This is a genomic window from Methanolobus vulcani (assembly GCF_006546655.1).
GTDB classification, from domain to species: domain Archaea; phylum Halobacteriota; class Methanosarcinia; order Methanosarcinales; family Methanosarcinaceae; genus Methanolobus; species Methanolobus vulcani_A.
In genome coordinates this window covers 173,014-288,356 of record NZ_VIAQ01000012.1, presented here as the reverse complement: position 1 = coordinate 288,356, position 115,343 = coordinate 173,014, and the positions used below count along the sequence as shown (strand labels likewise).

General features: G+C 40.3%; 122 protein-coding genes, 2 tRNA genes and 1 pseudogene (1 of these 125 running past the window's edge). 70 read left to right on the top strand and 55 right to left on the bottom strand.

From position 1 onward, the window contains the following. Nucleotides 1-87, top strand: the 3' portion of a protein-coding gene (fpoO, locus tag FKV42_RS06375) for a F420H2 dehydrogenase subunit FpoO (RefSeq protein WP_154809392.1). It extends 276 nt beyond the left edge of the window; the window shows 87 of its 363 coding nt (coding positions 277-363); its start codon lies off the left edge, out of view; it ends in the stop codon at nucleotides 85-87. A 93-nt stretch (nucleotides 88-180) separates the two neighbouring features. Here fpoO and FKV42_RS06370 read toward each other — a convergent pair whose 3' ends face one another. From FKV42_RS06370 to FKV42_RS06295, 16 genes are all read right to left on the bottom strand, one after another. Further along, nucleotides 181-1,461, bottom strand: a complete 1,281-nt coding sequence (locus tag FKV42_RS06370) for a GntP family permease (protein WP_154809391.1) — start codon at nucleotides 1,459-1,461, stop codon at nucleotides 181-183. 57 nt (nucleotides 1,462-1,518) lie between these two features. Further along, nucleotides 1,519-2,124 (bottom strand): hypothetical protein, encoded by a 606-nt coding sequence (locus FKV42_RS06365; RefSeq protein WP_154809390.1) that lies wholly within the window; start codon nucleotides 2,122-2,124, stop codon nucleotides 1,519-1,521. Nucleotides 2,125-2,134: 10 nt separating this feature from the next. Further along, on the bottom strand, nucleotides 2,135-2,761 hold the full coding sequence (locus FKV42_RS06360) for a hypothetical protein (protein ID WP_154809389.1): 627 nt from the start codon (nucleotides 2,759-2,761) through the stop codon (nucleotides 2,135-2,137). Nucleotides 2,762-2,875: 114 nt separating this feature from the next. Beyond that, nucleotides 2,876-3,319 carry a hypothetical protein gene (locus FKV42_RS06355; protein WP_154809388.1) on the bottom strand — a complete coding sequence of 148 codons (444 nt, stop codon included), beginning with the start codon at nucleotides 3,317-3,319 and terminating at the stop codon, nucleotides 2,876-2,878. Between the two features lie 37 nt (nucleotides 3,320-3,356). Continuing rightward, nucleotides 3,357-3,983, bottom strand: a complete 627-nt coding sequence (locus FKV42_RS06350) for a chemotaxis protein CheC (protein WP_154809387.1) — start codon at nucleotides 3,981-3,983, stop codon at nucleotides 3,357-3,359. After that, the gene (locus FKV42_RS06345; RefSeq protein WP_154809386.1) at nucleotides 3,983-5,014 is read right to left on the bottom strand and encodes an MATE family efflux transporter; all 1,032 of its coding nucleotides are present in this window, start codon (nucleotides 5,012-5,014) and stop codon (nucleotides 3,983-3,985) included. Before FKV42_RS06345 ends, FKV42_RS06350 begins: the two co-directional genes overlap by 1 nt. 50 nt (nucleotides 5,015-5,064) lie before the next feature. Beyond that, complete coding sequence (locus FKV42_RS06340; protein ID WP_154809385.1) at nucleotides 5,065-5,538, bottom strand: chemotaxis protein CheD; 474 nt, start codon at nucleotides 5,536-5,538, stop codon at nucleotides 5,065-5,067. A 2-nt stretch (nucleotides 5,539-5,540) separates the two neighbouring features. Then, complete coding sequence (locus FKV42_RS06335; protein ID WP_154809491.1) at nucleotides 5,541-6,152, bottom strand: chemotaxis protein CheC; 612 nt, start codon at nucleotides 6,150-6,152, stop codon at nucleotides 5,541-5,543. A gap of 14 nt (nucleotides 6,153-6,166) precedes the next feature. Then, nucleotides 6,167-6,781, bottom strand: a complete 615-nt coding sequence (locus FKV42_RS06330; RefSeq protein WP_154809384.1) for a chemotaxis protein CheC — start codon at nucleotides 6,779-6,781, stop codon at nucleotides 6,167-6,169. Nucleotides 6,782-6,834: 53 nt separating this feature from the next. Next, nucleotides 6,835-7,659, bottom strand: coding sequence for a CheR family methyltransferase (locus FKV42_RS06325; RefSeq protein WP_154809383.1), 825 nt, complete (start codon nucleotides 7,657-7,659; stop codon nucleotides 6,835-6,837). A gap of 2 nt (nucleotides 7,660-7,661) precedes the next feature. Continuing rightward, nucleotides 7,662-9,782: a cell division protein FtsA gene (locus FKV42_RS06320; protein WP_154809382.1), complete on the bottom strand. Its 2,121-nt coding sequence runs from the start codon at nucleotides 9,780-9,782 to the stop codon at nucleotides 7,662-7,664. 1 nt (nucleotide 9,783) lies between these two features. Beyond that, complete coding sequence (locus FKV42_RS06315) at nucleotides 9,784-10,401, bottom strand: chemotaxis protein CheC (protein WP_154809381.1); 618 nt, start codon at nucleotides 10,399-10,401, stop codon at nucleotides 9,784-9,786. A gap of 15 nt (nucleotides 10,402-10,416) precedes the next feature. Further along, nucleotides 10,417-12,468 (bottom strand): chemotaxis protein CheA, encoded by a 2,052-nt coding sequence (locus tag FKV42_RS06310; RefSeq protein ID WP_230375514.1) that lies wholly within the window; start codon nucleotides 12,466-12,468, stop codon nucleotides 10,417-10,419. Nucleotides 12,469-12,525: 57 nt separating this feature from the next. After that, on the bottom strand, nucleotides 12,526-13,629 hold the full coding sequence (locus FKV42_RS06305; protein ID WP_154809379.1) for a protein-glutamate methylesterase/protein-glutamine glutaminase: 1,104 nt from the start codon (nucleotides 13,627-13,629) through the stop codon (nucleotides 12,526-12,528). A gap of 1 nt (nucleotide 13,630) precedes the next feature. Then, nucleotides 13,631-13,987, bottom strand: coding sequence for a response regulator (locus FKV42_RS06300; RefSeq protein ID WP_154809378.1), 357 nt, complete (start codon nucleotides 13,985-13,987; stop codon nucleotides 13,631-13,633). A 323-nt stretch (nucleotides 13,988-14,310) separates the two neighbouring features. Beyond that, nucleotides 14,311-15,249, bottom strand: a complete 939-nt coding sequence (locus FKV42_RS06295; protein ID WP_154809377.1) for a nucleoside recognition protein — start codon at nucleotides 15,247-15,249, stop codon at nucleotides 14,311-14,313. Nucleotides 15,250-15,381: 132 nt separating this feature from the next. On the opposite strand from FKV42_RS06295, the gene FKV42_RS06290 reads away from it, so the two are divergent. From FKV42_RS06290 to pyrG, 3 genes are read left to right on the top strand one after another with little or no spacing between them, the layout of a single operon-like run. Next, complete coding sequence (locus tag FKV42_RS06290) at nucleotides 15,382-15,573, top strand: methytransferase partner Trm112 (protein WP_268865967.1); 192 nt, start codon at nucleotides 15,382-15,384, stop codon at nucleotides 15,571-15,573. 19 nt (nucleotides 15,574-15,592) lie between these two features. Then, the gene (locus FKV42_RS06285) at nucleotides 15,593-16,336 is read left to right on the top strand and encodes a DUF7524 family protein (protein ID WP_154809376.1); all 744 of its coding nucleotides are present in this window, start codon (nucleotides 15,593-15,595) and stop codon (nucleotides 16,334-16,336) included. A gap of 14 nt (nucleotides 16,337-16,350) precedes the next feature. Beyond that, nucleotides 16,351-17,931, top strand: a complete 1,581-nt coding sequence (gene pyrG, locus FKV42_RS06280) for a glutamine hydrolyzing CTP synthase (protein ID WP_154809375.1) — start codon at nucleotides 16,351-16,353, stop codon at nucleotides 17,929-17,931. 70 nt (nucleotides 17,932-18,001) lie between these two features. Here the strand turns inward: pyrG and truD are convergent, their stop codons facing one another. The 6 genes from truD to FKV42_RS06250 all read right to left on the bottom strand — a co-directional run bounded on the left by truD (nucleotide 18,002) and on the right by FKV42_RS06250 (nucleotide 23,659). Next, nucleotides 18,002-19,315: a tRNA pseudouridine(13) synthase TruD gene (gene truD, locus FKV42_RS06275; protein ID WP_154809374.1), complete on the bottom strand. Its 1,314-nt coding sequence runs from the start codon at nucleotides 19,313-19,315 to the stop codon at nucleotides 18,002-18,004. Nucleotides 19,316-19,326: 11 nt separating this feature from the next. Then, nucleotides 19,327-20,505: a transglutaminase-like domain-containing protein gene (locus FKV42_RS06270; protein ID WP_154809373.1), complete on the bottom strand. Its 1,179-nt coding sequence runs from the start codon at nucleotides 20,503-20,505 to the stop codon at nucleotides 19,327-19,329. 25 nt (nucleotides 20,506-20,530) lie between these two features. Further along, nucleotides 20,531-20,878: a peptidyl-tRNA hydrolase Pth2 gene (pth2, locus tag FKV42_RS06265; protein ID WP_154809372.1), complete on the bottom strand. Its 348-nt coding sequence runs from the start codon at nucleotides 20,876-20,878 to the stop codon at nucleotides 20,531-20,533. After that, nucleotides 20,875-21,801: a tetrahydromethanopterin:alpha-L-glutamate ligase gene (mptN, locus tag FKV42_RS06260; protein ID WP_154809371.1), complete on the bottom strand. Its 927-nt coding sequence runs from the start codon at nucleotides 21,799-21,801 to the stop codon at nucleotides 20,875-20,877. The genes pth2 and mptN overlap by 4 nt, the downstream gene beginning before the upstream one ends. A 23-nt stretch (nucleotides 21,802-21,824) precedes the next feature. Continuing rightward, nucleotides 21,825-22,547 carry a DUF434 domain-containing protein gene (locus tag FKV42_RS06255; RefSeq protein ID WP_154809370.1) on the bottom strand — a complete coding sequence of 241 codons (723 nt, stop codon included), beginning with the start codon at nucleotides 22,545-22,547 and terminating at the stop codon, nucleotides 21,825-21,827. Between the two features lie 368 nt (nucleotides 22,548-22,915). Continuing rightward, on the bottom strand, nucleotides 22,916-23,659 hold the full coding sequence (locus FKV42_RS06250) for a class I SAM-dependent methyltransferase (RefSeq protein WP_154809369.1): 744 nt from the start codon (nucleotides 23,657-23,659) through the stop codon (nucleotides 22,916-22,918). Nucleotides 23,660-24,071: 412 nt separating this feature from the next. On the opposite strand from FKV42_RS06250, the gene FKV42_RS06245 reads away from it, so the two are divergent. From FKV42_RS06245 to FKV42_RS06235, 3 genes are all read left to right on the top strand, one after another. Further along, a complete protein-coding gene (locus tag FKV42_RS06245) occupies nucleotides 24,072-25,730 on the top strand; it encodes a DUF835 domain-containing protein (RefSeq protein WP_154809368.1) in 1,659 nt (552 codons plus the stop codon). 203 nt (nucleotides 25,731-25,933) lie between these two features. Then, complete coding sequence (locus FKV42_RS06240) at nucleotides 25,934-26,632, top strand: RAD55 family ATPase (RefSeq protein ID WP_154809367.1); 699 nt, start codon at nucleotides 25,934-25,936, stop codon at nucleotides 26,630-26,632. A gap of 97 nt (nucleotides 26,633-26,729) precedes the next feature. Continuing rightward, complete coding sequence (locus FKV42_RS06235; protein WP_154809366.1) at nucleotides 26,730-27,155, top strand: hypothetical protein; 426 nt, start codon at nucleotides 26,730-26,732, stop codon at nucleotides 27,153-27,155. Nucleotides 27,156-27,187: 32 nt separating this feature from the next. Here FKV42_RS06235 and ftsA read toward each other — a convergent pair whose 3' ends face one another. Both ftsA and FKV42_RS06225 read right to left on the bottom strand, forming a co-directional pair. Then, entirely contained in the window at nucleotides 27,188-28,543 is a 1,356-nt protein-coding gene (gene ftsA, locus FKV42_RS06230) for a coenzyme F390 synthetase (RefSeq protein WP_154809365.1), read from the bottom strand. Between the two features lie 12 nt (nucleotides 28,544-28,555). Then, complete coding sequence (locus FKV42_RS06225) at nucleotides 28,556-30,679, bottom strand: thioredoxin domain-containing protein (RefSeq protein ID WP_328287513.1); 2,124 nt, start codon at nucleotides 30,677-30,679, stop codon at nucleotides 28,556-28,558. 264 nt (nucleotides 30,680-30,943) lie between these two features. Here FKV42_RS06225 and FKV42_RS06220 point away from each other — a divergent pair, with 264 nt between their 5' ends. The 7 genes from FKV42_RS06220 to FKV42_RS06190 all read left to right on the top strand — a co-directional run bounded on the left by FKV42_RS06220 (nucleotide 30,944) and on the right by FKV42_RS06190 (nucleotide 36,400). Continuing rightward, entirely contained in the window at nucleotides 30,944-31,639 is a 696-nt protein-coding gene (locus FKV42_RS06220; RefSeq protein WP_196214068.1) for a PKD domain-containing protein, read from the top strand. Between the two features lie 275 nt (nucleotides 31,640-31,914). After that, nucleotides 31,915-32,613 carry a 7-cyano-7-deazaguanine synthase QueC gene (queC, locus tag FKV42_RS06215; protein ID WP_154809364.1) on the top strand — a complete coding sequence of 233 codons (699 nt, stop codon included), beginning with the start codon at nucleotides 31,915-31,917 and terminating at the stop codon, nucleotides 32,611-32,613. 30 nt (nucleotides 32,614-32,643) lie between these two features. Then, nucleotides 32,644-33,201, top strand: coding sequence for a DUF366 family protein (locus FKV42_RS06210; RefSeq protein ID WP_154809363.1), 558 nt, complete (start codon nucleotides 32,644-32,646; stop codon nucleotides 33,199-33,201). Continuing rightward, nucleotides 33,201-33,917: a 7-carboxy-7-deazaguanine synthase QueE gene (locus FKV42_RS06205; RefSeq protein ID WP_154809362.1), complete on the top strand. Its 717-nt coding sequence runs from the start codon at nucleotides 33,201-33,203 to the stop codon at nucleotides 33,915-33,917. Before FKV42_RS06210 ends, FKV42_RS06205 begins: the two co-directional genes overlap by 1 nt. After that, complete coding sequence (gene queD, locus FKV42_RS06200; RefSeq protein WP_154809487.1) at nucleotides 33,914-34,261, top strand: 6-carboxytetrahydropterin synthase QueD; 348 nt, start codon at nucleotides 33,914-33,916, stop codon at nucleotides 34,259-34,261. The genes FKV42_RS06205 and queD overlap by 4 nt, the downstream gene beginning before the upstream one ends. Before the next feature lie 155 nt (nucleotides 34,262-34,416). Next, on the top strand, nucleotides 34,417-35,352 hold the full coding sequence (gene nifB, locus FKV42_RS06195; protein ID WP_154809361.1) for a nitrogenase cofactor biosynthesis protein NifB: 936 nt from the start codon (nucleotides 34,417-34,419) through the stop codon (nucleotides 35,350-35,352). Nucleotides 35,353-35,428: 76 nt separating this feature from the next. Continuing rightward, entirely contained in the window at nucleotides 35,429-36,400 is a 972-nt protein-coding gene (locus FKV42_RS06190) for a methanogenesis marker 2 protein (RefSeq protein ID WP_154809360.1), read from the top strand. A 109-nt stretch (nucleotides 36,401-36,509) separates the two neighbouring features. Here FKV42_RS06190 and FKV42_RS06185 read toward each other — a convergent pair whose 3' ends face one another. Continuing rightward, nucleotides 36,510-36,806, bottom strand: coding sequence for a hypothetical protein (locus tag FKV42_RS06185; protein WP_154809359.1), 297 nt, complete (start codon nucleotides 36,804-36,806; stop codon nucleotides 36,510-36,512). A gap of 170 nt (nucleotides 36,807-36,976) precedes the next feature. On the opposite strand from FKV42_RS06185, the gene FKV42_RS06180 reads away from it, so the two are divergent. The 4 genes from FKV42_RS06180 (at nucleotide 36,977) to FKV42_RS06165 (ending at nucleotide 38,821) form a co-directional block, all read left to right on the top strand. Beyond that, a complete protein-coding gene (locus FKV42_RS06180) occupies nucleotides 36,977-37,672 on the top strand; it encodes a radical SAM protein (protein ID WP_154809358.1) in 696 nt (231 codons plus the stop codon). A gap of 144 nt (nucleotides 37,673-37,816) precedes the next feature. Next, nucleotides 37,817-38,128 (top strand): DUF5611 family protein, encoded by a 312-nt coding sequence (locus tag FKV42_RS06175; RefSeq protein ID WP_154809357.1) that lies wholly within the window; start codon nucleotides 37,817-37,819, stop codon nucleotides 38,126-38,128. A gap of 39 nt (nucleotides 38,129-38,167) precedes the next feature. Further along, nucleotides 38,168-38,674, top strand: coding sequence for a chorismate--pyruvate lyase family protein (locus tag FKV42_RS06170; RefSeq protein ID WP_154809356.1), 507 nt, complete (start codon nucleotides 38,168-38,170; stop codon nucleotides 38,672-38,674). A 75-nt stretch (nucleotides 38,675-38,749) separates the two neighbouring features. Next, nucleotides 38,750-38,821 (top strand) — tRNA-Thr (locus tag FKV42_RS06165). Nucleotides 38,822-38,946: 125 nt separating this feature from the next. Here the strand turns inward: FKV42_RS06165 and FKV42_RS06160 are convergent. From FKV42_RS06160 to FKV42_RS06130, 7 genes are all read right to left on the bottom strand, one after another. Beyond that, on the bottom strand, nucleotides 38,947-39,297 hold the full coding sequence (locus tag FKV42_RS06160) for a hypothetical protein (protein ID WP_154809355.1): 351 nt from the start codon (nucleotides 39,295-39,297) through the stop codon (nucleotides 38,947-38,949). A 119-nt stretch (nucleotides 39,298-39,416) separates the two neighbouring features. Beyond that, a complete protein-coding gene (locus FKV42_RS06155; protein WP_154809354.1) occupies nucleotides 39,417-39,572 on the bottom strand; it encodes a hypothetical protein in 156 nt (51 codons plus the stop codon). Nucleotides 39,573-40,148: 576 nt separating this feature from the next. After that, nucleotides 40,149-40,559 (bottom strand): hypothetical protein, encoded by a 411-nt coding sequence (locus tag FKV42_RS06150; RefSeq protein WP_154809353.1) that lies wholly within the window; start codon nucleotides 40,557-40,559, stop codon nucleotides 40,149-40,151. Nucleotides 40,560-40,609: 50 nt separating this feature from the next. Continuing rightward, nucleotides 40,610-41,071: a hypothetical protein gene (locus FKV42_RS06145; RefSeq protein WP_154809352.1), complete on the bottom strand. Its 462-nt coding sequence runs from the start codon at nucleotides 41,069-41,071 to the stop codon at nucleotides 40,610-40,612. Nucleotides 41,072-41,112: 41 nt separating this feature from the next. Then, nucleotides 41,113-41,976, bottom strand: a complete 864-nt coding sequence (locus FKV42_RS06140; protein ID WP_154809351.1) for a hypothetical protein — start codon at nucleotides 41,974-41,976, stop codon at nucleotides 41,113-41,115. A gap of 32 nt (nucleotides 41,977-42,008) precedes the next feature. Then, a complete protein-coding gene (locus FKV42_RS06135) occupies nucleotides 42,009-42,191 on the bottom strand; it encodes a hypothetical protein (protein WP_154809350.1) in 183 nt (60 codons plus the stop codon). Beyond that, nucleotides 42,178-42,423 (bottom strand): hypothetical protein, encoded by a 246-nt coding sequence (locus tag FKV42_RS06130; RefSeq protein WP_154809349.1) that lies wholly within the window; start codon nucleotides 42,421-42,423, stop codon nucleotides 42,178-42,180. The genes FKV42_RS06135 and FKV42_RS06130 overlap by 14 nt, the downstream gene beginning before the upstream one ends. 112 nt (nucleotides 42,424-42,535) lie before the next feature. On the opposite strand from FKV42_RS06130, the gene FKV42_RS06125 reads away from it, so the two are divergent. Further along, nucleotides 42,536-43,276 (top strand): helix-turn-helix transcriptional regulator, encoded by a 741-nt coding sequence (locus FKV42_RS06125; RefSeq protein WP_154809348.1) that lies wholly within the window; start codon nucleotides 42,536-42,538, stop codon nucleotides 43,274-43,276. Nucleotides 43,277-43,625: 349 nt separating this feature from the next. On the opposite strand, the gene FKV42_RS14005 is transcribed toward FKV42_RS06125, so the two are convergent. Further along, complete coding sequence (locus tag FKV42_RS14005; protein WP_196214066.1) at nucleotides 43,626-43,772, bottom strand: hypothetical protein; 147 nt, start codon at nucleotides 43,770-43,772, stop codon at nucleotides 43,626-43,628. Nucleotides 43,773-44,039: 267 nt separating this feature from the next. Between FKV42_RS14005 and FKV42_RS06120 the strand changes: the two genes are divergently transcribed. Next, nucleotides 44,040-45,005: a cation diffusion facilitator family transporter gene (locus FKV42_RS06120; RefSeq protein ID WP_230375510.1), complete on the top strand. Its 966-nt coding sequence runs from the start codon at nucleotides 44,040-44,042 to the stop codon at nucleotides 45,003-45,005. Nucleotides 45,006-45,307: 302 nt separating this feature from the next. Further along, nucleotides 45,308-45,502: a hypothetical protein gene (locus tag FKV42_RS06115; protein WP_154809346.1), complete on the top strand. Its 195-nt coding sequence runs from the start codon at nucleotides 45,308-45,310 to the stop codon at nucleotides 45,500-45,502. A 364-nt stretch (nucleotides 45,503-45,866) separates the two neighbouring features. On the opposite strand, the gene FKV42_RS06110 is transcribed toward FKV42_RS06115, so the two are convergent. Further along, complete coding sequence (locus tag FKV42_RS06110) at nucleotides 45,867-46,043, bottom strand: MM0924 family protein (RefSeq protein WP_196214065.1); 177 nt, start codon at nucleotides 46,041-46,043, stop codon at nucleotides 45,867-45,869. Between the two features lie 554 nt (nucleotides 46,044-46,597). Here FKV42_RS06110 and FKV42_RS06105 point away from each other — a divergent pair. Continuing rightward, nucleotides 46,598-47,923, top strand: a complete 1,326-nt coding sequence (locus FKV42_RS06105) for an ATP-binding protein (RefSeq protein ID WP_154809344.1) — start codon at nucleotides 46,598-46,600, stop codon at nucleotides 47,921-47,923. Nucleotides 47,924-48,049: 126 nt separating this feature from the next. On the opposite strand, the gene FKV42_RS06100 is transcribed toward FKV42_RS06105, so the two are convergent. Then, nucleotides 48,050-49,093, bottom strand: coding sequence for a hypothetical protein (locus FKV42_RS06100; RefSeq protein ID WP_154809343.1), 1,044 nt, complete (start codon nucleotides 49,091-49,093; stop codon nucleotides 48,050-48,052). Nucleotides 49,094-49,284: 191 nt separating this feature from the next. Next, nucleotides 49,285-49,626 carry a hypothetical protein gene (locus tag FKV42_RS06095; protein ID WP_154809342.1) on the bottom strand — a complete coding sequence of 114 codons (342 nt, stop codon included), beginning with the start codon at nucleotides 49,624-49,626 and terminating at the stop codon, nucleotides 49,285-49,287. 184 nt (nucleotides 49,627-49,810) lie between these two features. Between FKV42_RS06095 and FKV42_RS06090 the strand changes: the two genes are divergently transcribed. Further along, nucleotides 49,811-50,344 (top strand): putative ATP-dependent zinc protease, encoded by a 534-nt coding sequence (locus FKV42_RS06090; RefSeq protein ID WP_154809486.1) that lies wholly within the window; start codon nucleotides 49,811-49,813, stop codon nucleotides 50,342-50,344. Between the two features lie 177 nt (nucleotides 50,345-50,521). After that, a complete protein-coding gene (locus FKV42_RS06085) occupies nucleotides 50,522-51,664 on the top strand; it encodes a tetratricopeptide repeat protein (protein WP_154809341.1) in 1,143 nt (380 codons plus the stop codon). Nucleotides 51,665-51,783: 119 nt separating this feature from the next. On the opposite strand, the gene FKV42_RS06080 is transcribed toward FKV42_RS06085, so the two are convergent. Then, nucleotides 51,784-53,025 (bottom strand): SLC13 family permease, encoded by a 1,242-nt coding sequence (locus FKV42_RS06080; RefSeq protein WP_154809340.1) that lies wholly within the window; start codon nucleotides 53,023-53,025, stop codon nucleotides 51,784-51,786. Between the two features lie 107 nt (nucleotides 53,026-53,132). Here FKV42_RS06080 and FKV42_RS06075 point away from each other — a divergent pair, with 107 nt between their 5' ends. The 6 genes from FKV42_RS06075 to FKV42_RS06050 all read left to right on the top strand — a co-directional run bounded on the left by FKV42_RS06075 (nucleotide 53,133) and on the right by FKV42_RS06050 (nucleotide 59,356). Next, nucleotides 53,133-53,864, top strand: coding sequence for a fumarylacetoacetate hydrolase family protein (locus FKV42_RS06075; protein ID WP_154809339.1), 732 nt, complete (start codon nucleotides 53,133-53,135; stop codon nucleotides 53,862-53,864). Further along, nucleotides 53,864-54,163 (top strand): hypothetical protein, encoded by a 300-nt coding sequence (locus tag FKV42_RS06070; protein WP_154809338.1) that lies wholly within the window; start codon nucleotides 53,864-53,866, stop codon nucleotides 54,161-54,163. The genes FKV42_RS06075 and FKV42_RS06070 overlap by 1 nt, the downstream gene beginning before the upstream one ends. A gap of 151 nt (nucleotides 54,164-54,314) precedes the next feature. Then, nucleotides 54,315-56,024, top strand: a complete 1,710-nt coding sequence (locus FKV42_RS06065) for a glutamate--tRNA ligase (protein WP_154809337.1) — start codon at nucleotides 54,315-54,317, stop codon at nucleotides 56,022-56,024. A 216-nt stretch (nucleotides 56,025-56,240) separates the two neighbouring features. Continuing rightward, nucleotides 56,241-57,962, top strand: a complete 1,722-nt coding sequence (locus FKV42_RS06060; RefSeq protein WP_154809336.1) for a NosD domain-containing protein — start codon at nucleotides 56,241-56,243, stop codon at nucleotides 57,960-57,962. A 78-nt stretch (nucleotides 57,963-58,040) separates the two neighbouring features. Further along, entirely contained in the window at nucleotides 58,041-59,009 is a 969-nt protein-coding gene (locus FKV42_RS06055) for a YbgA family protein (RefSeq protein WP_154809335.1), read from the top strand. 107 nt (nucleotides 59,010-59,116) lie between these two features. Beyond that, nucleotides 59,117-59,356 (top strand): hypothetical protein, encoded by a 240-nt coding sequence (locus FKV42_RS06050; protein WP_230375508.1) that lies wholly within the window; start codon nucleotides 59,117-59,119, stop codon nucleotides 59,354-59,356. Between the two features lie 88 nt (nucleotides 59,357-59,444). Here the strand turns inward: FKV42_RS06050 and FKV42_RS06045 are convergent, their stop codons facing one another. Further along, entirely contained in the window at nucleotides 59,445-60,035 is a 591-nt protein-coding gene (locus tag FKV42_RS06045; RefSeq protein WP_154809334.1) for a 30S ribosomal protein S3ae, read from the bottom strand. 319 nt (nucleotides 60,036-60,354) lie between these two features. On the opposite strand from FKV42_RS06045, the gene thiM reads away from it, so the two are divergent. From thiM to FKV42_RS06030, 3 genes are all read left to right on the top strand, one after another. Then, nucleotides 60,355-61,140 carry a hydroxyethylthiazole kinase gene (gene thiM, locus FKV42_RS06040; protein ID WP_154809333.1) on the top strand — a complete coding sequence of 262 codons (786 nt, stop codon included), beginning with the start codon at nucleotides 60,355-60,357 and terminating at the stop codon, nucleotides 61,138-61,140. A 5-nt stretch (nucleotides 61,141-61,145) separates the two neighbouring features. Continuing rightward, nucleotides 61,146-61,790 (top strand): thiamine phosphate synthase, encoded by a 645-nt coding sequence (thiE, locus tag FKV42_RS06035; protein WP_154809332.1) that lies wholly within the window; start codon nucleotides 61,146-61,148, stop codon nucleotides 61,788-61,790. 187 nt (nucleotides 61,791-61,977) lie between these two features. After that, nucleotides 61,978-62,469 (top strand): hypothetical protein, encoded by a 492-nt coding sequence (locus tag FKV42_RS06030; protein ID WP_154809331.1) that lies wholly within the window; start codon nucleotides 61,978-61,980, stop codon nucleotides 62,467-62,469. A 60-nt stretch (nucleotides 62,470-62,529) separates the two neighbouring features. Here the strand turns inward: FKV42_RS06030 and FKV42_RS06025 are convergent, their stop codons facing one another. After that, the gene (locus tag FKV42_RS06025) at nucleotides 62,530-64,038 is read right to left on the bottom strand and encodes a serine--tRNA ligase (RefSeq protein WP_154809484.1); all 1,509 of its coding nucleotides are present in this window, start codon (nucleotides 64,036-64,038) and stop codon (nucleotides 62,530-62,532) included. Between the two features lie 267 nt (nucleotides 64,039-64,305). Between FKV42_RS06025 and FKV42_RS06020 the strand changes: the two genes are divergently transcribed. Both FKV42_RS06020 and FKV42_RS06015 read left to right on the top strand, forming a co-directional pair. Beyond that, complete coding sequence (locus FKV42_RS06020) at nucleotides 64,306-65,235, top strand: ketopantoate reductase family protein (protein WP_154809330.1); 930 nt, start codon at nucleotides 64,306-64,308, stop codon at nucleotides 65,233-65,235. Between the two features lie 44 nt (nucleotides 65,236-65,279). Continuing rightward, nucleotides 65,280-65,849, top strand: coding sequence for a uracil-DNA glycosylase (locus tag FKV42_RS06015; RefSeq protein ID WP_154809329.1), 570 nt, complete (start codon nucleotides 65,280-65,282; stop codon nucleotides 65,847-65,849). A 42-nt stretch (nucleotides 65,850-65,891) separates the two neighbouring features. On the opposite strand, the gene FKV42_RS06010 is transcribed toward FKV42_RS06015, so the two are convergent. From FKV42_RS06010 to hisS, 12 genes are all read right to left on the bottom strand, one after another. Then, on the bottom strand, nucleotides 65,892-66,125 hold the full coding sequence (locus FKV42_RS06010; protein WP_154809328.1) for a KEOPS complex subunit Pcc1: 234 nt from the start codon (nucleotides 66,123-66,125) through the stop codon (nucleotides 65,892-65,894). Next, entirely contained in the window at nucleotides 66,122-67,462 is a 1,341-nt protein-coding gene (locus FKV42_RS06005) for a single-stranded-DNA-specific exonuclease RecJ (RefSeq protein ID WP_154809327.1), read from the bottom strand. Before FKV42_RS06005 ends, FKV42_RS06010 begins: the two co-directional genes overlap by 4 nt. A 31-nt stretch (nucleotides 67,463-67,493) precedes the next feature. Continuing rightward, a complete protein-coding gene (gene glmU / locus FKV42_RS06000) occupies nucleotides 67,494-68,702 on the bottom strand; it encodes a bifunctional sugar-1-phosphate nucleotidylyltransferase/acetyltransferase (RefSeq protein WP_154809326.1) in 1,209 nt (402 codons plus the stop codon). Next, nucleotides 68,699-70,000 (bottom strand): phosphoglucosamine mutase, encoded by a 1,302-nt coding sequence (gene glmM / locus FKV42_RS05995; RefSeq protein WP_154809325.1) that lies wholly within the window; start codon nucleotides 69,998-70,000, stop codon nucleotides 68,699-68,701. The genes glmU (FKV42_RS06000) and glmM overlap by 4 nt, the downstream gene beginning before the upstream one ends. 27 nt (nucleotides 70,001-70,027) lie before the next feature. Continuing rightward, nucleotides 70,028-71,857, bottom strand: coding sequence for a glutamine--fructose-6-phosphate transaminase (isomerizing) (gene glmS / locus FKV42_RS05990; RefSeq protein ID WP_154809324.1), 1,830 nt, complete (start codon nucleotides 71,855-71,857; stop codon nucleotides 70,028-70,030). A gap of 15 nt (nucleotides 71,858-71,872) precedes the next feature. Then, complete coding sequence (gene glmU, locus FKV42_RS05985; RefSeq protein ID WP_154809323.1) at nucleotides 71,873-73,093, bottom strand: bifunctional sugar-1-phosphate nucleotidylyltransferase/acetyltransferase; 1,221 nt, start codon at nucleotides 73,091-73,093, stop codon at nucleotides 71,873-71,875. 181 nt (nucleotides 73,094-73,274) lie between these two features. Beyond that, a complete protein-coding gene (locus tag FKV42_RS05980) occupies nucleotides 73,275-73,733 on the bottom strand; it encodes a 30S ribosomal protein S15 (protein WP_154809322.1) in 459 nt (152 codons plus the stop codon). Between the two features lie 221 nt (nucleotides 73,734-73,954). Next, nucleotides 73,955-75,130 (bottom strand): DUF7284 family protein, encoded by a 1,176-nt coding sequence (locus FKV42_RS05975; protein WP_154809321.1) that lies wholly within the window; start codon nucleotides 75,128-75,130, stop codon nucleotides 73,955-73,957. 41 nt (nucleotides 75,131-75,171) lie between these two features. After that, a complete protein-coding gene (locus FKV42_RS05970) occupies nucleotides 75,172-75,672 on the bottom strand; it encodes a hypothetical protein (protein WP_154809320.1) in 501 nt (166 codons plus the stop codon). Next, nucleotides 75,653-76,282 (bottom strand): hypothetical protein, encoded by a 630-nt coding sequence (locus FKV42_RS05965; protein ID WP_154809319.1) that lies wholly within the window; start codon nucleotides 76,280-76,282, stop codon nucleotides 75,653-75,655. Before FKV42_RS05965 ends, FKV42_RS05970 begins: the two co-directional genes overlap by 20 nt. Continuing rightward, entirely contained in the window at nucleotides 76,282-76,716 is a 435-nt protein-coding gene (locus tag FKV42_RS05960) for a hypothetical protein (protein ID WP_196214064.1), read from the bottom strand. Before FKV42_RS05960 ends, FKV42_RS05965 begins: the two co-directional genes overlap by 1 nt. Nucleotides 76,717-76,769: 53 nt before the next feature. After that, on the bottom strand, nucleotides 76,770-78,005 hold the full coding sequence (gene hisS / locus FKV42_RS05955; RefSeq protein WP_154809317.1) for a histidine--tRNA ligase: 1,236 nt from the start codon (nucleotides 78,003-78,005) through the stop codon (nucleotides 76,770-76,772). A 364-nt stretch (nucleotides 78,006-78,369) separates the two neighbouring features. Here hisS and FKV42_RS05950 point away from each other — a divergent pair, with 364 nt between their 5' ends. From FKV42_RS05950 to ahbC, 14 genes and pseudogenes are all read left to right on the top strand, one after another. Beyond that, a complete protein-coding gene (locus tag FKV42_RS05950) occupies nucleotides 78,370-82,437 on the top strand; it encodes a DUF7286 family protein (protein ID WP_154809316.1) in 4,068 nt (1,355 codons plus the stop codon). Between the two features lie 2 nt (nucleotides 82,438-82,439). Next, complete coding sequence (locus tag FKV42_RS05945) at nucleotides 82,440-83,039, top strand: sarcinarray family MAST domain-containing protein (RefSeq protein ID WP_196214063.1); 600 nt, start codon at nucleotides 82,440-82,442, stop codon at nucleotides 83,037-83,039. A gap of 143 nt (nucleotides 83,040-83,182) precedes the next feature. Further along, the gene (locus FKV42_RS05940) at nucleotides 83,183-84,481 is read left to right on the top strand and encodes a TrpB-like pyridoxal phosphate-dependent enzyme (RefSeq protein WP_154809314.1); all 1,299 of its coding nucleotides are present in this window, start codon (nucleotides 83,183-83,185) and stop codon (nucleotides 84,479-84,481) included. A 365-nt stretch (nucleotides 84,482-84,846) separates the two neighbouring features. After that, the gene (locus FKV42_RS05935; protein ID WP_154809313.1) at nucleotides 84,847-86,322 is read left to right on the top strand and encodes a DUF2193 domain-containing protein; all 1,476 of its coding nucleotides are present in this window, start codon (nucleotides 84,847-84,849) and stop codon (nucleotides 86,320-86,322) included. A 50-nt stretch (nucleotides 86,323-86,372) separates the two neighbouring features. Further along, the gene (locus tag FKV42_RS05930) at nucleotides 86,373-87,122 is read left to right on the top strand and encodes an MIP/aquaporin family protein (protein ID WP_154809312.1); all 750 of its coding nucleotides are present in this window, start codon (nucleotides 86,373-86,375) and stop codon (nucleotides 87,120-87,122) included. A 184-nt stretch (nucleotides 87,123-87,306) separates the two neighbouring features. Then, nucleotides 87,307-87,471 (top strand): annotated as a pseudogene (locus tag FKV42_RS14365) (competence protein CoiA family protein); the annotation flags it as partial. Nucleotides 87,472-88,260: 789 nt separating this feature from the next. Beyond that, nucleotides 88,261-90,525, top strand: coding sequence for an ATP-dependent DNA helicase (locus FKV42_RS05925; protein ID WP_394348051.1), 2,265 nt, complete (start codon nucleotides 88,261-88,263; stop codon nucleotides 90,523-90,525). A 260-nt stretch (nucleotides 90,526-90,785) separates the two neighbouring features. Continuing rightward, entirely contained in the window at nucleotides 90,786-91,169 is a 384-nt protein-coding gene (locus FKV42_RS05920) for a DUF2178 domain-containing protein (protein WP_154809310.1), read from the top strand. Nucleotides 91,170-91,245: 76 nt separating this feature from the next. Next, on the top strand, nucleotides 91,246-91,440 hold the full coding sequence (locus tag FKV42_RS05915; RefSeq protein ID WP_048135741.1) for a helix-turn-helix transcriptional regulator: 195 nt from the start codon (nucleotides 91,246-91,248) through the stop codon (nucleotides 91,438-91,440). Between the two features lie 141 nt (nucleotides 91,441-91,581). Next, nucleotides 91,582-92,862 carry a histidinol dehydrogenase gene (gene hisD, locus FKV42_RS05910; protein WP_154809309.1) on the top strand — a complete coding sequence of 427 codons (1,281 nt, stop codon included), beginning with the start codon at nucleotides 91,582-91,584 and terminating at the stop codon, nucleotides 92,860-92,862. 103 nt (nucleotides 92,863-92,965) lie between these two features. Beyond that, nucleotides 92,966-93,364, top strand: a complete 399-nt coding sequence (locus tag FKV42_RS05905; RefSeq protein WP_023844274.1) for a DUF1699 family protein — start codon at nucleotides 92,966-92,968, stop codon at nucleotides 93,362-93,364. A gap of 238 nt (nucleotides 93,365-93,602) precedes the next feature. Beyond that, on the top strand, nucleotides 93,603-94,370 hold the full coding sequence (gene cobA, locus FKV42_RS05900; protein ID WP_154809308.1) for a uroporphyrinogen-III C-methyltransferase: 768 nt from the start codon (nucleotides 93,603-93,605) through the stop codon (nucleotides 94,368-94,370). A gap of 12 nt (nucleotides 94,371-94,382) precedes the next feature. Further along, entirely contained in the window at nucleotides 94,383-95,180 is a 798-nt protein-coding gene (locus tag FKV42_RS05895; protein WP_154809307.1) for a uroporphyrinogen-III synthase, read from the top strand. 145 nt (nucleotides 95,181-95,325) lie between these two features. Further along, entirely contained in the window at nucleotides 95,326-96,525 is a 1,200-nt protein-coding gene (ahbC, locus tag FKV42_RS05890) for a 12,18-didecarboxysiroheme deacetylase (RefSeq protein ID WP_154809306.1), read from the top strand. A gap of 238 nt (nucleotides 96,526-96,763) precedes the next feature. Here ahbC and FKV42_RS05885 read toward each other — a convergent pair whose 3' ends face one another. The 3 genes from FKV42_RS05885 to FKV42_RS05875 all read right to left on the bottom strand — a co-directional run bounded on the left by FKV42_RS05885 (nucleotide 96,764) and on the right by FKV42_RS05875 (nucleotide 98,109). Beyond that, nucleotides 96,764-97,114 carry a desulfoferrodoxin family protein gene (locus tag FKV42_RS05885; protein WP_154809305.1) on the bottom strand — a complete coding sequence of 117 codons (351 nt, stop codon included), beginning with the start codon at nucleotides 97,112-97,114 and terminating at the stop codon, nucleotides 96,764-96,766. Between the two features lie 76 nt (nucleotides 97,115-97,190). Continuing rightward, nucleotides 97,191-97,706 (bottom strand): ferritin, encoded by a 516-nt coding sequence (locus tag FKV42_RS05880; protein WP_154809304.1) that lies wholly within the window; start codon nucleotides 97,704-97,706, stop codon nucleotides 97,191-97,193. 52 nt (nucleotides 97,707-97,758) lie between these two features. Next, nucleotides 97,759-98,109 (bottom strand): DsrE family protein, encoded by a 351-nt coding sequence (locus FKV42_RS05875; protein ID WP_154809483.1) that lies wholly within the window; start codon nucleotides 98,107-98,109, stop codon nucleotides 97,759-97,761. Nucleotides 98,110-98,707: 598 nt separating this feature from the next. On the opposite strand from FKV42_RS05875, the gene FKV42_RS05870 reads away from it, so the two are divergent. The 8 genes from FKV42_RS05870 (at nucleotide 98,708) to FKV42_RS05835 (ending at nucleotide 107,136) form a co-directional block, all read left to right on the top strand. Then, on the top strand, nucleotides 98,708-101,299 hold the full coding sequence (locus tag FKV42_RS05870; RefSeq protein ID WP_154809303.1) for a valine--tRNA ligase: 2,592 nt from the start codon (nucleotides 98,708-98,710) through the stop codon (nucleotides 101,297-101,299). Between the two features lie 165 nt (nucleotides 101,300-101,464). Then, nucleotides 101,465-101,947, top strand: a complete 483-nt coding sequence (locus FKV42_RS05865; RefSeq protein WP_154809302.1) for an RNA-binding protein — start codon at nucleotides 101,465-101,467, stop codon at nucleotides 101,945-101,947. Nucleotides 101,948-102,117: 170 nt separating this feature from the next. Next, nucleotides 102,118-102,498, top strand: a complete 381-nt coding sequence (locus tag FKV42_RS05860; protein ID WP_091709819.1) for a cell division protein SepF — start codon at nucleotides 102,118-102,120, stop codon at nucleotides 102,496-102,498. Continuing rightward, entirely contained in the window at nucleotides 102,495-103,133 is a 639-nt protein-coding gene (locus tag FKV42_RS05855; RefSeq protein WP_394348046.1) for a ZPR1 zinc finger domain-containing protein, read from the top strand. The genes FKV42_RS05860 and FKV42_RS05855 overlap by 4 nt, the downstream gene beginning before the upstream one ends. 211 nt (nucleotides 103,134-103,344) lie before the next feature. After that, entirely contained in the window at nucleotides 103,345-104,778 is a 1,434-nt protein-coding gene (gene proS, locus FKV42_RS05850; protein WP_154809300.1) for a proline--tRNA ligase, read from the top strand. Between the two features lie 52 nt (nucleotides 104,779-104,830). Next, on the top strand, nucleotides 104,831-105,907 hold the full coding sequence (gene cobT, locus FKV42_RS05845; RefSeq protein WP_154809299.1) for a nicotinate mononucleotide-dependent phosphoribosyltransferase CobT: 1,077 nt from the start codon (nucleotides 104,831-104,833) through the stop codon (nucleotides 105,905-105,907). A 69-nt stretch (nucleotides 105,908-105,976) separates the two neighbouring features. After that, nucleotides 105,977-106,173 (top strand) — tRNA-Trp (locus FKV42_RS05840). A 201-nt stretch (nucleotides 106,174-106,374) separates the two neighbouring features. Then, nucleotides 106,375-107,136: a response regulator gene (locus FKV42_RS05835; protein WP_154809298.1), complete on the top strand. Its 762-nt coding sequence runs from the start codon at nucleotides 106,375-106,377 to the stop codon at nucleotides 107,134-107,136. Nucleotides 107,137-107,171: 35 nt separating this feature from the next. Here the strand turns inward: FKV42_RS05835 and FKV42_RS05830 are convergent, their stop codons facing one another. After that, nucleotides 107,172-107,480: a DUF4405 domain-containing protein gene (locus tag FKV42_RS05830; RefSeq protein WP_154809297.1), complete on the bottom strand. Its 309-nt coding sequence runs from the start codon at nucleotides 107,478-107,480 to the stop codon at nucleotides 107,172-107,174. Nucleotides 107,481-107,718: 238 nt separating this feature from the next. On the opposite strand from FKV42_RS05830, the gene FKV42_RS05825 reads away from it, so the two are divergent. The 13 genes from FKV42_RS05825 (at nucleotide 107,719) to FKV42_RS05765 (ending at nucleotide 115,293) form a co-directional block, all read left to right on the top strand. After that, a complete protein-coding gene (locus tag FKV42_RS05825; protein ID WP_154809296.1) occupies nucleotides 107,719-108,309 on the top strand; it encodes a 50S ribosomal protein L15e in 591 nt (196 codons plus the stop codon). Between the two features lie 14 nt (nucleotides 108,310-108,323). After that, entirely contained in the window at nucleotides 108,324-108,761 is a 438-nt protein-coding gene (locus FKV42_RS05820) for an RNA-binding protein (protein WP_328287512.1), read from the top strand. Next, nucleotides 108,754-109,491, top strand: a complete 738-nt coding sequence (gene rnp3, locus FKV42_RS05815) for a ribonuclease P protein component 3 (protein ID WP_154809294.1) — start codon at nucleotides 108,754-108,756, stop codon at nucleotides 109,489-109,491. The genes FKV42_RS05820 and rnp3 overlap by 8 nt, the downstream gene beginning before the upstream one ends. Beyond that, complete coding sequence (locus FKV42_RS05810) at nucleotides 109,488-109,868, top strand: Rpp14/Pop5 family protein (RefSeq protein ID WP_154809293.1); 381 nt, start codon at nucleotides 109,488-109,490, stop codon at nucleotides 109,866-109,868. The genes rnp3 and FKV42_RS05810 overlap by 4 nt, the downstream gene beginning before the upstream one ends. A gap of 68 nt (nucleotides 109,869-109,936) precedes the next feature. Further along, complete coding sequence (gene psmA / locus FKV42_RS05805) at nucleotides 109,937-110,719, top strand: archaeal proteasome endopeptidase complex subunit alpha (RefSeq protein ID WP_154809482.1); 783 nt, start codon at nucleotides 109,937-109,939, stop codon at nucleotides 110,717-110,719. A gap of 27 nt (nucleotides 110,720-110,746) precedes the next feature. Further along, a complete protein-coding gene (locus FKV42_RS05800; RefSeq protein ID WP_154809292.1) occupies nucleotides 110,747-111,439 on the top strand; it encodes a ribosome assembly factor SBDS in 693 nt (230 codons plus the stop codon). A 9-nt stretch (nucleotides 111,440-111,448) separates the two neighbouring features. Then, entirely contained in the window at nucleotides 111,449-112,234 is a 786-nt protein-coding gene (rrp4, locus tag FKV42_RS05795) for an exosome complex RNA-binding protein Rrp4 (protein ID WP_154809291.1), read from the top strand. Nucleotides 112,235-112,286: 52 nt separating this feature from the next. Next, nucleotides 112,287-113,306, top strand: a complete 1,020-nt coding sequence (rrp41, locus tag FKV42_RS05790; RefSeq protein WP_154809290.1) for an exosome complex exonuclease Rrp41 — start codon at nucleotides 112,287-112,289, stop codon at nucleotides 113,304-113,306. A gap of 9 nt (nucleotides 113,307-113,315) precedes the next feature. Further along, nucleotides 113,316-114,098 carry an exosome complex protein Rrp42 gene (gene rrp42, locus FKV42_RS05785; RefSeq protein WP_196214062.1) on the top strand — a complete coding sequence of 261 codons (783 nt, stop codon included), beginning with the start codon at nucleotides 113,316-113,318 and terminating at the stop codon, nucleotides 114,096-114,098. 52 nt (nucleotides 114,099-114,150) lie between these two features. Continuing rightward, nucleotides 114,151-114,444, top strand: a complete 294-nt coding sequence (locus FKV42_RS05780; RefSeq protein WP_154809289.1) for a 50S ribosomal protein L37ae — start codon at nucleotides 114,151-114,153, stop codon at nucleotides 114,442-114,444. A 7-nt stretch (nucleotides 114,445-114,451) separates the two neighbouring features. Then, nucleotides 114,452-114,589, top strand: coding sequence for a DNA-directed RNA polymerase subunit P (locus FKV42_RS05775; RefSeq protein ID WP_084323965.1), 138 nt, complete (start codon nucleotides 114,452-114,454; stop codon nucleotides 114,587-114,589). 6 nt (nucleotides 114,590-114,595) lie between these two features. After that, the gene (locus FKV42_RS05770) at nucleotides 114,596-115,066 is read left to right on the top strand and encodes a Brix domain-containing protein (protein WP_154809288.1); all 471 of its coding nucleotides are present in this window, start codon (nucleotides 114,596-114,598) and stop codon (nucleotides 115,064-115,066) included. Then, nucleotides 115,057-115,293, top strand: a complete 237-nt coding sequence (locus FKV42_RS05765) for a KEOPS complex subunit Pcc1 (RefSeq protein WP_154809287.1) — start codon at nucleotides 115,057-115,059, stop codon at nucleotides 115,291-115,293. The genes FKV42_RS05770 and FKV42_RS05765 overlap by 10 nt, the downstream gene beginning before the upstream one ends. Nucleotides 115,294-115,343: the final 50 nt, after the last annotated feature.

Here is a 115,343-nt window from a genome sequence, read left to right as displayed (position 1 = left end):
CTCTGCAAGAAGTGCCTTGCTTCAATCAACGAGGCACACGAGTCATGGGAAAAGCAGAAGGCTGAAGACGAACACGCACATCATTAAACGTTAAAACAGATGACCGGTCTGACCGGTCATGTCTTTTCTTTTTTGGATTAATTTGCTCTTGAATTCATTTTGCATTTTGATATTTTTCATTCAGTAGAACAGCATATATGCTACACCTGTAAGCATCAGACTGCTAATTCCCATCACTGCACCACCCAGCGTATAACTTCTCAGAACCTCAGATGTTTCCAGTTCTGCCAGATCCTTATATATCCAGAAGAACGGATCATTAAAGTGTGATATTAGGAACGTTCCTGATGCCATTGAAAAGAGCACGATGACCGGTGGTAGGCCAAGCACCGGTACAAGAGGTATAACTATTGAAGGTGCGACCAGCATAGTGACAACACGGGAACCCTGTACGCTCTGTATTGCAACTGCAATGAGGAAAGGCACAAGTATTGCAGGTAAAGGTAATCCTGAAAGAAAGGTTCCCATCTCCTGACCAACTCCTGTCATTGCGAGAGTGGCACCAAGTGCGCCGCCTCCACACATATCCAGAATTACCACACCGCTTCTTTTGATTGCTTTTTCAACCCATTCTCTTACAGAATCAAAGCTGTACTGCCTGTAAGCAAAGAATATCGCCATGACAACTCCGATTAATAGTGCCATGTCAGGTTCACCCAGAATGTCAAATATGGCTATGTTTGTGAATACATCTGTAAGGATTAATGCAACAGGAATAGCAATTGGAGAGTAAGCAGCCATCCTGCTGGGAGTATTCATATTCTTATTTTCTGTTTCAGTGTCAACTATGAAATTACTAATATCTCCTGTTTTGCAGAATTTCGTAGCATAGAAGTATCCTGTAATAGAAACAATAAACGAAATTATAATTCCGGGAATCATCACATCACTGGCATTAATTCCTAAATCATAAACGGCAGAATAAACAACTGGGGATGGGTATATTAGATTGTACGATGCCAGAGTTCCAAAAACAAGTACTGATGCCGTCAGAACATTTGGAAATCCTTCCCTGATTCGTATCTCTCTTGCAACCGGGATGAATATCACATAGGCAAGGATGCAGCACATAAGTGGTACTGCAAAAATAAATCCAAGTATATTCAGGCCGAAAAGCGGCTTTTTTGATATCATTATAATATCGCTGGCAATTAGTTTTGCTCCACCTGTTCTGTGCAGTATAAGCCCTATAATGCTTCCGGCAGCGATGATTATAGCAAAATGTGAGAATACTTTCCCCATGCCGGATGTAATCGTTTCTATCGTTGTAGATGCTTCACCTGCAAGTATTCCTATGATGGCAGATGTAATAATCAGACTAATAAAAGGGTGCAATCTAAGCTTTGCTGTGAGAATGAGGATTAGAAGTAAAGAAAAAAGGAAAATGATTATAGGTTCCATTAATAGAAAATCAGTTTTAGAGCAGTATATACTTTACTGCTCCAAAATGTTTCTCTCTTATTCTTCAACATAAAGAAGATACAGGCAACTGTTCTCCCTCATTTCCATGAATCCCTGGGTTTCGGAAATTCCAGCTTTCTCAAGCAGGACTTTCTTCCATGATTCTGGTGGGAGTGCTATCTTACCTGTATATGCCTTTGCTGCGATCTGAGCATACTGAAGTGGTTTGCCGCCAATCTTAATTCTCTTTGCAACTTCCTTGCGGTAAGTCTGGTGCATCATGCATGCACTGTGTGCGGCAGAAGGCTGTATTGTGTGATTATAATGGTCTGTTGCTTCCATATGAACCGGGTTGAAGTTACCGATTCTCTTAATGTATTCCCTGATGGCTTTGGAGAATGGGCACACCTTTGTGACAAAACCATATTTACTTATCTGTCCGATATGCTCAAATGATGAAAGTACGGATTCACCGTTAATTACAGCATTTGCAAAGTCATCCCAGGTCTGGTATTCTTCCTCAGGTACGGATTTTGCCAGTGATTCTGCCTGGCCAACCATGTAATTGGTAAAACCTTCAACACCCTGCTTATCGGAAATATCCTCAAAGAACAGGAACACTGAAACATCAACAAAAGGATTGGATTCTATATTTTCAGCCATATGATCACCTTTAATCTATAATCTCCTCGCCTGCACTCTTGCCTTTAACAATAAGAGCGAACACGCAGGATGCATTTCTGAGAATACTTTTAATGTGTCTCTCGTCAACATTGATCCTGGCAAGGTTTTCCTGTACCATTTTCACTTCACCGGTCATTCCTTTGTTTGCAAGATGCAGACATTCAAGGGCCTGTTTTGCAACAGTAATATTGTTAGCTGCAACTTCCCTGAATTTCTGGTGAGTAATGCAGTAATTAGAAACAGCTGAATCTCTTACACGGTTATTATAGCTGTCAGCCACGTCGGTGTCAGAATCAGGTATTGGGCCGATTCTTGAAATGTATCTTCCCATGGTAGGTGCCATTGGGCACACTTTTAAAGCATAGACATAACCGATGACATCTCCATCCTTATCTGTGATAGCGAGGTCGGTCTGGACATTAACATCACCTTCTACAGTGAGAGATGTCCTTCCATCCTTCATTGCCACATTAAAGGCAGGCCATCCCACATATGCTTCTTTGCCCATCCTTTCTGCATAGCTCTCACCTACACGAAGCCAGTATTCTACGACACCTTCTGTTCCTGCTTTGCTAACCATGTCATCAACAAGCGAGTAAATTGCAATGTCCATCATAATTATAGGTCTCCTTTATCTCTCGGGTCCGATTAGTTATTATACTATATTTATATATTAATTGTTGTTATGGTTTTTATTCTTTGCCATTGAATTAATAGATTAATATTAAAGTTATGTTATTTTAATCCATTTAAGCTCCGGGTTAGCCGGGTAAAGCTGTTCAGTTGTTGCATTATCTTCCGCTATAATATTCAGAGCATCGTCTTCAGATTTCACAGCCATTTCAAATGGTGTTTCACCGGCAACGTTGTATCTGAGGATAAGTTGTCCATCCTCTGCCATGATTAGTTTTACACTATCTTTTTTCAGGGAATCTATTCCAAGTTCGTACCCTTTATGACTATCAGCCTCCCAGATTTGGACCTCTGTTTCTGCCTTGTAAAGAGCAGTTTCATCAGTTCGATTTCCAATTCCCGGAGTATCTGTGCTGGTTGCCCGTAGATAGCTACCATTCTCAATTCTGACAAGAGAGTGTAGCATCTGTGAAAACGTGCTTTCCCCGTTTCGATCATCATTATTTGATCGTTCCAGATGCTGTGTCCAGATATTTTTCATATAGTTCAACCGTAAAACCTGATTCATAATTGTAAAGTCATTTCAGCATTTCCTGAATGGAATTTTGCATCCTGTCAAGCGATTCCTCTTCCAGCAGAAGGAACATATCTCCATAGATAGTGCCGGCTCCGACGTCTTTTTCAGATGTGTAAACCATAAACATTGTTTCCATGTTCAGTATTCCTTCCGGTTCTTTATGCATCATATTGAGGCTCTTTTTCAGGATCTCCTCAATATTGCCGATACTTATGTCCGGCACAGAATGCATGATCTTAAGATTAAGGAAAGATGAAAGTGAATTCAGATATGATCCGGCAATAATGTTTCCTGTTTCAAGAAGAGCAGACTCATAAATACTGGGGTCATCCTCATGCTCGATACTTTGTAACAGCAGGTTGCTCAGATAAACAGCATTGCCAAACTCAAACAGCAGCATTACAAGACCATTCATATCCCCGTGGATCGGGATCATTATACCGGTCATTGTAATGGAGTCCGGTATTATGTCGATAATAGCAGACGGTTCAAACAAACGTGCATCTGAAAGGTTTAACTGCACTCTTTTCTCAATAAGCTGGGACAGGGCAGTAGTAGCATTTCCCATACCTATACTGCCTATCTCCTTGAATGCATCAATCAGAAAATTGTCAAGTTGCCTGGTCATTAGAACTCAACCTTTTTTTCTTCAAGTATAACTTCAACATCCTGCTCCATGAAGAATTTCTCTCCTACATAGAACCGGATGTATTCTTCTTTCCCGCCCTTTACAACACGAATCTTTGCATCCTTTTCATCTGCAAGGTTCAGGAAAAGACCTTCAAATCTGGAAATTATCTGTAAGTCATGTGCATCTTTATTTATCATGCCGACCAGAAGCAATTTGCTGGCAGAGAAGCGTTCAACCATTTCAGACATAAACTCGTATGTCCTTTGTTCCCCATCTGTCAGGATCAACTGACTTATTGGTTCAAAGACAACGGCACAGCCTTCAGGAAGCTTGCTTGTAAGCTCAAAGAATTTCTCAATTTCATCAGCAGGTAATTTTACAATTCCCTCTTCATTAGTGACAGTTTTAGTTGTGGATGAGATTTCGATAAATTTCATTGCACCTATATCCATCAGGTCTCCAATCTTCTCTTTGTACATTTCAGTACGTGGCTGTGTTGATACAAGAACAGTGTTTACCATTTCGCCGTAAAGGCGAAGGCAGATTTCTATTACAGAATCTTCGTATCGGGTCTTAGGTGTGTATTCGATAAGTGTTGACCTGCTGAGAAGTTTTGACATTTGCTCTACTTCAGGCAGTTCTTCCATGTCATCTTCGGATTCAACAGGTTTTGTGAATATCATTCCTTCTATCAGGAAATCTCCTAGCTTTTCCCTTGGAATTGTCGTAAATGCCTGAAGCATCAAAAATCCTGCAGAAGCAAATATACTGGTATAGACAGCACTCCAGAAACCAAGGAACAGGAAGACAAGTTCAGTAATGTCTTCATCCTGAGAACCGATGGCAATTGAGGGGAATATTGAGGATGTGATAAGGAATATAGCTGTAAGTGCAAGAAGTAACCAGGCAATAGATCCTTTTTTCGTTTCAAAATAAACCTTTACCCAGAAGTATATGGCTGCCAATCCACACGCTAATGATATGGATATGAATATTATGTGTGTTATAGTAATTTCCGGAGTTAACATCCTGCTGTCACCTATTATTATCCATGTGATATATTATTATGTTGTATATATTAATATACTTTTATACCTTTAAGTGCGCTTTTGACAGTAAGTTCTCCGTTTTCAGTGTCAAGCACAATGGTACGTCCATAGTTCTGTCCGGTATCCTCTGCAACAATGGGTATTTTTAGTTGTTTCAATGCCTCTTTTGTAGCTGCTATGTTTCTTTCTCCAATATTGAGCTGGGCATTTGAATTAAATGAGAACATGCTAGCACCACCTGCGATCTTAGCAGTTGTCCGGTGTTTATACGCACCCTTCTCTGTCATCTCATCCAGAAGTGCAGGGATTCCTGTATCTGCAAACTTGGCGATATTGTCTTTTGCTCTTGCATTTTCTATGCTTGGAAGCATAATATGCACCATACCGCCGACACCTGTGCTTTTGTCATACAGTGAAATTCCCACACAAGATCCCAATCCTAGAGTGGTGAGTTTTGCGGGTTTCTTTGCAACAGCACTGTCAGCCATTCCCACTATTATCATGTTTATCTCGTACGCATTTCTTCTATCCTGTCAATGATTGACTGCAATGAAGCTGTATCCAGGAGCATGTACATATCACCGCTCAGGCTATGGTACTCATCTTCTCCCTTGATTTCAAACAGAGTTTTCAGGCCGAAAATGTGATCGATCTTCCCACTCATGTGCTTTTTAGATTTTTCAAATATCTCATCTGTAGTTCCTTCGGATATGACTGGAATTGAGGGTATGATAGAAAGGTTCAGAAACTTGGAAAGCGCATTGTAATAACTGCCTGCAAGTATATTCGCAACTTCAATGAATGCAGATGCCTTCATGTAATTGTCTTCTGCGGGACTGTCTTTAAGAAGCATATCTGTCAGGACTTCAGAATGGTTCTTCCCAAGGACCAATATGAATCCGCCATTCATATCTCCCATTACTCTCACTATAGCTCCAACCTTTTCCGAATTAAGGTTCTCGGAGATATCTTTATCTTTAAGTAATGAAAGGGATGAACTGCTAACCTGTATGGACTTACCCACAAGTTGTGAGAGTGCAGTTGTTGCATTTCCCATCCCGATATTTCCCACTTCATTTAATGCATCATAATAGAACTTATCAAGTACTATGTTCATTCATTTCACTCCTTTCAAATCATTTTATCAATACGATCAAGTATCTTATCCATGGAATCAGGATCAAACATTGTCAGGAAGAAACCATCGGTCCTGTTGCCCTGTAATATGAACATTGTGTCAAAAAGAAGTGCATGTTCAACTTTCTGGCTCATCTCGATCAATATCTGGTCTATAATAGCGCCCAGCATATCAAAAGTCTGCATTGGTGTAGAGATTTTGATATTCAGGCCAAGGAAATCTGATAAGGAGCTTACATAAGAGCCTGCAAGTATATGTCCCACTTCTTCAAGAATGGACTGATTCAAAGGCGTCAGAATATCTACATTATCCTCATTTGTGATGATCTGGCAAATAGTCTGGGCGGCATCTTCCGGAAGCATCATTATTATGTATCCATCAACGTCCCCTGCGACTTGCATTATCACACCTGAAACAACGTTAGCAGCTCCTCCAAGGACCTCAGGTACATTTTCGATAAGCTCAACCTTAAAGTCAGGAACTTCTATCTTTACTCCGGTTTCTATCATTTTTGAAAGCGAAGTTACAGCGTTTCCAACGCCTATGTTCACAATTTCCCTCAGGGCGCTTACCTGTAACTCGCTCAGGCTTGATATCTTATGTTTCATTTGCAAACTCCATGATTACGTTTTTTAAATGTCACTTCCTGATATGCTCTATGTCATTTCTGGTAGATTCTCTCCTTGGAATTGTAAGGTTTGAATTTGTCTTTTGATGGTCCTATTAATGTCTCTGTTTTTCCCATTACAAAGAAACCATCTTTCCCAAGTGCATTGTAAAAGTCCAGGTATAGCTGTTCTTGCAACTCTTTCTGGAAATAAATAGTAACATTTCTGCAGAATACTGCATCAAAACCGCTCATTTTAGGGCCGGATATCAGATCCTGTTTTTTGAACTGTGTTATCTTCTTGAGCTCATCTGATATTGTGTACGTGTTTCCGTCCCTGGTGAAGTACTTCTTAAGAAAAGCAGGTCTTACATCCTTCATTTCTATATCTGTATATGTGCCGTTCTGAGCCTTAATGAGACTATCTTTGTCGATGTCAGTCCCGGTTATTTTTATGCTGTATTTACTAAAATCATCGCCAAGTAAATGATTTAATAACATTGCTATGGAATATGCTTCTACACCGATGGAACACCCTGCACTCCATATTCTTATTGAACGCAGTCCATTGCTCCTTGCTTTAATTAATGCTGGAAGTACTTCTTTCTCTACAATATCATACACTTCCGGATTTCTGAAGAAATTAGTAACGTTTACTGTCAGTGTTTCCATGAGTACAGGATACTCATTCCTATCATTTTGGAGCAATTCCACATACTCTTTGTAGGTTTTAGCATTTGTTGCACGCAACCTGACATCGATTCTTCTCTTGAAGTGAGAATCTTTGTACTGGTTTGAATTAAATCCGAGGTTTTTCTGGATCAGGTTCTTCAGTATTGCGTAATATTCTTCTTCGTTTTTCCCAACAGTTTTAAGCATTTTTATACCTCTGCAAATTCTATTGTCACATTGTTTCCATCCCTCAAAGGGGTTGTAAATCTGGCAGGAACATTGTTTACAAGAAGTCTCATTCTCTTGCCCACAAGTTCCTCCTTTTTAATATCCATAAATTCAAACAGGTCTGACAGTATAGGTTCTGCATCTTCTCCCATTTTCAATTTGATGTTGTCTCCATCATCGATTCTGTCAGAAAGAGATGCCCTTTTCCCATTAAGGGTAATTTGCGGCATTGATCCGTCAAATACGATCTCATTGCCATTGAGAAGTACGCTGATCTTTTTGCCTTCTTCAGGTTTGCCCAGAATATTCTCGATCCTGTAGTCAAACTCTGATTTTTCAATAAGTATTATATCGTTATCACTGAGCGGATGTTGTGAAAGTTCTTTTCTGTCAACCGGATCGCCGTTCAGTTTGAATGAGTAATTTATCCTGTCGAAATACCGGACAGTATTGTTGATCCTTACCGACATCTTTTCAAGCTCATCCTGTCTGAACTCCATATCAAGCACATCTTCCAGGTTGGGTGCACGTATCTTAATATCAGCCCGGTCAGGTATTGTATCTTCAAAGGATACTCTTTTTCCATTAATGTTAACAAAAGGTTCGATTTCTTTTTCCATGTGATTGACATTGATCCTGTATACAGTTTTCAGCTCCTGCATCCTGATAAGGTCTTTAACTTTCAGGTGAGCATCTTTTCCATCCACAGGTGCAGTGAAATCAATTACAGAACCTTTGTGTACGGGCTCACCAAGACTTGCCTTTTTACCATTGAGTAATATGGTGGCATGTTCACCCATTTCTCCTTCAATTGTTCTGAATTTAGAATTAATAGTAAGGCTTAGTGCCATTCCAGGACGTGGATAGAGGCGTTTGACTTTTGCAGCTACAAGCGCATCCATAACAGAAAGTCCATTGATATCCATCAGATGAATTTCCAGACCATTTACGTTCAGGTCAATGAATTCTATTCCTTCCTCAAGTATTGCCATACGAGCTATGCCAAGTGGTGTGATCATATCCGCACCGGTGACAATTCCGGTATTATCAGACAGGTCTTCTATCTGTTTAGGAAGGCGTGAACCAATTCTCTGTACGGGTATGTCAAGGTGTTTTGAAAGATGCTCCTTTAGCCCTGCAATTTGTGACCCTCCTCCTACAAGAGCCACTGCACGTGGAACTTTCTCATTAATTTTAAGAATCTCTTCGGCAATGTGCATTGCCAGCTTATCGACCTCATGCTCGATGTCAGCGATCACCTGGCTTACCGGGATTTCAGTGGTAACGCCAAAGATGTCTTCAAGTTCTATTCTTTCCTTGCTTGTAAGGGATCTTTTGATATTTTCTCCCTTTTTAAAGTCCACAAGATAATGATCACATATAAAATCAGTAATTTCGTCTCCTGCTTCAGGGACCATTCCGTAGCCAATTACGGTTCCTTTATCCGTAATTGCAATATCGGAAGTTCCTGCTCCGATATCTACAAGTGCGATATTCAATTTACGCATGTCACCAGGTATTGCAACATTAAGGGCTGCAATAGGTTCAAGTGTCATACTTGAAGCTTCAAGTCCGCATCTGTCAAGTACGGCAAACATGCTGTTTATAACAGCTTCAGGCAGAAAAGTAGCAAGTACTTCCACTGTGACAGAACTTCCTTTCTGTCCTACTATATTGGAAATGCCCTCACCATCAAGTTCGTAGTGAACTACGGAGTACCCAACACAATTGAATCCTTTGTCATTTCCAAGTTGATTTCCGGCGCGTGCAACTGCTTCAAATTCCAGTTCAGAGATGTCTTCACGACTTATTTCTCTGTAAGGCATCTCAACTGAAACTTTTACTTTGGAGGTTTTAAGTGCTCTTCCTGCAACGGCCACAGCAACTTTAGATACTTTGCATCCGGTTTGTTTTTCCAGGTCTTTTTTGACCTCGTCTACAACCTTTGCAACCTTCTCAATATCATGAATCTGCCCATCCTGCATGCTACGCTCGTTATGCTCATGAACACACGCAGCTTTTATGTTGAGGTTCCCATCTTCTGTAACAAGTCCCACAACAGTTCTTGTTCCTATATCCAGGGCAAAATGGGCACTATTCATCTTATCCCATCATTTTCTTCATGATAGCTGCCATTATTATGTCCGTGGCACCGGGTTCAAACATCATGTTGAATTCATTTTTTGAGTTTGTAGAAGGTATCAGACATTCACCTTTCACAACAATGAACTCATCTGCAACATGTCCTATTTCCTGTCTGATAAAATCTCCGACTCCCTCCATGTTAACTTCCATGCTTGGGTCTCCGATGTTGAGGTTTATTCCGAGGAATTCATTTACAACACGCATATAAGCACTGCAGAGGTTCACTCCCATTTCACGGAGTTTCTTGATCTGCGGTTCTTCTATCTTATTTGTAGTTCCGATTGATTTTTTCATCAACAAATCGGAAAAAGATAGTGCTGAGAACTTAGGAAGCAGTATGAGGGTTCCTCCGGAAACATCTCCAGTTATATGAAGATGTATTCCAACCACGCTCTTGTTCTTGCCTTCTTCATTGCTTTTTGCGATTATATCGTCCAGAGTAAGCATTTCTACTACAGGGATATCGATTTTCACATCCCTGTTCACCATTTTTGAAAGTGAAGTGGCCAGATGTCCCATTCCAATGTTTCCGGCCTCTTGAAATGCTCCTTTTGCCATTTCGTCCAATTCTGTCATATTATTCCCTCATCTTTAGATTAATGTAGCAATGTCAAGGATTAGCGAAACACTTCCATCTCCCAGGATGGTTGCACCTGCAAACCCTTTCATATTCTTTAAAAGTTTATTGTCAAGTGTCTTGATGATTACTTCCTGCTGTCCAAGAAGGTCATCAACTACCAGTCCTATGTTACTTCCCATCTTTTCGACAACCACAACGATAAGATTCTGTTTATCTTCTTTTTCGGTGGATGATTCAAGAATATCATGCAATCTCAGTAATGGAAGAACTTCTCCCCTGAGCATGATTACTTCTTTTCCCTCGATGGTTTTTATGTCACTGGCTTTTATTCCGACATCACGGATCACATTTCCAAGAGGTATGGCATAGGTCTCATCGGATACGGTAACCATGAGTGACTGAATGATTGCAACTGTTAGCGGTAGCTGCAGTTTCATTATGCTGCCCTGCCCCGGGACGGAACTTATCTTAACACTTCCTCCCAGAGCTTCGATCTTTGTCTTGACAGCATCCATTCCGACACCTCTGCCTGAAATATCGGTAACCACTTTAGCTCCACTGAAACCTGGCATGAATATAAGATTCAGTGCATCATTGTCAGATAATTTATCAACTTCCTCTCTTGTAAGAAGGCCTTTTTTGACGGCAACATCCCGAAGGTGTCCGGGTTCCATTCCTTTACCATCATCTTCAACCTCAATGAGTACACTGTTCCTCTGACGTGAAGCTGCCAGTCTTACAAGACCTGCAACAGGTTTACCCAGTTGCTTACGCTCTTCCTCAGATTCTATTCCGTGGTCTACAGCATTTCTCAGAAGGTGAACCAGCGGATCGCCAATCTCATCCAACACGGTCCTGTCCAGTTCGATCTCTTTACCTTCAATAATAAGATTGATCTGTTTTCCTTCAGATTTTGCAAGATCCCTTACCATTCTGGGGAACCTGCTGAAAATCTGGTCAATTGGAACCATTCTTGATTCCATTACTTCGGTCTGGATCTCATTTGTAAGCCTGTCAAGGTTTGCAAGTGATTCATCTAGGTCTTTTGCATTAAGATCAGATGCAAGCTGGTTCAACCTGATCTTGTTGATAATAAGTTCTCCCACCAGATTCATCAGGTTGTCAAGGCGTTCGATATTAACTCTTACACTCTGTATGCTCTTGACAGCATCGGATCTCTTTACAGCAGAAGCACTTTTCTTTTCTTCTGTATCTACTGCCTTTGTTTCCTGCTGTTTTTCTTCAACACCTGAATTCTCAGCGATGGTTGTAGGAACTACTTCCTTAATCTCTGAAATCTTCCTGATAGCTCCAACGATGTCATCATCAGCTGATTTTGTTGCAAATATTACTGTGAAGTCCAGATCAAATTTTTCATCCTCAAGCTCAGCTTCCGTAGGAGTGCACTTTATTATGTCTCCCATCTTTGATACGTTGATAAGTACCAGAGTTGACCTTGCAGATTTCAGAACGCATGATTCATCAAGAATTACTTTCAGTGAAACCACACGGTTACCATCATTAACAGCTTCCTGCATTGCCTGTTTTTCGTTATCAGACAATTCAATGTTGTCGATAACAGTGTCAAGTTCTGCCTGTGTTTTTGTTCCTTCATCCGGAATATCCTTGGCAATCTCATTTTGAATGACATCAATACTTGTAGCAACAGAATTCTTAATATGTTCCACTGGCATGTTTCCTTCCATAGCCTGTGTAAGTGTTGCCTGAAGATGTGCAATGTCCACTTCTTCACCACTATCAACAGCTTCAACAAGAGCTTCCAGTGTATCCAGGCATTCAAAAAGAATGTCTATGAGTCCGTTGCTTACTTCAACCTGTGATTTTCTAACCATGTCCATCAGGTTTTCCATTTCATGAGTCAGTTCTGAAATGGTGTTAAAACCCATTGTAGCGGACATTCCCTTTAGGGTATGCGCTGAACGGAACATGGTATTGATGTATTCCAGATCATTGGGGTTTTGTTCAAGCCCCAGTAACGAATCATTAAGTTGTTGCAGATGTTCTTCTGATTCTGCTCTAAATATTTCTTTGTATTCTGACATATCCATGGTCACACCAACCCTGAGATTATAATGATCTTCTCATTTTCCAAACACATTTCAATCACCGGTTGAGTTCAGTATTCGTATAATTTCCGAAGATATCTTCTCAAGAGGTACGATACTGTCAGCAAGTCCTCTCTGGACCACTACTTTAGGCATACCATATACCACACATGATCTTTCATCCTCGGCGATTGCTTTTCCACCTGCTTTCTTTATCTCTTCCACACCATCAGCACCATCAGCTCCCATTCCTGTCAGGACTGCTGTTACTATGTTAGGTCCATAGATAGGCACAAGTGATTTGAAGAGAATATTGGCACAGGGTCTTACTCCTTGCTCACGTGGATTCTGGTTGAGTTTTACAACTTCATGGTGAACTCCACCTTTTTCAACAGATGTAATTTCCATATGGTAATTTCCCGGTGCAAGATAGGCATGTCCCGGATGGAGTACATCTCCTTCTTTAGCTTCGGTGACTGTCAGTTCAGACTGTCCGTCCAGTCTTTGTGCCAGTGATGCTGTAAATCCTGCAGGCATGTGCTGGACAATTACTACAGGCACTTTCAGGTCGCCTGGTAATTTTGGAACAACCTGTTCAAGAGCACGAGGACCACCTGTTGAGGATGCGATGGCAATGATCTTACTGTTTGCATGGTGAATGCTTTTTGGAATTGTTTTCTTTGGTTTAGCTGGCAAGGGTTTCCCTTCGTTCTCCCGTGATTTTTTCACGTGTTCTTCCATGAATCCGAGTTTCTTCAGATCCACTTTGGAAGCCATCTTTACCTTTTTGCGGATCTCTTCAGCAATATCCGCAATGTTTACACTTATGTTTCCTGAAGGTTTTTGTATAAAGTCTACTGCACCGTATTCGAATGCATTTAGTGTACTTTCCGCAGACCTCGAGTCGACCGCCGTTAACATGACTACCGGAGTTGGGCATTCGCTCATGATGTATCCGAGAGCGTGCAATCCGTCAAGAGCAGGCATCTCAATATCCAGGGTCACCACATCCGGCCTGAAGCGTTCGACCTTTTCAACAGCTTCAAGGCCGTTCCTGCCAGTAGCTATTACATTTATTTCCGGGTCTTCTTTCAGGATGTCCGAGATGACCTTTCGCATGAGTGCGGAGTCATCGACCACAAGTGCATTGATAGTCATATTACATTACTTTTCCAATTACTTCGAGAACTTTTGTAGCATCAAAAGGCTTGACTATAAAGTCCTGTGCACCGGATTTTAGTGCATCAGTGACAACTGACTGTTGTCCAATAGATGAACACATGACTATTTTTGCAGCCGGGTCCATTTCCATTATCTTTTTGAGTGCATCGATTCCTTCCATGTTTGGCATGACAATATCCATGAATACAAGCTCAGGCTTTACCTCCGGATATTTATTTACAGCATCAAGCCCGTCAACACATTCGGCAACTACTTCATGACCATTTTTTGTTAATATGTCTTTGATGACCATGCGCATAAAGGCAGCATCATCCACAATCATTACTTTTACCATTTGTTCATATCTCCCATGTTTGGTATTACATAATATGTGCAAAAGTTGCACAATATTCGAGTAGAATATGGTTTGTATTTCTACGATATTATATAGAGTATAATATATTATATTAATTTATTGTTCTTTGAACAATTCCTATTTAAAGAGACAATTGACACTTACAATTCCATATCTATACGGGCTAAAAAACATCGCCTGTGCAAATTATGCAATTAATGTATATGGTGGCAAGTATATAATATTTCTCATTATATATTATTCTGCAAATATGGAGGTCTCTATAAATTTGCTAATTAAAATCAGTATTAAAAAATCATTGATTAGTTGGCGATAGTCAGCAAAATTATCAGGAAGAAGAATCTGACAATTACACTGATTCCGGTTGAAAATGCCACGATTTTGACACCAGTTTTTGGTCCGAAAATAGAAACATATCTTGGCAGCAGTGTCCTTACACTGAATACCGGAAGCATAAACATGCTTCCAAGCATAAGCACTATCATTGCCTGTATGTATGAGATACCATTGTTACTGATCATTGGTCCTAGAAGGGATATTCCAAGGATCGGGCTTGCAACATAGCTTGTAAGGGGCACTATACTTTCCGGGGGGATGCCGAATATTTCTGCAAGGGGTAGCACACTGAAAATCTCAAATGCACCGTTTTCCTTGAGGTAGAATACAAGTGTTGTCATTGAGAGGTAAATGATAGCTATTTTCTTGAACAACTTCTTATTGCGTTTAAGGGATTTTTTGATAGCTTCAGTCAGAGTGACTTTTTTATCAGCAATTTTGTCATCGTACACACAATTATTCTTCTCCAGGAAGATCTTGCTTAGTATTATCACTGAACTGATTTTCACAATTGCTGTGATTATGAACACCATTACGTAGAAGCCGCCAACTACAGGTCCAAGAGCAGGGAGGACAATGGGTATCTGGTATGTGATAATTTCTCTTATATATGCAGGAGTGCTGTTAAGCACTGCGCACAGCATAGTCTCTTTTTCGTTGATGCATCCACTTTCCTTAAAATTGACAACCATACTGTTTGCAGCAACTGTGGATCCCATGGCCACAAGAAACGAAGATGCACATGTGTCTGGAAGATTTGTATACTTAAAAAGAGGCCTGACAAGACCGGATAGTTTCTGCATAAAACCCAGCTCGATAAGAATTCCGGTACCGAACAATCCCACAAAGATCATAATAAGAATAGGTATGGCAAAGTCCAGTACTTTCAGAAAGATCGAGAACATAAGATATTGTAGCTTTCTGGTTGTAAATTAAACTATCTCTTCATTCCTGACATTTTTTCTGATTAAGCAGTTTTATTTTTATAGTTTAAGTGATAGAAAAACCTTATATTTATTGTAACGTATTGAAAGGTGGTGATTCAACTGAAAAAAGACCTTATGGATATTCTTGCCTGCCCGATTTGCAAAGGGGATCTTGTCCTGAACATCGAAAAGGAAGATGCCAACGAGGTAATTTCAGGCACCCTGTATTGTTCTGTTTGTAACGAGTACTATCCCATAGAGGAAGGTATTCCAAATATGCTTCCGCCTGATCTCAGGGAATGAAACCGGTGAGGACATTTAATTGCAGCAGGTTCATATCAACAGACTTGGAGTAAATTCTATTGAATTCGACACGGATACTGTTGAGTTACCCTTATCTCCCGGTGAGGAACGCAGTTTTGAGGTTGTGCTTATAAACTATGGTGCTCCCACACATGTCAATCTTTCTGTAAGCGATGCTCTTAGGGAAAATATCACAATTCTTGAAGACAATCCTTACGTTAAGCACGAGGAATACATACCTCTTATAGCACGAATTCCATATGATGGCAGGCTTTACACAAAAGGACAGGTATATATTACTGTAGGTTACGGTTCCAAAAGGCAGGGTTTTAACCTTCATCTTGGTCATCCCGGACCAAATGAAGCCAGTTTCACTGTTGATGTTGATGAATCTCTTTACAAACCTGCATCATCATCCCCAAAGCCAAAATCAACATCAAAATCTTCTAAATCATCCAAATCATCATCCAAATCATTATCTTCTTCTATGTTCGGAGATGATCACTGGAGTGTTCAGCTTCCATCCATTTCTACTGAAATGTTTGATTCGGTTTTCAAGGCACTTTCCCCATATTCAGGCGGAATCCTGAAGTTAGTTATTTTATTGTTATTAATTGCTTTATTTATTTCATTTATAGTGTCGCATGATTTCAGTGAATTTTTCAAAGAGTTCTTTAGTTTCTACAATTCTGTATTCTGTTCGATCATGCTGACGTTTTTGATGGCTTATCTATTATTAAGACTTCCTAAATCTAAAAGATAATCAAGGTGAATAGTATGAAATATATCATAGTTACAGGCGGTGTAATGAGTGGGCTTGGAAAAGGAATAACCACTGCTTCAATAGGGCGGAATCTGAAGAACAAAGGCTACAAGGTCACAGCCATCAAGATTGATCCTTATATCAATATTGATGCAGGTACTATGAGCCCGTTCCAGCATGGAGAGGTCTTTGTCCTGAAGGACGGAGGTGAAGTGGACCTTGATCTTGGAAACTATGAACGTTACCTTGATACGGAACTCACAAGAGATCATAATCTTACAACAGGCAAGGTCTATGAAGCGGTAATTTCCAAAGAGCGCAGAGGTGAGTACCTTGGTAAGACCGTGCAGATCATTCCTCATATAACAAATGAGATCAAGGACCGCATTCGCAGAGTTGCTGCAAAAAGCGGTGCAGATGTCTGTATGATCGAAGTAGGTGGTACTGTTGGTGATATCGAAAGTATGCCATTCCTTGAAGCTGTAAGACAAATGTCTAGGGAAGAGCCAAAAGAGAATCTCGCTTTTGTGCATGTGACACTTGTGCCAATGGATTCACAGGGTGACCAGAAGACAAAGCCAACACAACACTCAGTTAAAGACTTAAGACAGCTTGGCCTGAAACCCAACATTATTGTAACCAGATGTCCGGAACCACTTAATGAAGGAACAATTTCCAAGATATCTCTTTTCTGTGATGTACCGGAGGAAGCTGTGATCAGTGCTCACGATGCAGATGATATTTATGAAGTTCCTCTGATGCTTGAGCAGGAAGGTCTTACCTCTTTCCTTATGAAACACCTTGAGCTCAGTTCAACCGGAACAGAAGACGATTCATGGGCCCGGATGGTAGATAGGATGAACAACCTGAAAGGTGATGTGAAGATTGGTATTGTTGGTAAGTACACTCACCTTGAAGATTCATACCTCAGTATTAGCGCATCCATAAAACATGCTGCAATTGAATGTGGTGTCAACTATGATGTCTGCTGGATAAATGCAGAAGACTTTGAAGAGCACCCGGAAACAGTTTCCTCACTTTCAGAATATGATGGTATTCTTGTACCAGGTGGTTTTGGTGAAAGAGGAACTGAAGGTAAGATAAAGGCAATCCAGTTTGCAAGGGAGAATGACATTCCATATCTGGGTCTTTGTCTTGGAATGCAGTTGTCTGTAATTGAGTTTGCAAGACATGTAGCAGGTCTTGAGGGTGCCAACAGCACAGAATTCGATGAAGATACTCCTTACCCGGTCATTGATATACTTCCAGAACAGGAAAATGTGATTGATATGGGTGCAACAATGCGTCTTGGAGATTATGATGCAGACCTTAAATCGGGTTCACTGGCAGAGAAGATATACGGTCAGTCAAAAATAGTGGAACGTCACAGACACAGGTATGAGGTCAACCCAAACTATGTTGAGAAGATCGAAGCCAGTGGAATGGTATTTTCAGGTAAGAACAGGAATAGAATGGAAATCGCTGAGATTCCTGGCAAGAAGTTCTTCTTCGCATCACAGTTCCATCCTGAATTCAAGTCAAGACCTGGAAGACCTTCGCCACCATTTAAAGCATTCATTGAATCAATGCTCTGATGTTATCAAAGAAATAAAAAATCTAAAAATAGTTTTCAGAAAACTAACAAAAAAGCCCACATTTGTGGGCCTAACTCATTTTTAATGGATCAGTCTTCATGTATTCCCTGAGGACTGTTGTTGCATAACTTCCTTTTGGCAGGGAAAAACTAAGTGTGACCTTGCTTTTTCCGGGATTAAGTTCATCTTCTGCTGTAACGAATTCAGGCTTGCAGTGAAGAAGTATTTCCCTTCTAAGTCCTTTTGATGCAAGGTCGGGAATCTGTTTCATTCTGAAGGCTTCCAATGACATTTCAGTTTCTTCGAATGCTTGCTTTTCAAGTTCGCCGGGAATTCCTGATGCAAATTCACTTTCATATCCGATAAGCGGGGCAGTTACAAAAGCTCTTCCTCTTTTGAGAAGATTATTCATGCCATCAACATTGTTTTCTGTTGCTCCCTGCATCTTTTTTGTGTCAGGAAGTCCTTCTTTGTTCCTGAAGCAGAGAATATCGCCTGAAGAGGCAACATTCAGAGAAAGTCCTTTTTCTATTCTTTTACAGATAATGCGGTTGAACACATATGACTGGTAAGCATGTATGAACATCTTCCTGATATTGGGGGAGAGCACACTGAAAGAACCTGCATAATCTCCTGGATTTTCCACAAGGTAATGCATCATTGCTCTCTCATACCTGAGGCGCAAAGGATAGGTTTTCAGTCCTTCAGCAAAATCCTTTGTATCCCATACAAAGTCCCTGACCTCTCTCACATCATCCATTTCATCAGGGAATGATCTTGCAATATAGATAAGGGCAGCTTTTTCTGCATCTCCTCTAAGTAACTGCTCGCCTACCAGATGAGTGACAGGCCTTACAGCTCCAAATCTCTGTACTCCGAAAAAGTTAGGAACGCCTCCGTATTCTGCAATCTCCTTTGTGGCAGCTTCAAGAGTTTTCTTAAGATTATCAGGTTCCATCTCAATATCCCTGACAGTAATGACAAATTCATTTCCATAAAGGTCACCAAGTCCGATAGACCTGCTGGATCTTCCGATAACTTTCAGTTCAACATCCTTGAGATAAAAATTTTCAATATCCTCTTCGGAAATATCATAAATACTTATCTTCTGGGTGGTCTTAGCTCTTTTATCCTTGGTACCTGCAAAACCGATCCTTTTCTGGCTGATGCCAAGTTTACGGGACATATCTCTTACAAGATGGTGCATGTCCCAGTTTGTTTTTGTAAGCTCAAGTATCAGGTTCTTACCGCTGTCACCTTCTTCGCGGTTTGTTATTTCTTTGACAATAAAATCTTCAGGTTCCTGCCTGAGCACACCACCTATGCCTTCGGTATGCGTGCTGTAAAGTTCGATTCCCATCTTTTTTTCAATTTCTGGTATCATCTATTATCATCCTAAATTTCGGGAGCTATGTCGATCACAGTTATTGTGCTGGTATTGAGGAAAGTCCATCCATTTTCAGTTGGTGCTGTTCCTCCCGGAAGTCCTCCGGCATAGATACTTGATGTAGGGTCCATCATTAGCCAGCAGCCATATTCATCTGTAGTATAATAGATAGGTACTGGTCCGTAATATTCTCCAATGGCATCTGCAATAATTTCTGTATCGTTCCCAATGTATACTGCTGCAAAAGCATGAGTATCTGTAAGGTAGACTCTTGAGGTTCCTCCGATTGCTTCTATGAGTGATGCCAGCAGAATGGCGTAGTCATCACAATCACCGGCTCCTACTGTAATAGTTTCACTAGGAGTTGACCAGAGATCCTTACCTCTTGGGTCGCTTACATATTGTATAGTTTCTTTCGTATCATCAAAAAGGTAACATAGTTGGTATATATTGTACTGGCCAGGGTATTTTTTTGCGGATGCCGCTGCCATGGTGCGTACTTGAACATCATACGGGTCTATTTTCTCGTTAACCTGAGTGAATAGTTCTTCAGGGTTTGTTGTGTATTCCGGATTCTGTGTTTCCATTTTTTCGGATACTTCGATGGTTATTTCATCAAATTCCTGGTTTTCATAATCATGCCACTTACCGGAATCTGTCTGGACAAGGAGTGAAATAAAAGGTTCGAGTTTAATTTGTGTAGTATCTTCTGGAACTTTCATGGATAAAATACCTATCCGCACCTCTTCTCCAGGTTCCACAGTGACACCTGTTTTGTAGGATTCTATTTCATTCTCTTCTTTTAGCTTAAAACCAAACTGGTAAATGTAAACAGGAGTATCTCCCATGTTGTGTACAAATACACTGATAACTGTTTCAGTGCCTTCAAAGAATTCGGTATAACGGTATGAACTGGATATTTCAAAACCAGGTGACATTTCTGTATATTTGTCCGGACTTTCGCTATGGATGTTCAGTTCCTGTGAAGGAACTACAGGAATAGTCAGTTCACTGGCATCCAGTATATAGTAATCCTCAGTCTGGAAAAGGTTTACCGATGAGGGGTCAACTATGTCCTCCACTTTTTTTACAGATTCCGTAATACATCCGGAACTCAGTATGGTTACTGAAAGTAAGAGGAGCATAAAAGTTATTTTCAGCATTTGAGTTTTTTTCTCATTTTTCATGCTAACCCCACAAATAAATACAGAATCAGACAAGTTTCAGATTCCCTGTTACTTTATCAATATCATCAGCTTTTGCAGGTCCGATGCCAAGAACTGTAACAGTTCCGGGAGCAATCTCTGTGAGTCCTGCATCCTGTATTAGTGCTGTAGGAAGCCCCTGCCTTCTTGCAACTTCTTTCAACTCAAAGAGGTCTTTTATTGTTGGAACTCTCAGAACTACTTTTTTCTGCCCGCCTTCTTTCCATTTGTCAAGGGTTGAGCGGTCAGCCCACTCTGATGCAGAGACGGCTGCATGTGCAACCTGTACGGCAAGTTTGCCTTTTGATAGTTTAAGATCGTCCCTGATTACAATGCATTGTTTATATTCGGTCATTTTAAAGCCCCGTTTTTCAGCCTGCTATCTATGGCAGTTATGATGTGTTCTGCAACATTGATATTCAGGGATTTATAGATACCTGCTCCAGAAGGTGTAGCATTAACTTCCAGTACAAAATATCCGTTGTCACTTTCTATAATGTCAACACCTGCATAAATCGCTCCGATGGTTTCTGCGGCACCTATGCACATTTTTTCCTGCTCTGCTGTCAGTTCACAGGCAAGAGGCGTTCCTCCCTGGCTGAGGTTATTCAGCCACCAACCTTCAGGCGCCTTTCTGTAAATTGCACCTATAACTTTGCCGTCAACAACAAATGCACGAATATCCTGTCCAGAGTTTTCTATGAATTCCTGTATATAAAGCATTCCTTTTTCATCAATAATTTCATTCACAAGGTTTTCTGCATTTGTTTTTTCTTCAGTTCCATCTGGTGCAAGGACAGTTTCGTTCTTTATACGGTTAATACCTATGCCTTTGTATCCGAAAACAGGTTTTATAACGGCATCTTCAAGTTCATCAATTATTTCAAGAGCCTTTTCTACTTCCTGGCTTACAAAGGTCTTTGGTGTAGGAATCCCCACACCTGCCATCAGGCAGCTTGCGTAGAACTTGTTGGCAGCATTCTGTATGGCAGCCGGTGGATTTACTATTAGTACACCGCTTTGTTCCAGTTCTCTCAGAACATCAAACCGGAATACATGAGCGTCATTCTTTCCCGGTCCCATATCTCTTATAACAATAGCATCAAGTTCAGAAAGACAGATATCTCCTGCTTTATGGCTTACAGTTCTGCCAATGGATGTTTCAATTTGTCCAAGATCAGGGTAATATGTCTCAAAGCCTCTTCTCTCCGCTTCCTGCATGAGTGCCTGAGCAGTCCAGTCATGAGGATCAGTTACAACGATTCCCAGTTTTTTCATGTTCTTTCCTTGCTCCCTAAGTGCTATGAACTATTAGAACTGTTGCTTGCAAGTTTCTCTGCACATCTCTGCCAGTTTTTTAAACTTGCTGCAACACATCCCGGAATATCCACTACACTTTTCACAGCATCGATGATTACGCCATCAGCAGTAGCCACTATCTCATCTAATGGACAGTTCTTCAGGTCAAAGTCCACATGTTTTGATGTTCTTGCATCACCCTTGATCGATAGTTCTTCCATGCGTTTCCTTATGAACGCTGCAAGTTCACCGCTGTTTTTCATTTGTGTGTCCAGTAATATTTCAGCGCTTTCAACATCCGAGTTTTTAATAAAAACCAGCATTTCCTCAACAGCCTGGAAAGTAATATCTCCATTTGAATGATTCTTGAACACTCCTTTTATGTCACGAAGGAAAGCATCATCTCCAATCCATACTTCTTCACCGTCAAGCAGGCTTTCCAGTGTGATAAGTACGTTGTATCCGTCTACAAGCAGTTTCCTGTCTATCAGGTCATCAAAACCAAGTTTCTTTTTTCTACGTGAGCTGGCCGTTTCACTGGAAAAGACTGTACGTGCCAGTATGTATCTTTCATTTTTGTCCAGTCTGTAATGGTCACCTGCAAAACGGATGGCACTGTTCCTGCGATAACCCCTTTCTAGCAGGTAGCGTATATCCTCGGCAGCTTCAGTTCTTAATTTGTCTTTGTCTTTCAGGTTCCTGGCAATATGTTGTTTATCTGGCATCAGGTTTCAGCCTTTGATTTATTTTATGACCTTATTTTCCAAAGCCCTTTAAAATCCACACAATTTATTCTTCTTTTTAAGAATTATATATGTTGGCTTGATATCAGATATCTGCACTTATATTGTTATTGTGTTCCTTTTCCACCCAGTCAAAGAAAACATAATACAATACAGCAGTAGCTGTATAAATTCCACATGTGATGATAAATAGTAGTTTGTAGTCACCGGCAGTCCGATTCTCCGATAAGTCCCATTACTTCCCCGGAGTTTATAGAAAGGTTCACACCACTTACAAGCTCACTAATTCTGCATAAGTGCGAGTATTGCGGTTCACCATTACTTATTTATTTATTTATTTGTTTATTTATTCATTTCTGAGCTTTGATCACATATACCGGGCTGGAACAATTAATTATATCCAGCAGTTTTCTGCTTTTTCCTGAGGAACTGAATAGGTTGTCCATTCTCTCAATCGATACGTTCTCAAATCCTGCTTCTTTGAAATGCTGGATCACACGCTCGGGTTTGAGGCTGAACAGTGGCAGGTCATTTTTTAGCGGATCATAATGCTTGTTATATACGCGTTGATAGTTTACTTTTTTGAGCATTTTAATTGCATTGGAAATACATTTTATTGTCCTGCTTATAAGTCCTTCATTGTGCCAGTCACCGTCAATTGCAATGATGGTTCCTCCATCTTTGAGTACTCTTTTCCATTCCGTAAGTGCTTTAGTGGGTTCGGGCAGTGTCCAGAGGAGATATTTGTTCATCACAACGTCAAAATGAGCATCAGGTAACTCCAGTTTCTCCGCATCTCCCTGCATGAACTCAATGTCCAGTGATCTCATAAGTGCATTTTCCCTTGCTTTTTCGATCATCTTCTCTGACAGGTCAACGGCTGTAACATTATTGTCCAATTCAGCTGCAATAAGAGCGAGAACGCCAGGCCCGGTTCCAACATCCAGTACTTTAAGATCGGTTCTGTTGTCCATTGCTGTGGACAGCATATTCGTCAATAGCCTTCTTTCCTCTTCTGACTGGTCAGCAAAACTGGTATTATAGGTCTCACTGCGATAGTCCCAGTAATTCTGAATGATCTCTTTTGTTTCCATTTATATCTCTCAAGGTCTTTAGTGAGGAGTAGTAAAACTGCAAGTTGTATTCCAATTTAATAGTTGATTTGTTGCACGTTTAGATTTGTTTGTATTAATAATTAATCATATAATATTACTAAATCTGTAGTTTCAAACAAAATTTAAAACTAAAAGATAATGTATATAAATAATTCTAAAAAGAAAATGTTGACTTTTCACGACACTGTAGTTGTTACATCTGGTAAAATAACAGAAAATTTGCTAACATTTAGTTCAGTGAACTTTCATATCTGGAATCAATATGGTATATTGAGCTTCAATTATCAGGAATCCGGGGTTTATTTAAATACTTTAAATATTATACTATGTTGTGACTTTGGGATATAATTCTCTACTTAATAACTGTCAATTTGCTTTGTGAGTGACCGGGATGGATGAGCATAAAAAAGGAAAAGTGCTGATTGTCGATGACGAATCGATGAATATTAAGCTATTGGAGGCTTACCTCATGCATGAATATGAGGTGATATCAGCATATGGTGGCATAGAGGCACTGGAAAAAGTGGAGGCTCATAACCCAGATATAATTCTCCTTGACCTGATGATGCCGGATATTACTGGCTATGAGGTCTGTAAAATCCTGAAAGGTTCTGAAAAGACCCGTTTCATTCCTATTATCATGGTTACCGCACTATCAAGCCTGGAAGATCGTATAAAAGGTATTAATGCCGGTGCAGATGATTTCCTTACAAAACCTCTAGAGCGTCTGGAAATTAAGACCAGGGTTGGTTCACTTCTTAGAATTAAAAAACTGCATGATGAACTGATATCCGAAAGGGACCAAGCACAGAACTATCTGGATCTTGCAGGAGTTATGCTCTTTGTTCTTGATGAAAATGGTATTGTTAAAGTCATCAACAAGAAAGGATGCGAAATACTGGGTTATCGGGAAGATGAGATTGTTGGAAATGATTGGTTTGAGAGTTATGTACCTGAACTTTTCAGGGAAACTGCCAAACAGGGTTTTGAGAACCTGCTTTCCACCCATACAGAAGGTATAGGTTATTTTGAGGTTCCTTTCCTTAACAGCAATAAGCAGAAAAGAATAATGAGCTGGACCAATATTGTATTGCACGACTCAGAAGGAAACATAAACAGCTTGCTTGTTTCCGGTGAGGATATTACAGAAAGGATAGAGGCGGAATCCAAGATAAAAAGGGCCAACGAATATCTTGATAATCTTCTGAAGGCATCTCCAATTGCTATACTAGCCCTTGACAGCAAGAAAATGATTGTTACTGCTAACAAAAATGCAGCAGATCTGCTAGGTTATGAGGTAAGTGAGATAATTGCAAGACCAATCAGGGAATTTGTAGATGATGCAGACTTGCTGGAATTCACAGATAAGAATGACTTTGAAATGGTATTCTACACCAAACATGAAGAAAAAGTCCTCATGAATGTTTCGACTTCAATGCTTCCGGATGATTCTGGAAAAGAAGGTCTTGTTATAACGCTTCAGGATCGTTCTCGTCTCAGGGGTCTATTTATAACTCCGCTTACAGAAGACATTGAAGATGATTCAGATCAGACAAACACAGAGCTTGAAAGCGGATATATTTATCTTTCAGGTTTAGAGGATCCCTGGCAGAGCTACAATATATTTTCTGAACTTGTTAAAAGTGGAATGCCTGGACTTTGCATTACAAGGATGAACCCTGATAAGATAAGAAGCATGTATGGTCTCACAAAAACTCCTATTGTATGGCTGACCAAGAACAAAACTTCAGGTCAGCAGTCAATAGATTCTACAGAGCTTTTCAGGATACATCCTACAATAACTGATTTTGTAAATAAGGTTGAAAATGGTGTTGTTCTTATGGATGGGCTGGAGTACCTGATACTTGACAATGATTTCCTTTCAGTGGTCAAATTACTGGAACAGACCAACGATACGATTATGGCATCCGGTTCCCGAATGCTTCTCCAGCTTGACCCGGATGTTCTTGAGAAAAAAGAATTCCATCTTCTTAAAAGATGGATGAGGCCTGTTTCGGGAGATGGCTCATCTCAGGGCAGGATTTTATAAAATAACCAACCGGTACTGCTGAAAAGTAATGATTGTACTAAATATATCTGTAATATATGCCCGAATTTTGGTAAATACAGTATTAATATCAGTTAATATTTAGATTTCTTAATACTATTTTTATCACTATCATTAAAGATATATATTATTTTTACACTATTATCCTTTACATTTTTTTGAAAATAGGACGAATGAGGGGTATTATGAGATTTATGGATGCCATAGATGGTTTGAATGATGTCTTTGAGACAGATATACCCAAAAACAGTGTAGTGCTGGTCACCGGTGCGGCCGGTACATTGAAATCCGGTTTCACTTTCCAGTTATTATCCAATTATCTGGAAGAACAGGATGAGTATGGTCTGTACATAACATTTGAGCAAAGCAAGGAAAACCATCTTTTGAATATGGAAAGTATGGGAATCAAGTTATCAAATAAATTGCATATATCTGATTTCAGTGACTATCGCGTAATGTATGATGACTTTTCAGAAGATCTAATAAACATTCTTGAGGAGAATATTATTCAGTTCAAGGAACACATTGGGGAAAAATGTACTTGTATAGCTGTTGATTCTCTGGGTGCTCTTTATTCACTTCTTGATGATGAGCCCCATGACCTGAGAAAAAAGATGTACAAATTCCTTGAAACATTGAGGCGTGAGAATCTTACAACTTTCCTGATACTGGAAGAAGAGAAAAAGTCTGACATGTCTGACCCTTCCACAGGTATGGAAGGCTATCTTGCAGACGGTATCATTGAGCTTGGCCTTCACTTGAAAGGCAATGTTGCCAACAGGTACATGAGAGTTAGAAAAATGCGTGCAACAGCACACAGTATGGAACCATGGATTCTGGCTGTATCAGAAAACGGGTTGAAAGTTTACAAGGGTAATTTTTAATCTAATATTTCTTTCTTTTAAAATCTCAAATATCTGAATTCGGCTTTAGCTAAATATTTATGTTTTTAGGCCAAAATATATCCTAACGGAGGGGGTTATGGATATGCTTACAGATTTTAATTTGTTTTATCTGGACTTGTTTTTGCAGGTAATAGTAATTATATTACTCATCTTTGCAGTGAAAAAAGCATACACGAATCCCTATAACAAACACTGTAAATTCATAACCATGGCAATTGCAGTACAAATATTGTCAGTACTCATATTCATGGTACCATCCATATATTCTTTGTCTGGTATAATGATGACAGGTTCCTTTACATCCCTGATGTATCTGCATCACATATTGGGTTTGATTGTTATCGTGTTTTCAATATACATCAAATTGGCATTCAGTGGAAAGATCCCCTCGCTGATTTCACCACTTAAAATGATGAAGCCAACCCTGGTACTTTGGGCTCTGTCCTTGCTAGGTGGATTCACTCTTTACCTGGCTTTATGGGAAGGAATCAGCATTATCTGATTTTATGTGTTTTTCATTGGGTGAAAAATAGCTCATCTTCTGTCAACAATACGCTTTGGTCTGCCCTTGATACGGTAGAATTCCAGTTCTCCGGGTTTTACGTAGTTGAAAAGAATATTCAGGCTACTATCAATGTAAGCATTTTCAAGGTTCTTTTTGTAGGCAAAGAATGACCTGAGGAAATTCTCTTTGATTAGCTCTTTGTTACATCTTTCCGAATCATTGCATTCCATGCTTACTCTGAGGGTTGTTTCACCTTCATCATCTCCGCCGTAAAGGAATGCTTCATATTCTCCGGTGAGATATTCCATATTCTCTCTCTGGAAAACACCTTTTTCAATGTCTACCCGGTTAAAAGGTGTTCCTGCTGTCCAGAAAGTTTCAGCTTCTCTTTGAGGAGTCATAATTTTCATGTGTGTTCTTCCACAGGCACATTCTCCTCTGTCAAGAACAACAGTTGTATCTTCGGTGTCATAATTGAGAAGTACGTTCCCGCTTTTTGCTCCAACAGGCAGCAATGTGGTAAGAACAAGTCTGCCGCATTCGCCGTCCTTTACGAATTTGTCCATGCTGGGGTCGTAAACATCCAGGTGAACCAGATCTTCAGGTACGTGGAGGCCGCTGACATCGCTGCATTCTCCGCACATAGTTCCCTCTGTACTTCCATAATTGTTATAGACATTACAGTTCCAGATTTCTGCAACATATTTTCTGGTTTCCTCTGCAAAGCTTTCTCCGCCGATGATAAGTCTTTCAATGCTGGATTCTTCCGGCTTCATGCCGTTTTCTTTCATCCTTTTTGCAAGGCGCAAAAGCTTGAATGTACTGGCAACAATGGAAGTCGGTTTGTAGGATTCCATGACCCTGACAGGAAATGTACACTTACCTTCAGGGATCATTGTCATGCCAAGGTTTCTGGCTGCCAGTGTCATTGTATTTGCACCTACATTCATTCCATATGAAGCACAAACAACAACACGGTCATGCTCTCTGAATCCCTGTGAGACAAAGCATCTGGCATATTTTTCTGCATATCTTTCCCAGTCATCCCATGTTAAAAAGAACGCTTTTGGTGTACCGCTGGTACCACTTGTTTCATGTATCGTGAATACGTCCTTCCAGTCCACAGTTTTAAACCCAAAGTCTTCAGTGACAGGTGGCTGATTTTCACGAATAGTTTTTCCTGATATTATGGGAAGTTCCAGGAGGTCTTCATGTGACCTGATGTCAGATGGTTTTATTTTATGTTCAGTGAACCATTTCTTATAGAATAATGAATTTTCAGCAGCGTAATTAACAGTATATCTGATCCTTTCATCAATTAAGGAATCAAGTTCAGATCGTTCCATTGTTTCTATTTCCGGATTGTAGAACTTTCCTGTTGTCATTTGTATTACTCCTTAGATATGTGATAGTGCCTCTATCTGTTCTTTTATCTTTTCGATATCATTTAAAGGGAGCTTACAGGTGTGATTCTGACATATATGAACAGTTGTTTTATTGTCTGCCATCACCATGTCTCTGGTGTATGGCGCAATTTTGCTTATCCTATCAGAACTGTTCATGTCTTTTAATATCACAACTTTTTCAGGAATAAATCTTTCATTGATAAAATTTAATATTTCTCTGGTTTTGCTATCATTCTTCTCTCCGACAATCACTATTTCCACAGAGCCGTTGAGTGCAAGGTCAAGAGCTGACATAAACTGCGTATGTCCTGCCGGTGCTGACTTTACTTTTTCTGCAAAAACCCTGAGAGTTTTATCTACCAGCTCCTCAAGTTCAGTATTACCTGTTATCTTCGCAAGTCTTAGCAGGTTCATGATTGTTACTGAGTTACCGGATGGTATAGCACCATCATAAACTTCCTTGCTTCTGAATATCATTTCTTCCGCTTTATCAGATGTATGGAAGAATCCGCCATTTTCATCATCATTGAAGTGTGCAATCTGATAATCGGTCAGTTTCAGGGCATGTTCCAGATACTTGACATCAAAAGTAGTCTGGTAAAGTTCTATAAGTCCCCATGTGAAGAATGCATAATCTTCAAGGAAAGCATCGATTGCGACTTCACCATCACGGTACCTGTGCTTCATCTTCCCGTCGGTATCAGTCATGTTTTCCATGAAGAAGTTTGCAGCTTTCATGGCTGTTTTCATATAATTCTCGTTATCAAATGCCTGTGCAGCTTTACAGAATGCAGCGATGGTAAGTCCATTCCAGTCTGTGAGGATTTTATCATCTTTAGAGGGGTGTATCCTTTTATCACGTTCAGTGAATAGTTTTTTTCTTGATTTCTCAATGGATCTGAGGATATAATCCCCATATTCTCCATTCCAGATGCGTATATTCTGCATGCTCTCAGTTGTGTAGAGAATATTTTTTCCTGTCAGATTATTGCTATGTTCTTTTGTGAAGTTGCCTTCATTTCTTACATTAAAGATCTTTATGAATATTTCAGCCTGCTCTTTTCCCAGTATCTCTTCTATCTCTGCTGCAGTCCATACATAGAATTTTCCTTCTATGCCTTCGCTATCTGCATCTTCTGCGGAATAGAATCCTCCTTCTGAATATGTCATATCTCTTTCAATGTATCTCAGTATCTCTTCCGCAGTGGTTTTATATTCCATGTTTGCAGTTGCCTGATATGCTTCAGTGAGAGTAATTACCATCATGGCCTGGTCGTATAACATTTTTTCAAAGTGAGGCAGTAACCAGTGTCTGTCTGTGGAGTATCTATGAATTCCATAGCCTATGTGGTCGTATATACCTCCCATACGCATTGCTTCCAGTGTTCTTTCAACCATTTCCAGTGCAAGTGCGTTACCGCTTCTTCTCCAGTATCGCAGTAGAAATGTAAGATTGTGCACTGTAGGAAACTTGGGAGCTCTTCCAAAGCCTGCATATTCTTCATCAAAAATACTGTAAAGCTGATCAAATGTCTTTCCTGGAAGTTCTTTATTGATTAATCTAATATTTTTGCATTCTTTTCTATTGTTCTCTGAAACTGCATTAATTATGGCTTCAGCACTGTTAAGAAGTTCATGCCTTTTGTTTTTCCAAAGCAGGGATATGGCAGGCAGCAACTCAAGCATCCCTGGTACACCGTATCTGCTTTCTCTGGGAATATAGGTTGCAGCATAAAATGGCTTTTTGTCAGGTGTCATGAGTATCGTAAGCGGCCATCCTCCTCTACCGGTTATTGCCTGGCAGACTGCCATGTATACATTATCTATATCAGGTCTTTCCTCACGGTCAACCTTTACAGAAATGAACGATTCGTTCAAAAGTTCTGCAACTGAATCGTTTTCAAAGGATTCTTTTTCCATTACATGACACCAGTGGCATGTAGAGTAACCAATGGATAGGAATATTGGCTTATCTTTTTCCTTTGCTTTTTTGAAAGCTTCATCTCCCCATGGGAACCAGTCTACAGGGTTTTGAGAATGTTGTAATAGGTAAGGACTTTTTTCATCTTTGAGCTTGTTGTATTTATGATCCTGATGCATGTTGCTGTCATTCACTTATATTACTCCCTGTACTTATTTGTGTATTTATGCAATATGTACCTATAGGATTAGCAAAATTGATTAAGTGTTGAAAATCATTTTTTTTATGATCGTTTTTACTAGAATTCCGTGCATGATTTGTATTTCAACATTACAAATCAGATATATCATTATGAGTATGGCTTTAGGCAGTAAGCAAATATTTATATAGTACTCTCGCTTATGCGTAAATAAGTAACTATATTCCGTAACTACATTATGGAAAAAGGTGGTACAATTATGGACAGACGATTACTTTTACCCGTTATAGCTTTGCTATTGTCAGTTCTCTTGCTTGCAGGACTGATAAATTATCAGGGTGGTCAAGCTCAGGAATCTCCTGATGATGTTCCTGCTCCGGTTATTGAAGACAAGGAGCCTGTTGTTCAGGACAGCCCTAAAGCAAGTTCAGGTGATAAAATAGGTAGTGAAGAAGTTGTTGCTGCAAGTACACCAGCAGCAACAAGTGCACCAGCAGCAGCAAGTGCACCAGCAGCAAAGGATAAGAAGGATGATACCAGCGTTGCAGTCCAATCCTCTGTTGAAGATGACGTAATAGCAAATTTCACATGCACTATCAAAGGTCTCAACGTGACTTTCAATGATACCTCTGTGAATGCTGCTTCATGGGAATGGGATTTTGATGATGGAAATTTTTCCACAGATCAAAATTTCACAAATAGATATGCTCTTTATGGTGAATATAATGTCACTCTAATTGCATATGCGTCTGAATCTAATAGATTGAACAATGATTCAATAACACAGACAATTTATTTGACTGCAGATGCGGATGAAGCTGATGATTCTGGAGACGATTCAGATGATGACCCTAAAACTCCTGTAAGTACGCAGCAAGTTCCTGAGTTCCCAACTATTGCAATCCCAATGGTAGCAATTATTGGAATGGCTTTCATCTTCAGCAGAAGACAGTAAACTAACATCTGATTAAAACCGTAAGAGTACGGTTTTTACACTACTTTTTTTATTTGTTTTTCTTGTTTACTGTGATTTTCATTGTTATTACTTTCATTCCTTAATTTCTCATTAAGAATAGTCTCTTGATGCAGATTTTATCCTACTCTTATTTTTTGTAATTAATATTCTGTTTCTTTCATCGATGGTTTTTTATACATTCATATTCTTTAAGCAATCCCTCAGTATTATCTGAGTATTACTTATCATCAAATACTCTCTAAGGAGGAATCCCTATTACTGCAATTGCTTTGTTAAGTAGTGGTCTTGATTCAGTGACTTCCGTTGCGGCAGTCCTTGAAAAGACTGGCATAAAAATGGCCCTTATATTCAATTACGGGCAGCGTGCTGTTGAGCGAGAGATACAGAATTCCATAAAAGTCTGCGACCATTTTGGATTGGATTATCGTGTTCTCGATATTACCTGGATGCAGGAGATTACCAATACATCACTTGTGAACACAGATACCGATGTTCCAAAACTTAGTATGGAAGAGATATCCGAAGATGCTGATCCTTCCATAACAGTTGAATCTGCCAAGGCTGTATGGGTTCCAAACAGGAACGGTATTCTCATAAACATAGCAGCGGCCTATGCAGAAAGCATGGAGTGTGAGTATGTTATTGTCGGATTTAATAAAGAGGAAGCTGTCACATTCCCTGATAATTCCCCGGAATTTATCACTGCAATTGATAATTCACTTTCATATTCTACACAGAACGGTGTAAAAGTACTTGCCCCACTTATAGGTATGGACAAGAAAGAGATAGTTGCCAAAGCTATTGAACTGAAAGCTCCTCTTGAATATAGCTGGAGCTGCTACCACGGTGCTGATGTTCCTTGCGGAGAATGTGAAAGCTGCACCAGAAGAAGAAGAGCATTTGAAGCTGCAGGTGCCAAAGACCCTCTGCTTGTAAGGCTTGGTAAGCAATAGAAACTGTGACTTTGTGGTGTTGTGTTATTTATGGAATGGTTAATTCTTGATGAAAAAACGGATTATGACGGAAGCCAGATTTCTTCTCTCTGGGCTTATAATCTTGCAGACATCCAGGAAGATTCGATCATAGCTTTCAGAGGTGGCTGTGATGTTAAAATAGAGCACATGATAGACCTTGAGGATAAGAAACAGGGAGACATGATATTCTCCACTGATATGGTTCATTTTATCATCGAGCACTTTGATTCAACCGATCTGAAACTTATATATGCAAGACAGCGCCTGTTCACTGCAATAGTCAAAGAAATTCTTTCAGAATATCGCAATGATATTGTAAGGCAGGGCGATGATCTTTTTGTAGATGGCAAAAAGCTGACTGTATCCATCGCAAGCACATCAGCTGTCTCTCAGAAAATCCATTTTGGAATTAATGTTGTCCATGATTTCTATGGAAGTTTTGAAGACCTTGGACTTGGAAGCAATGATGTTGCAGGCGTAATGGAAAAAATTGCAAAACGATATTACAATGAATTCATTGATATTGAGAAGGATCTCAGGAAATCCAGACCACTGGATGTGATCTGATGCAGACATCTCTTAGTGAACTGTTCTGTTCAGTGCAGGGTGAAGGTCCGTATGTTGGATGCAGGCAGGCTTTTGTCCGATTTACCGGATGCAACCTGAAATGCAACTATTGCGACACTCCTGTTGAAGCTACAAAAGTCTGCAAATTTGAAGCTGAGCCTGGTTCTAATGAGTTTCTGGAACTTGAAAATCCATTGAGTCCTGAAAAGGTCAGTGAAATGGTCAATTCTTACTCAGGTTTGCACTCCGTATCTCTAACAGGTGGAGAACCACTAATGAATGCGGATTTTATCGATTTGCTTGAAACTGAAGCTCCACTGTACCTAGAGTCAAATATGACACTTCCTCGTATGGCTAAAAAGGTGAAGGATAAAATATCCTATGTTTCAGGTGATGTGAAACTGCTGTCATCTGAGTTGCTTGAAGATCCTGAACTGCATCTTGAAAGCACAATTGAGTGCTTCCGGGCTCTAAAGGTGACAAAGGACAGGGATTGTTTCTGTAAGATAGTTGTAACAAAGGACACATCTGCAGATGACATTGAAGGTGTTGTGGGAGCTATCTCCGGTTATATTTCCAGTTTGATACTGCAACCTGTAACACAGAAAGAAATGCAGCCAAAACCCGGTTTTTTGCTAAAATTGCAGGAATCTTTCCTTAATGATATTGATACACGAATAATACCTCAGACACATAAGATGTGGGGTTGTTTATAATGAAAATGAGACTTGGAATTGTTGATTATATTGATAGTGCCCACTATTTGCCAGGGCATGAGACATGTGGCATCGTTCACGGACACACTTACAAAACAGAAATTGTAATTGAAGGCGAAAAGAAAGAGACCGGTATGGTCATGGATTTCTATGAGATCAAGAAGGTCATAAAAGAAGTTCTTAAGGAGTACGATCATGTACTTCTCAATGACATACTGGAATTTCCAAGTGTTGAGAACCTGTGCGAACATGTGCATGCAAAGCTTTCTTCAAGGCTTGATTTTCCACTTTCAGTCAGGATGTGGGAAGGCAATGGTAAGTGGTGTGAAATAAGTACCATTTGAAGTATTATCTGAGGAATTATAAGGATATATAAGGAGTATGCGGAGTACTTTTGTTTATGTAAATTTGTCATAAGTTTACGCAAAAGTATATCTATTAGTTTCCCTTAAATTGAGCCGTGTTTATTGGAGCTGCATAGAGCTATAGGAGCTATATAATGGAAAATGAAAAAGCAGACGTTTGTGAAATAGAAATAAACAAGGATGAAGATGTCAAGAGAGTGATATCACAGCATCCATGTTATTCCAAAGAAGCCCAGCACAAGTTCGGAAGAATCCACCTTGCAGTAGCTCCGAAATGCAATATTCAGTGTAATTATTGTGATCGTAAGTTTGACTGCGTGAATGAGAGCAGACCTGGTGTTACCAGCGAAGTTCTGAGTCCACAGGCTGCACTTGAGAAGACAAAGCAGGTACTGGAAGCTTATCCTTTTATCAAGGTAGTTGGTATTGCAGGACCCGGAGATCCACTGGCTAACGATGAGACATTTGAGACATTTGAACTTATCAAGAACGAATTCCCTGATGTAACTCTATGTCTGAGTACTAACGGGCTGAATCTTCCTGATAAGATGCCTGAGCTTCTTAGGGTTGGAGTCAACACTTTGACAGTGACCATGAATGCCATTGATCCTGAAATAGAGGCACAGATGATCAGTCATGCAACTTATAAGGGAAAGGTTTACCGCGGTCTCGAAGCTGGCGAACTTATGGTGAAGAAACAGCTAGAAGGTATCAAGATGGCTGTGGAAGCAGGTCTTGTGGTAAAGATCAATACTGTGCTGGTTCCAGGTATCAATGACGAGCACATAATTGAGCTTGCAAAGAAGATCAATGAACTTGGTGTCTTTATTATGAATGTGATGCCACTTATCTGCCAGGCAAAGTTTGCTGACAGGACAGCACCTACGCCCGCAGAGTGTAAGGCTATTCAGAACCAGTGTGAACCATATGTCCAGCAGATGAGACACTGCCGCCAGTGCAGGTCTGATGCATACGGACTTATCGGACAGGACATGTCACAGATGAGTGAAGAACGCAGGAACATTATTAAGGTTGATATGAAAAAGAAGCATTCATGTGGAAAGGAGTAAGTCCTTTTCACTGAAACCTTTTCATATTATTTCGTCATTTTATTCTATTAATTCTATTAATTATGCAGGTGTTTTTTTGAATATCGAAGAGCTTGCGGTAAATTTAAGAAACTTTGAAGGCGTCACCAGAAAAAAACCGATAGCAGATATCGTAAGTATATTTGAGACTGTCAGGTCTGAATATGGTGAGGTCATAGATGACTTTGGTGATGATGCGGCTATCATCGATATTGGTAGCGATGATGTAATTCTGTTTGCAGCCGATGCCATATGGGGCAGGATCGTCAACAAGAGTCCATGGTGGACTGGTTATACTTCTGTTGTTGTCAACGTGAATGATATTTCTGCAATGGGAGGTCGCCCTCTTGCAATGGTAAATGTGATGGCTTCCAGTGATCTTGAATCCACAGAAGATATCATGAAAGGAATCCGCGATGGTATCAGTAAGTTCGGAGTTCCAATGGTCGGAGGTCATATGCATCCCGACACTCCATACAATTCTCTTGCAGTTGCCATAATCGGAATTGCAAAGAAGGATTGTGTAATCAGGAGTGACACTGCCCAGTCTGGAGATGTTGTGATTGTTGCCTATGACATGGATGGTCGTGTTGGGAAGAACTCGCCATATAGCTGGGATACCACATCTTTTAAGGATGCTGATGTCGTGCGTGAACGTTTCATGGTTATGCAGGAAATCGGGGAAAAGAAACTGGTAACTGCTGGAAAAGACATAAGCAACCCAGGTACAATTGGCACACTTGGTATGCTCTGTGAGGTTAGCAGGGTAGGAGCTTCTGTTGATCTTAGCAAGATTCCATGCCCTGAAGGTCTCGATTTTGAACAGTGGCTTAAGATATATCCTGCAACTGGTTATGTTGTTACTGCAAAGGCCGAGCACGCAGATGAGTGTGTTAAGGTTTTTGAAAATGCAGGTATAAAGGCTGCTGTAGTCGGTGAGATTAACGACAGCCAGGTAATTGATATTTATAATGACAATGGCAAAGCTGTAGTATTTGACTTTAAGGAAAGCGGAATAACAGGAATATGAATGGACAGCAAAATGCTGTCTTGTTCCTGAACCTTATTTTGGAAAACAGTTTAACCAGATCCAATTCTGGTTATGTATATTTGTTAATGGTAAGAGCACTCTACTTTACTTAACTCTCAATCCATGCCTGGAGTTCTTCATGCAGGAACTTCTCAGCAGCCTGTACTACTTCCAGTGTTCCTCTAAGGGCAATTAGTTCCCTTTCATCAGTATCTACGATCTTTACATTGATCTTTCTTTCAACGGGTTCGAGGTCGAACTCTTCTACAAGGTCATAGATAATGTATGAAGGAGTTCCAGGTGGTATGATAAGGTCATAGAGGTCTGTAAGATCCTGTTCTTCCGGTTTGTTTTCCTTCTTTGTTTTTGATCTTTCAAGATCTTCAAGAGTAAGTTTCCTTGTCAATATGATCACCGTCTTTCTGCTTTGATAGTGTGATACACATAAATAATAATCGCTTTGTCAGTTTCAGGGTAATACCGAATTTATGGGGTCTAACTATTAATACTGTTAGTTCTAAAAATATAGATAGTGATGATTATTTCAATATTGATATTGAGTGAAGGAGCTTATGAATGAGATTAATTGATCTATCAGATGCAAAAGGACAGATAAGGGTTGAGTTTGGCGGATGTAATATGAAATGTCCTTATTGCGTTCATATACATCAGCCTGTAAAAGAATGGACTCTGGATGAAGTATTGGATTATGCCAGTAAGTCTACAACTGAGAACGTATACCTTGGAGGTGCAGAGCCAACCCTGCAGAAAGATCTGCTTCCTTTAATTGAGGGCTTGCATGAGATGGAAAAACAAGTCATCCTGAAATCCAATGGTATGAAGCCCGATGTACTTGAAAAAGCTCTTCCATTTGTTTATGGATTTGTACTTGAGATCAAAGCACCGGGTGATGATGTAAAAGCAGTTATGGAAGTTACAGGAATGTCTGAAGAAAGGACACAGAAATACCTGAAACTCCTGAGTGAATCCATGGCCATTGCAAAGCAGAAATGGCTCAGGGTGTGGATACGTGTTATTCCGGAATATGTGAATGCTGAAACCATGCCTCGCATATTGCCAGACCTTGAGGGTGCTTCTGAAGTGATGCTCTACCAGTTTATGAGCAATCCTGATTTTGACTTGCCTTTCATGGGTCATGAAACACCAACACCTTCATGGAATGAATTAAAACAACTTGGAAATATGGTTCTTGAAAAGGTTCCTCAGGTAAGACTTGTAGGTGACAGGGGGAAACTGGTGCTAACCAGATAGTAGTAGAATTGGAGAGTTAAGGGGATTTTTCAGAATCTTTTAAAGCTCATTTTTATATTATTTAATATGTGTCTCAGGTTGCTTTTTATATATGCAAACCGGTACATTTATTCATTTGGAGAATGTTATATAGGGTTGATTGAAATGCAGGAATACAAGTTAAAGCGTGGTTTTAAACCCGATACGGATAGGATTCATGAATGCTTAAAAGAGGCTTTCCCAAGTGAAATCAAAGAAGAAGATGGTAAGTTCATTACTTCGTATGGTGTTCTTTCCAAAGTTACGGTATGGATAGAGGGTAAAAAACTTGCTGTAGATACTGAATCTGACACTTCCATGACAGATGATGAGCTTATTCTTGATTCTAATAAGCGTTTCAGGGATTTCCTTTACGCAGCTACAGGCTATACTGCTAAGGAGCGCCTGAAGCAGGCAAAGAAGGAAGTTTCCAAGTAATTTTCTTCTTTTTTTCTTTAAGTTCCCGGGGCCGTTAGTATGGACTTTCTCGAAAAACTGAAGAGCTTTGATATTCCAACCTGTCTGAGGGTCTGTGCAGGAACCGATGGTTCGGTTACTTTCCTGCTGGAGATCATGACCAAACACCCTACTGCTGTTATTACTGAGTATCAGCACATTATTCCTGCGGATAAGCAAATGGCTGAACTGTTCGATGTAAGTGTGGGTGCGGATATCAATGAGCGTGTGGTGACCCTTACCGCCGGTGATGTTCCATATGTGTTTGCCCGCTCTCTGTCAGCTATTGAAAATATGCCAGAGGGTGTACGCTCTGACATGATGAAAGCTGACATTCCAATTGGCAGGATTTTGCGTGACCACGATATTGAGACTCGCAGGGATTTTGAAAATATTGAGATTATTGAGGATGAGCCTCTGTTCGGAGCGCAAAAATTACTCTCGCGTTCTTATCGCATTGTCCATCACAGTGGTGTGTTGATGTGGATCAATGAGAAATTCCCTGTTGATGCACGCTGGTGCTTATAAATAACCTCTCTTCCAACCGAAAGCTTATTAATTGATTCTGTATATTAGGGGAGAGCACCCCAATACTTATTCTGTGCCTCGGTGGCTTAGGGGTATAGCGCGTCCTTGGTAAGGACGAGGCCGTGGGTTCAAATCCCACCCGAGGCTCTTTATAATATGGTTCAGAGCCTAACTACATGCATTTCCTTTAATAATGTTCCTCAATACAATTTCAGGATACAAATCACTTGATTGTGTTTCTTTACAAGGGTTATGGGCACCTATGTAATCACCTAATACCTGGGTAATCCATGTTCAATGATTGGATGAATTATCTCCACGAACCTGCGATTATTCTTTATGTAATAGCTTTTCTCATCTTCCGGATGAATAAATAGATTTGCAAGAGGACGAATGTAAGTTTCGTAGAACTGCGGGAAATTTTCGAGATTTGATTTTCTGGGGATATAGGATTCGAGGTAATGAACTCCTCTTTCAGAAAGTTCATTACGATACAAAGGCTGGCTTATTTTTTCGTAAATCAGGTGGGCTGTGCGATCCTCGAGGTTGAATATAAGAATTGGTTGTTGTGAAGGTACTTTAGATTCCGGATATGATTCAAGAGCAAAGTCATTTGTTATCATTTTCTGTTTCCTGTTGTTTTTGCAGTCTAATATATTGTTATATCTGATATTTCGCATTCAATTATTTGGTCGCAACTCTGGCTTCATGAATACCTTTTTCTCCTCCCATGTGTCGTCTACTACTCGTAGACATAGCCGCAAAATGAGTATACTCTGAAGTCTTTTGTATTTTCGGTATCATATTCTGCTTTTTCCTTATTGTTTTCTTCGGTCCTAACTCTTCCATTATTATGGTTGTATTCCTTTATTTGGTGTTTTCCTGAATCATGTACCATTCATTTTTTCTTATTAACACCGTTAATTTGTTCATTCCAAACGTAAACAGCGTTAATTTATTTCAAAACAGTTAAGTAATAGTGTGTGTAATAATAAACATCAACAACGCAAAACGAAGTAGTTAAGGTATGCTACTTGGCGGCAGCATGCCTTTTTCGTTATCACCCGTTTTTGCCTGTTGTCCCCCTGAACACTGATTTTTCAGTGTTCATACTTTTAATTAACTTCATTTGTTCTTGAGTGGTTTATGGATGACTCCAGGAATGTCGGATATAATTAAAAACAATAGTACATTGAAAAGAATAATGTGTTTAGTTTTAGGTCTATCTTGCTCTTTATATCCTACTTACAGCTTACTCAATTATTGCATCCTAAAAGGCATTCCCCTTTTCATTATTCTAACATAAACCACTATCTATCTACTCTTCTATTATGCAGAATATTTCTTTTATGGCGAAAGCGGAGAATCAAAAGTTCGAGTTTTTGAAAATTGGCAAACAAGCAAGACAAATCTATAGATACGTCTTGTTTGGATAAAAAATCAAAAAATGGAATGCCATTTTGTATGGTAAAAATCATGACCTATGTTTTATCATCCAATAGGAAATTGATGGCGCTGTTGCTGTAATTATTAACACAAGAATCCATATTCTTCCCTTAAACACATTATAATCTGCAAGAAGATGTTCCCATGTGTGACCTGCAATGTAATGACCGAAAAGAAACTCAAAAGCAACAGTCAGGCAGAGCCACATAAGTCCAATATATAAATAATCTTTTCTGGTACCTGTGGCACCTGAATATTTGAAAAAGAGATAGGAGAATGCTATAATAGTTATGCAGAATACAATTGTGCTTACCTGATGGGCAAGAAGTTCACCCAATTGCCGGGAGTAAAATGAATTCCTGATAATTCCATTGATTATTGCCAGAATTACAAGCATTATCCATGCACCAATTGAATAAAGATAGATGCTTTTCTGCATGGGTTATGATTGGTTTTAAGAGGTTATATCTTTTGGCTCTGTAGAAATCATTATCCGAAAAACAACTCATTATGCGGTTTTATTGCAATGTTGCTTTTCTGAACCATGTTCCCGTTCGTATCTTCAACGGACATACCTAATTCATACACAGAAGAAAGGTTTCTTTGAACTTCAATGACTATTGGCTTATCAACAGAAACATCCTCACATAACCTGTGGTTTCCAGTGGCTATTGTTGTGCCGTCTTCTTTTAGTTTATAGTCAGCATACAAATCAATAGGCTTTCCTGATGTACGTGGAACATATGTGAAGGTCAGGTGATCGTCATAACTGTAGCTTTTTGCAATCAAAAGGTCGTTCTCCAGGTCATCTCCACTTATATTAGTAACTTGCTCACCGCTCTTCTCAACAGTATTCACACTGAAATAAAAATTGCCAATTAGGAAAACTGCAATTATGAATACAATCATGACAATTAAGGAAATGATAATAAACTTCATTAATTTGCTCAAGTTTTACCTCCTCTGTTATGCTAAAAAATATAGTAGTTTTTCTACAAATCCAATATTTTATTGTAGTTTTTCAGTTTATTTCCCACATACTCAATGAGTACCTTTTCAACAAAAAGACCAGCTGCACCAATTAGAAACAATGTTGAGTACAACATAGTGAAATTATGTGTATTGTAATACATTGAAAGCAGTTGTCCAATGCCACCAACCATGGTTTGAATTGTCATTTCACTCATCATTTGAAAAAGTAGACAAAATAAATAACCCATTTTTGTTGCAATTAATTTTTGACCATCGCCAGAAATCAACATAACTACTAAAATTGGAACTATTATTGACTGTAAGAAGATCAAAAATTGCGAAATTCCAAATAGCACGGTTAATATGGGTGTTTTTACTATAATTGCTGTTCCAGTCAAAAAGATCAGAAACCACAATACCGGGGTGATAAATTGCTTTACATTTTTAGATGTGTGTATAAGATTTCCCAGTGGTAAACCTATCAGTAGCACTACCAGTAGTTCCAAAATGGAAAAAAGAAACGTAATTCCGAGTTGATATATCATTCGTGGTGACAAAGACCATACAATAACGGAAATTGGTGGTAAACCATATTTCACAAGAATTATTCTTGCTAATATTTCCCATAATAAAAATAATGCACCAAACGGAATAACATACCAGATCCACTGTAAGGACCTGTTCTCACCTTGCTCATTTTCAATATCATTGTCCATGTACTCACGACCTAAAGCATATAGCAAAAAGGAGGGTAACCCTCTTCCAACTCCCATATCTGCAACATTCTGACCAGATTCCAGAAGAAGCAACTTGATTATTTCATCTGGTCTGCTTTTTGTTCTGGATGCTTTCTTGTTGAAATCCTTGTTTTTAAAATTACTCATAATCTTCAGCCACTTAGAATAAACGATCTACCTTATTCATGAAGCTCTTTTCTTCTCCTGTTGTTCTGCATGAACCAGAGACCTGTAAGCAGGAAGAATGTTGTCCATCCACTGATTCCTGGGCTGAATGTCTTTGCAATATCTGCAAGTAGATATACTACTCCGACAATCATTACCAAAAATCCAAACCAATTTCCTTCTCTATTTGTCCTCATTTTTATCACCTTTTAACAACAAATTCTTTAGTTGAGATTCATCAAAAGAAAGGTCAATATCACCAAATTTGCCTGAGATATGCAGAACACAGGGCTCGATGAAGCTCAATTCCTCAATGTCCAGTATACCACTGATCTCCATCACATTGGTACAATCACAACAGGTCTTCAGTTTTCTTATGACACTGAAATCCTTGATTGCAACGGAAAATGCAAATTCTTGTTCGACCATTTCCTTCACAAATAATACTATTCTCATACAGGTACTTTAAAAAAATCTGGAACAATTATTACCTTAGTCGCATCGTTATGACTAAGTAACATAATTGTTACAATTTAAAGAAATGAAAAGTCATGAGCTCTTTGCTGAACTTGCATCAGAGAACAGGATAGCTATACTAAAAGCCCTGGAAAAGGAACCACTGAAGTTCACCCAGCTAAGATCCATAATAGATGCAACATCTCCTGAAACATCAAGGCAGTTGAACCGTTTGTCTAAAATGGACCTCATTGTAAAAGATGGTGATGGAAGCTATTCACTAACATCTCTTGGTAAACTGGTCGTTTCATCAATATCCAATCTGGAAACCATTGCAAAGAGATCTGATTTTTTCCTGCATCATGATACTTCTCCGATACCTCCGCATTTACTCAGGGAGATCGATTCTCTCAAAGAAGGGGAGGTTATAGAAGGCGTTTTTGTGCTTGTTAATAAAATGACCGAGATATTTGAAGAGATTCATGAATATGCCTGGTATCTTTCCGATGATTTTCCACGTTTCTTTATACCGATGGTAGAAAAGAAATTGGACGAGGGTGTGAATTTTCGTGCAATATACCCCAGGGACTTTGCGGAAAAACTTTTGGTGGACGTACCTGAAAAGATCCTCAATAGTACTGAAATCCTAACGGTGAATGAAGTTAATATAATCATCAATGTTACCGATAGGTTCGGTCTGCTAGCACTTCCAGGACTCGATGGAAAAGTTGATAGGGACAATGTACTCGTTGGTTCAGATGACGTTTTTATAGAATGGTGCAAGAGAGTTTTTGAATATTATTGGGGAACAGGCAGACATTATTAGATTGTAATACAAAGGGCATTTGAATTAATATTTTTCAGAAACAAAAGCCAGTATACTAGATACTTGTAGGAAAAGTCTCAAAATTAAAAATTGATGACCTCTACAAAACCTCTCTAATGATCTCATCCACAGTTTTTTGTAGATATTAATCTAGATTTCCGATAACAAGATCGAAGCATCTTGAATCTGTAGAATGAAACTATTTAGTAAAGTTTGCTATTATTCTTGATGCAAAATTGTTACTTTGATGTTTTTAGAACTATGTAACCACGTTTGCTCAGTTCTTCTATAAGGTCCTTATCTGAATATGTTTTAAACCTTGCTTTTTTCCATTCTTGTTTTTTCATGTTCATCCTTTTGCTGGCGCATCATCGTTTTTACTTTTTTTCTTGTCAGAAGTTGACTCAATAATCAAAATATCTTCTTCATCGAAATAGGCAATATAATCTGCATCTTTATTAGTGTTCACAAATACATATATATCTACTACATTCATATGTTTTTGTATTATTGCTTGTTCTAGTTATCTATTTGTGTGAGATGTAATAATGTAATTCGAAAGGTCTGAAAATAACTTAAAAACCTACAATAGGAGTCTCTCTTTGAGCTTATAACAATTAAACACAACAATGAACACAACAATGCGGTTGCACTGGAAATAAACCAGGTCGGTCAAAAACATATGTTTCAAAACAAACTCTATCTCTATCACAAAACACTAATATGAATGTTATATAAAAATTACAATGGACGGGGAGCAATTTTGAAGGGAAGACATCATCATGAACATGAAAAACACCACGCTCATACGCATGGAGCTGTAGATCCTTCCATTGTCAGCACTTCAAGAGGCATATGGGCTGTCAAGTGGTCATTCATCGCACTTATGGTTACAGCTCTTCTTCAGATATTCATTGTATATATAACTGGAAGTGTTGCTTTGCTTGCAGATACAATACATAATTTTGGCGATGCTGCAACAGCCATTCCTTTATGGATAGCTTTCTCTCTTGGAAGACGCAAGCCCAACAGCCGATTCACTTATGGTTACGGACGGGTGGAGGACCTCGCTGGTGTGGTGGTAATTCTTTTAATATTATTTAGCGCTCTTGTAGCGGGTTATGAATCTATTCACCGTCTGATAAATCCTCAGGAAATAATGTTTTTACAATATGTAGCTATTGCAGCTTTGATAGGATTTGTGGGCAATGAATTGGTTGCTGAATTCAGAATAAAGACCGGTAAGGAAATAGGCAGTGCAGCTCTTATAGCCGATGGCTATCATGCACGAGTGGATGGTTTTACCAGCCTTGCAGTCCTGCTTGGAGCAATTGGTGTCTGGATGGGCTATCCACTGGCAGATCCTATAATAGGTCTAATAATAACAGTGGCTATACTGAAAATAGTCTGGGACTCTAGCAAAATGGTGTTTTCCAGATTACTGGATGGTGTTGAACCTGAAGTAATAGATGAAATACGTCACTCGATCAACCATGTGGAAGGTGTGGAGGATGTATCTGATATCAGAGTAAGATGGATTGGTCACAGGCTACATGCTGAGATCAATATCTCAGTGAACTCGGATCTTTCTGTACGTGAAGGGCATAGAATAGCAGATGAGGTCAGGAAAAATCTACTTCATCACCTTAAGTACCTATCTGGAACCACAATTCATGTTGACCCTTCGGAAGAATCTGGGGAGGATTATCATTATCCGGGAATAAATTAGATAATATTGTTTTGAAAGCATCTCAATAACAGTTCTGGCGCGAGTTAATTGTTGATTTACTTTAACTTGCAATTCTTTATTGTAACTAATCTTTTACTATTAACCTTGTTTTCGTTAACGCGTGTGAAACCCTCATTTTTTGTAAAAACGAATTAGCGTCATCAATACTACGTTTAATCTTTCAAGAAAAGCGAAAGTAATCCTTTTAAGTGACATTATTCAATTTTAGCCTGAAGCTAACATAAAATAAAGAAGCAGTATGGGGTTAGTTTTAAACAATAACCAAAAGGAGATGCAAACAAATGATATATGGATATTCAAAATTAGATGATGCAGCAGTAAAGACCGTACAGGACCTTGAGAAAAAGATGGGTGTTACTATAGTGGCTTTTACCGGACAGGACGTCAAGACCGCTGACCTCTCTGAAGCTGACATGAAACAGGTTCAAGAGACTGAAGCTAAACTTGGTGTTACACTGGTTGCTGTCACAGCATAAACTCTTAATCAGATAAGTCTAAGACCCTGACACATATGTAAGGGTCTAAATCCTGTTTTATCCTGTTTTTTATTTGTAATTCAAAGGTCGTAGGTATCATTCAAGTGATTTTACTCAACTGAATATCTTATTACCAAATTCCAAATTTTTCAATGTTGATTATAAAGTCTATGAATTGTTTATTTTAGATCAACAGAAGAATTAGGAGTTTTTAGTTTAGCTACACTCAAAGTTTTCCCTGACATGAGCATCACTATACAAGGAAAAATTCGGCAAGATGCAAAAAAATAGTGGAAAAGCGAGAATATCAAAACTAATATGCTACAAACTAAGTAGAGAGTAGAGAAGACTACTCTCGACTAAATCATTTTGCCCATATAGCAATAATTTTATCGATAGCTATGTGAGTGAACTTGCCTTCTTTTGTAAGGGTCAGGACACCGTCGGCACAAGCTTCAACTACTCCCTGGAAGGTGTCTGGTCCACCACAATAAACATCAACATCTTTTTGCAGATAGTGTTCAACGATAAATGGTTGCATTATTTGTTTCCTCCCTCTTTTAGTGAACAGGACAATAAAAAGAAAATCCTATTCCAATATCTTATTGAGTATAGTGTAATATATAAGTTATGCTGCCTTCTTTTGTAAAAATAGCACTTTTTAGCACTTTATTTGCTAAATAAAGTAAATTTACTATGTTATGGATTATTCAATTTCAAAAATTGTATTAATTGGGTTATTAAAAGCATATTATCTTAGATATTGTTAACATAAAACAAGTAAGATTAAATACGGTGAAGTTGAGTTCATACTTTAAGGTTTGTTGCACGTTTAATGATTTTATTCGGTAATTTGTTTTTAGAAACTCTATGATTGAATGCACTTGGAAGCGTGGTATTGTATACTACTCATGAAATTCAACATTTCTATGCACTCATGGAATTGCTGGAAAAGTAAGGTTTTATGAAGAAAATGTTTCTTTATCGATTATACTGAACAGATATTGCGATTTTTGTCGAGTATAATAGATAAACAGGGTGTATTTTATCGAGTATAGTCGATGGATATTTAAAGAAAGATGTTAGATTGTTATTGTGAATATCAAAGAAAAACTAAAGAATGCAATCATCGACTGGCATGAAAGAGATTTACCATCGTTGCAGAGGCGAGGTTACAAGCTAGATCTCAACACGCCTCATGTAAATGATATTGTAGGTGTCAGAAGATGTGGTAAGACTTTCTACATGTATCAGTTAATACAGGAACTGATAGAGCAGGGGGTTCCAAAGAGCAATATATTGCATCTCAACCTTGATGACGACCGGCTCCAGCCGATAAATGGAAATGAGCTTCAGCTTTTAATAGAAACATTCAGGGAACTTCAGGACACTAAGAACAGTTCCAATGATGGTCGTTTATATCTTTTCCTTGATGAGGTTCAGAGTTATCCATCATGGGAGCGATGGGTGAAAGGTGTCTATGACAGAAAACAAAACGTAAAGATAGTTATAAGCGGTTCAAATGCTTCCCTGCTTTCACAGGATATATCCACACTGCTGACAGGAAGACACCTTAGTACACGTATGTTCCCTTTCAGTTTTGCAGAGTTCCTTGAATATCATTCTATCGATTACAACCTGAAGACACTTCCGTATTCTGAAGACAGAATCGTTGTAAAAAAGATGTTTAACGAGTATCTGGTTAACGGTGGTTTCCCGGAGACAATAGTTTATCCATCAATACAACATCATGAACTACTCCAGTCGTATTTTGATGATATAATCTATCGTGATATAATCTCAAGATATGGCATCAGGAATCCACAGGTGTTCAAAGACCTTGCATTGTTCTGTATCTCAAATATCGCAAAACCACATACTTACAATTCACTCAGGCGACTCTTTGCTAATTTTTCATCCCTGAGCACTGATTCCCTGATCAATTATATCAACTACCTTGAGGACGCTTTCCTGCTTTTCAGTGTTTCTCATTACGATGAGTCACTGAAGCAGCAGATGAGCAAACCCAGAAAGCTGTATTGTATTGATAATGGCATGATCAATGCAGTTTCTTTTAAACTCTCCTCGGACACCGGCAGACTATACGAAAACATGGTTTTCATCCATCTTTTGCGTTCCAATCAAGAAGTCTACTATTGGCAGAACCAGAAAGGCCACGAAGTTGATTTTGTTACAAAGAAAGGCCTTGAACCAACTCAATTAATACAGGTTTGCTATAATCTTTCAGACCCTGAAACAAAAGAACGTGAGCTAAACGGTCTGCTCGCCGGTATGAAGAACTTCAAAATGAATGAAGGATTAATAATCACTTCTGATGAATTTGGCGAGGAAGAGATTGAGGGGAAGAAAGTTAGGTATGTGCCGTTGTGGTATTGGATGTTGGAATATGAATTTGAATGAAGCGTAGCTTATGGGTATAATATTAGACTGTAAATTGCTTGTTAAAAAGTATTTAACTAGATTTCATATAATAACAATGGTTGTTGATACTTAATCGTAGTTACATTGTGTTAATAAAAAACAGTTTTATAGTGACGTTTGGTCACATTTTTTTAATAATAATTCATATTCACTAGTTAATTTATATTTAGTTTTATATTTGTATATGTATTTTGATGATATAAGGTTATTTAGATATTGTTCTATCATTTCTTTGCTCAAAAGATTAAAGTTAGATTCAATATTTTGGATAGATGTACCTTTCTTTTTAGTAGATACATATTGGAGAATTTCTATGGATGTTTGAACTTCTGGATCATTGGTGAAATAAGGATACAAAGTAATAATGAATCTAGTTGTAGCATAAATCAGCATTATTAATACAGACATGTATAACAAATCTAAGAGCGAAAACGAGGATATATTTGAAATTAAATAATACATATTTGATATAAAATCTAGTTTGTTTATTATTAAAATGTAGCCTAATGCAAAATATGCCATTCTAAAATATCCAAAAAGCATAATTAATTGTGCTAAGTCTTTCGGTTGTGCACAAAATAGTGCAGTTGATTTTTGAAATAATATTCTGAAAGCACCACTAATTAACCAAAGAGAACTACCAATTATTGCATATGATGGAAAACGTGAAAAACTATTGAATATTCTATACGTAAGATACGTTTCTAGCAATATGTATAGAAATAACTTAAAATCAAGTTTAAAATAATGTTTGAACAATTTTATTATTACTTTATAGTCTGTTATAAGTGGCTTTATACCTAATGTGATAACTGGAATTGCAATAGATATAAGAATGGAACTAAAATCAAAATCATCAACAGACTTAATTTCGAGGGCATACTCCAAAATAATCGGCACTGTAATTGTTATAATTATAATAATTATATGGCAATGCATTATCTTTGGTTTTAAGTCAAATATATTTCCAACATATTTAGGGTTAAATCCTCGAAGTAATGTAGAGTTTTTTTGCGATGAAACTTTCCTTGCGTTTGCAGTATAATTAGCATTTTTTATTATAATAAAAAATATAACTGAGAGGACCAGTGCAAAAGTACTTGCATAAAAAACTTGTACAGGATCACCAATTAATAAATTATTAGACATATATCTATCATTTTTTGTATGTTGGTAATTTAGGTACCAGTTTTATTATATTTAATCATTTCTAAAATAGTTATATCAATTAATAGATTCTATCAACAGCCAGGGTTTATTGACATTCAATTAACGCATATTTTTACATGGTCTTCTTTCGATGAAATTCATTTTCATCAATAAAAATACAAAGAAGCAACCTACTGTTGCCCCTTTCTTAAACTCTTCATTCTTTCAAGTTCAGCCTCAAGTTCCTGGATTTTCAGCTCATCTATCTTGTCGGTAAGTTCATCCAGTTCCTTGTCTGCCATTTTTACAGAATCGTGGATTTTTTCAAGAACATTCTTTTCCAGACTGAGTTTTTGTCTCTTTGTTTCGCTGATAAGGTCTTCAACAAGGATTTTTCCTTCCTCCTTGCTAAGCTTTCCTGTATCAACTTTGTCCTTAACGAACTCTCTGATTCTCTCTTCTGAAAGTGCTGCAAGTCCTGCACCGATAAGTGCTGCTGCTCCTAAAAGCCCGACTTTTTTCATTTTATCCATATTTATACTCCCATTGATTGATTTTATAATTTGATTGCGATTTTGCTTACATGCATTGTTCAGATTCATCCCCATTTTTCATCTGCATGTATTTACACAAGTAAATTGGAGTTCAACATATATCAAAAGAATGGAACGTTTTGATAACTTATTTATCACCATGCATCAATAATAAATTTTGAACATGAAGATCAACGACCTGAAAGCCATCCTCAAATTCAGTTCAAGGGAAGAAGCGATATTTGGAAAATTCGACATTCTCAGGGATGCATTCTATCCCATGGTCCTTTCACTGAAAGTCGGAGGTGCATGGAGCTATTCTACAGATGACCTGAAAAGCATCTCTGTGATGAAAGTCTTCACAGACTATGATAAAGAGAGTAAAACAGGTCATACTATTGAAGAAGTCTGGATGTTACTGAATCCAGAGTGGGTATCAAAGGAAGGCATCGTTCATAGACTGGAAAAATGCGGCGGGAAGGATGAGCGTTCTCTTGTCACACGGCCATATTCAGTCACACTCAAGGCTGAACGAATAATAGTTGCTTCCATTAGCACAGCAAAAAAGAAGATCTACATAAAAGAATCCACAGAAAAAACCGTATCTTTTTCCGGTCCTTCAGCATTCTATGCTGCACATGAGATGGAACATCTGGAGCATGTTGAAATTGAAGGACTTCCCATGTGGGCTTTTGAATATGAAGAAGTGAAGGACTGAAGGGCTGATCATCGTAATTGAATGCCTCAATTAAATGCATATATTTTTATATAGGCCATACATGCATTAAAAACGTAAATAGAGTTATTAAATAGATAAACAATTTAATAACTGGGTTAAGGTACTGATTATTTCAATCTTTCCGGCAGGCTACCGGTATTTCAAAAAGGTGTTTACATGGGAATGTTAGATGACGTAAAATCAAAGAAAAAGCAGAAAGCTGCCGATAACTGGATAAAAATGGGCGACTCAGCCAAAACGGTTGATAAGCAGGTTGAATATTATACTAAATCACTGGATATCAATCCTTACAGTGCTGAAGCATGGTTTAAGAAAGGTAAAGCTCTTGAAAAAATGGGACGCTTCGAGGAAGCCAAGAAAAGCTTTGATCTTGCAATAGAGGTCGATCCGGATTATCAGGGCCTGATTGGAGGTTCCTATAAACCATCTGCTGATGTTCCTTCATCTTTATTAGTTGAAGAGGATGTAAATGAGCTAGAACCCCCTGAATCTGTAATTGAAGAAGAGCTGATGGAAGAAGAACTTCTTTACGAACCTGAAATTGTTACAACAGCAGAACCTTCCAACGAGGGTGTTTCATCATACAGGCCACCTGTTGGTGATGAATCAATATTCAGTAACGTGATATCTGATGACGAATCGGACAATGAATCTCCATCTTATGCAAATGACAATTATGTTGAAGAGCAGGAAGAGCTCATCGAAGAGGAACCAGAAGTCAGATCCGATTTCAGATCGGAACCTATATCTGAACCAGCATCAGAACCTGAATCTTTTACAGAGGATTCTGGATATGAATCCCACAAAGAAACAGAAGAGAACGTTTTCGGAAGCGGTTCTGTTTCATCATCTGAATCAACAGAGCGTGATGTGATTTCAGGTTCACCATCAGTTGTTGAAAGAGATGAACCATCTGTATTTTCATCTCCTGAGCCTGTGGAAAAAAGGGAAGATACATTCTCATCTCCGTCCACACCTGCACAGCAGAAACCTGTTTCTTCCTACAAGGCTGAAGAAAATGTAATTGGAAGGTCCAAACCAGAATCAATATGGTCTGCACCTGCAAGTGCTCCGGCAAGCACACCTGTGGCTGCTTCAGCACCTCCGGTGTCAGAAGCACCAAAAAGACCAGCAGCAGGGTACGATTTATCTTCCGGCAGTATAGCAGGTTCTAAACCAGTTGCAATTTCAGGAGCGGATCTTGTGGATATAAGGATACCATTGAATGAAACTCTCAAATTCTGGGCAGTTGGCGTTGTAGCAATGCTTATTGTCCTGATCCTTTCCAAGATCCTTTGAGACTGTAATCATAGGTTAAAGGAATTCAAAATAAAAACAGAGATGTCTGCTTGCAGGACATCTTTCTTCTTTTTCAGTAATTTCAGTTCATAATACATTAAAGAATTGAATTATTATTTTTATCCTATGAAGTACCAGTAAACAAATATCTGAACCACAGTGAGAGGTATTCCGATACTGGCAAATTCAAAGAACCCGAGTGAGACATTACTCCTGCGCTCTGCATTCTGTATTATGATTACGTTGCTTGCAGCACCCAGTATTGACAGATTTCCAGCGATAGTACTTCCTGCTGCCAGTGCCACAAATTCTCCGGTACTTACATTGGCATGCAATAAAATGGGTATGTAAAGCGCAACAAGCGGAACGTTAGATATCAACTGGCTGAGCGTAACACTTATTGTAAGGATCATTGGCACTTTGCTGATGTCAATTTCAGATGAAGAAATGATATTCTGGAAGAATCCGCTGTCCCATACACTTTCCATAAGAACGAACATGGCCACGAAAAATATCAGTGTGTGCCAGTCCATATTTTTCAATACTTCTTTTCTTCTTTCACTGAAAATAAGAACCGGTATTGCTGCTACAAGAGCTATGTATGTAAGTTTCAGGTCAAAATGTTCAACCAGTCCTGTAATTGTCATTAATATCTTAATGCATACCAGCAGCATTACCAGTGCAAGTGAAATTCTGGAAAGTCCTGCAAGTTTTTGATCACTTATAGCCTGTTTTGAATGACTCAGCACAGTTGAAATGAAATTCTTCCTGTATGCAATTCTCAGGAATATGTATGCAACCAGCAGGTTAATGGCAGTTGGAAGAAGCAGATGGTTCATAAACTCAATAAATGGGTTCTGCATCCCACTTTCAAGCGCTATAAGGAGATTCTGGGGGTTGCCTATAGGGCTTATGACACTGCCAGTTGTTACTGCAAACGCAAGACTCATCAGAAGCAGTTTAGGGTTGATATGGTGGTCCTTTGCAAGCAGAAGTACTACCGGAGTTCCGATTATAGCAAGTGTATCATTCATGAGGAATGCCGAGGCAAATCCCATGCCAAAAAGAATGTACAGTACTACAAGATCAACCGAACCTGCAGTTTTAAAAAATCTATATGACAGGTGGGAAAGATACCCACTCATCTCAAGTGCCTGTCCTATGAGAAACATGCCGAAAAGAAAAAGCAAGACATCGACATTTACAGCTTTAATGGCAGAAGCTATTGAAATCTGGCCTGTAAGAATTACACCGGCAGCACCAAGGGACATTATCTGCCAGATATCAAGTTTCACATTCCCAACCTGTCTTACGGCTGTAAGAAAGAACACAATGGCTAGAATTACTAATGTTATTATCACTGCAACTTCAAATCTGCAGGTTCACTTAAATATTTTACTTAGGATTATGTTCCCGAATACTTTCAATACTCATCCTTATCTAGAATGAAAACAAAACAGTCCCACTAATGTTTGGACGATTCAGGTATAACGATAATGTATTTTACGGAGAGGTTGATGGAAACAAAGTAACTTCCATAGAAGGCTCTTTCATGGAGTATGAACTCTCCGAACTGGAAATACTTCCACCTTCTCATCCATCAAAGATAGTATGTGTGGGCCTAAATTATCATGACCATGCTACTGAATTTGGTATGGCTGTTCCTGAAGAGCCAATATTGTTTATAAAGCCACCATCAGCTATCATCGGGCAAAATGGGAAGATAATGTATCCGAAGATCAGCAAGCAGGTAGATTATGAAGCAGAGCTGGCAATTGTTATCGGTAAAAAGTGCAGGAATATTACCTATGACAGGGCTTATGATGTAATTGCAGGTTTCACATGTTTTAATGATGTGACTGCCCGTGACCTGCAGCAGAAGGATGGACAATGGACAAGGTCTAAAAGCTTCGATACTTTTGCGCCTGTAGGTCCTTTTGTAGTACCTGTTGAGGATTTTGATCCGGAGAACGCTTCCATTGTAACTCGTGTAAATGGAGAGGTAAAACAGGATTCTAACATCAGCAACCTGATATTTGATATTCCTTATTTGCTGGAGTTCATTTCTGGAGTTATGACACTGGAGGTTGGTGATATTATTGCAACAGGAACACCTCCGGGAGTAGGTGAAATTCACCCCGGTGATGTTGTTGAAGTGGAAATTGAAGGAATAGGAACTTTGGTCAACGAGGTTGCATAATGCTATTCGATCAGGTTAACAAGGAGCTGGAACTTTCCCAGCGTCATTTAGAGGTTTTAAAAGTAGTTGTTGAAAGAGGTCCTATTGGTATTCTCAAACTCTCAGAGGAAACCGGTATGCCAACACACAAAGTGCGTTATTCTTTGCGTGTACTTGAACAGGAACAACTGATCAAGCCTTCGTCACATGGTGCGGTTGCAGGAGACGCAGTAAAAGAATTCCTGTCTGATTTTGAAGAGAACATCAAAGAACTGATCAACAGGGCTGAGGAAGTAAAGGAAATAGGTGGCTCTTTCTGAGAGATTTCCTGTTTCATTTATGATCTGACCATATCTTTTAAGTTCAGTTCTTATAATTCACTCTACTATATTGATGCTTGCAGTCCCGTAAAATTTGGGATTATGACACTCAATATTTAATGCTCATATTTGATTTTCCCGGAGATCTATAATGACTTTAACTGACGACGATAAAAAGACCATAGAGAAATATGCGTTGCAGAATGCTGTAAAATACGGCCAGGCACCACAGATTGGTGCTGTTATGGGTCGTGTGATGGGTGAATGTGCCCACCTGCGTCCAATGGCAAAGGAAGTCGGACCTGTTATCCAACAGATACTTGCAGAAGTTGCTAAAGAAACCCCCGAAGAGTGGCAGGCCCGCCTTGAGGCTATTGCCCCTGAACTCATTGAGGAGCTCAATACAAAGAAGGAACCTGATAAGGGTCTTAAGGCACTTGATGTTGAAGAGGGACAGCAGGTCGTTATGCGTTTTGCACCAAATCCAAATGGTCCACCAACCCTTGGAAGCACCCGTGGTATCGTTGTCAATTCAGAATATGTGAAGAAATATGGCGGCAAGTTCATCATACGTTTCGATGACACAGACCCTCAGACAAAGCGTCCTATGATGGAAGCATACGACTGGTATCTTGATGACTGTAAATGGCTTGGTGCTGACCCTGATGAGGTTGTCATAGCTTCAGACAGAATCCCAATGTATTATGACTATGCCAGAAAGCTCATCGAAATGGGAAATGCATATGTCTGTTTCTGTGATGGTGCAGATTTCAAGAAATTTAAGGATGCCAAGGAAGCATGTCCTCACAGGGATGTAAGTCCGGAAGAGAACCTCATGCACTGGGACAAGATGCTTGCCGGTGAGTATGAGGAGAAATCCGCTGTCCTGCGTATTAAGACCGATATAACTCACAAGGACCCTGCACTTCGTGATTTCGGAGCATTCAGGATTGTAAAGGTACCTCACCCACGTCCGGAAGTCGATGGCAAATATTGTGTCTGGCCACTTCTTGACTTTGAAGGTGCTATTGAGGATCATGAACTTGGCATGACTCACATTATCAGGGGTAAGGACCTGATGGACAGTGAGAAACGCCAGACCTATATCTACAATTATCTAGGATGGAAATATCCGAAAACAACTCACTGGGGACGTGTTAAGATGCACGAGTTCGGTAAGTTCAGTACCAGTGCATTACGTAAGTCCATTGAGGATGGCGAGTATTCAGGCTGGGACGACCCGCGTCTTCCAACACTCCGTGCAATGCGCAGGAGAGGTATTCTCCCTGAAGCGATTCGTAAGTTCTTCATCGAAATGGGTGTAGGAGAAACTGATGTCAGCATCAGTATGGACACTCTTTACGCAGAGAATCGTAAACTTATTGATTCTGTTGCAAATAGGTATTTTTTTGTATGGAATCCTGTTGAGATTGAAATCACAGATTCAGAACCATGCATAGTAAATCCCTCATTGCATCCGACTGAAGACAGGGGATGTCGTGAGATTGAAGTTGTCGATAAGGTCTATATCTGCAATGAAGATGCTGATAAACTCCAGATAGGTTCAAAACTCAGACTCAAGGACCTTTTCAATGTGGAGATTACTTCCACTGAGCCGCTTCAGGCAAAGCATATCGGTGATTCAATCGAGTCAGTGAAAAAGGAAAAGATGAGAATCATCCACTGGGCTCCAATGGACGGTATTTCTATCAGAGTATTGTCACCCGATGGTGAGTTTACAGGTATCGGTGAAAAGCAGGTTACAACTGAGCTTGATAAGATCGTACAGTTCGAAAGATTCGGGTTCTGTCGCATTGATTCTGTAGATGATGAAGTTGTGGCTTATTATACACATAAATAAAAGGATTCTAAAATCCTTTCCTATTTTTATTTTGTTTTTATCGTTATCTTGCGTTTCTTCTTTGATTTATCATCATTATGATTATCTTTTTATATTCATATATTAACAGCGTTAATCTCGAAAAGTTTATATAACTGTGTATGAATGCACATTTAGGCTGAATTACTAATTTTAAAAAACAGCTTTTGATTATCCAATTGGCTGGAGGTAATCTTGGTGGTAACTAATAAAAAAACATGTAAAAACAGTACTTTTCTTAATTTGTCGAAAATATCGATAGTAGCACTTTTAGCTTTTGTATTGCTTTCAAACTGTGCATCTGCACAAACATTGATCGTTGATTCTTCAGGTGCAACGCCTGGAGCATATCCTACCATACAATTAGCTGTTGACTCACCAACAATTATAGGAGATATTATTCTGGTAAAACCTGGTATTTATCCGGAATTAGTCAATCTTCAATATAAAACAGATATCACAATAATGTCTGAATCAGCTAATCAAGTTGATACAATAGTAGCTGGTTTCAATGCAAATTATGCACGCAATGTGACTATCACAGGTTTTAATATCAACGGGGGACTTCTCGGAAGTTCTTATGGTATCTATTCCTATGAAGGACGCAACTTAACCATAGAGAAGAATACTATCAGTGAGTTTCTTACTGGTAATGGCATACTAATAAAAAATGCAAACTATAACCTGTTCGCTGATAATACTATCACAAATAACAAATACGGTATCTATATTGATTCAAGCTATTATGGTACTTCTTCTTATAACACTTTTACAGGAAACAACATTTTATTCAATACCGATTATGGAATCGTTTTTAATGAAAGGTATATTTCCAATAATAACTTTTACAACAATTATTTGATGAACAGATACAATCACTTCTCAGCCAGTGCTGTTAGTATCTGGAACACAACCAGAAGTTCAGGTGTCAACATAATCGGAGGTTCATATATGGGTGGTAACTACTGGGGCAGGCCAGATGGAACAGGCTTCAGTCAGACGCACATAGATGCCGATGGTGATGGTATCTGTGACGAAGCTTACGTTCGTGGCGCAGATGTAGATTATTTCCCACTGGGTGGTTATGCTCCTGTAGTAGGTGTCTCTGACCTCAAAGAATCAGATATTGGTTACACATGGATCAACTGGAGCTGGACCAATCCGTCAGATAGTAACTTCAATCACAGCATGGTCTATCTCGATGGAGTTTTCAAAGCAAACGTGTCCACAGAGCATTTTAATGCTACTGTTCTATCTGATTCCACAACATATGAAATAGGAATAAGGACAGTTGACAAGTCCGGCAATATCAACACAACCTGGGTCAACGACACTGCTACCACACTTGATGGAACTGCACCTGCTATTGTTACAGGTTTAAGTGAGGTTGATATCGGTTATACCTGGATCAACTGGAGTTGGACCAATCCTTCAGATGTGGACTTTGACCACTGTGAAATTTACATCGATGGAAATTATACTGGTACAGTGACATATCAATTCTTCAATGCAACAGGTATCTCACAGGGCACTGTTTGTGAAATTGGCATCATGACTGTTGATAGTTCGGGTAATGTAAACACCAATCTGATTAGTGACGCTGCAAAGACTGATGAACAGGCAGTGGTTAATACTGTTACGCCAAAAAGTAGAACCAGTTCTTCAGGTGGTAATACAGGTACTGAACTCAGAATTATAGAACCCGATGAGGAAGAAGACAATGCAGTAGCAGATATTGAAGAAACTCCATTGCAGTCCACACCAGAGGTATATGAAGAAGAAACTGAAATGGATATCGGTAATAATATTGCAGAAGAAGCTTCTGATGCTACAGAGACTACAAGCAGCGCTCCGGGATTTGGTGTATTGACAACTATTGTAGTAATAGTATCAATGGTTCTTTTTAGACGTAAGGATTGATAATTCAATCCTTTTCATTTTATTTTTATTACTGATTCTATCCAAAAAGTCTTTTTTCCAGTTTACTGTTTACTTTACATGGAATCTCAGTCCAAATGCAGTTTTTCACGCCCGACAATTGTAATCAGCAGATGCCTTGGTTTTGATAATTGTCGCTATGATGGACAGATAGTTTCATTTCCTTTAGCAGAAGCCATGAAACCATTTGTTGAGTTTATTGATGTGTGTCCTGAGTACGATATCGGTCTTGGGATTCCAAGGGAACCTATACGCATAGTTGAGGATATTGAAGAAAGCAGCAGGAAACTGATACAACCTGCAACAGGTCTTGACCTGACAGAGAAGATGGAATCGTTTTCCCGTTTTTACCTCGAAAAACGGGATGATTTTCATGGTTTCATACTCAAATCAAAATCTCCATCTTGCGGTACAGGTACGACTAAAGTATTTCCTGACACAGAGACTGAAGAGTATACTCATCACGAAGGAAACGGATTTTTTGCAGAAACGGTATTTCAGAATTATCCTGAAATTCCTGTCATCGATGAGGAACAAATCAATGACCCGATAAAGAGGGACCATTTTTTGACACAGGTCTTTATGCTTGCATCTTTCAGGGATGCATCCGTTTCATGCAAACTTCATTCACTGGTACAATTCCATTCTGCAAATAAACTGCTTTTCATGGCTTATGACAAACAGATGATGACTGCTATGGGAAACATAGTTGCTAATAGGAATGATTTTCCGGTTGAGAAAGTGTATGAGAATTACACTGCACTTTTAATGCAAATAATTTCAAAATCTTCGCAAACTGGTTCTGCTATCAATGCTTTTATGCATGCATTCGGTTACTTTTCTCGACATCTCAGTGTCGCTGAAAAATTCGGATTCATGCAGCAGTTACAAAAGTTGCGGACAGATGGCTCTGTAATATTTGAATTGAGAAAATGGTTCATGTCAATGGCCGGGAAATATGGTGTGGAGTATCTTTCAGAACAAACACTTTTCTGCCCGTATCCATCGGAAATATTAGAGGATTTTTAAAAATAGATGCTGCTGCTACAATCAGCATCAGATAATTTCATATCTTTTGAAATTCCATACTATATTGTCGGTACACATCACGTGGGGAATCTAAAGGAGATGCTATCGTGGAAGACAATAATGATATCGAACTGGCAGATGTTCAGGAATCTGATGAAGACGAAGAATTGATAGAAGTTTGTCCTGTATGTGGCAGTCCTGAACTTTATTATGAAGCAGGTGGCACTGAAGGTCTCTATCACTGCAAATATTGTGGTTATATTGGTGCCTTTGTCATCGATGCGAATCTGGAAATGATGAAACTGATACGTGATGAGTACGAAAGTAAAGCACGTGTTTCAGAATAAATTAAAGCTACGCTTCCTGAGGAAAATCAACTAAAAAGAGATATTCAGGTGGCGCAGGCCACCTTCTAGTTTATATTTAAATTTAAAATTAAGCTTTTGCAGGGACAGTTTTTACTTCTGTCTTTCTGATTTCTACCCTTCTGAGTGGGTAGATGGACTTTGCATTCCTGTAGATGTTTGCGGAAAGCTTGCCCATGATAGCTTCTTCGATGAACTGCTCGAAGTTAAGCTCTGCTGCACGTTCCAGTACGATCTTAGCCATTACTTCTCTGATGCCTTTGATCTGGCTGGTTCTTGCTCTCTTTACAGTGAAGCAAATTGGCTTTACTCTGATGACGTATCCGTCCTTTGTCTTAACATCAAGGTTTGCATCGATTCTTGAGGTCTGACGCTTTACAATTGAGCGAAGGTAATCTGTTGTGATCTCGTGACCGAGGAATCTTGTGTTTGCGATGTCACCGTTGACATCATTGATCTCGAGTCTAAGCTTTGTGTTATGCTTTGTGAAATCGTTAGCAATTTCGCCGACTGTGGTTTCAACGACACGACCGATGAGCTGTTCAGGCTCTTCTGCAGGTGTAACACCAATGTTTGTCCTGCTGATGAATTCCGGTGTCTCTACGTTGTACCATGTCTTTGACTTCCATTTGTCTAACTTTCTCTGCACTTTCCTTGCCAAGTAATAATTCCTCCAGATGAGTGTGATTTAATGATATAATTTTATGAATATATGTAATCTGTAATTGTTCAACGAGCTGTCATAAATAATTATGAGATAATGTATGCACTGATAAATTGGCTCTCTATACTATGCATATCCATATATAAACAAATCGGTTAGGTCTGAATCAGAAAAAGCCAGTATTAAGTTTCAATTCAGGTAATAATAGATACAAAAAAGTATTTTATGAATAAATACTTCTCTATGGCAATCATAATCGAATAATCAATCATGCTTAATATGGTACACTTATCATCAAAAAAACGGGGGCATTTTAATGAAAAATCCGCTTGAATCTATAAGGGAATCTAAACCGCTGGTACATCACATCACAAATTGGGTAACCATCTATGATTGTGCAAATATAACAAGAGCTTTCGGTGCTCTTCCAATCATGGCTCATGCCCCGGAAGAATGTGCAGACATGACGGGTATTTCCACAGTTTTTGTTCTTAACATCGGAACCCTTACAACAGAACTCATCGATGCAATGATCCTCTCAGCAAAGGCTGCAAACGAGAAGAACATGCCTGTAGTCCTTGATGCAGTAGGAGTCGGTGCAACAAAGTTCCGTGATGAGATGGCTGCAAAAATACTTGATTCCGTCCGTGTGGATATAATCAAAGGTAACTATTCTGAGATTGCAAAACTCGCAGGTGAAAATGCAATTACAAGAGGTGTAGAAGCTACATCTATTGAAGCTGATCCTAAAAAGATTGCAAAGGAATTTGCAAAAGCCAGATCATGTGTAGTTGTAATGACAGGTGCTGAAGATATAATCAGTGACGGGGAAAGAACATTCGTTGTTAAGAACGGACATGAATTGATGGGTTCAATTGTAGGAACAGGATGTATGGCTGCATCAATAATAGGTTCCTTTGCAGGAGTGAACTCAGACCTCTGTGAAGCTGCAAAAGATGCTCTCTGCTATTTTGGAATTGCAGGACAGCTTGCAGCTGAAAAATCTGCAGGTCCGGGCACATTCAAGATGTATCTCTATGATGAGGTATACAATCTTTCCGATGAAAAAGCACAGTCCATGATGAACTTCGAAGAGTGCTGAAACCGATGACTGATAAAAGAGTATTGCTGGATGAAATTGATTTCTACCTTGTGACAGATTCAGGTCTGTCCAAAAAAGGTACCCTCTCTGATGTGGAAAAAGCTGTTGCTGCAGGATGCAGGATTATCCAGTATCGTGAAAAGGCCATCAGTACAAAGGATATGATACTTGAAGCAGCGCAGATCAAGACATTATGTGGCAGTGAGTCAATTTTCCTTGTAAATGACCGCGTTGATGTTGCTTTAGCCGTTGATGCTGATGGTGTGCACATCGGACAGGATGACATGCCAATTGATACTGCAAGAGAACTTCTCGGACCAAACAAAATTATCGGTCTTACAGTTCACAATATAGAGGAAGCCCTTGAAGCGGAAAGAATGGGTGCTGATTATGTGGGCCTCAGCCCGATTTTTAACACTTCTACTAAAAAGGATGCTGGAAACGGCATCGGTCCTGAAAGCATCAGAGTTGTGAAAGATGCTATTAAAATCCCTATTGTTGCTATAGGTGGCATCAATAAGCAGAACAGCGAAAGTGTGATCCTTGGTGGTGCTGACAGTCTGGTTGCGATTTCTGCTGTTGTTTGCAGTGATGATGTGGAACGGGAAACCAGGGAATTCATTGATTTGATACAAAAAATCAAATATTGATGTAGATGCCGGATTTATCCGGAATTACTGATCTAATTTTATCTACTATAATGTATGCTGTGATGATACGCAGCATAGAACCACCTATTTTTTGATTTTGAAATAAATGGATAAAAATTCCGCAGACAACAATTCGATATAGTTATATTTTTATAAATTTACACTACTTATTATATGGGGAATAATTTTGCCAGCGATCAACGATAAAGTAACACTTGAAAAAATGCTTCAGCGGATGTACTGGATCGAAGCGGAAATGGAGCAACTTGGCACCTGGGAAGCTCGTATTGAAATGATGGATGAGAATATTGCTGCACTTGAAACCTTATCTCATGATTCAGACAGACATGGGGAGCTCATGAAAAAATGGCTAATTAAAGGGAATATTTCCATTCCCGAAGAAGCACCTCACGGCCTTCCAAAGCATATATTTGACTTCAATGGATCTTCAAATCAGGAAATGTTCAGGACTATAATGAAATATGAAATACTTGCAATGAATGCCTATCAAGATATGAAGAATACCAATCCCGATGTGTTAAGTCAGGTATTTCCTGATGAAAATGATGTGAATGAATTCCTTAATGATATGGAACAATTGATCAAAGATGAGGAAATGCATGCAGGTATCTGTAAAAAACAGGTTGGCGGCTATACAACAATAATGTATGGAAAATGAGACTTTCAAAATATCAACTGAGAGTTCATTCCCTCATTAAACATGAAATAAAAAAGAAAATCAGAGGAATTTAATTCCTCTTGGAATCTCTCCTGCTCTTTTCCTGAATTCCTCAGGCCAGTTCTCAGGGTCAATTCCTTTCTGTGCAAAGAAGGCGGAAGCCCATCTTTCAAGTCCCACACCGGAACATCCAGACCAGAGTTCCTCGCCGGACTGGCACTTGACATTGAATCCTGATGGATACTTGTTTCCATTTACACTGACATTCTGGAATTCCAGCCATTCGGCATCCTCGCCGCGGTAAGGAAGCACTGCTTCATAGTCAGTCGTACCGGCTTCTGCCTGCTCGGAAACTCCTGTAAGTCCTTCCTGTGCCATGAACCATGGTGTAACCCATGCCTTTCTCCATTCAAGGTCAAGGAGTTCATTGAAGATGTACATATACTTCTCATGAAGTTCATTTGCAGTTTTGATTACCTGTTCCTTATTACCTACCCAGAGAATCTCGACCCTGTGGAACTCATCCACACGTTCCATACCGTGGATTCCACCACTCTCATATCTGTGTGATGTCCCAGATCTGTCAAATACCTTTATTGGGAACTCGTCGGTTGGGATGGTCTCACCCTGCAGGTATACCCAGAAAGGAGGACACTGTGCATAGCACATTCCACCGATTGGATCGCCGATCTTTTCCTTGATGAGGGATGTTGGAACTTCGTGTGTTACCTTGTAATGGTCGATAACTTCCTCCCAGAACTCAGGGTCTCTTGTCTTTGGAGGACAGACGTAATAAATCTCAGGATAGACACCTTTTGCATGTCCTGATTTCTGCCATACCTCCCATGGTACAAGCTTCGGGAAGATCATTTCCCTGTATCCGAGAGGTTCAAGAAGCTCCTCAAGAACGATTCTCTCAAAAGTTCTGAACATCCTTGTGGATTGCGGACCATGTATCCATTGACCTCTGCTGGCACCTCTCTTAAGCCAGCCAGCATCCATCATTGCTTTGGTCGGGTCTTCGTTGAACTTATGGTCTTTCTTCTCGCTCTGCCAGAGAATGTTCCAGTGTTCTGTCTTTCCACCATAGGACTGCTGCTCGATCTTGTCTTCCATGAGAGAAAGTATCCTGTCAGGAACACGGTTTGACATTGCAGACTCATCAACATCAAGAACAAGCTTGATAATTCCATCTGTGTATGTCATTTCTGCAACATAAGGAATCTTCATTGGAGGAAGTTCTTTCTCAGAAGGAACTTCAATTGTGAATGACTCTACTTCTATTCCACGGACACCGATCTTGAATTCTTTTCCAAGCTTGCCTGCAAGAGGTTTTCTCATACGAAGCAGTGCATCATGGACACGTACATGCCTGCCGGATTCAATAATGAGTTTAATCCTGTCGCCCTCTACTTTCCATCCTGTGACCTTTGCACCCTGTCCTTCCGGTGCACCCTTGGTAAGAATACTGTGATTAGCTTCATGGATGTACTTGTCAACAACATCTGTAGCCGGTGTTGCATCTGCACTTGTCTTAAGTGCGCACTCCAGCCTGAATTTAAAGTCAATTGTACTTCCTGCACCTTCCGGTTTATCTACCGGACAGCATTCGTCTCTTTTTTTTCCTTCCATAGATTTCCATTCCTCTGTATGATTGTGATAGGGAAAATCAAGCAGCCATAACTGCTTTTCATGAACGTTATAGTTATTTCCAGCCCTCAGGCTACTTTATGCAAGATGTATCTTTTGCTAATTAAGAGCTTCTCTTAATTGGTCAGCGTCCAAGAGTTATTCTTTTAACGGAAAAAAACATCTAAAGCAAAAAAGAGGTGCTCTATGAAAGTCCTGATATTAGGTGCAGGAGCAGTGGGTCTGACCCTTGCTGCAAAATTATCTTCAGTTTGTGATGTACATGCAGTATGCCGCCAGAGACATGCTGACAAAATAAATTCAGATGGTTTTAAGATGACAGGCATCTGGGGTGATGCAACCTGTAAGTTCAGTTGTTCAGAAGATGCCCCTAAAGATGATTATGATTATATTTTCATTACTTCCAAGTCAATTGCTACCGAATCAATCTGTGAGCAATTTGCCGATATAATAAAAGGCAGGGAAGTTATCAGCATGCAGAATGGTCTTGGAAATGAAGATATTATTGCTGGATACACCGATAAAGTAATTGGAGGTACCATAATTACCGGTTTTGAATGGTCAGGCGATGCACAGATTCATGTATCCGTTGAAACCGGGCCAATGAATCTCGGCAGATTCCCATCAGGACTTGATGATAGCGTGCTCAGGCTTGTTGAACTTGTGAAAAGTGCAGGCATTCAGGTAAACGGAACAGAGAACATCATGAGTTCTGTTTGGTCAAAGGTTCTGTACAATTCAGCCCTTAATCCACTTGGTGCTGTCATGGGAGTTCCATACGGGAAACTTGAAAACTCACACGCATGGAGTATTATAGAGAACATTGTTCAGGAGGCTTTCAAGGTCACTGAAGCAGAAGGTGTTGTACTTCCATGGAAGACCGCAGAAGAATACCTTGCTTTCCTCCATGATTTCCAGCTCCCGAATACTGCAGAGCATCATTCCTCCATGTACCAGGATATCACTTCCGGCAGGAAGACTGAGATTGATTTCCTCAACGGTGCGATAGTATCAAGGGCAAAGAAACTTGGAATTGATGCACCATACAACACATTCATTTCAGAGCAGATACGCTTCATGGAAGCATTGCAGGCAGAAAAACAGAAGCAGGAATAAGGCTTACAAACTAAAATTGAAACTAGGATTGGAAAGGTGATTATATGGCAGTCAGGTCAGTAAGTGAACTTGTGGAACAGGGTTTTGAAACTGTTGAAAAAGAAATACTTGAATGCACAGACTGCCAGCTTCATGAAACTGTAACCAACAAAGTAATCAGCAAAGGTTCCCGAACTCCCAGAGTTGTTTTTGTAGGCGAAGCACCTGGAAAGAACGAAGATGAAACCGGTGTTCCCTTTTGCGGAAGAGCAGGCAAGAACCTCGATGGCATGATCGAGTATATGGGACTTTCAGGCGATGATTATGCTGTTATAAACACAATTAAATGTCGCCCTCCTAAAAATCGTAATCCTCTCAAAAGTGAGATAAAAGCCTGCAAACCATTTCTTGAAGCACAGATTCAATTGCTAAATCCAAAAGTGATCATACTTCTTGGAAACACTGCAGAAAAAGCATTTTGTGATGGTGAAAAACTCGAGTGGGGAGTTCCAAGAGCAGTGGATGAAAAATACACTCTTCTGAAAATATACCATCCTGCAGCATTAATTTACCAGCGTTCAAGGATTGAGGAACAGAACGCACTTATTGATAATAACAGGCATTTGTGGGAATAACAGTAGAATAGTAAAAGAAGAAATCTGAAATATACTATTCTATCATTTTTCAAGGTCTTCTGCTATCTCTTCTGCAAGCTTTGCATTCATCAGCAAATCATCTACAGTGGCAATTAGTGAAGTTATTTTTTCAGTGGAAATATGAATGCACATGCTGTCATCTTTTACTTCAGTATGCATATTAGTCAGGTTATCAGGAGCCAGTGAATTTGCAATTCTCTTTGCAATCTGCATGGCACCTTCATCCTTAAATTCAATAGTTGTAGTTATCTTCATTCAGTCTGCTCCTGCTTTGGGAGTTGTTCTGCAACTATCTCATCAACTTTAGCAATGAACTGCTCGGCAGTTCCAGGTGGGATTGATGCACCGGATGCAACATTATGTCCACCACCTTCGCCGCCAACTGACTTTGCAGCCTCGCGGAGTGCAAATGAAAGGTCAAGTCCCTTCCCCACAAGTGCACGGGTGCCCCTTGCGGAAACTTTTACCAGCTCATCTACCTGGTTCACTGCAACAAAAGGCATTTCAGGATTTACATACCTGACAAATGTACTGGCAATCATGCCAGTGGATTCCATATCTTCTCCTATCAGGTAACCAATGCTTGTTCCTTCTTTAACCATGTCCATGCCTTTTTTGATATTCTCCACAATGGATATCTGGTGAGAAATAGCCATATCCCTTGCTTCTTCCAGATGGGTTTTGTCTTTCAAGCATATGGAAAGTCCCATGCCATATTTTTCAGCCTTGCCACAGGTATTAAGAATTGCAACAAGGTCATAGACATTAGAAACAATCTCATTGTTCAATATGTAAACATCACCGATTGCAGCATCCACAGCTTCAGGACTTGCATTCTTTGCAAGTTTGAGCGCAACAGCTGATGTAAGTGCTTTTGTCTGGTCAGGGTTCAGGTCTTTGATATTTCCTTCAATTCCAAGGAAATCCAGGAACTGAGCTATCTTTTCACTGTCACCGGTTATATCAAGATAAGGTTCAGGCGTGTATTCAAGCACCTTTGCAATATCTCCGTCACCGATTTTCAGTCCTTTCTTTATTGAAACAACTTCGGCATTCACAGCCTCTTCAAGAATATGGCCGTTAAGTGTACTGAAAATCTGTTTGTCGCCCACAGCACCTGCAATAGCAAGTCCCGATAGGTCAATATTTGCAGGTTCCATTTCCATTGCTACAAAAAAAGTAACTCCCGAGCCGGATATGTGCATTGCACCGTCAATTCCCACAATATGCGGGTTAACCAGCACCTTTGCAGGAGATTCGCCAACAGGAACATGGTGGTCAAGTACAACAATATCCTGCTTTATTTCGGAGATTATATCTGACTGGCCGCTGCCCATATCACAGAAAATCACAAGATCATCGTCTGCTGTGGTTTCTTTCACCATCTCCACTACGGATTTATCAAGACGCGGCACAATAGATGTATGAAAACGGATATCCTGTCTCAGAAGAGCCTGGCAGATAATTCCGGCTGATGTCAGGCCGTCTGCATCATTGTGGGAAATAACACGTACATGCTCATACTTCTCAATTATATCTGCTGCTTCCCGTGCCAGTTCCTTGAGTTTTTGCATCTCGATATTTAAGTTCATCCGAATCTCCGAATAAAGATGGCAATGAGCCTTAATTAGTTTTTCTTCTGTAAATCAGAACTTCGCCGGGCATTGTTGAACTTCCGGCTTCCATTACAGTGCCGATATTGATGCTGGTATTGATGCCTGTGTGTACATCATCACCCATAATTACGCCGAGCTTCCTTCTTCCGGTGTCAACAATCTCGCCTTTGATAACAGATTTCACATTCTTATTATCATGCCTGAGATTTGCAACCTTTGTACCGGCACCGAAATTACAGTTAGTCCCTATGACACTGTCACCGACATAACTTAGGTGACCAACATTTGTGCCATCCATAATCACAGTGTTCTTTATCTCAACAGCATTTCCAATGCGAACATCATTACCGATTGCAGTTGAAGGCCTGATGAAACAATTAGGGCCGATATCACAATCTTCACCTATGATAACAGGACCCATTATGTATGCCCCATTTCTGATTATTGTGTTCTTTCCAACCTTCACATTACCATGCAGTGTTGCATAGGGTTCGATTGTTCCTTCGCAGGTATTATCGATATTTTCAAGCAGTACCTTGTTTGCATCAAGAATATCCCATGGCCTGCCAATATCGATCCATTCCGTTTCCAGAACTTCATAACCAACATTAAGTTCATCATCAATCATCATTTGCAGGGAATCAGTAATTTCGTATTCTCCCCTCGATGATTTACCGGTCTTTGCAATATAATCAAAAATAGCTTCATGGAAAAGGTATATTCCTGCATTTGCAAGGTTAGTAGGTGGATTTTTAGGTTTTTCAATAATGCGTGTGACCTTATCCCCATCGCTTTCGATGACACCGAACTGGGAAGGATTATCCACTTTCTTGACACTGATAATAGCATCTTCAGTTCTTGATACAAGATGAGCAATATGTTCTGTGCTGACAAGCATGTCGCCATTAAGCACTATGAAGTGACCTTCCACAAAACCTTCTGCACAACCAATGGCATTTGCAGTTCCAAGCTGCTCTTCCTGACGCACGTACTCAACACTGATTCCAAGATGACTACCATCTTTGAAATAGTCCTTAATAGCCTCCTCCCGGTAACCTGTAACGATCAGGAACTCCTTAACTCCTGCTTCGATTGCAGCATTGATGGTATGCTCCATCATTGGTTTGTTAGCGATTGGAAGCATCACCTTTGGTTTTGAAGCGGTAAGAGGTCTCATGCGTGTGCCTTCACCGGCAGCAAGGATTACTACTTTCATTTGAGGCACTCCTTTACTATGTTCTTAACTTTGGCATGCAGTTCCTCAACATCCTGTCTGGCTTCAGCAGTTACTCTTATCTTTGCCTCAGTTCCTGATGGTCTCACAAGCACCCAGCCACCTTCCATATCAACCCTGATTCCATCGATACTGGAAACTTCACCCATGCTTTCAAGTTTCGAGCTTACAGCCTGCATTACAGAAGACTTCTTATCATTGTCACATGAAACCGTGCTTCTGAGTGTTGGATATTTGGGAAGCTCATCTCTGAGTTCAGAGAGCTTTTTCTCTTTCACAATGTCAACAAGAAGGGCTGCTGCATAAATTCCATCCGGGCAGTAGGAAATCCTTGGGAATATCCAGCTTCCAGACGGCTCACCTCCGAAATCAGCTTTAAGTTTCTTCATCTCCTCGGCAACATATACGTCTCCAACCCTTGTGTGAACAACAGTGGAACCAGGCATGGAATCATCAACTATCATTGATGTATCAACAGGAACCACAATCATAGGATTGCCTTTGCATTCAAAACGTGCAAAGATTGCAAGCATTTCGTCACCTGAAAGGAAGATACCATTCTCATCCACAGCCATCATCCTGTCGGCGTCACCATCATGGGCAATACCAAGAGCCGCATCGAATTCTTTTACTGCTTTTTTCAGCATCCAGAGGTTCTTGTCATTTGGTTCCGGGTTACGTGCAGGGAAATGTCCGTCAAGCTGGGAATTTAGTGTGATAACCTCGCATCCCATCTCGCGTAAAAGGAAAGGTGTTATTGTACCTCCTGCACCGCCTCCACAATCTATTACAACACGTATTTGTGCACCTGTGGAGTGGCTGAGTATCATATCCATATGATCCCTTACGGCATTTCCGTATGCGGAGATCTCACCAACCTCATTCCAGGGGACATAAACAAAATCTTCTTTCTCGATGATGTCCTCAATTTCTTCCTGCTGCGCTGAATCAAATGCCATTCCATCAGGATTCCATAGCTTAATTCCAACATCAGTTGCAGGGTTATGTGATGCAGTGATCATTACACCACAATCGTAATTCCTTGCTGCGTATGCAAGGGTTGGAGTTGTCACAAGACCAACTCTTACAACATCACAGCCTGCAGACATCAGACCGGAAATTACTGCAAGTTCGATCATTTCTCCTGCTACCCTTGGGTCTCTGCCGATAACAGCATTCTTTTTTGATTTTCCAAGAGCCATTCCAACTTTCAGTGCCAGGTCTACGGTAACTTCCACATTTGCAAGTCCACGGATACCTGAAGAACCAAATAACTTCATTTGCTATCCTCTCTAAAAATAAAATGATTATTCTACAGTAACACTCTTTGCAAGGTTCCTTGGTTTATCAATGGAGCATCCTTTTGCCAGTGCTGTGTAATATGAAAGCAACTGCAGCGCTACTGAGGAAAGCACAGGAGACAGCAGTTCGTGTGCAGGTGGCACACGTATCACTACATCCACATACTTGTCAATCTCTGTATCATCGTCATCTGCAACTGCAATAACAGTCGCATCACGCGCTTTTACTTCTTTGATATTACTCAGTATCTTCTCATATGTATGTCCCTTCGTGGCAATTGCCACAACCGGAGTCTCATCTGTGATAAGTGCCAGTGGACCGTGTTTAAGTTCGCCTGCTGCATAACCTTCGGCATGAATATATGAGATTTCCTTCAGCTTCAAAGCTCCTTCCAGAGCTACAGGGAAATTCAGGTAACGGCCGATGAAGAAGTAATCCCTCTTATCTGCAAACTGTGTAGCACATTCGTTAATCGCATCTTTCCTGCTGAGTACTTTCTGTATCTGGCCGGGAAGCTTCTTTATTCCGACAATAAGGTCCTTTGCTTCATTGGCACTGATAACTCCTCGTGTTCTTCCAAGATTTATCGCAAGCATGTAAAGTGCCATAAGCTGGGCTGTGAATGTCTTTGTTGCAGCAACTCCTATCTCTGGCCCTGCTCTGGTATAGAGCACGCTGTCAGATTCCCTTGTGATTGTACTTCCAACTACATTTGTAATTGCGATACTGCGACATCCATAAGAACTTGAGCTTCTGACGGCTGCAAGGGTGTCAGCGGTCTCGCCTGATTGGGTGATTGCAATGGTAAGTTCCTCGCCACAAAGAACCGGATTACTGTACCTGAACTCGGATGCCGTTTCAACATCAGTATGCAGGCCTGCAAGTTTCTCAAAAAGGTATTTTCCAAGAATTCCGGCATTCCAGGAAGTCCCACATGCAATTATCGTGGCTCTTCTGAGTCTTTTAACCTCTTCAGGTTTGAGATATATCTCTTCAAGTGTGACAGTTCCCTCAAGCTCAGAAAGCTTACCCGCAAATGTGTTCTGTATGGAAGTAGGCTGCTCGTGAATCTCTTTGAGCATGAAGTGTTCATAACCTGCTTTCTCTGCAGCTTCAAGGTCCCATTCAATTGTTTCTGTGTCTCTTGAAACTGAGTTTCCTTCAAGGTCATAGATCTCGATTGAATCTGGTCTTAGAAGACCTATCTCATTATCATTAATGAAAAGAACCTCTTTTGTGTGCTTCAAAAAAGCAGTGACATCGGATGCAGCATAGTTGCTTCCATTTCCAATTCCTATTACAAGCGGGCTGTCTTTCCTTGCAAAGGCAATTATTCCAGGTTCATTATTACAAAGAGCAGCAATGGCATATGATCCGTCAAGTTCTTTTACGGTTTTAGCAAGACCATCCAGCAGACACATCTCACTATCACAGTTCATGTTGGAATGTAAAAGATGTGCAATGACCTCTGTATCGGTATCAGACTTAAACTCGTATCCCTGATCAATCAAACTTTCCTTGAGTTCCAGATAATTTTCAATTATACCATTGTGTACTACTGATATATCTGATGAATTATGAGGGTGAGCATTTCTGGTTTCCGGTTTTCCATGAGTAGCCCATCTAGTGTGTCCGATTCCCATATTTCCTGATACATTTTCAGGAATAATTTCCTCCAGGTTCTTTATTCTGCCTGCAATCTTATATGTCTCAAGCTTTTCATTAAAAACAGTTACACCGGCGGAGTCATAACCTCTGTATTCCAGCATTTTAAGCGATTCAAGCAATATAGGTACTGCCTGTCCATCACCAATATATCCAACTATTCCACACATTTTTTTACCCCAATCCTAATTTATAAGTGCATTAGTTGGTACATCCTCTGCAATTGTTTTTCCGGAACTGATACGACAGTTAGACGAGACCATTTTTCCGGCACGAACTAACACATTTCCGCCGATATCTGTGTCATCACCAATTACAGTTCCAAGCTTTTCAGCTTCATTAAGTTCATTTTCAAGAATTATATGTAGTTTTTCTCCCTCTTCTGTAATGAAGTTAGGACCTGTTATGACATTACTTCCTATAACAGAGCTTGATATGTTGCTGTGTGTACTGACCCGCACATCCTGCATTAAAATACTGTTTTTGATATATGAGAAAGAGGCAATAGATACGTTATTACCAATACTGGTGGAAGGCAATATGACTACATTTGGGCCAATGTCACAGTTGTCACCAATTACTACGGGTCCCACAATGTATGATCCTGCCCTTATTGTTGTGTTTTTGCCAATAGAAACACTTCCTTTTATGCTGACACAATCTTCGATTTTTGCTTTTGAAACATCAGTTTCAAAGTCTCCGAGAATAATTGTGTTTGCTTCCAGAAGGTTCCATGAATAAACTGCATCAATCCACCCTGCGTTTGTTACTGTAGTCGTTACAGGCCTTCCTTCATCGATCATCATTTGAATTGTGTCTGTTATTGCATATTCACCGGTTGTTGATATGGATGTCTTTTCAATCATGTCAAAAATGTCATTCTTAAAAAGATAGATGCCTGTGTTGATAAGGTGACTTATGAGTGTCTTTGGTTTTTCAATGATTTCAATCACTTTCTTTCCTTTGGCAACAATTACTCCGTAACCGCTGACATCGTCCTTTTTACATGTGAGTAATGTTGTTGCATCACCTTCTTCTCCATTTATCAGGTCTGCAATGGCATCCGGTCCTATTATAGTGTCCCCATTGACAACAATGAACTTATCTTCATCTTTTCCTATCTGATCACGTGCCTGAAGAATTGCATGTGCTGTTCCGATCTGTGCTTTTTGTTCCACATACTTGATTTTCACACCAAAATTGATCCCATCTTCAAAATAATCCATGATACGCTCTTTCTCGTAACCGACAACCAGTATTATCTCTTTGATGTCATTTTTTACAAGAGCGTTGATGATATGTTCAAGAATAGGTTTATTTGCCACCGGAAGCATTACTTTTGATCTTGTGAGTGTGAGGGGCCGGCATCGTTTTCCTTCACCGGCTGCAAGTATGACAGCTTTCATGGCATATAATGCTCTTTAAAACAATTTATAAGTTACCTTCATAAGTGTTTTAGATAACGATAGATTTCTACTCTTGGATTAATTCATGTATAGAGCTACCGCTGAAATATAGGAACAATGAAAAAAGAGAAAAGTTTTGTTTGACCAATAGGCCAAACAAGAGTTTATAATTGAAATATGCTTATCTGGTGATCAGCATCTCAGCTGTTTCTGGCTTGTATTTCCAGTCAGCTGGAAGAACCTTTGCGGACTGGTAGTATTTTACCAATCTTCTGATTTTGGATTCGGTATTCTGGAGAGCACGCTTGTTGTGTACATCCTTGTGGTTGTAGTTCATGTGCTTTCTCATTCCGATTGCCTTTACGATAAGGTTGTAGAGATCTTCAGGTACAGCGAACTTCTCACCGTTGTCCTTAAGGATCTTTGTGATCTTATTGCCAGTTGCGAGCTTAACATCAGGTACTCCATACTTGTCCCTAAGGATCATTCCGATCTCGCTTGTGCTCATTCCCTGCTTCCAGAGGTCGGTAACTACCTCTTTAATTTCGTCTGCGGTCATTGTTGACCATGAAGGTACTTCTGTGCGAAGTGGTCTTGTAGGTCCGGAGTTTCCTTTCCTACGGGTGTGCATTTTTGCCATTAGCTTCCTCCTGATAATTGTAATTTAAGTTTTGATTTAATAGGTCTATATTGAATTTAGATGGAATTCAATATAGTATATTTTGATCCTTATCGAACTCTTGAACTTGGGAGTCGGTTCGATAAAATGTTAATATGATTGGCGAAGTGCTACCTATGAAGTCAATCATCTCATATATATGTTATGATTGATGTGATGCGAATTTCCATAAGAAACCATCCTTACCAGATTATAATTACGATGTCTGCTCCACCGGTATTGGCAGTCCTGTAGATTTTTGAGATCTGCGTATTTGCAAGTTCAAGCCTGCTAGTGTTCTCTGATGCATTGCACATAAGCGCAATAGTCTGGTTGATATCCTCACTCTGGCTACTTAATATGTACTCTGATATCTGGTTCGTATTCTTCTCTTTGATAAAGTCATGTACAGTATCCACAATATCCAGATTGATACTTTGTTCCTCAGTTGTCAGTTCAACGTTAAGTCCATACAGGTCTTTCACGGTGTAGTTCATGCATCCAAGTGCACTCTTAATAATTGGACTACTGTAATTTGCATTATCCGGTCCTGCAATGCATGCAAGTTGTTCACTATCAATTGATATTTCAGTTCCATTGAGTGATGAGAGGTATTCATATGGAAATACGATTTCAGTGATTATCCCTGAAGATCCTTCTGATGCTATATCAATACTGGAATTAAACATTTCATGAAGTTCTTTGTCAGGATCAGATGAACTAATGGCTGCGTATATACTGCTCTCGTTGAATGGCTGGCATATTTCATCCCTGGTGACGGCATATGTCACAGGAACTGATATTCTGGCATTTTGTTTAATTGCATCCGCCGGAGCAGATTGACCAACTACTATGTCGCTGTGTATATTGTATCCTGAAACAGGTTGCCAGTGTGCTTCAAATCTGTAATTGTATCTCTGTCCTATTGTCATTTCAAGATGTTCTTCAATGGCTTTTTCGGTTTCAATACTCTGCATCTTTGTCATGGGATTTAGAGGCTTTTCAGTACCATTCTTTTCCATTACCAGGCCAAATACCAGACCTTCGGCCACAAGGTCAGAAAAGGTTCGATGTTGTTGCTCTTTTGCAAATAGTGTTTCTTCTGCATTTTCAAGGATGGAATCTTCCGACAGATTAACTTCAATCCCGGCAATTTCGGCTGGTTTTACTGTGTATTCAAACTCCTCCACGGTACTGCTCATGATCGTATTCATAAGCCGGGTATCCATGTCCTGTGCTGATGAATAGGATGCGGAACGATACTGCTCATCTGCAGCAAGTGAAGGGAACAGTATCACTGCAGAAACGGATACCAGTATGAGAAATAAAATTGCATCTATGCTGGTAGAAAATCCCTTTTCATCATCTATAAATCTCATTCATATTCACCGTTTTTGATTTTGTTTTCAGGGTTAGATCCTCAATTCCATCCGTTCTGCACAAGTTTTACAGTTATTGTTCCGGGTTCACAGCGTGCATTGCTGCCAAGTTCTATTACAACAGGGACGGATGCAGCTATGACATCCCTTCCATTCAGTGCAGTGTTTCCATTGCTGATGGTCCAGTGATAGTTCCCGTCATCTGTTCGTGCTTCTACATAGAAATCAAGATTTGATGAGAATCTGTGGAAGAACATGTAATGTGACTGCGGGTCTTGTGAAGAATCTGCCAGCAAATCCAGAGTCTGTGCGGAGATGAGTTCCTGTCGGCTTCCCTGAAGTGGAGGATAGGATGCAATGTCATTTACTATCATGGCAGCCTGTTCATAGTTCTCAAGTGCATGGGAGTTATCATTGAATGCGATATATGTCTTTGAAAGGATTGCAGCAAACACTACAAAGCCAATTACAACGAGAGCCGTGGCTATGATGTCATTATTCGGTTCAAGAAGTGCTCTCTCATCACTGGTAAACGAGGACATATTCAAGTCCGTTCACCTCACTTCCATCTGTAACAAATATCGTTGTTCTCTGAATGTGAATCTCTTTACTCATGTTCACATAAAGTTCATCAGTTCCCATGCCGGCAAGAAATTCAGTAACATCCGCGTATGGGAATACTGAAATTATCGGCTGGCTGATGTTGCCGTCTGCGCCGAAGGTGCCTGTGAGTATATTGCGCAATTCCTGGGGATTCAGGGTAAGTGTCCTGTAACTTAGCTGCCTGGCTGCTGAAATATCATGTCCGTTCTCTTTGAGTGTGCAGAATACGTATTCACCGCTGATTGATATGTTCAGGTCACTTTTTAGAGTTAATTGCTGTTCATACCTTTCTGGATTTAATTCCAAGTAACTGATTGAACTATCAGAATGTGCCGCTCCCATTGAATCTATATTTGAAGCAATATCCACGGTTATGATCTCCAATTCATCTTTTCTTACAAGGTCTGAAGAGCTGCCTGCAAGACTGTAAACCGCCATTAATATTGTTACAGTAGCCAGTATTAGTGCCGTTTTTGAGAGCAGCAAGTCTGCCCATGCAGAATCATCTGTGATTAAATGGTGAATACAAACTTCTTTTTGTTTTTTCATTACGGTTGCGACTTATCACAAAGTGTAATAAAAATTTTTCCATTTTGATCGCGCACACTTTTAAGAGTCAATACATGTGGTCCGGAATCAAGGATAAAACAACTATCTAATGCCTTATTGGAATAATATGCGGACGACTGTCCAATGGTCTGCTTCCCATTTAGTTCAAAATAATAGTTTTCAGCATCAGAGGGCCAGGCATTTTCATGGTCAGGAATCGCTCCAAATGTGATCTCAACACCAGAAGGTACATTCACATCAAGTGTGACAATGCTGCCTGTGCCTTTGGCTGACATTTGTTCTGCATTTGATTCTATTTCAGAAATGATTGATCTGGTTGTGTATGTTTCCTCACTTTCGATCAAAGAGGAAACTGCACCTGTCATCAGGATTAGCAGTGCCCCTATTACTATTACAGCAAGCACCAATCTCATTGGGAGGGCATCTGCTGCCCTCTCGTTTTTTAGAAAAGTTCTAGAAAAAAGGGTCATTTGTTTGTGAGCTTTGTAATGACCTCATCGAGACTCAGAAGCTCCTGCTCACCACTGGTCATGTCCTTTAACATGACTTTCCCGGCTTCAACTTCCTTTTCACCAATGATGATAACATGCTTTGCACCAATGTTATTGGCATATGATAACTGAGCTTTGAAGTTTCTCTTCATCAGATCATTGTATACTGGCACGTGTTTTCTAAATTCATTGGCTGCTTTTATTGCATCAAGACGTGTGCTGTCCTTTGCAATAATCACAACAGGTGCATCATCAGGTGCTTCAAGTTCACATACTTCCATTATCCTATCAAAACCAAGCCCGAATCCTGTTGAAGGAACATCTCCGCCACCGAAAAGCTGGATAAGCTGGTATGAACCGCCACCACAGACCTGGTTCTGTGCACCGAGTCCTTCTGCGTAAATCTCGAAAACGGTTCCTGTGTAATAATCAAGTCCCCTGGCAATTCCAAAGTTAATTGTGTATTCCACACCGTAGGCATCCAGCATAGTAAGAAGTTCCTGGAAATCGTCTATTTCAGGAAGATCTCCCAGAATATCTCTTGCTTTTGCTATCGCATCATTACCAGTAAGTGAGATAAGTTCGATAAGTTTCTGACGAAGGTCAGCAGGAGCGTTAATATCCTCCAGGAAGTTATCAAGTCCTTCATAATCTTTCTTGTCAACAAGTCTCATGATCTGGCTCTGCTGTTCATTTTCCAGAACACTGAGAAGATGCCTGATAACTCCAAGGTTGTTTACGTTAAGGTCGCCTTTTATACCTACGGACTTTAGCATTTCTGTTGCAAGGGCAATCACTTCAGCATCAGCATCCATTCTTCTGCTTCCGATAAGTTCTACGCCGAACTGCCAGAACTCTCTGAAGCGTCCTTTCTGTGGTCTCTCATACCTGAAACAGTTCTCAAAGTAAAATAATTTCAAAGGCTGCTGATAAGCCTGCATCTCGTTGACATACATCCTCATTACAGGTGCGGTCAGCTCAGGACGCAGTGTCATTTCCCTATCACCTTTGTCAGTGAAATTATAAAGTTCCCCAATAATTCCCTCGCCTGATTTGAGAGTAAATAGCTCGAGATTCTCAAATGTAGGAGTGATGATTTCGCTGAATCCCCAGTTTTTGACTACCTGACGCAGTATACCTTCTACATATCTTCTTTTCCTTGTGTCCTCTGGGAGGAAGTCACGTGTGCCTCGTGGTTTAGTGATCTTCATTTTGTGTCAACCTGATAAGTGTGAATTGTAAATATCAAATTATGAATTCAAATGCATGAATTCTGTAAGCAAGTATTGCTCAGTTAGTTGTGAGAAAGCTGAATGAATAATTGCAACTTCCTGTTAATTATGTCTGCTACTATAAATGTAGTATATTTTACAGTTTCGATTAGTTCTTATCTATATAAGAGCAAATAAGCAAATACTGTATTTTTTGTCTTTCAATATTTTATTTTTCAGTTTCATAAATGAATATCTAAGTACAGTTATAAAATTTAACTTAAAATAGAATAAAATAACAACGTTTAAATATTCTTCTTACCTGCAATGTCCAGCTCACAAAAGCTGAAAAAAGGTAAGTCTTATGATATCCGATCCCAAAAACGAAAAACGAAGCTTTAGCCAGGACACCCGGGCCTATATTCCGTTTGCGGTGATCGGTATATTCATTCTGCTTTTTGCCGTAATAGCATCGATATACCTTACAAAAACAGACTATGCACTTGCAGAAGTGATACACAATACGGATACTACAGATATGGAAAAGACGGCAGTTGAATTTGCGTCATCAGATCTCGCTCGCTGTCTTAATTATGCGGGAATGGAAGCCCTCGCATGGCAGGGAGAGCATCCTGTCATAAAACCCGAAGACCTTGTATACGAATCAATGGAATCGGATGGTTTTTCCATTGAGCCGGATAACAGGAATACTGAACCCGGAGACATTATTACGGTAGATGTAACTCTTCCTTCAGATGTATTCGAAGCCATATCATGCCTTTTTTCCGACAAACCAAGAACCCTGATACTTAAAAGTGGTTCCGGTACAGTTTACAAGTCCATATCCTACGATGAAACTCATTCGTTCTGGACATCTTCTGAATTTGAAGAAAAAATAACAATACCTGAAAATGCAGAATACGGATATGCATATCTTGTTTTAGAGTATGATGGCGAGGAGAAAGCAGTTAACTGGTTCCACGTTGGCACCAGTCCCCTGAAAGACATCACGGCTGAATATTTCAATGAATATATTGAAACCTCATATCAGGAGAATCAGCACACATTCAATAATTATGCAATCAATATTAATCCTGATGTATCTCCTTTACAGATAAGGATCGGTAAGATCAACGGAACATTAAAAAGAGAAATAAGCAGGTCACCGACAGATGATTCGGGATATCCTATTTATTATACAATGTCCGTTGAAAACCTCAATTATTCCATTGTAGGCCTCACAGACAATAGTACAAGAGCCGGTTCCATGAATGTGAGTGCTCTTATCACTTCCAGAGAACCTCTGCTTGAAGAACTGGTAAATGAGTATGAAAATGAGCTGAATGGTGGAGTGACATCGGATATTGTGCTTGGTGCCACTAACATCAGGACTTTCATCTATGGTCCGTGGCAGCATTATCTGAATGGTCCCCTGAACATCGTGACGGATCCTTCATTGTCCGCTTCCGTGAACTGCGGAACTCTTTACACACAGAAACGTGTTTTCGATTCTGTGGACCCCTGGGCTTTGACATACACCACTTATTACAACGGCAAAGTGCTCTATGAGGATGTCAAAAAGGGAACGAATTCATATGAGGACGATTCCGGTAAAAATCTCAGCACAACATACGATGATCTGTCAAGTGACGGCACTTTCAATATAAGTGTTGAACAGGGTGTCAATGAGTCCATGAGGGAATCTAACATAACCATGGAAGAGGTTGCTGATAATTCAAAAATAGTAGTTTCGGTTTCCAATTTTACCAATGAGGTTTACAGTAACTGGGTCTACAATGATGTTGACCAGTGGAGCAATGAGTATCCTGACCTGCTGCACGATGTAACACATGAGGTATATAGTGGCACAGTACAGGGTCAGGTATTCAGGGATGGTTTCAACACTGCTGTTCCTTATAGTCTGTGGGTTGGTTCAACGACATATGATTCGGTTTCTTACGAAACAGGTGAATCAAAGGCAGACAAATACATTACCTGGACAAGCCATCATCCAGTGTCAGTTTCACATACATGTGCACTTTCTCCTGACTATAGCTTTAGTGATATATTCGATTTTGATCACAAAGTAAGTGTGGATGCCTCCTCTCACAAATGGTATTTCAATAGCGTAAATGTGGAGCATGTTTCTACAAATATCGTTTGTGAGGACGTGGATGTAACTTATGATTACATAGGCCACGATAATCTGGTGGATATTGAAAGGACAGATGGTTATCTATCTCATGAAAATCATTCTTTTGATTGGCTGATTACGTATAAAGTTAAGTTCAAGGTCAAAACACGTTGGAATATCTATTATTCATATCACTGGTCATACAAGACTTATAGTCCTGACCCGGAAGGAGGAGGGAGTTGGAATCATTTTGACGGTGATTCTTCCGGTTCATTGACAAATTATCTTATTTCAGACGAAATTTCAGTTCCCCATGAACAGACAGAAACCGAATACATAAGCATCGTGTATCATCAGTATCTTCCTTCGGGTGGTTATGTCGGAGAAGATGCCATTTACGATTCAGGAAGCTCCAATGATTACAGGAATACAACTGTGATCATTGATGGAATTCCAAAACCGGATTTTGGGTGTAGTGATGCAGCAGATAAGTATCGTGACCAGTATGTAAATCTGGCTGAGATTGAAAAAGGATACAACACTTACAGTGATGGAGCATACCTCTCTGATGAGAAAGTCTATTGCGACATTCCTTCATGGCTTCACAAGAATCTGAGTCAGGAAATGGAATGCATGTTCGATTCCATAAATACTGACAATCCTACAAGGGAAGTATTTCTGCTTGGTGAAAATCTGGGGGAGAATCCAATCACATTGATACAGGAGGCTTCACTTGACCTTGCTGACGAAATGGAAGAATCTTCTAAACGAGATTATTTCATCGATCAATCTCAGTACATGAATTCAGGACAGTTCAGTACAAGCAGTGCTGCATGTCGTGCTATCTCAAAGAATGAAGCTTATGACCGTTTGCTCAGGGAAATCAGGGAACGGAACAAAGAGACAGAAGATTCCTTTGAGACTTACATCGACGAATCCTTTGAGAAAGAACAGGGACATTCTCTTCTTGATCTTGTACAAAATAAAGTGTCTACAGATGTTATCTTTAACAACCCCGCCATGGATAAAGCATCAACAGCCCTGGCTGCTGAAATGGGTATTATCGAAACGATTGAGGTTGTGGGAATGCCGGGTAGCAAGTACAACTGGACTGAGAACATGACAATCGTTGTAGACCAGTATCCTGATTATCTCTACCATGACCCGGATTTCGATATCCAGAGTCAGTACAAATGGGAGGACACAACAGGGAAGGCGGTCTATCCGCTGGCTGTCAGGAATGTATGTGTTTTCTCTACAGGTATAGGAGATGATATTGCAGGGACGCTTTCAGAAGCGTCTGAACCACTTAAAGATATGATCTCTCAGTCAATGAGCCAGAGCATTTCAGATGCTAATGCGGAGATCGATTCACTGCTTGCAGATCTTGCAGTCAACAGTACGGAACTTGTCAAGAACGGAGTTTCAACGGACATCTCTTTTATTGAAGAGAACCGCAGTAAAATGATGGATGAATACAGCCGTAGCATCAGGGATCAGGTTCCCGGAACCATTGCTGATGAGATTTCCAGTGATCCGGTTCTAAGCACCTGGATTAGCAAAGAGGATGTGATCACAATTACAGAAACTTATCTTGATTCACTTTCTGATGAGGAAATTGTGGACATGGCTGCCGACAACACATTACAGGATGAGATTCTGTATCGCATCAGTCAGAAGATACAAAATGATAATCCTACCATAGATTCTGATGAAATGGATGCGGTTCTTTATCGTCTTGAAGCAGATCTACGTATAGGAATATCAGATGGTATTTGTAAGTCAATTGAACTCTGCCAGGAAACCATTGACCAGTGTTTTGAGAACATCAACAACGAGTTACAAAACAAATTGGACGAATCAAGCGAGAAACTGACAGGCCAACTTGCTGAGAATATTGAAAAGAGGCTTGAAAGGTCCATGAAATATGTTCCATGTGGTCTGCCTGTGCTTCCGCCTAACTGGGTGTGTACTGTGAATGTCTGGGAGTATGAAGTTATTGGAAAGTACAAGAGCTTCGAGGTAATAGATAACGATAATGAATGTATGTTCAATCCATATTTTGGGCATGATGCTCAGGTGTATGTGAGACAGGAAGAGCGTGTTCCTCATCCATTTAATAGAGGTAATAATGGGAATATTTTATGGATAGGGTACAATGCTCCAATTAAGTTTAGATTCAGTGGATATGCAGCTACAATTGTAGGCTCTGGGCCAAAAGGTGTTGGTGACAAAACAGGTGATAGAGATGAAAAATCAGAAGCATATGACACATTAGTATCCGAATGGGAGAATTAAAGATGAACACAAAAATGATAATAGTAGTACTTGCTATTTATTTTACGTTAACACCAGCCATAACTTCAGCTACAAGTCAGTATATTTCAATTAATGTGTATTATAATGATCAATTATATCCGGGTGCTTCAACTCCAAAACCCCTTGTGAAAATAGGTGAACCTTTCACAGTAAAGTTTGATGTGACATGTTTTAATCCTGGTGTTTTATCCGTGAAACTGACAGAATTGGCAGATGGTAGTTTTGAAGTAATTGAAGGACCGACTTCAAAAATAGATCAATATACTGATGATAAATTAGAGATAAACGATACCATCTCTTATGAGTGGAAACTCAAAGCTACTGATGAATGGGCAGGAGGAAGTATGCCTTTGGATTTTGTTTATCAATTGAATGATTTTGAAACAACAAAGCTTCTTGTTCAAGGCGAGTTCACCGCAGCCTACGTAACAATCTCCGAAGAGTACTACGATGGTACAGAATTCACGACAGATTCAACATCTAACTCCGAAGATGAAAGCAGTTCTTCATCCACGCCTGCATTTACTGCGTTATTTACTGGTTTTGCATTGGTGCTAGCTGTTATTTACAAAAGAAAGTAGTTTCTGATTAGAATCTACTTTTCTGATTATTTTTTGATTTTATTCACTGTATATTTTGCTTCATGCATAAATCAAAAGCATTAAATATTTCTCTAATGTACTATGATATACATTATTGAATCCTTTTTACAGAGGTATGAACTATGGACCATACAAAGATATTACTTGATGAAAATGAAATGCCAAAACAGTGGTACAACATACTTGCAGACCTGCCGGTAGAGCCACCACTGAACCCTGCAACAAATGAGCCAATGAATCCTGCAGATCTTGAGCCAATATTTGCAAAGGAACTTATCAATCAGGAGATCAGCTCCAAGAGATACATTGACATTCCTGAAGAGATCAGGGAAATATATTCACTCTGGAGACCATCACCTTTGCACAGGGCACACAGGCTTGAGAAAGTTCTGGGAACACCTGCAAAGATATACTACAAGAACGAAAGTGTCAGTCCAGCAGGAAGTCACAAGCCAAATACTGCAATCGCGCAGGCATACTACAATATGAAGGAAGGCACTGAAAGAATCACAACCGAAACCGGTGCAGGTCAGTGGGGCAGTGCATTATCACTCTGCTGTAACTACTTTGACATCGAGTGTAAGGTATACATGGTAAGTTCAAGCTTCTACCAGAAGCCATACCGCAAGTCACTTATCAACCTCTGGGGGGCAAATGTCGTTCCGTCCCCAAGCCCTGATACACAGTTTGGAAGAAAGATCCGTGAGATGTACCCTGACACATCAGGAAGTCTTGGAATAGCTATCAGTGAAGCTATCGAGGATGCAGCTCTTAACGACAACACCAAGTATGCACTTGGCAGTGTCCTTAATCACACCAGTCTGCACCAGACCGTTGTAGGTCTTGAGACGCAGGCACAGTTTGACAAGACTGAGGACTACCCGGACATTGTTATCGGATGCTGTGGTGGCGGAAGTAACCTCGCCGGTGTAAGTCTGCCATACATAAGGGACAACCTTGCAGGCAAGACCAACACAAGATTCATAGCAGTAGAACCATCCGCATGTCCAACCCTCACATCAGGAGAGTTCAAGTATGACTTCGGTGACATGGCACAGATGACCCCTCTGCTCAAGATGTTCACATTGGGTTCAGAGTTCATACCACCTGCAATCCATGCAGGAGGTCTCAGATACCACGGTGCATCACCAATTATCAGTAAGCTTGTTGCAGACGGAATCATGGAAGCAAGATCATACCACCAGATAGAGATATTCGATGCTGCAGTGACATTTGCACGTAGCGAGGGAATTGCTCCTGCTCCCGAATCTGCCCATGCTATTAAATGCGCTATTGATGAAGCACTCAAATGCAAGGAAACAGGCGAAGAGAAAACCATCATGTTCAATCTCAGTGGTCACGGTCACTTTGACATGGGTTCCTATGACAAGTACTTCAGCGGTGAGCTAAGCAACGACTGATTATCTGAAAATTAGTGGCATTTCTCATGCCACATTTATTCTCTTTTTGACATTTCAGCTTTGCAAAAAGCACATATGCATTATTTATTTTCAATTAAAATTTAGCTTGATATGCTTAATTATTCTATTCTGGCTTCTGCATGTGTAAACTTTTAGTTTGTTTATTTTAGTTTAGAAATATTTATTTTGTATTACCTGGAAAGTATTATGTGGAGTGAAGAATACACTGAGAAGGAGTGTTGTTAGGGCAATCAGGTAGCTCATACTAATCAAGTACCGTGAGGTATATTTTATTTTTGAAGTCGTATTTTAATTTGCACTTCTTTCAGGATTAGTTGTCACTTTCAAGTAAACAAGGGGCTAACATGAAAGAGATATACGATAAAATGGCAACAGAAGCCATGAATGCACAGAAAGCCGTAGTTAGTACAATTAACAAGAAGCGTGGTACGGCTTTTAAGGTAGAGGATGCAAAACCCTATGTTGACGCAGTTAACAAGATGGAGCCGAAGGGTAAGCAGTGCAAGGAAGTTTTTGACCTGCACATAAACTCAGTTAACACGCATTATGAAGTTCTCTCCAGCTTAACAGACAGCGTAAGGCCGGAGGATGACCCGTTTGTTGAACACTATCAGACACCGCCAATTCTGGATATCCTTTATGAGGAGGACCCCTCTTTCAGGACATCAGTGGAAAAATTCATCGAGAAGATCGGTCGCTCGGAAGCTCTCATCGGCAAAGAGTCAATCCGCAGGTATGCAGGCTTCTATGGTCCTACCTGCGTTGTTGACTTTGCTTTTGTTCCAGGAAGCACCAGCAATGTTGTCAACAGGATTCTTGAAAAAACAGACATTCCGGTTGATCATAAGCGTGCAATTCTTTCTTCAAAATCATGGGGTATGAACACATCATATGGCATCGGTGCAAAATTCCAGATGGCAATCGAGAATGGTAAAACACCCGCTGAAGCCATTAAAGAGGAGATTGAAATGCTTCAGATGGTCTACGATACACCTATGGCTGCACAGGCCAAGCTCATGGATGAAGCCGGTCACATATCTTTTGATGTAAAGAAGTATATGAGTGAGTACAAAAACAGGATGAAGAAAACTGTCAAAGCTGCCATGGATGCAGATGTTTTCTACGGAAACATTGTTACTGTTCCTGCATATGGTGTAGGTGACGTTGCACATCATATTTCCCAGTCGATGTTTAATATGACAAAGGATGATGTTGTGATGGCCGTCATCAACGCTGTAACCGATGTTATGGACGGCACAATGAACAATGCAATGGGTAAGTTCAAAGACGAGTATTCACCACTGACCATTGCAACAGATGCCGCCGCCGCCGCAACAACAAAGATTCTCTGGATGGATGGTTTCACAACCATGATGGTACTGGATCTGCTGGTCAAGAGATTCCACAATCTGGTACTTAATAATCCAACAAGAGGAGCAGCAGCCGAGCTTCATAACGTTGATTTTATTGACCTTATAGAAAAGGGTGAGCGTATCATAGATCACAAGCCAAGGGGTATGGGCGGCATGGTTCAGGGTATACCTGTTGACCTGAGTCCGATAGAGAAGAATGAGGTTCTCAACAACCCACAGCGTTACACATATCCTGCCTGTGCCATCACCGTCAGGTTCTCAGCACTTATGCGTCTGGCTGATTTCCCATGCCTGCTGACAAGTGAGCCTGTTACGGCTACCATGCTGACAAACATTATATCCTTGCATAAGACAGAGCCGCATTCACCGGCACGCACCTGTAAGTTCTGTGCAGCCAACTACTTCGACTACAAGTGCAAATACTGCAACTGGCAGGAGGCAGTTTGATCACGGATGTGCCTTTCTAAGGCACATTTTGTTTTCAGGCGGGTGATTATATGTCAGAACAGGGTCTGTTAAAAAGATCCATAGCCGAACTGATAGGAACTTATATGCTGGTCTTTTTGGGAACAGGGTCAGTTGTTACAACTGTCTTGCTAGTCCAGGGTTCAGATTCCATAGCGGGAAATGCCTTTTTTGTGGGTATTGATATCGCAGCGTGGTTTGCAATAGGAATTTCCTTTGCCATAGCGATAATTGCAATGATATATGCCTTCGGCCATATATCAGGCACACATATCAATCCTGCAGTGAGTATCGCATTATGGGCAACAGGACGCTTCCCTGCAAAGGATATGCTTGGTTACATAGTAGCACAGCTTATCGGTGCAAGCCTGGCATCCTTTACCATTGTTGCGATACTGGGTAGCCGGGCGGTAGATACGGGTCTTGGTGCAACAGCAATGTTTGATGGTGTGAGTTACGGTCAGGCCATACTCTGTGAGGCAGTAGCAACCTTTTTCCTTATGCTGACCATCATGGGTTCAGCAGTGGATAAAAGAGCACCGGCAGGTTTTGCAGGACTGGCTATCGGTCTTGTGGTAGCTGCGGACGTTATCGTAGTTGGAAATATAACCGGATCATCCCTTAATCCTGCACGTACTTTCGGTCCGTATCTTGCGGATTTCCTTCTCGGAGGGTCAAATCTCTGGTGGCAGTTCCCAATTTATATAATTGGTCCGATTGCAGGCGCTGTGATTGCAGCTTTGCTTTATGACTATGTGGCAGATGCGAAAGAAAATAACTGAAATTTGGCAGCAGTATTTATTGCTGCTTTCATTTTTATTACAAACCCTTTATTTATAATTCGGGGTAACTTTATGTAAGTCTATTAGAATTTCCAACACTCGATCTTGTGTATAGAATTGTGAAAAATGCTTACGCGTCTTTTAGGGATAAAATATTATTAATTTCGATTCCATCTACGTACCTATGCTTTATGCAAAGACATCTGATGGTCAAAAGGTAAAGGCTACTTTTGAATTAAAAGGAACACAAATTAAATTTTATTGTCCTTTTTGTGACCCACTAAATGAAAGACCTTTACGACTAAGATGTGGTGATGAAAGGAAACCTCACTTTGCTCACCCTCCGGGAGCTGAATGTGATCCGTGGGCTAGTGGAAAAGAAACAGATTGGCATTTAGGCTGGAAAGAATTAGTTGATGAGAAATATTGTGAAGTTACCATCACTAAAAATGGTGAAAGACATCGGGCTGATATACAAAACAAAGATGGTTTGGTAATAGAGCTCCAACACTCTAAGATAAATGAATATGATATAAGAGCCCGGGAATTATTTTATGGAGATATGGTTTGGTTATTTGATGCCACATATCTTCAGGAAAATTTTAATTTGCATTTAGCTTACAATTTAAAAAGAGATGTTGTATTTTATGAGTATATTTGGAAATGGGCAAGGAAATGGATTCTTTGTACACAAAAACCTTTATTTTTAGATATGGGCAATGACCTTATTTTTTATATCCCAAATAAATCTCATACTAAAGGCTTTGATAAAATTTCAAAAAAAAACTATGGTTGTGAAATCTCTAAATCAACTTTCATAAATAAAGTTTTAAAAGGGAAAGGATTAAAGAAATTACCTCAGACTCATTCTGGATTTACCAAGTGGATTGATCAAATATATTCAGATAAAGTAAATGAGCAGATAACGATTGATATTTTTCTAGATCCATTCTCTGAATTTATCACTCAAGAGTATGCAGAAGAACAGGAAATTTATAATATCCTCCGAGAAAAGCAAGATGGATTGAATGGGGTGCCTGTACAAAAAAAACAATCATATGTTGAAATAAAACAAGAGAAGTATGAGAAAATTAGCAACAATAAACTAACAAATAGATTTTCAGTCAAAAAAGAGAATATTAAACATTTTGCAGGTACATTTGATATAACAAATCTTGACATTCCAGAACAAGTTCTCCGATTTTACCTAGATTCTGGAATTGAAGAACTGTATCCACCACAAGTGGAAGCTATCGAAAAAGGATTGCTTGATGGAAACAACCTGCTTGCAGCAATTCCTACTGCGTCTGGAAAAACACTTCTTGCAGAGCTTGCAATGTTAAAAGCCATATCATCTGGTGGCAAAGCTCTCTACATAGTACCTCTAAGAGCTTTGGCAAGTGAAAAATTTGAGAGATTCAGGTCATTTTCATCAATCAATATAAAATCCGGAGGAGTTAGAGTTGGCATCTCTACCGGTGACTTCGAATCAAAGGATGAGCGGCTAGGTTTCAATGATATCATAGTTGCTACATCAGAAAAAACAGACTCTCTATTACGTAATGAGACTTCCTGGATGCAGGACATAACCACAATTGTGGTTGATGAGGTGCATTTACTTGATTCGGCAAACAGGGGTCCTACACTGGAAGTTACGTTAACAAAACTCATGAAACTTAATCCCGGATGTCAGATTATTGCTCTTTCAGCAACAGTAGGCAATGCTTACGAGATCGCTGACTGGCTGAAAGGAAAACTTGTTCTCAGTGAATGGAGACCAACACGCCTTCAGGAAGGTGTCTATCTTAATGGAAATATAAATTTCCATGGCTCACAGAAACGCATCGAAGCCCGGGCAAAAGATGAGGCTGTCAATGTGGTGCTGGATACACTGGAAGAAGGCGGTCAGTGTCTTGTTTTTGAAAGCAGCCGAAAGAACAGTGTTTCTTTTGCTAAAAGGGCAGGCACAAAAGTGGCTGAGACCCTTGACGAACCAACAAGAAAAGCACTTGACGAACTTGTCGAGGGGATTATAGAGAATGGTGAGACTGAAGCTGCCAATGAACTGGCAAAGTGTGTCAGGAATGGAACTGCTTTCCATCATGCAGGACTTAATTCTGCACACCGTAGGATTGTGGAAGATGGATTCAGAGCTAACAAGATAAAGGTGATTTCCAGCACCCCTACCCTTGCAGCAGGACTCAATCTTCCTGCAAGAAGGGTAATTATCAGAAGTTACAGACGTTACGATCCGAATTATGGTATGCAGCCAATTCCGGTGCTGGATTACAAGCAAATGGCAGGTCGTGCAGGCAGGCCGCACCTTGATCCTTATGGTGAATCGGTCCTCATCGCAAAATCATATAATGAAATGACAGGTCTTTTCGATAATTACATTGATGCCGACGCAGAAGATATCTGGTCCAAGCTCGGTTCAGAAAATGCACTGAGAACTCACATCCTTTCAACAATTGTCAACGGCTTCGCAACAACAAGGGAAGGTCTCCTTGAATTTATTGAAGCTACTTTCTTCGCTCACCAGAACGATACATGGGGGATCATGGATGTTGTGGATGAGTGTCTCTATTTCCTCAGAAACCATGGTATGCTTGAAGGTGAGGGTACATTGCTTCCAACAGTACTTGGAAGACTTGTCTCTACTCTCTACATTGATCCGCTTTCAGGTGCTTACATTGTTGATGGTCTGAAAAAAGCTAAAGCTGAGAACATTACGGACATGACTCTTTTGCATCTTATCTGCAAAACACCGGATATGAGGCAGCTCTACATGAGATCCAGTGACTATGAAGTGATCAACGATATTATCATGGCTCGCAGTGATGAGTTTGTAGAGATTCCTCCAAGGTCAAAGGAAGTTGATTATGAGTGGTTCATGGCTGAAGTGAAAACTGCACTTCTGGTAGAAGACTGGATCAATGAGAAATCCCTTGACCAGATAACAAAGAAATTCAATGTTGGTGAGGGTGATGTACATGCTTTTGCCGATATTGCAGAGTGGCTAATGCATGCAACTTCAAGACTTTCAGGACTCATTGCTCCTGAGATGTCACAAGATATTTCCAACCATGTTGCCCTGCTGGAAAAAAGGATACACTACGGTGCTTCATCCGATCTTATCGAGCTTGTAAGTATCAGAGGAATAGGTCGTGTGCGTGCACGCAAGCTCTATGATAGCGGACTTAAAACAGTGCAGGCAATTAGGAATTCAGATATCAGCACGGTATCTGAACTGATAGGTCCAAAGACCGCCAGGAAACTTTTTGAGGAGCTTGCTATTAGTTCAGGATTAAGGCCATCTGGCTCAGAAGATGGTATTAAATCCAGGACAATGAGTTCACTTATTGAAAGGGAACAGAGCACTTTCAGTGATTTTGAGAAATAACACCATTGTTTACTAAAAAGGCATTGTATAAACACCAATCCAACTATCATCAATCCGGAAAATACATGTTTTTTAATACGGTATAATTCATTTTTAGTCAATAATTTCTTTCATTTTTACCTGAGTATCGAAGGTTTTTATGAGCTGAATTTACGTATATTTGGATGTTGTATATTTCTAACACACTCAACAGTTTAAAATACCATATGTTAGATATAGTTAACATAACTTATGAGTGACTTAATTTTAGGAGGTCAATAATGAAGAAATCTACTATGTACTGGATATTATGTGTAATTTTTGGAATTGCTGCCGTAACTCTATATTCTTATGGTGATACTGTTGGAGGGAATATGATGGCTGCTGTTGTAATTGGATTATCTATAAGTAACATTATACGAAATGCAATGTTAAAAAACGGCATCAAAAAGGATGAAATGGTCAAAAGAATTTCTGGTATGTCATCGGATATTGCATTGTGTCTCTCAATCATATCAATTGGATTATTGACAGTGGTGTTGCATTTTTTCCCAACATTATTTGATGTGTTTGAAGTGTTAGCTATTTTATTAGCTGTCATGTTAATCTCAAAAATAGCACTTCAAATGTACTACACAAAAGTGAAAGACGAAATTGGTTTTTAGTCTAAATAGTGATTAGGTTATCAGATCACATGTTTTCTTAACCTTCAAATGATACACAATACGATAGGTGAATAAGCTGAGAACTACAATTAAAGAATTAAGGTCAAAGTTCGATTTAACTCAAAAAGACCTTGCAGATAGAGTAGGAGTAAGAAGGGAGACTATTGTCTTTTTGGAAAAGGGAAAATATAATCCTTCGTTAAAACTTGCATATGACATAGCCCAGGTGTTCGAATCAAAAATCGAGGAGATCTTTTTTTTCGACGATTAATTTTTAGTGTAGAATTGATGTATTCAATTCAAATTTTAAGCATTATATATGATGAACAGGTATAAGCATCAGGAAATAGTCATATCATTGATTAACATTACTAATCTTATACAATTTTAGTTACTCAGCAGAGGAATAATTATGCTTTACAAGAAACTATCCGAATTAACCGATGAAGAAAAGAACAAACTCATAGGACGTGGTGGCGGAGATCTTGCAAATGTTGAAGATACAGTTGCAGTTATCCTTGAAGATGTAAAGCATAATGGCGATGCAGCCCTGCGTGAATATACCAGGAAGTTCGATGGTGCTGATATTGAGGCAATTGAGGTCACAAAGGAAGAGATCGATGAGGCTGCAGCAAGCATTGATCCTGAACTTATGAAGCATCTTGAATTTGCTGCAGGCAACATTCGCAGGTTCCATGAGGCCCAGATGCCACAAAAGACATGGTTCATTGAAGTCTCACCGGGAATTGAACTTGGACAGAAGTTCACAGCCCTTGAAACTGTTGGGGCTTATGTTCCGGGAGGCAGAGCATCATATCCTTCCACAGCTTTGATGACCATAGTTCCCGCAAAAGTTGCCGGTGTTAAGAATGTGGTTATGTGTACTCCTCCGGGCAAGGATGGAAAAGTAAATCCTCTTACTCTTGCGGCAGCAAAAGTTGCCGGAGCAGACCATGTATATAAAATCGGTGGTGTACAGGCAGTTGCCGGTATGGCCTATGGTACTGACACTGTTATGAAGGTTGACAAGATCGTTGGTCCGGGTAATGTTTTTGTAACGTCTGCAAAGATGCAGGTAAGGGATATGGCTGAGATAGATTTCCCTGCCGGGCCAAGTGAAGTGCTTATCATAGCTGATGAAACATGTAATGCCAGGATGGCAGCTTCAGACATGATCGCTCAGGCAGAGCATGATCCAAATGCGGTATCAGTTATTGTAACAACTTCTGAGAATCTTGCCGCAGATGTAAAAGCTGAGGTGCTTAAACAGGCAGAAGAAACGCTTAGATCAGAGATTGTAAATACTTCTCTTGCGAATGCCGCTATCCTTATAGTGGACTCGATGGATGAGTGCATCGAGTTTTCAAATGCATTTGCACCTGAACACCTTGAGATCATGGTTGAGAACGACGATGAAGTTCTTGAAGGAATCGAACATGCAGGTTCCATATTTGTGGGTAACTACGCACCTGTCCCGGTTGGAGATTATGCATCAGGTACAAATCACGTATTGCCAACCGCGGGTTATGCAAGAATCTACTCAGGACTAAACCTTGCTCATTTCATGAAGTCTGCAAGTATCCAGAGAATTAGCAAGCAGGGACTTGAAACTTTGAAAGATTCTGTAATTGCTCTTGCTGAAAAAGAGGGTCTGCAGGCACATGCAGATTCTGTAAGAACAAGGTTTGAGTAAATTACCTCCCTATTTTTTTCCATTTTAAATCGGTAATTATTTAATAGGTGAACACATACATTATTTTAATAAGTTCTCAACGAACTGGAGGTGAGGGAGAGTTATGAAAATAAGAGTTGTAAGTTCGCGAGAGGAAATACCACATCTGAATCCGGGTGAGAAGGTGATCCATCTTGCTTTCAGACCATCGAACAAGGATATTTTTTCACTGGTCCAGACCTGTCCTAAAGTGGAAGTTATCCAGATCCCGAGTTCTTACAGACGTACAGTCTCAAAGTCCATCGAGATGTTCATGCAAATGCAGGATATTAAGCTCATTGAAGGAGATGTCTGGGGTCACAGGAAAGACATAAATGAGTATTATAGTATCGCTCCGGCGCTACTTGATAAGATCAAAGAGCTTAAATCAGAAGGCATGTCTGATGAAAATATAGTAAGCAAACTTGAACGCGAAGGTAAATTGAATAAAGAGATGTTGTTCTACATATTGAGCAAAAAATAAAATTTTAACGGGTTGGGAAAGGTGCGGTATCTAACGGTACAGCACTCCATTTATATTTAGTAAGATTTCCAGTGTGTTGTTCTGATCTTTTTATCACATTGATTTTGTTTTGTTAAATTAGTTTTTCCTTTTTGACTACTTATAAAGTTACCTTGTTTTCCGTCTTTCAAGACGATGCATATTTATAACTTGGTAAGTTCATTATCTTTCTGATAAAGATAGAGAGGATCTCACTAACATGGCCCAGAAATATGGTAAAGTCTATTTGGTTGGTTCAGGTCCGGGTGACCCGGAATTATTGACACTTAAGGCACGCAGGTTACTCGATACGACTGAAGTCGTGGTATACGATCAGCTTCCGGGTAAGGCGATAATAGATTCCATTCCTGACAGCGCTGAAAAGATCGATGCAGGTAAGCATGCAGGTGATCACACACTCACTCAGGATGAGATCAATGCTGTTATCATCCGGAAAGCCAAGGAAGGAAAGAACGTACTCCGCCTCAAAGGTGGCGATCCTTATATGTTTGGTCGTGGGGGAGAAGAAGCCGAGGAACTTATTGCAGAAGGAATTGAGTTTGAGGTCGTTCCAGGTATCACATCCGCTGTTGCAGTTCCTGCATACGCAGGCATACCTGTTACCCACAGGGACCACGCATCAATGGTGACTTTCATCACAGGTCATGAAGACCCTACAAAAGAAGAAACAGCCCTTGATTGGGAAACACTTGCAAAGTTCGATGGCACTATCGTTATCTTCATGGGAGTGAAAATGCTTGGCAGGAATGTAGGCGAACTTATAAAATTCGGCAAGGACCCAAAAACTCCGGTTGCTCTTATTGAGAAGGGAACAAGACCTGACCAGCGTGTAACAGTTGGTACCCTTGAGAATATCGCTGAAGTCTCAAAGGAGAGAGGTGTAAAGGCACCTGCAATTACCATAATTGGTAATGTTGTATCACTGCACGATATTCTTGGCGAGCAGGTCTCAAATTATTTTGATTAGAAGGTGTTACCTTTGACAGAAAAGTCCAAAAGACCTGTACTTGCTATAATGAGGCCCAAACGTTACCTGAAAGATTCAGTGGAACTTGCGCAGTCTATGGGATTTGAACCCCTTGCAGTTCCAATGATCGAGCTTGAGGGCATGAAGGACGAGTTCTTCGATGGCTTTGTTGAAAGGGTAATGTCAGGAAAATCAGATTATGTGATATTTACAAGTGCCAACGGCATAGATTTCACACTGGATAAGATTCCTGCTGATGAGCATGAGAAATTCATTACTGCCCTTAATTCTACAAAAGTTATTGCCATAGGTCCTACTACCCGCAAGGCACTGGACGACATGGGTATAAATGTACTTGGCATGCCCGGAGTATATAGTTCCGAAGGTCTTGTGGAGTTTCTCTGTCCTGATGTAAAAGGCAAGGTAATTGACACAGCAAGAAGCTTCTACGGTTCAACACTTCTTATAGAAGGCCTGAAGGATTGCGGGGCTGAAATTCATGAAACTAATGTTTATACCCTGACAAAACCTGAAGGTGACGGGCAGGAAGAATTCATAGCAAAGGTACTTGCAGGCGAAGTTGATGTGTTCGCATTCACAAGTTCTATGATGGTGCGCAATTTCTTCGAACATGCTGTGGACCAGTCTTCAAAGGATGAAGTGATAAACATCATGAACAATTCTATTGTTGCGGCTATAGGTGTACCTACTGCTCAGACTATCGAAGAGTATGGTGTTAAAGTTTCAGTGACTCCCGGGAAATTCACATTCGAGGCTATTCTCAAAAAAGTTCTGGATATGCTGAACTAACATTTCCACTCTTTCTTTTTTTATTTTGATTGTTTTTATAGTACTTACCTTAGTCGACCTACCATAGATGTAATATAGGATGATGGTATAGGAACTTCGCATATAATAGAACAATCTTCTTTTATCTTTTATTCGGAGTCCGATCATGATAGGAATTTCAAAACTTTATTGCAGAACTGTGGAGCCCTCAGACGCGCTCAGGTACGGGCGTGACTCTAAAAAACTCCCATCACATTTGCTCCAGTTCTCAAAGGATAAAAAACCCGTTGTAGTCTGGAATGTCACCCAGCGCTGCAATCTTCGCTGTGTCCATTGTTATGCTCATTCAAAGGACATGGAATACAAAAACGAACTGACCACCGAGGAAGGTAAGGCTCTCATAGATGACCTTGCTGAGTTCGGTTGTCCTGTAATACTTTTCTCAGGCGGTGAACCTCTCATGAGGAAAGACCTGCCTGAACTTGCAGGTTATGCACGCTCAAAAGGTATCAGGGCCGTAATTTCAACAAACGGTACCATGATCACTGAAGAGATGGCAAAAAAACTCAAGGATATTGGCCTTTCTTATGTAGGCATTTCCCTTGACGGTATGAGGGAAACAAACGATAAGTTCCGTGGCATCGAAGGTTCTTTTGACAAAGCACTTCAGGGTCTGCACAACTGCCAGAAAGAGGGTATCAAGGTAGGACTCAGGTTTACCATCAATCGCCATAATGTACATGATATTCCTGCAATATTTGATCTGATGGAAAGGGAAAACGTCCCTCGTATCTGTTTCTATCATCTGGTATATTCAGGCCGTGGCTCTGAAATGGTTAATGAGGACCTGAGCCTTGAGGAAAGTCGCAAGACCGTTGACCTGCTTATGGACAAGACAAGGGAGCTACATGCAAAAGGCTTCAAAGCTGAAGTTCTGACTGTGGATAACCACTGTGATGGTCCATACATTTACATGCGTCTTCTGAAAGAGGACCCTGAAAGGGCTGCAGAAGTTCTTGAACTATTGAACATGAACAGAGGCAATTCTACCGGAATCGGCTTTGGTTGCATCTCATGGGATGGTTCAGTACATCCTGATCAGTTCTGGAGGCATTACTCATTCGGAAATATAAGAGAGCGCAAGTTCAGTGAGATCTGGAGAGATGCCAGTGATAAACTCATGGCAGGACTTAAGGACCGCAAGCCTCTGATAAAAGAAAATGCCGATAGGTGTGCAAAATGCAAATGGTTCGATATCTGTAACGGAAACTTCCGTGTAAGAGCTGAAGCTATCTATGGTAACACCTGGGCTGACGATCCTGCATGTTATCTTTCCAAGGAAGAGATAGGTTACGACGAGTTTTAAGTAACCTTTTTTTCTTTCATGCATGCATGTAAGGTATTACATAGTTTAGTATGATCATTGCCATTGCTCCGACTACAATGGCAAGGAATGCAAGTTTTCCGATAAGTTTTTTGATCACTGTTTATTCCTCTTTTTTCAACTCATTTGCATGATGTTATTAGTGAAAGGAGGGAATGAACAGGTATAAAAAAGATGTGGCTACTGATGCCACAAAATGTATATTCTTTCACTTTAGTATTTAAACCTCAATACAGTTCTTCCACAGGCCGTGGACGTTACAGTATTCGAGTGCACAGAAGGCTTTGAAGTCATTAATGTTGTTAATGTGGAATGAAGCAGTCGGCTCGGTATATACTGGCTCGAAGTTCATTCTTCCAAAGTCTACCATTTTACCATCCTTTGTGATGCCGTAAAGCTCGACCCATGAGATATGGTGCTCAACAGTGTTTGGGTGTTTTACTTCCTTTCCGACAATTACGCGTACATAGTCTGCCTTTGCATGTCCATGTCCTCTGATAATGTCTATTTCAGGGACATGCTTCTCTTTACCTTCAACATCCTTTCCTTTAAGCGCTTCTTCAAATTCCATTTATCTCACCTTTTATATGATTTTGTGTTTTTGATAACATTGAATGACGTTAAGTTTGTACAACAAACTTCAGTTCTTATTCCTCTGATGTAGCAGGTGGTGTGAACACCCTTGTCAGAAGTTCCTTGTCAAGCATATAGAGGCCGTTTCCATCTTCACCTATGAGCTTGAGCTTTGCAATAAGTTCATTGTCGTTTGCTTCTTCCTCAATCTGTTCTGTTACGAACCACTGGAGGAATATTTGTGTAGCATAGTCCTTCTCTTCGTTTGCCAGTGTCACAAGATCGTAAATTGATTTTGTGATGAACTGTTCGTGATTGAGTGTTGCCTCAAACATTTCTAACGGAGTTCCAAAGCTTTCAGGTGGCTTTTCAATTGCTTCAAGTAAGACTTTTCCACCCTGGTCATTTACATAGTCATAGATCTTCATTGCATGGCTCATTTCTTCATTGTATTGTACCATGAACCAGTTAGCAAAACCATCAAGTCCTTCATATGTACAGTGAGCTGACATATCCATGTACAGATATGCAGAATACATCTCTTTGTTGATCTGCCCATTGAGGGCTGCTACCATCTTTTCGCTTAACATTTACAATCTCCGTTCGACTATTTTTTAAATACTAGAAGTTTTCATGAGATAATCATACTACGACAATTTCGTAGCCGTCGTCCATGTATCGGGCCATGCGTGGGTGTCCGAACATTTCATCGCACAAAGGAAGTTCCTGATCTTTCGCACTTTCAAGGCTTCCCATTTTGGATGCGCATGCTCTGCATACACAGTCAATGAGTCCTGCATCCTTTGCTTTAACATAAAGGGCTGTGAATGGTTTTTTCTCACCTTCAGCTTCCTTTACAAGACGGGTTGCAGAACCTTCTATGATAAGTTTCACGTCATAGCCTTTGTCTTTCGTATCAAGTGCATTCATCAGGGCGTGGATGAAACACATCTCCTCTCCATTAAAAGCAAAAATAGCTACTTTCCTGGCCATTATGTCACCTTTCATTACCCTATGCTTCCCCTTCATAAAATGGATGAGGTTTGTATAAAGTATTTTCGGTTTCCTGATATTTTTATTCAAAATGCGGAGGTACTGCAGTTGTATTGAACTTTGTTTTGTATTTTTATTAATGGCCATTTCCGCACGGTTGTGTAGTTATATATACTGTAAAATAAAATCGCAAATTTGATATATCAAATTCCCCTCACAATGGGTGGCTTGTCCTTTTGCACATAACCGGGCAAAATGTAGGGCATATGTTCCAGGCGGTATCATCACCCATTCGTCAAGGAAATGTTTGCTTTCAATCGTACACCAATGACCTCTTGTCCGTGGAGTTTTCTGTAAGATGCTCCTTTGTGCAGGGGCAGCCTCTTTTTAACGAATGTAAGATGATTGCCATGTTCCTTCCGGTTCGCATAAATGTATTTATCAGCATGCTCCGGTATTTCAGGTCTAACCAGATAATTTAAATAATCTTACACCACTTAGGATAAAAACACAATCAATACATTCAATGAATTGATGAATTTTACATGAATACCAAATACATCAAATTACATTTTATTGCATTTATCGGAGAGTCACAATGACAATTCCTAAAGAGTATGACCCACACATTATAGAGCCTAAATGGCGCGATTCATGGGATATGTCCATGTATCACTTTAACTGGAAAGATAACAGCAGACCCCAGTTCATTATCGATACTCCACCACCATATCCTACTGGAAATTTCCATATCGGTAATTCCCTTAACTGGTGTTACATCGATTTTGTTGCAAGATACAAACGTATGTGTGGGTTCAATGTGATGTTCCCACAGGGATGGGACTGTCACGGTCTTCCTACTGAAGTAAAGGTTGAGGAGATTCACGGCATCACAAAGAATGAGGTTCCAAGGGAAGAGTTCAGGAACATGTGCCGTGAGCTCACTGTTGGCAACATCGAAAAGATGAGACAGACCATGCTGAACCTCGGTTTCTCTACAGACTGGAGCAATGAGTTTGTGACAATGGAGCCTGAGTACTATTCAAAGACCCAGAGGTCTTTCAGGCAGATGTATGATATGGGTCGTCTCTATCAGTCCGAGCACCCTGTAAACTGGTGTCCAAGATGTGAAACTGCTATTGCTTTTGCAGAGGTTGAGTACGATGCAAGGGAAACAAAGCTTAATTTCCTGCACTTCGATGGTCTTGAGATTGCAACCACAAGACCGGAATTGCTTGCAGCCTGTGTTGCAGTTGTAATAAATCCTGAAGATGACCGTTATAAACAACACATTGGTTCAACTGTGAAAGTTCCGCTCTTTGGCCACGAGGTAAAGGTCATTGGCGATGAGGCTGTTGATCCTTCATTTGGTACAGGTGTTGTTATGATCTGTACTTTCGGTGACAAACAGGATGTCAGATGGTGGCTGGAGCATGGTCTTCCATTGCGTAAGGCAATTGATAAGCAGGGTCTTATGACCGAAATTGCAGGCAAGTACAAGGGAATGACAATTCCTGAATGTAAGCAGGCAATAATCGAAGACCTCAAGAATGAAGGTTATCTCTATGAGCAGAAATCACTGGATCAGAATGTCGGTATGTGCTGGAGATGCAGTACTCCTATTGAGATCCTTTCCGAACGCCAGTGGTTCATTAAAATTCCAAATGATGAGATTGCAAAGGCAGCAAATGAGATTGAATGGCTGCCAGAGTACATGAAGGTCAGGCTTGACAACTGGAACAACACCATGGAATGGGACTGGTGTATATCCCGTCAGAGACTTTTCGCAACTCCGATTCCTGTATGGTATTGTAAGGAATGTGGCGAGGCAATGGTTGCCAAAGAAGAGTGGATGCCAATAGACCCAACAACACAGCAGCCACCAGAAGCCTGCAAATGCGGATGCACAGAATTCGAGGCTGAAGAAGATGTTCTGGATACATGGATGGATTCATCAATAACAGCACTCCATGTTTCCGGCTGGCTCACAGACCACGAAATGAGGCTTCCAACTCAGTTACGCCCACAGGGTCATGATATTATCAGGACATGGGCATTCTATACAATTCTCAGGTCAATGGCAATCCAGGGCAAGAGACCATGGGATTCTATTCTTATCAACGGCATGGTTCTTGGCGAAGACGGTCACAAGATGAGTAAATCACTTGGTAATGTCATCTCACCGGAAGAAGTAATTAAAGATTATAGTGCTGACTCTTTCAGGCAGTGGGCTGCAATTGGTGGTTCACCGGGTTCAGATGTAATGTTCCGCTGGAAAGATGTTGTATCAGCATCAAGATTCTTCGCAAAGATGTGGAGCATTTACAGGTTCAGCATGTCCCATCTTGAGGAATACGAGCACAGCGAAATTGATGCTTCAGAGCTTAAGGTCGTTGACAAATGGCTCCTGAGCAACCTTAACAGGCTCATAGCTTCAGTTACCGATTCAATGGAAAAATACCAGTTCGATGAGGCTTTCAAAGCTGTAAGAGGTTTCACATGGGATGTCCTTGCAGACAACTATATTGAGCTCGTCAAGGCACGTCTTTATGGTGAAGATGAAGCAGGAAAGAAGGCATCAAGGTACACTTTGTATGTGGCTATTGATGCGCTTTCACGCATGCTCGCACCATTCGCTCCGTTCTTTGCAGAGGAAATGTTCTCACGTATCGGTGATGGCAGTGTTCACGTTCAGGCATGGCCTGAAGTTTGTGACTCACTTATCGATGAAGATGTGGAGAAATCCGGAGAGTTCATCAAGGAAATCGCAAGTAATGTCAGGCGCTACAAGTCCGAGCACGGAATGGCACTGAATGCTCCTCTTGAGAAGATTGAGATCTACGGAAGTCTTGATGATCTGACTGATGTACTTGGAGCTACCAATTCCCCGGTTGAGATGATCGACGGTGAACCTGACTTCGAGCATGTTCCTGTTAATGTCAAGCCAAACATGGGTATGATTGGTCCTAAATTCAGGGGACAGGCCAAGGCAATTATCAATGCACTTACAGAAGCAAATCCAAAGAAGATCGCAGATGAACTTGCAACTGGCAAGGTTGTTGTTGAAGTAGACGGCCAGACAATTGAGCTTGAACCTGAATGTGTTGAAATAGAGAAAGAGGTAGTTTCCGCAGGAAGGGCTGTGGATGTTCTTGACATCAGCGGAGTTCCTGTTGTAATTATTAGATAAACAACAGGAAATTCTGTAGTCAACTGAATATATTACTGCAAATTTATATAGGGATGCTTTGTGTGTTTTCACATAAACTTTAAAAGCATCCATCACTTATTTTAGCAGGATTATTAATTAGACAATCATTCAAATCACAATCTATCTTATCTGACAGGTGATCAGTTGAAAATAAAGTCCAGGGTACAGTTAAGGAAATCTGCAAAGAATCAGCTTTTAAGTGATATTACATCCGTTTTTGGTGATGCTGTAAAGCAACTGGAAAAGAGCAAGTTTGAAACAGCAAACATAGATGACTTGTCTCTTATACTGGTTGACGGTGAACCTTTGCTTTTCCAGATTAATGAATTCTACTTCCCTACTGTAAAGGGAGTACTGAAGCTTGGCTTGTTGAAGAACGTGGTAACTGTGGATTCCGGTGCCGTTCGTTTTGTGGTAAATGGCGCTGACATCATGTGTCCTGGCATAGTTGCTGCAGATGACAATATTCAGGAAGGTGATCCGGTGATCATTATAGAGGAAGCCCACAGCAAACCTCTTGCAATAGGGACTGCATTGATGCCGGGTGCTGAGATGAATGGAAATACTGGTAAAGGTGTAAAATCCATTCATTACGTAGGCGATAAGCTCTGGAATCTTGACATCTAAAAGAAATCATTAAAATAGGATGAGATTGAATATAAATACCAGTAAATATCAGTAATTAAATATCACGTAGATAATACTGATCATGTCCGGTATACGCAATCTATTCCGGTAACGTTTTAAGTATTAGTGCTATTAATATAACAGTGTTTTTGAATACATGAGGGCGAATTATGGCAAATATTGTTAACAAATTGTTTGGTGGCAGCAGCAAAAGCTCAACCACTGAGGATGAGTATACTGAACTTGACCTTACTAAGTACGAAGAGGTAATGGATGACGAGCCAGCAGAGACTTACATCCGCGTTGCAGAACTCACAAACCTCAATGAGCTGACCGCACTCAAAAAAGAGATATATGACGGTAACATCGTAATGATAGACATCTCAAACATCAAGGTTGATAAGTTATTACTTGACCGTGCTTTGAAGGATCTCAAGGAAGTAGTAATGGATGTTCATGGCGATATCGCCGGTATTAAGGAAGACCAGGTTCTTGTAACTCCAACCGGTATCAAGATAGACAGGTCAAAGATCATTGGTGGCAGATATTGAGCGAAAACGATTCCTGTCAGAAATTTGTAACCCGGACTTCATGTCCACTCTGCCGTGAAGAGCTGATTATCAGCTGGCAGAGTGATGAAATTCCTTATTTTGGCGAGGTAATGTACATCACCGCTTCATGCAGTTGCAGTTTCAGGTTTGCTGACACTCTTATTCTTACCCAGAAAGAGCCAATGCGTTATGAACTGCTGGTGGAAGGTCTTGAAGATCTCAACAGCAGAGTGGTACGCTCTACCTCAGGAACTATAAGGATACCTGAGCTTGGAATTGATGTTGAACCGGGTTCAATATCCGAATCATACATAACCAATATTGAAGGTATACTTGACAGGATTCTCAATGTGGTTATCACTGCAACCAAATGGTGTGAGGATGATGAAGAAAAACGATTGCGTGGCCTTGAAGTCCAGGAAGTCCTTAAAGGCGCAATTGAGGGACAAAGATCAATTACCGTTGTCATAGAGGATCCTTTTGGCAACAGTGCGATCATTTCAGAAAAGGTCAAGTCATCTGTGCTTGCTCCGGAGGAAGCTGGCTGTCTTAAGACCGGTATGATTGTCTTCGATACAAATTCCTCAGAAATGGAATTAGATGCAAGCGATTCAGAGCACAGTTTAACTGACTGAAGTCTGTTTTGTCAAAGATTCTACTTTACATTTTTTTAATTCTTGTCTATCTGGAAAATTCAATTAAATCAGGTAGTTATTTTTCTGTTTTTCTTCCAATTTCATGTAAGTAGAGCCACATCTGTCTCTGTTTGGCTATGAAAGGAAATGGCTATAAGCAATGTATTAGTTATTGTAGCCAAATCAACTATGAAACTTATAAGGTGAATAAATGGCAGAGCAAGAAAAAGATGCTGCACTTCCTTCTAAAGAGAATTTCAGTGAATGGTATAACGATCTGCTCTTAAAAGGCGAGATCATGGATGTACGTTATCCTGTAAAGGGACTGTATGTATGGTTCCCATTTGGATTCAACATCAGAAGAAATGTTTACGATATCATGCGCAGGCTGCTTGACAAGGATCATCAGGAAACTATGTTCCCACTCCTTATTCCTGAAAATGAGTTCATGAAAGAGGCAGAGCACATTAAAGGATTTGAAGATGAAGTTTACTGGGTAACACATGGAGGTCTGACTCCGCTTGATGTGAAGCTTGCACTCCGTCCTACCAGTGAGACTGCTATCTATCCAATGTACAAGCTCTGGATAAGGTCACATGCGGACCTGCCACTCAAACTATACCAGATAGTCAACACCTTCAGGTACGAGACAAAACATACACGTCCTCTTATCAGACTCCGTGAGATCACTTCATTTAAAGAGGCTCATACAGTACATGCTACATGGGATGATGCGGCAGCCCAGGTTGATGAAGCTATCAGGATCTATACTGATTTCTATCGCCAGCTTGCTGTACCTGTACTTGCGTCCAAAAGACCTGACTGGGATAAATTCCCTGGTGCAGATTATACAATCGCAACCGATGCACTGATGCCTGATGGAAAGACTCTTCAGGTAGGTACTGCACACCACCTTGGTGATAATTTTGCAAAGACCTTTGATATTACCTATGAGGATGCAGAAGGGGAGCAGGTCTATGCTCATCAGACATGTTACGGAGTTTCCGAACGTTCCATAGCTGCTCTCATTTCCATCCATGGGGATGACAAGGGTCTTGTGCTTCCGCCGGCAGTTGCTCCTGTTCAGGTTGTTATTATTCCTATCATTTTCAAGAAGGCAGAAGGTGTTCTTGAAGCCTGTGAGGAAGTAATGAATAAACTTGAGGCAAAGGGAATACGCGTTAAAATGGATGCAAGTGATGAGCGTCCGGGTGCAAAGTATTACAAGTGGGAAATGAAAGGTGTGCCTGTAAGACTGGAGCTTGGTCCAAGGGATCTTAAGAACAATGCAGCTATGCTTGCACGCCGCGATACTGGAGAAAAGCAGCAGGTATCCCTGGATACTATTGTTGATGATGTTTCTTCCATGCTGGATGATATTCATGATTCACTTTACGAAAAGGCAAAGGAAAGTATCTACTCACGTGTATTTGACTGCGAGAGCCTGGATGATGTCAGGGAAAATCTTCCAAAAGGTATTGCAAAGATCTTCTGGTGTGGCAACAAAGAATGCGGCCTGAAACTCGAAGATGACATCGGTGCAGGAATACTTGGAATACCAACTGACCAGGAAGAGTGTAAGGGCAAGTGTCCTGTATGTGGTGCAGATGCTGATACCAAAGTATACGTTGCAAGGACATACTGAGTTATCAGGAAAAAGACATATACACCCTGTAAAATACATCTAAGTGATTGGCATGGAAACAATATCACCTGAAAAAATCCCTTTACCTGAAAAGCCGTTGTTCGTCTGCGTTCTTGGAAATACGGAGACTGCATATATCGAGGGTCTTTCCGCAGCAGGGAAGACTGCAAAACTGACAGACTACACGCCTGCCGGTGATGCAGAGGTTCTTGAGACAGGAGCTATCATCGATATTCCTATCTTACCGATGACTCCTCCATATGATACGCCTACGCCTGCACTCATTACACGTGCGGCACTTTCGATGACAGGTGTTCCTCATATATTCGTTAATTCAGGTCTGAAGATTCTTCCGGCTAAACAGGTTTCTCTTGTTGATATAGGGGGGAAGCCAGGTGATGATATCAGAAAACCTGTTGCTGTACACAATGTACAGGAGGCTTTTGATAATGCTTTTAAGCTTGGGGAGAAACTTGCAAAGGAACATGACTTCATCATGATCGGTGAGAGTATCCCTGCAGGAACCACTACTGCAAATGCATTATTGCAGGCACTCGGTTATGATGGAAATGTTAGCAGCAGTTCTGATGCAAATCCTCTTACCCTTAAAAAAGAGGTTGTGAAAGAGGCTTTGTCCTCTTCAGGAATCACATTTGGTTCTCTGCGTGATGATCCTCTTAAAGCAATAGCTTCCGTAGGTGATCCTATGATGGTTGCAGTTGCGGGAATTACTGCAGGTCTGGGTGATATTCCTGTGATTCTTGCAGGCGGTACACAGATGGCATCGATATTTGCCGCCATAAAACACATGGGCTATCCAACAGATAACATAAAGTTAGTTACTACAAGTTATGTGGTTAGTGATGAATCTGCAAACTTTGTGGAACTTGCCAAGGAGATTGGTGCTGATTATGAAGGAGCTGATCCCGAATTTGGTAAATCTTCCTTCAAGGGTCTGCAGCAATATGAAGTCGGTTTTGTGAAAGAAGGTGTAGGTGCAGGTGGAGCTATCTACCTCACGGCCATGTATGGTCATTCAATGGAAGAGTTGCGCTCAAAAATAGAGCAACTCTGTGATGAGCTGTGTAAATTCGGGGATCTGGCCCGGGTTGCCGGTGAAGATATATAAGCATAGGCGCGTAGTACCGCTAAATATATCTTAGATAAGATGTATTCAGGGGATACTACCCGAATTTATGGGGTTGTGGCCTAGCCCGGCATGGCGATGGGCTCCAGCGGATAAATGATGAACAACGGGTCTACTGAGACTAACCCGACGGGGTTGGTTTGTGAGGAGCCGTTGGAGCACTGATGTGTGCTCATGAGAACTATAGCTGTTTTTTACAGCTGTTCGGAGAGACCCGTCGATCGTGAGTTCGAATCTCACCAACCCCATCTATTTTCATTTTTAGTGGTTCTAAAACAGAGCGAGTAACTCTTTCTATGCCTAAACTATATATGTAGATAGAACTATATAATTAACAGTAAAGTTTAAAATAATTTTACTTATATAATGTAACAAGATGGACGGTTACCATTAAATTTATATTGCAATGTATTTATTTAATTCACGTGTAAAAAGGGAGCCTATGATTCATGCACCACAGGGATAAAGTACTCATTGTTGACGACGAGCAGGCCATAGTAGAACTAATGGGACTTTACCTTAAATCAGATTATGATGTTATTCCTGCATATAGTGGGCAGGAGGCACTGGATAAGGTAAAATCCGAAAAGCCGGATATTATTCTGCTTGATGTGATGATGCCTGATATGAATGGGTATGAGGTATGCAGAGTCTTAAAAACATCTGTGGAAACTCAGTTCCTGCCCGTGGTTATGGTTACTGCATTATCAGGCAAGGATGACCGCATTAAAGGTATTGAGGTTGGTGCAGATGAGTTTCTTGGAAAACCTGTTAACCGTCTTGAGCTTGTGACAAGGGTAAAATCCCTTCTGCGTATAAAACGCCTTCAGGACAAGGTTCTTGCAGAGAGGAACGAGGCAATGAACTATCTTGATGTTGCCGGTTTTGTTGTTTTTGTACTTGATACTGATATGAAGATCAATCTTGTGAACCGTAAAGGTAACGAAGTATTGGGTTATGATGAGTTCGAGCTTATTGGCCATGATTTCGTCAAATTCCTTGTACCTGAGATGAAAGGTGCAGAACTTCAGGACGAGTTTACAAAGATTATCTCCGGTGAATCTGAACCACAGGAATTTGCAGAGCACGTTGTTCTTGCAAAAGATGGAAAAGAAATCCCTATGCGCTGGTATGATGTTGTCCTTAAGGACGATGATGGTAAAATTACCGGTATCATGCGCTCAGGGGAAGATCTGAGTAAATTTGAGTGATTTGAACTAAATAATTCGAAGCCTGCATTTTTAGCTTAAGTATTTATAATATCACACTCGGTGCTTTCCTGCTTTCCTTCACTTTTAAACAAATTCCTTGTCATGCAACTCATCCACTTTTTGTGAAGGACGAAATGTAAACCTGTGAATAAAGTCAGCAGAATGGATAATCTATTGTGGATGAGTGTCCATGTTGTTTTTGTAATTCCTAAAAACTCCTGGTATCTGCCCTGTCGTACTCCTGTAGGGATGGCAAGGTATAATACAAAACCTGTAATGGCAACTACAATGAATAATACTGTCAGCAAGATGTCGATATAGTAGTTTAGTTTTGATCTGTTCATCTTTTTCCTCTGGAAATTCTCTTTACTAGAATACAGTGCCAACATTATATAAATTTACATTTATCTGTTTGATTTTTGTATTTTTATCTCTAAATTGTGCAAAGGTTTAAATTCAATAGGGTTAAGTAGTAGTCCTGTTTCATTGCCGGGATTAGTCCCGTGGGAATGTAGTTTTTGTAATGTAAAAGCATACAAGAGCTGAACCGTGAAACTAGAAATGAAACTTAGGTGAATAAATTTGTCAAAATCATATTATGCATACGTAAGGGACGCATGGAAAGACCCGGACAACACATATGTCCGTGAACTTAGATGGGAAAGACTCCAGGAATGGAGGAAGGAAGGATCTGTAACTAAGATCAGACGTCCAACTCGTATTGACCGTGCCCGCTCCCTTGGATACAAGGCAAAGCAGGGTATCGTTGTGGCTCGTGTAAAGGTACGCAGAGGAGGTCTCAGAAAGCCAAGATACATCCGTGGAAGACGTACACAGCGTATGGGTAAGAACAAGATCACTGGTGGCATGAGTATTCAGAGAATCGCCGAACAGCGTGCTGACAGGAAATTCCCTAACATGGAAGTTCTCAACTCCTACTGGGTAGGTGACGACGGTAAATCCAAGTGGTACGAGGTTATCCTTGTAGATCCAAATCACCCTGTAATCAAGAGTGACAAGAACCTTAACTGGATTTGTGATAACACTCACAAAGGACGTGCACACCGCGGTAAGACCAGTGCAGGTCGCAAGGGCAGAGGTATGATGACCCGTGGAACTGGTACTGAAAAGACTAGGCCAAGCCTGAGATCTAACCTTAACAGAGGTAAGTGATCCACTATATCAACTTGCGCGTGATCGCGCACTCTACTGAGGATCTTTCCAGGGTACGTGGTGCCCTGGACTTCTTTTTACGGAATGCCACTGGTATGTCCGACAATGACGTTACCGATGAACTTGTAGAAGTAACTGATATTGAAGGTCACTATGGTAATCCGTCTGTGATGCTCAGTTCGCAGATCTCTCGCAAATCGGATTCAGTAAGACTTGCCAGGTTTATCAGGGAAAACATGAGCCCTGAAGATGTAGAAATCCTGCGCAGTGAAATGCCTGATAGGCTTGATGATGACCAGTTATTCCATATGAGGTTTGACAAACAGGCGGCTTTCCAGGGGAAGCTGGTACTGAGTTCATCATCCGATGCCATTACTGTCAAAGTAAAAATAGCCACATATCCGAAGAACCGTCTTCAGGCGGGGCTGATAGTGGAGGAATTGTTTGGCTAGACCTGTTTTTTATGATCTGAACGTTTACTCTGCACCAGAAGGTAAAAACACGATCGAAGAATTGGCCGCTTTTTCTTCCAGATTAGAATTTGGTGGAATTGCCATTATCAATCCTTCCGGTAGCTCTCAACCTGTAAAGGCGAAGAAAGTACACGGTTTTGAAGTTTTCAGTGGTGTTGAGGTCAGGGTCGATAATCCTTCCCGTTTACATGGCATGGTGGGAAAGTATCGTAAGAACACTGATATTATAGTTGTACGTGGTGGTAGTGAGAATATCAATCGTGCAGCTGTAGAGAATTCCAATGTGGACATTCTCTGTGGTTTCGGGTCAATGAAAGATAATGGTTTAAATCATGTCCTTGCAAAGTCTGCAAGCGACAACAATGTTGCAATTTCATTCGATCTCGGTGAAGTTATCGTCCATCGCGGGGGCAAAAGGGTCAGGACATTGTCTAATTTCAGAAAAGATCTGGCACTTGTCCGCAAATACAATGTTCCATTTATTCTGACATCCAATGCAAGATCCTGCTATGATCTGCGAGCTCCAAGGGAATTGATAGCTCTTGCAGGACTTTTTGGAATGACAAAAGAGGAGGCTGTTTATGGCCTGTCCACCATTCCTGAAAGTATTATTTCAAGAAACCGTCCTTCTTCAAAATATGTGTTTGAGGGAGTGGAGATTGTAGACGGTATGCCCGGAGATGCTACGGTTGAAGGTGATGGCCAATGAAAGTACTTCCACCAACCATGCGGGAAAATAAGCGTTACCTTGCCTTTGAGCTCATAGCGGAAGGAAATTCAATTATAAGCAGGGATGAACTTATCCGGGAGATATTTTCAGCTTCAGGAAGCCTTCTTGGTGATTTTGGTTCAAGCGAATGCAATATATGGCTTTTTGCTTTTGATAATAATAAAGGAGTAATAAGTTGCAATCGTGAACATGTATCACAGGCAAGGGCTGTTATGGCCACTATCACAAATGTAAAAGGAAAACGAGTTTTATTCCATGTTCTTGGAGTATCAGGTACTGTTCTTGGTGCAACAAAAAAGTATTTAGAGGGTGTCGATGTATTTAATCCCGAAGAACAGTCACATATAAATGAGTAGAAAGCGTATTTCAGTTAATTATCGTATATATTCTGTTATTTATAAATAAATCAGGAGATGAAGTGAAGATGCAAATGACGCCACAGATGGGGTATGATCGAGCCATCACAGTTTTTAGTCCTGACGGACGTCTCTTCCAGGTAGAATATGCAAGAGAAGCAGTCAAGAGAGGCACAACCGCAGCCGGTGTAAAAGCAAAGAATGGTGTGGTATTGCTTGTAGACAAAAGAATTACAAGCAGATTAATAGAAGCAGAATCAATAGAGAAGATCTTCCAGATAGATGACCACATAGGTGTTGCCACTTCAGGACTTGTAGCCGATGCCCGTGCTCTTGTTGACAGAGCAAGAGTCGAAGCTCAGGTCAACATGGTATCATATGACGAACCAATTGGTGTCGAAGTTATTGCCAAGAAGATATGTGACCACAAGCAGACATACACACAGTACGGTGGTGTCCGCCCATATGGTACAGCCCTTCTTATTGCAGGTGTGGACGATTCACGCCCACGTCTCTTTGAGAGTGACCCAAGCGGTGCATTGCTTGAATACAAAGCAACTGCAATCGGTGCTGGAAGGAACGCTTTCATGGAGCTCTTTGAGGCAGATTATCAGGATGATATGGACATTGATGCTGCAATCATGCTTGGTATGAAAGCCCTTTACAAATCAACAGAAGGAAAGGTTGATGCAGCTACCCTTGAGCTTGGTGTTGTAACTCTTGAAGACCGCCAGTTCAGAAAGCTTTCTGAAGAGGAAGTTGCTGGTTTTGTTTCCAGGGTTCGCGAAGAGCTTAAGGACGATGTGAAAGAAGAAAGTGAAGACTCTGAAAGCGAGGAATCAGAGGAATAATTTAAGCAATCATTGGGGTGAACTAACATGGTATCTCTTGATGAGTCTGTTATTGCAAGGCTCAAGAAAGGTAAGCATCAGTTTGAGGTTTTAGTTGAACCGGAAGGTGCTTTTTCTCTGAAAAGGGGCGAAGATGTCAATATAGAAGACATCATTGCTGTAGAATCAGTTTTTTCTGACGCTGCGCAGGGAGACCATGCAGGAGAATCTGAGCTTGTAAGTACTTTTGAAACTGATAATGTCATGGATATCGCCAGGCAGATTATATTGCATGGTGAACTCCAGCTTACAAAAGAGCAGAGAAAGCAGATTCTCGAAGAGAAGACCAGACAGGTCATAACAATTATTGCACAGAATGCTATAAACCCCCAGACAAGGACACCTCATCCTCCTGCCAGGATTGAAAAGGCAATGGAAGAGGCAAAGATTCGCATCGATCCTTTGAAAGGTGTCGATGAGCAGGTAAACATTGTAATGAAAGCTATTCGTCCGATAATTCCTATCAGGTTTGAAGAGGTCGATGTAGCTGTAAAGATTCCGGCTGAATATGCGGCAAAGTCCTATGGGGACATTGCCAACTTTGCTACCCTTATAAAGAATGAATGGCAAAATGACGGCTCATGGGTAGCCGTTGTCAAAATGCCTGCCGGCCTGCAGAATGATTTCTACGGCCTTGTGAATCATCTTACGAAAGGGGATGCTGAAACTAAATTATTATGAGGCCCCATAATGGAACGTGAAATAGTAATTCCTGGACAACTTTTGTCTGAAAATAAGGCAGATTCCGGTCCCGGTACATATGTAAAGGACGGAAAAGTCTATTCTCTTTTATACGGAGTTAAGAATGCCAAGAAAAAGATCTCAGTCATTCCTTTTTCTGGAAAGTATATTCCTTCTGCCAGGGATTACGTTATTGGTACAGTTATAGAGGTAACTCCCTCTAACTGGATATTTAATATTGGATCGCCATATGACGGATTGTTGCACGTGTCTGAATATCCAAGGCGTGTTGAACAGGTAATGATGGCGGAGTACATGGGCATAGGCACACCAGTCTTGCTTCGTGTAAAAGATGTAAGTTCATCCATGAAGGTCGAATTGACCATGAGAGAACGCGGTCTGAGAGCTCTCAGTGCTGGCCGTGTAATTGAAATAACTCCTACGAAGGTCCCTCGTATCATAGGACATGGTGGTTCTATGGTATCAATGCTTAAGAAAGAGACAAACTGTGAGATATTCGTAGGCCAGAACGGAAGAATATGGATAAAAGGCAAAGATAGTGAAATGGACCTTCTCACGGAGGCTATTGAGCTTATTATTAAACATTCTCACACATCAGGATTGACAGATAGGATCTCTCTTTTTTTGAAAGGTGACGAAGAACATGTTTCTGAGAAGGATGAAACTGTTTTAGAAGAAGATCTCACTGAAGATACAAAAGACTCTGAGGATGAAAGCGAGATAAGGGAAGATACCTATCGAAAAGTGGATGCTCTTCTGGAAGATGATGATTGACCAGAGTGATTCTTTTTGATAAGGGAGAATGTGCGAACATTGGAGAATTAATATGAGTGATAAACCTGAAAAGTTCATTGATGAAAATGGATTACGTCTGGATGGCAGACGTGTTGATGAGATCAGGCCAATGAAAATGGAGATCGGTGTACTCTCCAGGGCTGATGGTTCATGCTATTTAGAATGGGGTAAGAACAAGGTACTTGCGGCTGTCTATGGTCCAAGGGAGCTTCACCCACGAAGAATGCAGAAAGCTGATTCTGTATTGATAAGATATCGTTATAATATGGCTGCTTTTTCTGTAGAGGATCGTATCAGACCAGGTCCAAGCAGAAGAAGTACCGAAATATCAAAAGTAAGTCGTGAGGCATTTGAGCCTGTCGTGCTGACCCACCTTTATCCTGGTGCAGTTATTGATGTTTTTGCAGAAGTCCTTCAGGCAGATGCTGGTACAAGGACTGCAGCTATTAATGCAGCTTCTGTAGCATTGGCTGATGCAGGAATTCCTATGAAGGGACTTGTTTCTGCATGTGCAGTAGGAAAGGTTGACGGACAGCTTGTACTTGACCTTAACAAGCCTGAAGACAATTATGGTGATGCTGATATCCCAATGGCTATGACATCTGATGGCGAGATTACTCTCGTTCAGATGGATGGGGATGTTACTCAGGAAGAGTTCAAACAGGCAATTGAGATGTGCAAAGAAGGATGTCGCCAGATTATGGAGATACAGAAGGAGACTCTCAGAAACAAGTTCACAAAACTTGATGATGTAGAGGTTCCTGACGAGGATGAAGACGTTGATGTTTCTGCCCTCGTGGAATCTACTCTTGAATCATCCGAGGACGATGTTGAAGATGAGGAAGAGGCTGAAGTCGAATCTGAGGATGATACTGACCAGGAAGAAGAGGTTGAAGGTGGTGACGAGGATTCAGTTGATGAAGATGAGTCTGAATCTGAGGATGCCGAAGACCTTGATTCTGTAGAGCTTGTAGAGGATTTAGAAGAGTCTTTCACTGATGTGGATGAAGAGGATGCCACTGATGATGAAGACGAAGACGAGAAGGCCTGAGGTGAGATCATGGGCAACGAAGTAATGTCAGTACTTAAGAAAGATTACATTTACAACCTTATGCTCAAAGGTCAGCGTGCTGATGGACGTGCTTTTGACGAGATGAGGGATATTGAGATCAGAACCAATGTTATAGAAAAGGCTGAAGGTTCCGCCTGGATTAAGATGGGTGGTACCGAAATTCTTGTAGGAGTAAAACTGCAGGTAGGAACGCCTTTCCCCGATTCTGCAGATCAAGGTGTCATTATCACAAGTATGGAACTTAATCCAATAGCTTCTCCTGATTTTGAAGCTGGTCCTCCAAGGGAGAATGCTATTGAGATGGCCCGTGTCACTGACAGGGGAATCCGTGAATCAGGCGCAATTGATTTAAACAAGTTGTGTATTACGGAGGGAGAAGAAGTCTGGATGGTATTCATAGATATCCATGTTCTCAACAATGAAGGGAATATTCAGGATGTATCCTCTCTGGGCGCAATAGCTGCCCTTCTGACCGCTGTTGTTCCTGGTGAACGAGAAGGTCGCGGTGAGGATATGCCAATGCCTATCAGGGATATGCCTATCGCAGTTACGCTGGTCGACATCGGCGGTGAGATGATGGTTGACCCTGACCTTGATGAAGAAACTGTTTGCGACACCCGCATAACCATTGTTTCAAATCAGGATGGCTCTATATCAGGAATGCAGAAGAGCGGCGATGGCGCACTTACTGAGGAAAAGCTGTTAAAGGCTGTGTCACTTGCCTGCCAGAAAGCATCAGAGCTCAGGGAAGCTCACCTGTTGAATATCTGATCGGAAATTCAATATCATATAATATTTACACCATTTCAAGGAGATAAGATTCATGGCAAAAAAATATACACGAAAAGGCCGAGTATCCAGATCAGCCGGTAGATTCGGTACCCGCTATGGTAGAAGGGACCGTAAACTTGTGGCAGATCTTGAAGAAAAGATGCGCATGCCACACAAGTGCCCACAATGTGCACGTCCTAATGTTAAGAGAGCAGGTACAGGTATCTGGAAATGTACCAAATGTGATTACACTTTTGCAGGTGGCACATTCCTGCCTCAGACCAACGTCGGTAAGACAGTTGCACGTTCTGTAAAGAAAGCAAAGGAAGCAGCAGCAATCGAGTAAGGTGAGTATGGCCTATAAATGTACAAGATGCAAGAGAAATGTTGAGATCGACTACGAGTACACAGGTATTCGCTGTCCTTACTGCGGACACCGTATCCTTGTAAAAGAACGTCCAACAACTATCAAACGCATCAAAGCAGAGTAAGAAGCGATGTATATCACTTCTTCTCGCAAACCATCTGCCGGTACGCGTACTTTATGTAAGCATCTGGCATCATTTTTCGGTTTCGAGTACTTTAACCGAGGTAAGATGAGCATGGGTGAGGTATTAAGCCTCTCTCATGGAAATCCTCTTCTTATTGTCGGTGAATATCATGGTAACCCCGGTAGTTTAGCTTTTTATGACGGGGAAGGGTTCTGTACTCTTTCAATTTATATTTCCGTATTGGAAGCTCCTTCTAATTATCCAAAGAAATCTAATTCATTTCCTTTAATTATTGGTGACAATGAATTAGTACTAGTGATCAAAGATCTGATAGTTCCTGATGACTCAACATTTTCAAAGGTGTTATCTCTTACAATATCAGGAAATCAGCTGGATTTCAAAGAAGGTGAAAACGAACTTTTCAGTCTCAGAATGAAGAGCTACAAAGTATTTGAGGTTGATGAAGAGTGCTCTTAACTTCGCATTCTGTTTTTGAAACCCCTGTAGCTTCACGCATTTACAGATCACTCAAACCTGAACTTGAAAGTCAGGTAACAGATCGTTCTTCTGTTGAAATAAAAGTTGACAACTCAACTCTTTATCTGGAAATCCGGTCGGATGACCTTGTTGCCATGCGTTCAACTCTTAATACCTGGCTGCGTCTAATTCAGGTTGCATCCGAGACTGCAGACTGTCTCGCTTAATACACAATGTTTGTTTTTTCAACAACATCTCTGCAGCTTATTCTCTCTTT

Excerpts from the sequence above, each read along its gene's own strand:
- FKV42_RS06370 (WP_154809391.1), bottom strand. The coding sequence starts at position 1,461 with ATGGAACCTATAATCATTTTCCTTTTTTCTTTACTTCTAATCCTCATT.
- FKV42_RS06365 (WP_154809390.1), bottom strand. The coding sequence starts at position 2,124 with ATGGCTGAAAATATAGAATCCAATCCTTTTGTTGATGTTTCAGTGTTC.
- FKV42_RS06360 (WP_154809389.1), bottom strand. The coding sequence starts at position 2,761 with ATGATGGACATTGCAATTTACTCGCTTGTTGATGACATGGTTAGCAAA.
- FKV42_RS06355 (WP_154809388.1), bottom strand. The coding sequence starts at position 3,319 with ATGAAAAATATCTGGACACAGCATCTGGAACGATCAAATAATGATGAT.
- FKV42_RS06350 (WP_154809387.1), bottom strand. The coding sequence starts at position 3,983 with ATGACCAGGCAACTTGACAATTTTCTGATTGATGCATTCAAGGAGATA.
- FKV42_RS06345 (WP_154809386.1), bottom strand. The coding sequence starts at position 5,014 with ATGTTAACTCCGGAAATTACTATAACACACATAATATTCATATCCATA.
- FKV42_RS06340 (WP_154809385.1), bottom strand. The coding sequence starts at position 5,538 with ATGATAATAGTGGGAATGGCTGACAGTGCTGTTGCAAAGAAACCCGCA.
- FKV42_RS06335 (WP_154809491.1), bottom strand. The coding sequence starts at position 6,152 with ATGAACATAGTACTTGATAAGTTCTATTATGATGCATTAAATGAAGTG.
- FKV42_RS06330 (WP_154809384.1), bottom strand. The coding sequence starts at position 6,781 with ATGAAACATAAGATATCAAGCCTGAGCGAGTTACAGGTAAGCGCCCTG.
- FKV42_RS06325 (WP_154809383.1), bottom strand. The coding sequence starts at position 7,659 with ATGCTTAAAACTGTTGGGAAAAACGAAGAAGAATATTACGCAATACTG.
- FKV42_RS06320 (WP_154809382.1), bottom strand. The coding sequence starts at position 9,782 with ATGAATAGTGCCCATTTTGCCCTGGATATAGGAACAAGAACTGTTGTG.
- FKV42_RS06315 (WP_154809381.1), bottom strand. The coding sequence starts at position 10,401 with ATGACAGAATTGGACGAAATGGCAAAAGGAGCATTTCAAGAGGCCGGA.
- FKV42_RS06310 (WP_230375514.1), bottom strand. The coding sequence starts at position 12,468 with ATGTCAGAATACAAAGAAATATTTAGAGCAGAATCAGAAGAACATCTG.
- FKV42_RS06305 (WP_154809379.1), bottom strand. The coding sequence starts at position 13,629 with ATGACTATCAATGCACTTGTGGTCGATGACTCCGCACTCATGCGAAAG.
- FKV42_RS06300 (WP_154809378.1), bottom strand. The coding sequence starts at position 13,987 with ATGGTAAAAGTAATGATTGTGGATGATGCTGCCTTTATGCGCATGGTC.
- FKV42_RS06295 (WP_154809377.1), bottom strand. The coding sequence starts at position 15,249 with ATGTTCTCGATCTTTCTGAAAGTACTGGACTTTGCCATACCTATTCTT.
- pyrG (WP_154809375.1), top strand. The coding sequence starts at position 16,351 with ATGAAATATATCATAGTTACAGGCGGTGTAATGAGTGGGCTTGGAAAA.
- truD (WP_154809374.1), bottom strand. The coding sequence starts at position 19,315 with ATGATACCAGAAATTGAAAAAAAGATGGGAATCGAACTTTACAGCACG.
- FKV42_RS06270 (WP_154809373.1), bottom strand. The coding sequence starts at position 20,505 with ATGAAAAATGAGAAAAAAACTCAAATGCTGAAAATAACTTTTATGCTC.
- pth2 (WP_154809372.1), bottom strand. The coding sequence starts at position 20,878 with ATGACCGAATATAAACAATGCATTGTAATCAGGGACGATCTTAAACTA.
- mptN (WP_154809371.1), bottom strand. The coding sequence starts at position 21,801 with ATGAAAAAACTGGGAATCGTTGTAACTGATCCTCATGACTGGACTGCT.
- FKV42_RS06255 (WP_154809370.1), bottom strand. The coding sequence starts at position 22,547 with ATGCCAGATAAACAACATATTGCCAGGAACCTGAAAGACAAAGACAAA.
- FKV42_RS06250 (WP_154809369.1), bottom strand. The coding sequence starts at position 23,659 with ATGGAAACAAAAGAGATCATTCAGAATTACTGGGACTATCGCAGTGAG.
- FKV42_RS06245 (WP_154809368.1), top strand. The coding sequence starts at position 24,072 with ATGGATGAGCATAAAAAAGGAAAAGTGCTGATTGTCGATGACGAATCG.
- FKV42_RS06240 (WP_154809367.1), top strand. The coding sequence starts at position 25,934 with ATGAGATTTATGGATGCCATAGATGGTTTGAATGATGTCTTTGAGACA.
- FKV42_RS06235 (WP_154809366.1), top strand. The coding sequence starts at position 26,730 with ATGGATATGCTTACAGATTTTAATTTGTTTTATCTGGACTTGTTTTTG.
- ftsA (WP_154809365.1), bottom strand. The coding sequence starts at position 28,543 with ATGACAACAGGAAAGTTCTACAATCCGGAAATAGAAACAATGGAACGA.
- FKV42_RS06220 (WP_196214068.1), top strand. The coding sequence starts at position 30,944 with ATGGACAGACGATTACTTTTACCCGTTATAGCTTTGCTATTGTCAGTT.
- FKV42_RS06210 (WP_154809363.1), top strand. The coding sequence starts at position 32,644 with ATGGAATGGTTAATTCTTGATGAAAAAACGGATTATGACGGAAGCCAG.
- FKV42_RS06205 (WP_154809362.1), top strand. The coding sequence starts at position 33,201 with ATGCAGACATCTCTTAGTGAACTGTTCTGTTCAGTGCAGGGTGAAGGT.
- nifB (WP_154809361.1), top strand. The coding sequence starts at position 34,417 with ATGGAAAATGAAAAAGCAGACGTTTGTGAAATAGAAATAAACAAGGAT.
- FKV42_RS06180 (WP_154809358.1), top strand. The coding sequence starts at position 36,977 with ATGAGATTAATTGATCTATCAGATGCAAAAGGACAGATAAGGGTTGAG.
- FKV42_RS06175 (WP_154809357.1), top strand. The coding sequence starts at position 37,817 with ATGCAGGAATACAAGTTAAAGCGTGGTTTTAAACCCGATACGGATAGG.
- FKV42_RS06170 (WP_154809356.1), top strand. The coding sequence starts at position 38,168 with ATGGACTTTCTCGAAAAACTGAAGAGCTTTGATATTCCAACCTGTCTG.
- FKV42_RS06160 (WP_154809355.1), bottom strand. The coding sequence starts at position 39,297 with ATGATAACAAATGACTTTGCTCTTGAATCATATCCGGAATCTAAAGTA.
- FKV42_RS06155 (WP_154809354.1), bottom strand. The coding sequence starts at position 39,572 with ATGGTACATGATTCAGGAAAACACCAAATAAAGGAATACAACCATAAT.
- FKV42_RS06150 (WP_154809353.1), bottom strand. The coding sequence starts at position 40,559 with ATGCAGAAAAGCATCTATCTTTATTCAATTGGTGCATGGATAATGCTT.
- FKV42_RS06140 (WP_154809351.1), bottom strand. The coding sequence starts at position 41,976 with ATGAGTAATTTTAAAAACAAGGATTTCAACAAGAAAGCATCCAGAACA.
- FKV42_RS06135 (WP_154809350.1), bottom strand. The coding sequence starts at position 42,191 with ATGAGGACAAATAGAGAAGGAAATTGGTTTGGATTTTTGGTAATGATT.
- FKV42_RS06130 (WP_154809349.1), bottom strand. The coding sequence starts at position 42,423 with ATGGTCGAACAAGAATTTGCATTTTCCGTTGCAATCAAGGATTTCAGT.
- FKV42_RS06125 (WP_154809348.1), top strand. The coding sequence starts at position 42,536 with ATGAAAAGTCATGAGCTCTTTGCTGAACTTGCATCAGAGAACAGGATA.
- FKV42_RS14005 (WP_196214066.1), bottom strand. The coding sequence starts at position 43,772 with ATGAATGTAGTAGATATATATGTATTTGTGAACACTAATAAAGATGCA.
- FKV42_RS06115 (WP_154809346.1), top strand. The coding sequence starts at position 45,308 with ATGATATATGGATATTCAAAATTAGATGATGCAGCAGTAAAGACCGTA.
- FKV42_RS06110 (WP_196214065.1), bottom strand. The coding sequence starts at position 46,043 with ATGCAACCATTTATCGTTGAACACTATCTGCAAAAAGATGTTGATGTT.
- FKV42_RS06100 (WP_154809343.1), bottom strand. The coding sequence starts at position 49,093 with ATGTCTAATAATTTATTAATTGGTGATCCTGTACAAGTTTTTTATGCA.
- FKV42_RS06095 (WP_154809342.1), bottom strand. The coding sequence starts at position 49,626 with ATGGATAAAATGAAAAAAGTCGGGCTTTTAGGAGCAGCAGCACTTATC.
- FKV42_RS06090 (WP_154809486.1), top strand. The coding sequence starts at position 49,811 with ATGAAGATCAACGACCTGAAAGCCATCCTCAAATTCAGTTCAAGGGAA.
- FKV42_RS06085 (WP_154809341.1), top strand. The coding sequence starts at position 50,522 with ATGGGAATGTTAGATGACGTAAAATCAAAGAAAAAGCAGAAAGCTGCC.
- FKV42_RS06075 (WP_154809339.1), top strand. The coding sequence starts at position 53,133 with ATGTTTGGACGATTCAGGTATAACGATAATGTATTTTACGGAGAGGTT.
- FKV42_RS06070 (WP_154809338.1), top strand. The coding sequence starts at position 53,864 with ATGCTATTCGATCAGGTTAACAAGGAGCTGGAACTTTCCCAGCGTCAT.
- FKV42_RS06065 (WP_154809337.1), top strand. The coding sequence starts at position 54,315 with ATGACTTTAACTGACGACGATAAAAAGACCATAGAGAAATATGCGTTG.
- FKV42_RS06055 (WP_154809335.1), top strand. The coding sequence starts at position 58,041 with ATGGAATCTCAGTCCAAATGCAGTTTTTCACGCCCGACAATTGTAATC.
- thiM (WP_154809333.1), top strand. The coding sequence starts at position 60,355 with ATGAAAAATCCGCTTGAATCTATAAGGGAATCTAAACCGCTGGTACAT.
- thiE (WP_154809332.1), top strand. The coding sequence starts at position 61,146 with ATGACTGATAAAAGAGTATTGCTGGATGAAATTGATTTCTACCTTGTG.
- FKV42_RS06020 (WP_154809330.1), top strand. The coding sequence starts at position 64,306 with ATGAAAGTCCTGATATTAGGTGCAGGAGCAGTGGGTCTGACCCTTGCT.
- FKV42_RS06015 (WP_154809329.1), top strand. The coding sequence starts at position 65,280 with ATGGCAGTCAGGTCAGTAAGTGAACTTGTGGAACAGGGTTTTGAAACT.
- FKV42_RS06010 (WP_154809328.1), bottom strand. The coding sequence starts at position 66,125 with ATGAAGATAACTACAACTATTGAATTTAAGGATGAAGGTGCCATGCAG.
- FKV42_RS06005 (WP_154809327.1), bottom strand. The coding sequence starts at position 67,462 with ATGAACTTAAATATCGAGATGCAAAAACTCAAGGAACTGGCACGGGAA.
- glmU (WP_154809326.1), bottom strand. The coding sequence starts at position 68,702 with ATGAAAGTAGTAATCCTTGCTGCCGGTGAAGGCACACGCATGAGACCT.
- glmM (WP_154809325.1), bottom strand. The coding sequence starts at position 70,000 with ATGAAGTTATTTGGTTCTTCAGGTATCCGTGGACTTGCAAATGTGGAA.
- glmS (WP_154809324.1), bottom strand. The coding sequence starts at position 71,857 with ATGTGTGGAATAGTTGGATATATTGGTGATGGACAGGCAGTACCTATA.
- glmU (WP_154809323.1), bottom strand. The coding sequence starts at position 73,093 with ATGAAAGCTGTCATACTTGCAGCCGGTGAAGGAAAACGATGCCGGCCC.
- FKV42_RS05980 (WP_154809322.1), bottom strand. The coding sequence starts at position 73,733 with ATGGCAAAAATGCACACCCGTAGGAAAGGAAACTCCGGACCTACAAGA.
- FKV42_RS05975 (WP_154809321.1), bottom strand. The coding sequence starts at position 75,130 with ATGAGATTTATAGATGATGAAAAGGGATTTTCTACCAGCATAGATGCA.
- FKV42_RS05970 (WP_154809320.1), bottom strand. The coding sequence starts at position 75,672 with ATGTCCTCGTTTACCAGTGATGAGAGAGCACTTCTTGAACCGAATAAT.
- FKV42_RS05965 (WP_154809319.1), bottom strand. The coding sequence starts at position 76,282 with ATGAAAAAACAAAAAGAAGTTTGTATTCACCATTTAATCACAGATGAT.
- FKV42_RS05960 (WP_196214064.1), bottom strand. The coding sequence starts at position 76,716 with ATGAGATTGGTGCTTGCTGTAATAGTAATAGGGGCACTGCTAATCCTG.
- hisS (WP_154809317.1), bottom strand. The coding sequence starts at position 78,005 with ATGAAGATCACTAAACCACGAGGCACACGTGACTTCCTCCCAGAGGAC.
- FKV42_RS05950 (WP_154809316.1), top strand. The coding sequence starts at position 78,370 with ATGATATCCGATCCCAAAAACGAAAAACGAAGCTTTAGCCAGGACACC.
- FKV42_RS05945 (WP_196214063.1), top strand. The coding sequence starts at position 82,440 with ATGAACACAAAAATGATAATAGTAGTACTTGCTATTTATTTTACGTTA.
- FKV42_RS05940 (WP_154809314.1), top strand. The coding sequence starts at position 83,183 with ATGGACCATACAAAGATATTACTTGATGAAAATGAAATGCCAAAACAG.
- FKV42_RS05935 (WP_154809313.1), top strand. The coding sequence starts at position 84,847 with ATGAAAGAGATATACGATAAAATGGCAACAGAAGCCATGAATGCACAG.
- FKV42_RS05930 (WP_154809312.1), top strand. The coding sequence starts at position 86,373 with ATGTCAGAACAGGGTCTGTTAAAAAGATCCATAGCCGAACTGATAGGA.
- FKV42_RS05920 (WP_154809310.1), top strand. The coding sequence starts at position 90,786 with ATGAAGAAATCTACTATGTACTGGATATTATGTGTAATTTTTGGAATT.
- hisD (WP_154809309.1), top strand. The coding sequence starts at position 91,582 with ATGCTTTACAAGAAACTATCCGAATTAACCGATGAAGAAAAGAACAAA.
- FKV42_RS05905 (WP_023844274.1), top strand. The coding sequence starts at position 92,966 with ATGAAAATAAGAGTTGTAAGTTCGCGAGAGGAAATACCACATCTGAAT.
- cobA (WP_154809308.1), top strand. The coding sequence starts at position 93,603 with ATGGCCCAGAAATATGGTAAAGTCTATTTGGTTGGTTCAGGTCCGGGT.
- ahbC (WP_154809306.1), top strand. The coding sequence starts at position 95,326 with ATGATAGGAATTTCAAAACTTTATTGCAGAACTGTGGAGCCCTCAGAC.
- FKV42_RS05885 (WP_154809305.1), bottom strand. The coding sequence starts at position 97,114 with ATGGAATTTGAAGAAGCGCTTAAAGGAAAGGATGTTGAAGGTAAAGAG.
- FKV42_RS05880 (WP_154809304.1), bottom strand. The coding sequence starts at position 97,706 with ATGTTAAGCGAAAAGATGGTAGCAGCCCTCAATGGGCAGATCAACAAA.
- FKV42_RS05875 (WP_154809483.1), bottom strand. The coding sequence starts at position 98,109 with ATGGCCAGGAAAGTAGCTATTTTTGCTTTTAATGGAGAGGAGATGTGT.
- FKV42_RS05870 (WP_154809303.1), top strand. The coding sequence starts at position 98,708 with ATGACAATTCCTAAAGAGTATGACCCACACATTATAGAGCCTAAATGG.
- FKV42_RS05860 (WP_091709819.1), top strand. The coding sequence starts at position 102,118 with ATGGCAAATATTGTTAACAAATTGTTTGGTGGCAGCAGCAAAAGCTCA.
- proS (WP_154809300.1), top strand. The coding sequence starts at position 103,345 with ATGGCAGAGCAAGAAAAAGATGCTGCACTTCCTTCTAAAGAGAATTTC.
- cobT (WP_154809299.1), top strand. The coding sequence starts at position 104,831 with ATGGAAACAATATCACCTGAAAAAATCCCTTTACCTGAAAAGCCGTTG.
- FKV42_RS05835 (WP_154809298.1), top strand. The coding sequence starts at position 106,375 with ATGCACCACAGGGATAAAGTACTCATTGTTGACGACGAGCAGGCCATA.
- FKV42_RS05830 (WP_154809297.1), bottom strand. The coding sequence starts at position 107,480 with ATGAACAGATCAAAACTAAACTACTATATCGACATCTTGCTGACAGTA.
- FKV42_RS05810 (WP_154809293.1), top strand. The coding sequence starts at position 109,488 with ATGAAAGTACTTCCACCAACCATGCGGGAAAATAAGCGTTACCTTGCC.
- psmA (WP_154809482.1), top strand. The coding sequence starts at position 109,937 with ATGCAAATGACGCCACAGATGGGGTATGATCGAGCCATCACAGTTTTT.
- FKV42_RS05800 (WP_154809292.1), top strand. The coding sequence starts at position 110,747 with ATGGTATCTCTTGATGAGTCTGTTATTGCAAGGCTCAAGAAAGGTAAG.
- rrp4 (WP_154809291.1), top strand. The coding sequence starts at position 111,449 with ATGGAACGTGAAATAGTAATTCCTGGACAACTTTTGTCTGAAAATAAG.
- rrp41 (WP_154809290.1), top strand. The coding sequence starts at position 112,287 with ATGAGTGATAAACCTGAAAAGTTCATTGATGAAAATGGATTACGTCTG.
- rrp42 (WP_196214062.1), top strand. The coding sequence starts at position 113,316 with ATGGGCAACGAAGTAATGTCAGTACTTAAGAAAGATTACATTTACAAC.
- FKV42_RS05780 (WP_154809289.1), top strand. The coding sequence starts at position 114,151 with ATGGCAAAAAAATATACACGAAAAGGCCGAGTATCCAGATCAGCCGGT.
- FKV42_RS05775 (WP_084323965.1), top strand. The coding sequence starts at position 114,452 with ATGGCCTATAAATGTACAAGATGCAAGAGAAATGTTGAGATCGACTAC.
- FKV42_RS05770 (WP_154809288.1), top strand. The coding sequence starts at position 114,596 with ATGTATATCACTTCTTCTCGCAAACCATCTGCCGGTACGCGTACTTTA.